Source organism: Peribacillus sp. FSL K6-5616 (genome assembly GCF_038008245.1).
GTDB lineage: Bacteria > Bacillota > Bacilli > Bacillales > DSM-1321 > Peribacillus > Peribacillus frigoritolerans.
The window spans coordinates 5,375,001-5,485,000 of the sequence record NZ_JBBOYT010000001.1 but is presented as its reverse complement, the minus strand read 5'-3'; the positions used below and the strand labels follow the sequence as shown (position 1 = coordinate 5,485,000).

At 40.1% G+C, this 110,000-nt stretch carries 87 protein-coding genes, 1 tRNA gene, 3 rRNA genes, 3 pseudogenes and 2 riboswitches (2 of these 96 cut by a window edge); of the genes and pseudogenes, 16 read left to right on the top strand and 78 right to left on the bottom strand.

Annotated elements, in window-relative coordinates; translation table 11 throughout:
• The 15 genes from MHB45_RS26655 to MHB45_RS26585 all read right to left on the bottom strand — a co-directional run.
• A 16S ribosomal RNA gene (locus MHB45_RS26655) occupies positions 1-710 on the bottom strand; it reaches 841 nt to the left of the window's first position.
• Positions 711-1,082: 372 nt separating this feature from the next.
• Positions 1,083-3,152: a glucose-specific PTS transporter subunit IIBC gene (gene ptsG, locus MHB45_RS26650; RefSeq protein WP_048689553.1), complete on the bottom strand. Its 2,070-nt coding sequence runs from the start codon at positions 3,150-3,152 to the stop codon at positions 1,083-1,085.
• 213 nt (positions 3,153-3,365) lie between these two features.
• On the bottom strand, positions 3,366-4,208 hold the full coding sequence (glcT, locus tag MHB45_RS26645; protein WP_034306152.1) for a glucose PTS transporter transcription antiterminator GlcT: 843 nt from the start codon (positions 4,206-4,208) through the stop codon (positions 3,366-3,368).
• 153 nt (positions 4,209-4,361) lie between these two features.
• A complete protein-coding gene (locus tag MHB45_RS26640) occupies positions 4,362-5,693 on the bottom strand; it encodes an NCS2 family permease (protein ID WP_034306155.1) in 1,332 nt (443 codons plus the stop codon).
• A 104-nt stretch (positions 5,694-5,797) separates the two neighbouring features.
• Positions 5,798-5,899, bottom strand: a riboswitch (purine riboswitch).
• A gap of 224 nt (positions 5,900-6,123) precedes the next feature.
• Positions 6,124-7,680, bottom strand: a complete 1,557-nt coding sequence (gene guaA / locus MHB45_RS26635) for a glutamine-hydrolyzing GMP synthase (protein WP_048689550.1) — start codon at positions 7,678-7,680, stop codon at positions 6,124-6,126.
• A gap of 141 nt (positions 7,681-7,821) precedes the next feature.
• Positions 7,822-7,923, bottom strand: a riboswitch (purine riboswitch).
• 36 nt (positions 7,924-7,959) lie between these two features.
• Positions 7,960-10,161 carry a DUF4129 domain-containing transglutaminase family protein gene (locus MHB45_RS26630; protein ID WP_072273876.1) on the bottom strand — a complete coding sequence of 734 codons (2,202 nt, stop codon included), beginning with the start codon at positions 10,159-10,161 and terminating at the stop codon, positions 7,960-7,962.
• Positions 10,158-11,312: a DUF58 domain-containing protein gene (locus MHB45_RS26625; protein WP_072273877.1), complete on the bottom strand. Its 1,155-nt coding sequence runs from the start codon at positions 11,310-11,312 to the stop codon at positions 10,158-10,160. Before MHB45_RS26625 ends, MHB45_RS26630 begins: the two co-directional genes overlap by 4 nt.
• Before the next feature lie 38 nt (positions 11,313-11,350).
• The gene (locus tag MHB45_RS26620; protein ID WP_048689542.1) at positions 11,351-12,307 is read right to left on the bottom strand and encodes an AAA family ATPase; all 957 of its coding nucleotides are present in this window, start codon (positions 12,305-12,307) and stop codon (positions 11,351-11,353) included.
• 818 nt (positions 12,308-13,125) lie between these two features.
• A complete protein-coding gene (gene essA, locus MHB45_RS26615) occupies positions 13,126-13,608 on the bottom strand; it encodes a type VII secretion protein EssA (RefSeq protein WP_081088798.1) in 483 nt (160 codons plus the stop codon).
• A complete protein-coding gene (gene esaA, locus MHB45_RS26610; RefSeq protein ID WP_161922021.1) occupies positions 13,595-16,522 on the bottom strand; it encodes a type VII secretion protein EsaA in 2,928 nt (975 codons plus the stop codon). The genes essA and esaA overlap by 14 nt, the downstream gene beginning before the upstream one ends.
• The gene (gene essC / locus MHB45_RS26605; RefSeq protein WP_048689533.1) at positions 16,515-20,996 is read right to left on the bottom strand and encodes a type VII secretion protein EssC; all 4,482 of its coding nucleotides are present in this window, start codon (positions 20,994-20,996) and stop codon (positions 16,515-16,517) included. Before essC ends, esaA begins: the two co-directional genes overlap by 8 nt.
• Before the next feature lie 30 nt (positions 20,997-21,026).
• Positions 21,027-22,370 (bottom strand): type VII secretion protein EssB, encoded by a 1,344-nt coding sequence (essB, locus tag MHB45_RS26600; RefSeq protein ID WP_053087473.1) that lies wholly within the window; start codon positions 22,368-22,370, stop codon positions 21,027-21,029.
• A 70-nt stretch (positions 22,371-22,440) separates the two neighbouring features.
• On the bottom strand, positions 22,441-22,680 hold the full coding sequence (locus MHB45_RS26595) for an EsaB/YukD family protein (protein ID WP_048689559.1): 240 nt from the start codon (positions 22,678-22,680) through the stop codon (positions 22,441-22,443).
• Between the two features lie 95 nt (positions 22,681-22,775).
• On the bottom strand, positions 22,776-23,066 hold the full coding sequence (locus MHB45_RS26590; RefSeq protein ID WP_034306171.1) for a WXG100 family type VII secretion target: 291 nt from the start codon (positions 23,064-23,066) through the stop codon (positions 22,776-22,778).
• 514 nt (positions 23,067-23,580) lie between these two features.
• Entirely contained in the window at positions 23,581-24,495 is a 915-nt protein-coding gene (locus tag MHB45_RS26585; protein WP_048689556.1) for a nucleoside hydrolase, read from the bottom strand.
• Between the two features lie 311 nt (positions 24,496-24,806).
• Here MHB45_RS26585 and MHB45_RS26580 point away from each other — a divergent pair, with 311 nt between their 5' ends.
• Positions 24,807-24,989, top strand: coding sequence for a hypothetical protein (locus tag MHB45_RS26580; RefSeq protein WP_048689530.1), 183 nt, complete (start codon positions 24,807-24,809; stop codon positions 24,987-24,989).
• Positions 24,990-25,052: 63 nt separating this feature from the next.
• Here MHB45_RS26580 and MHB45_RS26575 read toward each other — a convergent pair whose 3' ends face one another.
• From MHB45_RS26575 to pbp4b, 7 genes and pseudogenes are all read right to left on the bottom strand, one after another.
• Positions 25,053-26,780, bottom strand: coding sequence for a glycine betaine ABC transporter substrate-binding protein (locus tag MHB45_RS26575; protein ID WP_048689527.1), 1,728 nt, complete (start codon positions 26,778-26,780; stop codon positions 25,053-25,055).
• 4 nt (positions 26,781-26,784) lie between these two features.
• Positions 26,785-27,990 (bottom strand): quaternary amine ABC transporter ATP-binding protein, encoded by a 1,206-nt coding sequence (locus MHB45_RS26570; RefSeq protein WP_048689521.1) that lies wholly within the window; start codon positions 27,988-27,990, stop codon positions 26,785-26,787.
• A 987-nt stretch (positions 27,991-28,977) separates the two neighbouring features.
• Positions 28,978-30,375: an amino acid permease gene (locus MHB45_RS26565; protein WP_081088805.1), complete on the bottom strand. Its 1,398-nt coding sequence runs from the start codon at positions 30,373-30,375 to the stop codon at positions 28,978-28,980.
• A gap of 325 nt (positions 30,376-30,700) precedes the next feature.
• Positions 30,701-32,218 carry a histidine ammonia-lyase gene (hutH, locus tag MHB45_RS26560; RefSeq protein ID WP_034306584.1) on the bottom strand — a complete coding sequence of 506 codons (1,518 nt, stop codon included), beginning with the start codon at positions 32,216-32,218 and terminating at the stop codon, positions 30,701-30,703.
• Positions 32,219-32,332: 114 nt separating this feature from the next.
• The gene (hutP, locus tag MHB45_RS26555) at positions 32,333-32,782 is read right to left on the bottom strand and encodes a hut operon transcriptional regulator HutP (RefSeq protein ID WP_048689509.1); all 450 of its coding nucleotides are present in this window, start codon (positions 32,780-32,782) and stop codon (positions 32,333-32,335) included.
• Between the two features lie 235 nt (positions 32,783-33,017).
• Positions 33,018-33,499: pseudogene (locus tag MHB45_RS26550) on the bottom strand (FecCD family ABC transporter permease); the annotation flags it as partial.
• 221 nt (positions 33,500-33,720) lie between these two features.
• On the bottom strand, positions 33,721-35,094 hold the full coding sequence (pbp4b, locus tag MHB45_RS26545) for a penicillin binding protein PBP4B (RefSeq protein WP_072273881.1): 1,374 nt from the start codon (positions 35,092-35,094) through the stop codon (positions 33,721-33,723).
• 672 nt (positions 35,095-35,766) lie between these two features.
• Between pbp4b and MHB45_RS26540 the strand changes: the two genes are divergently transcribed.
• Genes MHB45_RS26540 through MHB45_RS26530 form a run of 3 tightly spaced genes read left to right on the top strand, consistent with a single transcriptional unit; the run spans position 35,767 to position 39,669 of the window.
• On the top strand, positions 35,767-37,338 hold the full coding sequence (locus MHB45_RS26540; RefSeq protein WP_072273882.1) for a spore germination protein: 1,572 nt from the start codon (positions 35,767-35,769) through the stop codon (positions 37,336-37,338).
• A 26-nt stretch (positions 37,339-37,364) separates the two neighbouring features.
• Complete coding sequence (locus MHB45_RS26535) at positions 37,365-38,471, top strand: spore germination protein (RefSeq protein WP_048687542.1); 1,107 nt, start codon at positions 37,365-37,367, stop codon at positions 38,469-38,471.
• On the top strand, positions 38,455-39,669 hold the full coding sequence (locus tag MHB45_RS26530) for a Ger(x)C family spore germination protein (protein ID WP_072273883.1): 1,215 nt from the start codon (positions 38,455-38,457) through the stop codon (positions 39,667-39,669). Before MHB45_RS26535 ends, MHB45_RS26530 begins: the two co-directional genes overlap by 17 nt.
• Positions 39,670-39,788: 119 nt before the next feature.
• Here the strand turns inward: MHB45_RS26530 and MHB45_RS26525 are convergent, their stop codons facing one another.
• Both MHB45_RS26525 and MHB45_RS26520 read right to left on the bottom strand, forming a co-directional pair.
• Positions 39,789-42,974: a biotin/lipoyl-containing protein gene (locus MHB45_RS26525; protein WP_072273884.1), complete on the bottom strand. Its 3,186-nt coding sequence runs from the start codon at positions 42,972-42,974 to the stop codon at positions 39,789-39,791.
• Between the two features lie 37 nt (positions 42,975-43,011).
• On the bottom strand, positions 43,012-43,704 hold the full coding sequence (locus MHB45_RS26520; RefSeq protein ID WP_142398513.1) for a hypothetical protein: 693 nt from the start codon (positions 43,702-43,704) through the stop codon (positions 43,012-43,014).
• Positions 43,705-45,051: 1,347 nt separating this feature from the next.
• On the opposite strand from MHB45_RS26520, the gene MHB45_RS26515 reads away from it, so the two are divergent.
• Positions 45,052-46,211, top strand: a protein-coding gene (locus MHB45_RS26515) for an IS3 family transposase (RefSeq protein ID WP_142953046.1) whose coding sequence is annotated in 2 segments (ribosomal slippage) — positions 45,052-45,310 and positions 45,310-46,211 — 1,161 coding nt in all. Because the reading frame shifts where the segments join, the coding sequence is not laid out codon by codon here.
• A gap of 127 nt (positions 46,212-46,338) precedes the next feature.
• Here MHB45_RS26515 and gnd read toward each other — a convergent pair.
• The 4 genes from gnd to MHB45_RS26495 form a co-directional block, all read right to left on the bottom strand.
• Positions 46,339-47,742, bottom strand: coding sequence for a decarboxylating NADP(+)-dependent phosphogluconate dehydrogenase (gene gnd / locus MHB45_RS26510; RefSeq protein ID WP_048687538.1), 1,404 nt, complete (start codon positions 47,740-47,742; stop codon positions 46,339-46,341).
• A gap of 77 nt (positions 47,743-47,819) precedes the next feature.
• Positions 47,820-49,166, bottom strand: a complete 1,347-nt coding sequence (locus tag MHB45_RS26505) for a GntP family permease (protein WP_340908150.1) — start codon at positions 49,164-49,166, stop codon at positions 47,820-47,822.
• An 18-nt stretch (positions 49,167-49,184) separates the two neighbouring features.
• Entirely contained in the window at positions 49,185-50,729 is a 1,545-nt protein-coding gene (gene gntK, locus MHB45_RS26500; RefSeq protein ID WP_048687536.1) for a gluconokinase, read from the bottom strand.
• On the bottom strand, positions 50,722-51,453 hold the full coding sequence (locus tag MHB45_RS26495) for a GntR family transcriptional regulator (protein WP_048687535.1): 732 nt from the start codon (positions 51,451-51,453) through the stop codon (positions 50,722-50,724). Before MHB45_RS26495 ends, gntK begins: the two co-directional genes overlap by 8 nt.
• Positions 51,454-52,852: 1,399 nt before the next feature.
• Here MHB45_RS26495 and MHB45_RS26490 point away from each other — a divergent pair.
• Positions 52,853-53,779: a cation diffusion facilitator family transporter gene (locus tag MHB45_RS26490; protein WP_072273885.1), complete on the top strand. Its 927-nt coding sequence runs from the start codon at positions 52,853-52,855 to the stop codon at positions 53,777-53,779.
• Between the two features lie 238 nt (positions 53,780-54,017).
• Here the strand turns inward: MHB45_RS26490 and MHB45_RS26485 are convergent, their stop codons facing one another.
• The 7 genes from MHB45_RS26485 to MHB45_RS26455 form a co-directional block, all read right to left on the bottom strand.
• Positions 54,018-54,302: a DUF3784 domain-containing protein gene (locus tag MHB45_RS26485; RefSeq protein ID WP_048687533.1), complete on the bottom strand. Its 285-nt coding sequence runs from the start codon at positions 54,300-54,302 to the stop codon at positions 54,018-54,020.
• 150 nt (positions 54,303-54,452) lie between these two features.
• On the bottom strand, positions 54,453-54,734 hold the full coding sequence (locus MHB45_RS26480) for a hypothetical protein (protein ID WP_072273886.1): 282 nt from the start codon (positions 54,732-54,734) through the stop codon (positions 54,453-54,455).
• 199 nt (positions 54,735-54,933) lie between these two features.
• On the bottom strand, positions 54,934-56,487 hold the full coding sequence (locus tag MHB45_RS26475; protein ID WP_072273887.1) for a YndJ family protein: 1,554 nt from the start codon (positions 56,485-56,487) through the stop codon (positions 54,934-54,936).
• Positions 56,456-57,067, bottom strand: a complete 612-nt coding sequence (locus tag MHB45_RS26470) for a DUF4166 domain-containing protein (RefSeq protein WP_048687798.1) — start codon at positions 57,065-57,067, stop codon at positions 56,456-56,458. Before MHB45_RS26470 ends, MHB45_RS26475 begins: the two co-directional genes overlap by 32 nt.
• Complete coding sequence (locus MHB45_RS26465; protein ID WP_048687800.1) at positions 57,067-57,981, bottom strand: DoxX-like family protein; 915 nt, start codon at positions 57,979-57,981, stop codon at positions 57,067-57,069. Before MHB45_RS26465 ends, MHB45_RS26470 begins: the two co-directional genes overlap by 1 nt.
• 424 nt (positions 57,982-58,405) lie before the next feature.
• Positions 58,406-58,846, bottom strand: a complete 441-nt coding sequence (locus MHB45_RS26460) for a CoxG family protein (protein WP_048687801.1) — start codon at positions 58,844-58,846, stop codon at positions 58,406-58,408.
• A gap of 399 nt (positions 58,847-59,245) precedes the next feature.
• A complete protein-coding gene (locus MHB45_RS26455) occupies positions 59,246-59,743 on the bottom strand; it encodes an LURP-one-related/scramblase family protein (protein WP_048687802.1) in 498 nt (165 codons plus the stop codon).
• 909 nt (positions 59,744-60,652) lie between these two features.
• On the opposite strand from MHB45_RS26455, the gene MHB45_RS26450 reads away from it, so the two are divergent.
• On the top strand, positions 60,653-61,192 hold the full coding sequence (locus MHB45_RS26450) for a VanZ family protein (RefSeq protein WP_340908149.1): 540 nt from the start codon (positions 60,653-60,655) through the stop codon (positions 61,190-61,192).
• 259 nt (positions 61,193-61,451) lie between these two features.
• Here MHB45_RS26450 and MHB45_RS26445 read toward each other — a convergent pair whose 3' ends face one another.
• The 9 genes from MHB45_RS26445 to MHB45_RS26405 all read right to left on the bottom strand — a co-directional run bounded on the left by MHB45_RS26445 (position 61,452) and on the right by MHB45_RS26405 (position 69,201).
• A complete protein-coding gene (locus MHB45_RS26445) occupies positions 61,452-61,676 on the bottom strand; it encodes a helix-turn-helix domain-containing protein (RefSeq protein WP_048687804.1) in 225 nt (74 codons plus the stop codon).
• Positions 61,677-61,686: 10 nt separating this feature from the next.
• The gene (locus MHB45_RS26440; protein WP_048687805.1) at positions 61,687-62,178 is read right to left on the bottom strand and encodes a DUF2975 domain-containing protein; all 492 of its coding nucleotides are present in this window, start codon (positions 62,176-62,178) and stop codon (positions 61,687-61,689) included.
• A 357-nt stretch (positions 62,179-62,535) separates the two neighbouring features.
• Entirely contained in the window at positions 62,536-63,357 is an 822-nt protein-coding gene (nikE, locus tag MHB45_RS26435; protein ID WP_048687807.1) for a nickel import ATP-binding protein NikE, read from the bottom strand.
• Positions 63,358-63,389: 32 nt separating this feature from the next.
• On the bottom strand, positions 63,390-64,217 hold the full coding sequence (gene nikD / locus MHB45_RS26430; protein WP_072273889.1) for a nickel import ATP-binding protein NikD: 828 nt from the start codon (positions 64,215-64,217) through the stop codon (positions 63,390-63,392).
• Between the two features lie 17 nt (positions 64,218-64,234).
• Positions 64,235-65,065 (bottom strand): nickel ABC transporter permease subunit NikC, encoded by an 831-nt coding sequence (gene nikC / locus MHB45_RS26425; RefSeq protein WP_034306314.1) that lies wholly within the window; start codon positions 65,063-65,065, stop codon positions 64,235-64,237.
• Positions 65,062-66,006: a nickel ABC transporter permease subunit NikB gene (gene nikB / locus MHB45_RS26420; protein WP_048687811.1), complete on the bottom strand. Its 945-nt coding sequence runs from the start codon at positions 66,004-66,006 to the stop codon at positions 65,062-65,064. The genes nikC and nikB overlap by 4 nt, the downstream gene beginning before the upstream one ends.
• 17 nt (positions 66,007-66,023) lie before the next feature.
• Positions 66,024-67,649, bottom strand: coding sequence for a nickel ABC transporter substrate-binding protein (gene nikA, locus MHB45_RS26415; protein ID WP_048687813.1), 1,626 nt, complete (start codon positions 67,647-67,649; stop codon positions 66,024-66,026).
• A gap of 1,127 nt (positions 67,650-68,776) precedes the next feature.
• Complete coding sequence (locus tag MHB45_RS26410) at positions 68,777-68,974, bottom strand: hypothetical protein (RefSeq protein WP_048687815.1); 198 nt, start codon at positions 68,972-68,974, stop codon at positions 68,777-68,779.
• A complete protein-coding gene (locus MHB45_RS26405; protein ID WP_161798636.1) occupies positions 68,974-69,201 on the bottom strand; it encodes a DUF2642 domain-containing protein in 228 nt (75 codons plus the stop codon). Before MHB45_RS26405 ends, MHB45_RS26410 begins: the two co-directional genes overlap by 1 nt.
• A gap of 185 nt (positions 69,202-69,386) precedes the next feature.
• Between MHB45_RS26405 and MHB45_RS26400 the strand changes: the two genes are divergently transcribed.
• The 3 genes from MHB45_RS26400 to MHB45_RS26390 are packed head-to-tail and all read left to right on the top strand — an operon-like array spanning position 69,387 to position 72,279.
• A complete protein-coding gene (locus MHB45_RS26400; protein WP_072273890.1) occupies positions 69,387-70,088 on the top strand; it encodes a glycosyltransferase family 2 protein in 702 nt (233 codons plus the stop codon).
• On the top strand, positions 70,085-71,215 hold the full coding sequence (locus MHB45_RS26395) for a glycosyltransferase (protein WP_065421213.1): 1,131 nt from the start codon (positions 70,085-70,087) through the stop codon (positions 71,213-71,215). The genes MHB45_RS26400 and MHB45_RS26395 overlap by 4 nt, the downstream gene beginning before the upstream one ends.
• A gap of 5 nt (positions 71,216-71,220) precedes the next feature.
• Positions 71,221-72,279, top strand: coding sequence for a polysaccharide pyruvyl transferase family protein (locus MHB45_RS26390; protein ID WP_048687820.1), 1,059 nt, complete (start codon positions 71,221-71,223; stop codon positions 72,277-72,279).
• Between the two features lie 2,788 nt (positions 72,280-75,067).
• Here the strand turns inward: MHB45_RS26390 and MHB45_RS26385 are convergent.
• The 5 genes from MHB45_RS26385 to MHB45_RS26365 all read right to left on the bottom strand — a co-directional run bounded on the left by MHB45_RS26385 (position 75,068) and on the right by MHB45_RS26365 (position 81,353).
• A complete protein-coding gene (locus MHB45_RS26385; protein WP_048687821.1) occupies positions 75,068-75,775 on the bottom strand; it encodes a hypothetical protein in 708 nt (235 codons plus the stop codon).
• An 873-nt stretch (positions 75,776-76,648) separates the two neighbouring features.
• Positions 76,649-77,980 (bottom strand): peptide MFS transporter, encoded by a 1,332-nt coding sequence (locus tag MHB45_RS26380; RefSeq protein WP_048687822.1) that lies wholly within the window; start codon positions 77,978-77,980, stop codon positions 76,649-76,651.
• Between the two features lie 647 nt (positions 77,981-78,627).
• On the bottom strand, positions 78,628-79,263 hold the full coding sequence (locus tag MHB45_RS26375; RefSeq protein WP_048680388.1) for a response regulator: 636 nt from the start codon (positions 79,261-79,263) through the stop codon (positions 78,628-78,630).
• A complete protein-coding gene (locus tag MHB45_RS26370; RefSeq protein ID WP_081088799.1) occupies positions 79,260-80,600 on the bottom strand; it encodes an ATP-binding protein in 1,341 nt (446 codons plus the stop codon). Before MHB45_RS26370 ends, MHB45_RS26375 begins: the two co-directional genes overlap by 4 nt.
• 378 nt (positions 80,601-80,978) lie before the next feature.
• A complete protein-coding gene (locus MHB45_RS26365; RefSeq protein WP_048680386.1) occupies positions 80,979-81,353 on the bottom strand; it encodes a DUF1878 family protein in 375 nt (124 codons plus the stop codon).
• 1,481 nt (positions 81,354-82,834) lie between these two features.
• On the opposite strand from MHB45_RS26365, the gene MHB45_RS26360 reads away from it, so the two are divergent.
• A complete protein-coding gene (locus tag MHB45_RS26360) occupies positions 82,835-82,981 on the top strand; it encodes a BH0509 family protein (protein WP_127777491.1) in 147 nt (48 codons plus the stop codon).
• 348 nt (positions 82,982-83,329) lie between these two features.
• Here the strand turns inward: MHB45_RS26360 and MHB45_RS28400 are convergent, their stop codons facing one another.
• The 18 genes and pseudogenes from MHB45_RS28400 to MHB45_RS26275 form a co-directional block, all read right to left on the bottom strand.
• Positions 83,330-83,431: an LPXTG cell wall anchor domain-containing protein gene (locus MHB45_RS28400; protein ID WP_142398510.1), complete on the bottom strand. Its 102-nt coding sequence runs from the start codon at positions 83,429-83,431 to the stop codon at positions 83,330-83,332.
• 495 nt (positions 83,432-83,926) lie between these two features.
• On the bottom strand, positions 83,927-84,955 hold the full coding sequence (gene dmpG / locus MHB45_RS26355; RefSeq protein ID WP_048680384.1) for a 4-hydroxy-2-oxovalerate aldolase: 1,029 nt from the start codon (positions 84,953-84,955) through the stop codon (positions 83,927-83,929).
• Between the two features lie 25 nt (positions 84,956-84,980).
• Positions 84,981-85,865 (bottom strand): acetaldehyde dehydrogenase (acetylating), encoded by an 885-nt coding sequence (locus MHB45_RS26350; protein WP_048680378.1) that lies wholly within the window; start codon positions 85,863-85,865, stop codon positions 84,981-84,983.
• 30 nt (positions 85,866-85,895) lie between these two features.
• Positions 85,896-86,377 (bottom strand): annotated as a pseudogene (locus MHB45_RS26345) (IclR family transcriptional regulator).
• Between the two features lie 206 nt (positions 86,378-86,583).
• On the bottom strand, positions 86,584-86,868 hold the full coding sequence (locus MHB45_RS26340) for a cytosine permease (RefSeq protein WP_226990420.1): 285 nt from the start codon (positions 86,866-86,868) through the stop codon (positions 86,584-86,586).
• A gap of 19 nt (positions 86,869-86,887) precedes the next feature.
• A complete protein-coding gene (locus MHB45_RS26335; RefSeq protein ID WP_048680375.1) occupies positions 86,888-87,880 on the bottom strand; it encodes an NAD(P)/FAD-dependent oxidoreductase in 993 nt (330 codons plus the stop codon).
• A 97-nt stretch (positions 87,881-87,977) separates the two neighbouring features.
• Positions 87,978-88,226, bottom strand: coding sequence for a ferredoxin (locus MHB45_RS26330; RefSeq protein ID WP_048680372.1), 249 nt, complete (start codon positions 88,224-88,226; stop codon positions 87,978-87,980).
• Positions 88,227-88,326: 100 nt separating this feature from the next.
• On the bottom strand, positions 88,327-88,665 hold the full coding sequence (locus tag MHB45_RS26325) for a VOC family protein (RefSeq protein ID WP_260089038.1): 339 nt from the start codon (positions 88,663-88,665) through the stop codon (positions 88,327-88,329).
• A gap of 62 nt (positions 88,666-88,727) precedes the next feature.
• Positions 88,728-89,330, bottom strand: a pseudogene (locus tag MHB45_RS26320) (SDR family oxidoreductase); the annotation flags it as partial.
• 95 nt (positions 89,331-89,425) lie between these two features.
• Positions 89,426-90,217, bottom strand: a complete 792-nt coding sequence (locus MHB45_RS26315) for a 2-keto-4-pentenoate hydratase (protein WP_048680368.1) — start codon at positions 90,215-90,217, stop codon at positions 89,426-89,428.
• A gap of 93 nt (positions 90,218-90,310) precedes the next feature.
• Positions 90,311-91,165: an alpha/beta fold hydrolase gene (locus MHB45_RS26310; protein ID WP_048680366.1), complete on the bottom strand. Its 855-nt coding sequence runs from the start codon at positions 91,163-91,165 to the stop codon at positions 90,311-90,313.
• A gap of 30 nt (positions 91,166-91,195) precedes the next feature.
• On the bottom strand, positions 91,196-92,131 hold the full coding sequence (locus tag MHB45_RS26305; protein WP_048680362.1) for a DODA-type extradiol aromatic ring-opening family dioxygenase: 936 nt from the start codon (positions 92,129-92,131) through the stop codon (positions 91,196-91,198).
• Positions 92,132-92,405: 274 nt separating this feature from the next.
• The gene (locus MHB45_RS26300) at positions 92,406-92,552 is read right to left on the bottom strand and encodes a hypothetical protein (protein ID WP_153246097.1); all 147 of its coding nucleotides are present in this window, start codon (positions 92,550-92,552) and stop codon (positions 92,406-92,408) included.
• On the bottom strand, positions 92,545-93,945 hold the full coding sequence (locus MHB45_RS26295) for a PucR family transcriptional regulator (RefSeq protein WP_048680359.1): 1,401 nt from the start codon (positions 93,943-93,945) through the stop codon (positions 92,545-92,547). Before MHB45_RS26295 ends, MHB45_RS26300 begins: the two co-directional genes overlap by 8 nt.
• A 164-nt stretch (positions 93,946-94,109) precedes the next feature.
• Positions 94,110-94,976: a 3-(cis-5,6-dihydroxycyclohexa-1,3-dien-1-yl)propanoate dehydrogenase gene (hcaB, locus tag MHB45_RS26290; RefSeq protein WP_048680356.1), complete on the bottom strand. Its 867-nt coding sequence runs from the start codon at positions 94,974-94,976 to the stop codon at positions 94,110-94,112.
• 27 nt (positions 94,977-95,003) lie between these two features.
• Complete coding sequence (locus tag MHB45_RS26285) at positions 95,004-95,366, bottom strand: non-heme iron oxygenase ferredoxin subunit (RefSeq protein WP_048680354.1); 363 nt, start codon at positions 95,364-95,366, stop codon at positions 95,004-95,006.
• 29 nt (positions 95,367-95,395) lie between these two features.
• Positions 95,396-95,998, bottom strand: a complete 603-nt coding sequence (locus tag MHB45_RS26280) for an aromatic-ring-hydroxylating dioxygenase subunit beta (RefSeq protein ID WP_202186544.1) — start codon at positions 95,996-95,998, stop codon at positions 95,396-95,398.
• A 34-nt stretch (positions 95,999-96,032) separates the two neighbouring features.
• The gene (locus tag MHB45_RS26275; RefSeq protein ID WP_048680352.1) at positions 96,033-97,358 is read right to left on the bottom strand and encodes an aromatic ring-hydroxylating dioxygenase subunit alpha; all 1,326 of its coding nucleotides are present in this window, start codon (positions 97,356-97,358) and stop codon (positions 96,033-96,035) included.
• Between the two features lie 466 nt (positions 97,359-97,824).
• On the opposite strand from MHB45_RS26275, the gene MHB45_RS26270 reads away from it, so the two are divergent.
• Together MHB45_RS26270 and MHB45_RS26265 are read left to right on the top strand one after the other, a co-directional pair.
• Entirely contained in the window at positions 97,825-98,262 is a 438-nt protein-coding gene (locus tag MHB45_RS26270) for a hypothetical protein (RefSeq protein WP_142398511.1), read from the top strand.
• 16 nt (positions 98,263-98,278) lie between these two features.
• On the top strand, positions 98,279-99,433 hold the full coding sequence (locus MHB45_RS26265) for a site-specific integrase (RefSeq protein WP_048680346.1): 1,155 nt from the start codon (positions 98,279-98,281) through the stop codon (positions 99,431-99,433).
• A gap of 90 nt (positions 99,434-99,523) precedes the next feature.
• Here the strand turns inward: MHB45_RS26265 and groL are convergent, their stop codons facing one another.
• Both groL and groES read right to left on the bottom strand, forming a co-directional pair.
• Positions 99,524-101,152, bottom strand: coding sequence for a chaperonin GroEL (groL, locus tag MHB45_RS26260; protein WP_340908148.1), 1,629 nt, complete (start codon positions 101,150-101,152; stop codon positions 99,524-99,526).
• Between the two features lie 58 nt (positions 101,153-101,210).
• Positions 101,211-101,495: a co-chaperone GroES gene (groES, locus tag MHB45_RS26255; RefSeq protein WP_034306337.1), complete on the bottom strand. Its 285-nt coding sequence runs from the start codon at positions 101,493-101,495 to the stop codon at positions 101,211-101,213.
• A gap of 333 nt (positions 101,496-101,828) precedes the next feature.
• Here groES and MHB45_RS26250 point away from each other — a divergent pair, with 333 nt between their 5' ends.
• Positions 101,829-102,554 carry a CPBP family intramembrane glutamic endopeptidase gene (locus MHB45_RS26250; protein ID WP_034306339.1) on the top strand — a complete coding sequence of 242 codons (726 nt, stop codon included), beginning with the start codon at positions 101,829-101,831 and terminating at the stop codon, positions 102,552-102,554.
• Positions 102,551-102,763, top strand: coding sequence for a YdiK family protein (locus tag MHB45_RS26245; RefSeq protein ID WP_048680342.1), 213 nt, complete (start codon positions 102,551-102,553; stop codon positions 102,761-102,763). The genes MHB45_RS26250 and MHB45_RS26245 overlap by 4 nt, the downstream gene beginning before the upstream one ends.
• A 28-nt stretch (positions 102,764-102,791) precedes the next feature.
• Here MHB45_RS26245 and MHB45_RS26240 read toward each other — a convergent pair whose 3' ends face one another.
• Both MHB45_RS26240 and moaC read right to left on the bottom strand, forming a co-directional pair.
• The gene (locus MHB45_RS26240; protein ID WP_034306345.1) at positions 102,792-103,451 is read right to left on the bottom strand and encodes a redox-sensing transcriptional repressor Rex; all 660 of its coding nucleotides are present in this window, start codon (positions 103,449-103,451) and stop codon (positions 102,792-102,794) included.
• Positions 103,452-103,484: 33 nt separating this feature from the next.
• Positions 103,485-103,991: a cyclic pyranopterin monophosphate synthase MoaC gene (moaC, locus tag MHB45_RS26235; protein WP_034306347.1), complete on the bottom strand. Its 507-nt coding sequence runs from the start codon at positions 103,989-103,991 to the stop codon at positions 103,485-103,487.
• Positions 103,992-104,124: 133 nt separating this feature from the next.
• Here moaC and MHB45_RS26230 point away from each other — a divergent pair, with 133 nt between their 5' ends.
• Positions 104,125-106,044, top strand: a complete 1,920-nt coding sequence (locus MHB45_RS26230) for an ABC transporter ATP-binding protein (protein WP_048680335.1) — start codon at positions 104,125-104,127, stop codon at positions 106,042-106,044.
• A gap of 277 nt (positions 106,045-106,321) precedes the next feature.
• Here the strand turns inward: MHB45_RS26230 and tsaD are convergent, their stop codons facing one another.
• From tsaD to MHB45_RS26195, 7 genes are all read right to left on the bottom strand, one after another.
• A complete protein-coding gene (gene tsaD / locus MHB45_RS26225; RefSeq protein ID WP_048680391.1) occupies positions 106,322-107,335 on the bottom strand; it encodes a tRNA (adenosine(37)-N6)-threonylcarbamoyltransferase complex transferase subunit TsaD in 1,014 nt (337 codons plus the stop codon).
• The gene (rimI, locus tag MHB45_RS26220) at positions 107,332-107,784 is read right to left on the bottom strand and encodes a ribosomal protein S18-alanine N-acetyltransferase (protein WP_053533463.1); all 453 of its coding nucleotides are present in this window, start codon (positions 107,782-107,784) and stop codon (positions 107,332-107,334) included. Before rimI ends, tsaD begins: the two co-directional genes overlap by 4 nt.
• A gap of 22 nt (positions 107,785-107,806) precedes the next feature.
• Positions 107,807-108,499: a tRNA (adenosine(37)-N6)-threonylcarbamoyltransferase complex dimerization subunit type 1 TsaB gene (gene tsaB / locus MHB45_RS26215; protein ID WP_072273915.1), complete on the bottom strand. Its 693-nt coding sequence runs from the start codon at positions 108,497-108,499 to the stop codon at positions 107,807-107,809.
• Positions 108,499-108,951, bottom strand: a complete 453-nt coding sequence (gene tsaE, locus MHB45_RS26210; protein WP_034306358.1) for a tRNA (adenosine(37)-N6)-threonylcarbamoyltransferase complex ATPase subunit type 1 TsaE — start codon at positions 108,949-108,951, stop codon at positions 108,499-108,501. The genes tsaB and tsaE overlap by 1 nt, the downstream gene beginning before the upstream one ends.
• Before the next feature lie 201 nt (positions 108,952-109,152).
• Positions 109,153-109,226: transfer RNA gene (locus tag MHB45_RS26205), tRNA-Met, on the bottom strand.
• A gap of 66 nt (positions 109,227-109,292) precedes the next feature.
• Positions 109,293-109,408: ribosomal RNA gene (gene rrf, locus MHB45_RS26200) — 5S ribosomal RNA — on the bottom strand.
• A 115-nt stretch (positions 109,409-109,523) separates the two neighbouring features.
• Positions 109,524-110,000, bottom strand: a 23S ribosomal RNA gene (locus tag MHB45_RS26195); it runs 2,456 nt beyond the window's last position.

The window sequence follows — 110,000 nt, the reverse complement described above, 5'->3', positions numbered from 1 at the left end:
TCTACGCATTTCACCGCTACACTTGGAATTCCACTTTCCTCTTCTGCACTCAAGTTCCCCAGTTTCCAATGACCCTCCACGGTTGAGCCGTGGGCTTTCACATCAGACTTAAGGAACCACCTGCGCGCGCTTTACGCCCAATAATTCCGGACAACGCTTGCCACCTACGTATTACCGCGGCTGCTGGCACGTAGTTAGCCGTGGCTTTCTGGTTAGGTACCGTCAAGGTACCAGCAGTTACTCTGGTACTTGTTCTTCCCTAACAACAGAACTTTACGACCCGAAGGCCTTCTTCGTTCACGCGGCGTTGCTCCGTCAGACTTTCGTCCATTGCGGAAGATTCCCTACTGCTGCCTCCCGTAGGAGTCTGGGCCGTGTCTCAGTCCCAGTGTGGCCGATCACCCTCTCAGGTCGGCTACGCATCGTCGCCTTGGTGAGCCATTACCTCACCAACTAGCTAATGCGCCGCGGGCCCATCTATAAGTGACAGCGTAAACCGTCTTTCCATCTTCTCTCATGCGAGAGAAGAACGTATCCGGTATTAGCTCCGGTTTCCCGAAGTTATCCCAGTCTTATAGGCAGGTTGCCCACGTGTTACTCACCCGTCCGCCGCTAATCTCAGGGAGCAAGCTCCCATCGATTCGCTCGACTTGCATGTATTAGGCACGCCGCCAGCGTTCGTCCTGAGCCAGGATCAAACTCTCCGAAGAAATGTTTGACTTGCTCATTCGCTTTTTTGATAGTGTGTGCTCACTTAAAATTTAACGTTGGCGCTTTGTTTTGTTCAGTTTTCAAAGAGCAATATTTTCCATCGCTTCGTTTAGCGACTTTATTAGTATAACACCCTCCAAACACAAAGTCAACAACAAGTTATCATTTACTTGTTTGTCCTGTTTGCCTCAAGCGGTGTATTTAATATATTAGCACTTGCATTTAGATAAGTCAATTTAATCTTTTAAAATTAACTTCATTTTTTTCACTGAACCACTTTCTTTCTATAGAAGCCGGTCCATGCCAATGAATCATCCAAACTAAACAGGAGGGCAGCTGATTATAGCCGCCCTCCCGTTATTTATTAATCATTATTTATTGATGGAGATTACGTCCGCTTCTTCCCTATCTACATTTCCGGCCTTTTCAATCTTGACGCTTTCACCTTCGGAAAGGTTAGTAAAGACGATTGGCGTAATGATAGAGCTAGCATTGTTTTTGACATACTCTATATCAACTTTAAGCAATGGCTGCCCGCTTGTCACTTTATCTCCTTGAGCGACAAGTGCTTCGAAACCTTTGCCTTCCAACTTAACTGTATCTATCCCGACATGAATCAAGATTTCACGTCCAGCTTCGGAAACGATACCTATTGCATGTTTAGTCGGGAATAAATTAACGATCGTACCGTCCACAGGAGAAACAACCAACCCTTCCTCAGGTACAATTGCAAATCCATCTCCCATCATTTTTTCAGCAAAAACGGCATCAGGCACTTCCGTGATCGGTTTTAATTCCCCTTTAATAGGAGAAACAAAGCGCTCGGAAACTTCATCCGTCCGTAAAGGTTTCGGGACGACATCCTCGATTTGCTTTTCCACACCTACTTCAGGAGACGCTTCTACTTTACGAGGCCTTTTTCCATCAATGATATCTTTCATTTGCCCCTTGATCGTTTCTGAACGAGGTCCGAAGATAGCCTGGATGTTATTGCCCACTTCCAGAACTCCAGCGGCACCAAGTTTCTTCAGCCTATTTTTATCAACGTTACCGATGTCATTGACCGATACACGAAGACGGGTAATGCAGGCATCCAAGTGAGAGATGTTTTCTTTTCCGCCCATGGCATCCAAGATATCCCCTGGCAGACTTCCAGCAGAACTAGCAGATCCTTCCGTTTCCTCATCCTCTTCCACTTCACGACCAGGAGTTTTAAGGTTAAACTTCCTTATCGCAAATCGGAATCCGAAGTAATAGATAACCGCAAGGACTAAACCAACCGGAATAACAATCCATGCATTGGTTTGCGGATTGATTAAACCAAACAGTACGTAATCGATCAAACCACCCGAGAACGTCATCCCGATTTTCACGTCCAGTAAATGCATGGTCATGAATGATAGACCGGCAAACAGACAGTGAATCCCGAAAAGTACCGGTGCAACAAATAAGAATGCAAATTCAAGTGGCTCAGTAATCCCAGTCAAGAATGATGTAAGTGCTGCAGAAGCCATCAATCCCCCGACTATTTTCTTTCTTTCCGGTCTTGCTTCATGATAAATGGCCAAAGCTGCAGCTGGTAACCCGAACATCATGAATGGATATTTACCAGTCATGAAGGTACCGGCCGTTAAATTCTGTACGCCATCTTTAATTTGTGCCATGAAGATGGCCTGGTCTCCTCTGACTGGCGTTCCCCCTCCTTGAGGGATATAGCTGCCAAATTCGAACCAGAATGGAGAATAGAAGATATGATGCAATCCAAAAGGAATCAGCGCACGTTCTACAACCCCAAACACGAAAGCTCCAAGTGTCAGGTTAGCACCCAACATATTTTCGGAAAATGAATTTAACCCCGATTGAATCGTCGGCCAAATCAAAATCATCAGCAACCCAAGAATAACTGCGCTTGCAGCTGTTACAATGGGTACAAAACGTTTACCTGCAAAGAATCCTAAATAAGATGGCAGTTCAATTTCATAAAACTTATTATACATAACAGCAGCCATGACACCGACGATAATACCGCCGAACACACCTGTTCCCAACGTCGGGATTCCCAGAACATTGGTATACACCGCACTATTTTTCGCAATGTCGGCAGCGTCAATGCCAAGAACAGTTCCCATCGTTACATTCATAATCAAGAAACCGATAATCGCGGCAAGGCCGGCAACACCATCTCCACCAGCTAACCCAATTGCGACCCCCACAGCAAACAACAAGGGAAGATTCCCAAAAATAATATTTCCGGCATTCTCCATTACCGATGCGACCATTTCCACTCCGCCACTCGCAAGAAACGGGGCGATATCCAACAAAGTTTCGTTTTGCAATGCATTACCAAACGCAAGCAAAATTCCGGCCGCTGGTAAAATGGCTACAGGAAGCATCAAAGCTTTACCGATTTTTTGCAAAACACCAAACAACTTCTTAAACATAGGTTTTCCTCCTCTTTACTGTTTTTCCATGCTAATAAAACGGTTACATTTACGATGGTATTCATCTTCCCACGCATCAGAATTCAAATACAAAAAAGGCATAAGCAAAGATAGGATTGAAATGAAAATTCAGGTATATAATACCCTCTTTCATAACAATCATTCTCCTCACTTATGCCTGATCGAATCAGTAACACGTAAGTTAATGTATGTTTATTTAATTTTCTTTTGTAATCGTTGGATATGCATCGTTAGATAGACAGCTTCCGCATCACAAACCGGCTTGCCTAATTTCTGCTGCATAATTTTTATTAGCTTCCAAGAGATATTGTAACACAAAGGATATTCTTCTTTCAATAGCATTGCTATTTTTTCAGGTTCCTCTACTTTTTCCCCAGCAAGCACCCTGTCTATCATGAATCTTAAATGACGGACCAAACGTGAATAGTCTATGCTATCCTTATTAATTTTCACATTGAGCTGTTCTTCAACAACTTGGATAAGGTGATAGATTAACTGCGAATGCTGATTGACTTCCGATAAGTCTTTATTTGATATTGCGCTATGAATATGAAGCGTAATAAAACCGATTTCCCCTTGGGGCAGGCCTATGCCTGTCTTATCTTGAATTAATTCTACTACATCGACAGCAATATCATGTTCAAAAGGATAAAGGGTTATCGTTTCTTTCAAGAATGGGTTTTTGATAGTCATTCCTTGTGAAACACGCTGAAGGGCGAACAATAAATGATCTGTTAAACCGACATGTATATGTTCATTTAGCTTTCCGGTTACCCGGTCATTAATGAGATGAATGGATTCTATAATGGCTGCTTGAAGATTTTGATCGATTTGCGGCAAGAGTTTTTTGTAACTTTCCTGTTCCTTAACATTTTTCAGGACAAACGTTTTCTCCGCTAGTTCCGGACTCAACTCTTCGCCTTTCTTTCGGTTGAAGCCTAAGCCCTTTCCAATAGTAACGACTTCTCCATACGACGGATGCGTGGCAATCACCACATTATTGTTCAAAACCTTTTCAACGATAAAACCATTCATTTTTCTCCCTCTTTTTTTCTCAAAGTCATCCCTATGCCCCATACAGGATAAAGTACTTAGTACTTAGTACTTTTACTATACACGATATGAGCTTTCTCTTACAACATGAAAGAAGAGCCCCGAAATCAGGACTCCCCTTACTTACTTGCATTATTACTTCAAGAAAATGAAATATAGCAGGAAGACGACTCCAAGACCCCACATGATCGGATGAACCTCTTTTGCTCTTCCTTTCATCGACATAGTGATTGGATAGAAGATGAATCCGCAAGCGATACCTGTCGCAATTGAATATGTCATAGGCATCATGATGACCGTAAAGAAGGCCGGAACCGCAATTTCGAACTTTTGCCAGTCAATATTTTTAAGTGATGATGCCATTAATACTCCGACTATAACCAATGCCGGCGCAGTCACAGCAGATGTCACCACTGATAGAAGCGGGAAGAAGAAAAGGGATAGGACAAACAGCAACCCTGTCACTACAGCCGCAAATCCGCTTCGAGCACCAGCAGCAACACCTGATGTGGACTCTACATAAGATGTCGTGGTGGATGTACCAAGAATTGCACCTGAAACGATGGATAATGAATCTGCAAGCAATCCTTTACCCACTCTAGGAAGAACATTATCCTTCATCAATCCAGCTTGTTGCGCGACAGCCACCAGCGTACCGGCTGTATCAAAGAATGCTACGAACAAGAAGGTCAGTATCACGATTAACATTTGACCAGTGAAGAGATCACCGGGATTTCCAAAGGCATCGAACGCAACCCCGAATGTAGGCGCTATGCTAGGAACGGCACCGATTATTTTGTCCGGCACTGGAACTTGTCCAAAGATCATTCCTGCAATGGCTGTAATGACCATTCCTATGAACACGCCGCTTTTGACGCCTCTCGTCATCAAAATGACGGTTACGACAATTCCAAACACAGCCAATAAAGTATTTCCTGATGTCAAATCGCCCAGTCCGACAAGAACGCTGTCATCATTCGTGATGATACCAGCATTCTGAAACCCTACAAAAGTAATGAATAAACCGATACCGGCTCCAACTGCGTATTTCAATTCGACTGGAATTGCATTAATGATTTTTTCACGTATTCCCGATAGGGAAAGTAAAACGAAGATAATACCTGAAATCAATACTCCTGTTAAAGCCGTCTGCCAAGGAATTCCAAAGCCAAGCACAACTGTAAAAGCGAAGAAAGCATTCAATCCCATACCCGGCGCGAGCGAGATTGGATATCTGGCTATGAGTCCCATTAATATCGAGCCGATTGCGGCTGACAATGCGGTTGCGGCAAAAACCGCTCCGTAGTCCATTCTTAATTCATCCGGATAGTCCTCGATGCTTTGTAAAGTCAGCATTACAGGGTTTACAACCAGGATATATGCCATTGAAAGGAAAGTAGTTAGTCCACCAAGTATTTCACGGCGATAATTAGTTCCCAGCTCGTTAAACCGAAAATAATTTTTCATTATGAGTCTCCCCCATCATAAAATCGTGCCAACAGAAAATGCCCCATTCGCTTACGAACGGGGCTTGACTGCGGTCATGTAAAGAAGTGGCGGTTAATTTATACACGCCAATCCTTCCACATCGTAGTCAAGCCGTTCACGGCAGCTTGGTAGAAACTTTTGGGCCATATCCCCAATATTATACGACAATTATGTTTTTTTATTATTATAGGTATAGTGTATCAGTCACCAAAATAATCGTCAATATACCAAACGAATATTTTTTATGTAATTTTAGGCAACGTTCGCGTTTCGCTATATATTCCTTAATTATTCAGGCAATATCTTCGCCAACATACGTAAAATGTAAGGAATCTACATATTCAAATACTATTTTAACAAAAAAATCAGTGAAGGTTAATCCCTTCACTGATTGGATGGTTTTAATCTACTATTCCCACTCGATCGTTGCAGGCGGCTTAGACGTAATGTCATAAACGACGCGGTTTACATGGTTTACTTCATTAACGATTCTCGTTGAGATGATTTCAAGTACATCCCATGGGATTCTTGCCCAATCGGATGTCATTCCGTCAATGGACGTAACCGCACGGATTCCAATTGTATAGTCATACGTACGTGCATCGCCCATTACCCCTACGCTACGAATGTTAGGAAGCACCGTAAAGTACTGCCAAATTTCGCGTTCCAAACCATTTTTTCTAATTTCTTCACGTAAAATATGGTCAGACTCGCGAACGATTTCAAGTTTTTCATCTGAAATTTCGCCTAATACACGAATACCTAAACCTGGACCAGGGAATGGTTGACGCCAAACGATTTCGTCCGGAATGCCCATTTCACTTCCAAGTGCACGCACTTCATCCTTGAATAGAGTGTTCAAAGGCTCAATCAATTTAAATTGCATATCTTCCGGCAGACCGCCAACATTGTGATGCGATTTAATGGTTTGTGCAGTGGCCGTACCACTTTCAATAATGTCTGTGTAAAGTGTACCCTGTGCAAGGAAATCAATTCCTTCGAGCTTCGTTGCTTCGTCATCGAATACGTAGATGAACTCGTTACCGATGATTTTCCGTTTTTGTTCCGGATCTGAAACGCCAGCAAGCTTCGATAGGAAACGTTCTTTTGCATCGACCTTGATTACGTTCATATTGAAACCTTCCCTGAATGTTTCCATTACACCTTCGGCTTCCCCTTTACGAAGTAATCCATGATCAACGAAAATACATGTCAGCTGATCGCCAATCGCTTTATGGATCAATACAGCAACAACGGATGAATCCACCCCGCCGCTCAAAGCGCATAACACTTTTTTATCTCCGACCGTTTGGCGGATTTTCTCCATCTCGATTTCAATGAAGTTCTCCATTGACCAGTCACCTTTACAGCCACAAACGCCGAATACGAAATTTTTCAAAATGTCATTACCGTATACGGAATGACGGACTTCTGGATGGAATTGCACGGCATACAATTTACGTGACTCGTCACTCATAGCCGAAATTGGGCAAGACGGGTTCGTCCCGTCAATTTGGAAACCTTCAGGCGTTTCCACCACTAAATCACCATGGCTCATCCAGACGATTTGTTCTTTTGGCAGGTCACTGAATAACTTGGACTCATTTTGGATGGCAAGTGTCGCTTTTCCGTATTCACGGTTCTTCGCTGGCTCCACCTTACCGCCAAAATGTTTGGTCATAAGCTGCATGCCATAACAAATACCGAAAATCGGAAGACCCATTTCGAATATGCGTTCATCACAACCAAATGCATTTGCATCATAAACACTGTTCGGGCCCCCTGAGAAGATGATTCCCGTCGGGTTCATTTTCTCAATTTCTTCTGCAGTAATTGTATGAGGATGAAGCTCACTGTACACACCAAATTCACGGATACGACGAGTGATCAATTGATTATATTGGCTTCCGAAATCAAGTACTACGATCATTTCCTGGTTTTTTTGCAATTCTGTTTTCCCCGGCACAAACGTCACCTCTATCAATGTAATTCACTCATAAAATCGAGTGATAATTCTTATAAAAAATATTATCATAAAAAAAGAAAAACTAAAAACCCACCCTCAAAAATACAGAAAAAGTACAGACGAAGGCAGATTTTCAGCTTTCCTGTTAAAATCCGCCTTCATAGTCAAATCATTTACGGTGATTCGGTAGAAACTTTCGATCCATATTATCGAGGATATATGAAGGATATATTAGTTTAAGTTAGTTTTTGTTATTGTATCAATATAATAAAAACCTGGTCAAGAGCTAGTTTTTCTCATTAAGCTTTCCCAACCCTTTTGAAAGTGTTTCCATTCCCCATCTTCCGCGTCTCCGCGATATATCATTAACTCGTATCCAGCCGTCAATTCACTCATCTCATCTGTAGCGTACACTGCATCCACATAGGCGGCGTACTCCCTTAAGGTTTGCCCATCCGGCCGGACTAAACCAGCCCGTTTTAATTGTTTCAATAATATTAAATAAGCTGTCAAGAAATGAGCACCGGTTTTCTTTCTATAACGAAGAATCTGCAGATGAGGAATCCACTTCCTTCTGAGGAAATAACCGATAGAAGCGAAAATCAATGCACCTGATAATGTGATTGCCGTCCATTTTAAGAACCCTTTCATGTTCACAAAACCCGTTTTCTCGGAGGATTGAGTTTCCCTATCTGGTGTATCCTGGCGTTCCCTGGTCTCTTTCTTTGTTTGCTCTTCATTAGTCGGGGTTTCTTCAGGGTTCTTGATTGCTTCCTGTTTCAATTCCGAATCGTAAAATTCAACTTCCCCATTGAAACCCTTAGTCGGCTCGAAGGGAATCCAGCCTATCCCTGAAAAATAAACCTCGACCCAGGAATGTGCATTATTATTGGTCACTTTATAAACGGATTCGCCATCAAGGATGGATTTTTCCCCTTCGGTATAGCCCTTTACCCACCTTGCAGGTATATTGGCGGCCCTTAGTAAAACGACCATGGCAGTTGAAAAATTATCGCAATACCCTATCTGTGTCTCGAATAAAAATTGATCGACATAATCTTGATTGCTCTCTGGATACGGAATATCGTCCTTGGAATAAATGAATTCAGCTCCGTCAAAATAATCCTCAATGGCTTTTGCTTTATCGTACCAATTCGTTTCATTCCTTGTAAGCCGGGAGGCCAATTCAAATATCCGGTTTGGCAATCCCTCTGGAAGCTGAGTGTTTTTTTCCATTAATAAATCCATGGAATCGTCGGGTTCCGTCACCTTCCTTAACTCGGCTATATCAAAACTTGGCATATCATAAACCAGTTCATACTCTTTCATGGAAAGACGTTCGCCATTACCCTGTTCGGAAATAAATTTGTCCATCTCCTGATAATATTTGAAATCCTGCCCGTTTTTGCCCTCGATCTTTTTTACATACCCGGACTGCGGATGAAGGATATGTGAATATGATTCCGTCATGGATACTTTTGCCGTCATTTCTTCAGTCCTCACCAATTCAGGAACGTCGTAAATATCTAAAGTTGCCATATCCTGCCCGTTGGAAAAAGTGTGAAATTCCGTTTCCGGTTTGGAAACCCACCCTTTACCCGTATAAACATTCTTGTTCTCGACTTTCCAGTAATGTCCTGCAGGAGCATTATTATAAAAAACGATGGAACTATCCGGCTCTATCGAACCGCCAAGATCCGAATCGTCTTCATCATATCCGACACTTTTACGCTTCGAATCACCGTCTTCTTTCACAGCTTTATCAGAATAGGAAGTAATATAAGGCACCGGGTCCGGCCACTGCGGAGAGAGCTTTGGGGCAGCAAAACCGACAAGGACACTTACCAATATCATGCCGGTCAGCATCAAGATCCACTTATTGATGGAAGCCATCGGAAACTTAATCCTCTCCTGTATCGTTAGCCGCAGCAGGGAAAGCAAGCCGAGCATCAAAAACCCGATGATGATGATTCTTATCATTGCACTATCCCCCGCATAAGGAGTGAATGTGTCGAGTACAGATATAAAAATCACCGTTAACATAAAAAAGAAAAAGATGCTTTGCCTCACCATCACCCAGTAATGGATCAAATATGTCACAAGCCAAAGAAGGACAAAAAATAGAAACGTTCGAAATGGATTTGTGATCAACTCCCAATTCCCATCATATATAAAACCAAGATTGCCCTTAAAATCCGCTAGAAATCCTTTCAGCCATGACAATTGATATAAAGCCTCTTTTGAATGGAGGAACTGTAATGAAATCATTATATAAGCACTAATGAGAATAAATCGGATCGACCAATGTATGCGGAAATAATGCAGTAGCAGGGAGTAGAGCAAAAATAAGATAAAAATGATGATATTACCTGTATCGGTAAGTCTATCGACAGGCCTTAACCATTCAGTAATCAACAACAAACCAAATACATACATGAGGACGTGCATGAACCTTTCCAATTTTTCGGTAGTGACATTCATTTCACCATCACCTCCGATCTGTCAAACTTTAGATGACCATGTTCAAAAAAGCTAATCTTTATCCCCCTCGAGACAGCTGTAGACATTGAAAACCTTTCCTCATCAGTAAGATCTGCCTGTTTCTTCACGCATAACATCAATCCCTGATTAGGCCGGAAAGCACTCAATAAGTCCACCTTTTCTAAGGTTAAGTCTGAAACGATGAATATCACAGCAGCGTTTGCCGGAAGAATTCCCTTCCGGACATTTTCGTTCAATGCGTTTACAACACCCGGCTCTTCTTTAGCAAGCCGGTAAAAAATCTTTCGTTTCTGTTTGTTGCCTGCTGCTGCCGGTATGATTAACCTCGACCCCATACTCACATACCCAATTTCCATGCCTTTCTTTAACATGGCATGGGCAATGGAAGCTGCCATTTCAATGGATTCTTCGAATAAATCAGAAGGCTTTTCTTCAAGCATGATGAATACATCCCGGTTTTTCTGCACCTCGAATTCCTTCGTCATGATTTCACTCGTCCTGGCAGTCGCCTTCCAGTTAATCCAAGACAATTGATCGCCTGGCTGATATTCCCTTACACCGGAGACCACTGAATGTTCCCGTTGTGTTTTCTTTGTTGAAACCACTGCCCCCTGATTGAACACTCGATCAAGATCACTGTAGGCAAGCTCGTGATAACGAGGAAAAACGGTTATTTTCAAAGGTGAACTATATATCGCTTCCTTTTCGACCAGCCCGAAAAAGTCCCCAATCCAAAAGCGGATCGATTGAAACGAATGCTCTCCCCGCTGCAAGTTTTCCAAGGTATATGACATGCTGAAGGTACGCTTGAATCCCGGAAAGATAATTATTTTCCTTTGCAGTCCCCTATCTTCCATCTCCTGAGGAAATTCCTCCTCTACCACCATAAATAATAGGGGCAGCCGGTTTTCACGCGTAAACGTCAATGCTATCTCAACAGATTCACCAGCCTGGCATTCCCTTTTATTGACCTTTCTCTCAACGGTAAAATCATGCAGCGGATAAAACAGCAGGATCAAAGCGTACACAGAAAACGGCAAAAATGAATAAAAAATGAACCAACTGACAAAACCGCCTTGAAACATTGCATAGCAAAAGGAAACAGTCATGAGTAATACAAGTCCGATCACACTCATATTTCCCCTTAGAATGTTGATGAATCTTCGCATTAGGTCACAGCCCGCTTCACAGGCACTTTTGTTGTCGCTACAATTTCATGTATCACCATTCCAGCATCGAAGCCCTCATAATTCGCTTCAGGCTTCAAAATAAGCCGATGGGAAAATATGAATGGCACTAAATATTGAACATCGTCAGGCAGAACATAGTCCCTGCCCTGGATCAGCGCGTAAGCCTGGGCTGCCTTCATCAATGCTATCGATCCACGAGGGCTCACCCCTAAGTAGACCCCTTCATGTGAACGTGTTTGATTCGCCAATTCAACAATGTACCGTTTTATTGTGTCATCCACTATCACCGCTTTTACCTCAGCCTGTAATTCTATCAATTCATCCAAGGTGATGACGGATTCCAATTCCTCTAGCGGTGCCGTGTATTGAGCCCTATGTAGAACCTCTATCTCTTCTTCCACACCTGGATAGCCCATTTTCATTTTTAATAGGAATCTATCCAATTGAGCCTCCGGCAGCGGATATGTTCCCTCGTACTCGATTGGATTTTGTGTCGCCATTACGAAAAAGGGCTTCTCCAATCCTCTTGTGACACCATCAATCGTCACACTTGCCTCTTCCATCGCTTCAAGCAATGCAGACTGGGTTTTCGGCGAGGTCCGGTTTATTTCATCAGCTAAAATAATATGGCCCATTATCGGACCTGGCCTAAAGATGAATTCTTGTTCCTTAGGATTGAAGATCGAAACGCCAGTAACATCCGAAGGAAGTAAATCAGGCGTGAATTGAATTCGCTTGAAGCTTGCACCTATTGATTTTGCCAATGCCCTTACCATGACTGTCTTTCCCACACCCGGAACATCCTCCAATAAGACATGTCCGCCGGAAAGGAGTGCCACGATGCTTAGTTCTGCTATATCCCGTTTTCCAATAATCACCTTTTCGATATTCCCCAAAACCATTTCCAGTTTTTGATTGACCTGCTTATAAATCATTCTCTACCTCCCGGGATTCACATTATCACTATTATTTCATGTCTTCTCTATATCACATATTTTACATTAAGACCCAATTGAACCTTACATTGTAAGTTTACTAGATTATCGGAAAACCATAAACGAATTTGTTCTAAAATATTAAAGCGGCTTACTGAAAAAGGCAGGGTTAACTGTTTGCTTAGTGAATATGAACCAATGATGACGTCCATTTGTTTATTGAAAAAGGTCCTATCACGCCATGACCAAGGATTGGGGAAGCTGTTGAACTCGCAGACTGTTCATCCTGACTTGTTCAAATAACTGATAGGATACGCCAATAAATCGGCGCATCGCAGTTTGTAGACAAAAGGGTTTCGGAATTAAAAAATTCCGAAACCCTTTTGAAATTCCAATTTTGGCAGTTAAGAGAATTGGCCGGGAAAAGCGCGTTTAGGGAGACCCCGCAGGCGCAAGCCGAGGGCGGACCGCCCGCGGAAAGCGAGTGCCTGGAGCGGAGATCAACGTCCAAATTGTACAAGCCATAAATAAACGGCAGGCAAACTCCAATAAATCGTCCACCTTTTCATTATTTCCCGCTCCTGTCATCAGGGCAATGAAGCCACGGCCTTCCGATCTGTATATTCTTAAGTAAACTTCTATTCTGTCTTGTTTATGCTAAAATGAATGCAATCCACTCCTAAGATATAAGAGGTACTGATCATGTATAAAAAATTCTTCATTTTGATCTTCGCAGCCGCCCTTCTTTTAGGGCTTATTAAAACCGTTATGGATATGTAGTTAAAACAGCCCGATTCCTGAGGGGAATCGGGCTGTTTTCATTTTCGTTTAACCTCTCCATTCAGCTTCCCCATTTTCGGGATAAGGATAAAAAACAAACAAACGACCAAAAGTGCCAAAACGATGCCTAGCAATATCGTCAGGTCAAAATTAAGCGAAGGCTCTGTTTCTTCTTCGTTTCTCGTTTGAATGCGGACCTCCGAGAATAATCCAAGCTGTTCTGATTTTGAAGCGATGGTATTATTTTGATTCTCCATTACAGGAGACTGAAACAGTGAGTCCTTCACCGAGTCAATGGCATCATATTTCCCTCTTTCAAAAGTGAGGTCTCTTTGTTCTTCAGGCAGTTTCCGCTTCTGTTCCAACAATCCTTCTTCATGGAAATACTCCGTTTGAATATCAATATCGTTTTCTTGATATTCATTGGGCTCCACCATCGGTTCCTCTTCCGCCCCGCCATGAGGTGCATGGCTAAAAAACAGGATGAGCAAGACAGGCATTACGTATTTATTCCACTTCATGGGCCATTGCTCTTCTTTCTGCAAGACGCTTCACTATATATGGAATGACCGTTGCGATAAGCGTCAGTACAATCAAGATGATACTAGCCGGAATGAATGCCGACTGATTACCGAATTGAATGGACATGTATACGTCCGCAACAGGGTGGTCTACATTGAAATTAGGCATGATTAAATCCAATAATGGAATGGTAAAGAAACTGATCAAACCAATCACCAGGATAGCACCGACAAACGGCCCAATCGAGAAGGCAAGTCGGGTAAACGCTGAACAGAAGAATAAAAGCAGGACGGTGAAGACGGTCCATTTAATCTCCTGCATATCTCCCAGTGGATAGATCTTCAAGCCATACATGCTGATGATTAAACCTACGATCAGATTCAATAAGGTAAACAAGGCCGCATGGACCATCATTGGAATGGTTTCATAATGATGCAGGAAGAAACCGATCAATATCCCAGAAATGAGTATGATCACCAACATGACGATCGGCGGGATATTAACCTTTTCCTGATGAAGGACCTCCCCGCTGATTTGTACGGGATTCGCTAAATATTCGTACACATACCCGTTCTCCTGATCATCGACTAGAGTGTTGTTCAAGACGCTATATACGTCCGTCTTGATTTTTTCGGTTGAGTCTACATTTTGGGACCAATTATCATTAAGCTGATCGGCCCTTTCCTGCACGGATCCCACTTTCGCTTGCAGGTCTGCTGTATCCTTCGTGACCGTTTCCTGTCTTTGCGCTACAGAATTGACAAGCTCGGAAATGAAGCCGACAGTTGTTGCCGTATTGTCTTGAAGTGATACAAACATTTCTCCATCAAGGTTAACTGGCGGTTCTGCCTCCATCTCAGGAACTTCCATATCATCCGACAAATTGGCAGATACTTCTTGAGCCTTGCCGGAAATTGCAGCCAATTCAGCTAAAGTGGCTTTTTGCCCCGTTTCAACGTTAGCATCATATTCTTTCATATAACCCATAATGGATTCCGAGAACATCCCGAAGTTCTCATTGACTCCTGCTAAACTGGCTTTAACGAGTTTCGCTTCTTCATCTACATTTCCGGAAACCCCATTTTTCAAGTTTTCCAATTCTTTTATATTGGCAGCAAATATCTTATCTACATTTGCTTCGGTGACTCTTTCAGCCAATTCACCATAAGATGAGAGTGAACCGTAATAGGCAAGGAGGGCAGTTGAATCCCGATTCGTGATAGGATTCTCGAAGGCCTTCACAAGCACCGCTCGCCTTTCTCCCCCCACTTTTTCCAGAAGTGACTGTTCGAGAGTCTTGATTTCTGCGATGGCCTCTTCGATTGTCATACTCTGGATGTCCTGTAATTTTTGAATATCTTCCTGTGACTTTTTCCATTGGTCGCCTAAATCCTTATAATTCGTGCCGAGTTCATTATAATCAGCTTGTAATTGCGTAAACTGCGCCAGCAGATCATTATAGGAATCTACCAGTGTATTAAACTCCGTTATCACTTGGTTATAATTCCCCGTTCTGCCGCTTACCGTTCCGCTGAGATTATCGATTTCCGTTTGGAGTTCCGCTGTAAGGATGTTGAGTTGTTCAGCAGCTCCTTCACTTCCTTCTGCCGGCACCAAACTTTCAAGTGCCGTGTTGATCCCATTGATTTGATCCAGCAATACCTGCAGAGACAGTTCATCAACCGGGTCCTTCTTGTCAGGTGCAGCAGCTGATTCACCTTTTCCCGTTTCCGTTTCAATATCCTCTATAGGCGTCGTTCCTTCACCTATATCCTCCCCATCACCAGAGCTGCTTGCAAGATTTCCTCTTTGCATAAGCAAGGTTGACTGAAGGTTATCAAGACCCGCCTCTTCCGATTGTTTCAATTGTTCAATCGAGCTTTGTTGATCTTGGGTGATTTTCGTAATTTGTTCTACTTGTTTGTCTTTCATGCTTGTTGAAAATTGTTCCAATTCATTACTGCTGGAATCAAGTTTCTGCTGCATGATTCCAACATTTTCTCTAATGCCTTGATCATTAAGGCTGTATTTCGTATTCATTCCTTGCTGAATCTCTGGTATAGATTTATTCCCCTCATTCAGCACCTTGTCGTATGACTGCACACTCTCCATGACAAGCTGTTGATTTTGGGCAGAGGCCTTCTCAAAAAGGATACTTTGAGCTTTTTGATATTCCTCAAAAGAAACAACATCTTTCACAAATGAAGCCATTTGAGTCTTCGTGTCCCCTATTTCACCCATTGTTTCAGTACTTGTTTTGCCAGCATCTTTCGTCTCGGCAAAAACTCCTTCAAGCATGTCCTTATGCTGCTTGATTTCGCCTGCAAGACTTTCCGAGCTTGGAGTATAAAACTCATACATCGTGTTTTGAAAAGCGATTTCTTTAGCAAGGACATTATCGAACTTCTTACGGATGTCCTCGACTGATTGGGAAACATAGCTCCAATACTGTGTTGAAATATGCTTATTCATTTTGCTCTTTGTTTTCTCTAATTCCTTTTGTACCTTTTCCATGTTCTCTGCATTCAAACTGGGTTGTACCTTGTACTTTATCCCCGCCTTGACAGGCTGTTCATCATCGAACGTATAAATATTCTCTGAAAAATCGGATGGAAAATATATGACTGCATCGTACTTTTCATTTGCAAGTCCACTTTCCGCCGTACTTCTATTTACCACAAACCACTCATATTCAGAATCCTTGTCCAGTGTAGTAACAAGCTCTGAGCCCATGTAAATGGGGTTATTGTTAAATTCCGTCCCATTATCTTCATTTACTATGGCGATTTCGCGAGAAGCCGTTTCCGTCTTTTTCATTGGATTTTGGCCAATATAAGAAAAAAACAAGATTGGCAGCGCTAAGATCACCAGTATTTTACCGATTAACAGCATCGGTTTTATTTTTTCAGACACTCTCTTGCACTCTCCTTCTTTCTTCACTTAGCGGAATTTGGATTTTACACTCCTGGCCATTCAGCACAAAGTATCCGTAACCCGGCTGTATTTCTTCTTCTTTTCTGGAATAGGAGAGGGTGTACAAGCTTTGGTCCGATTTTTTAAGAAGCAAAACAGCCTGTCTGACTTGTTTCAGTTCGGTTGTCAACGAATCATACCCCTTCGTGAAGTCGTTGGCATTTCCAGCGACAATCAGACTAAACCCGAGATGGCTGTATTGTTTCATCAAACTGCTGATCCTATCCTGAATCCTGCCGTCTATCGTTTGTTGGATCCTTGAAATGCTATCTATGACAAATATGACCGGTGGGAATTCCAGTTGCTTCATCGGTGTCAATTCCAATGCCGCAAGATAACTTCGCTCACGTTCTTCAAATATTCCAGTGATATGATCGAGCCATTCGGTTATCCGCTCTTTTGTTTCCACATAGCTCACCTTCTCCTCAAAAGCATAAGAAGATAGGCCGCGATCCACTCCGTCAAATAATCCAATTTCGCCGACCGCCTGTGTAAGCAACGATTCCAGCAGCACTTTAAGGACATTCGTTTTCCCTTTACGTGACTGTCCTACGACAAGCAGGAATGGATTGGAATTCAACTCCACGAATACAGGTGTAACGCTTTCCTCTGAAAGCCCGATTGGAATGGTATCCTTCTTAATCGTTTGTGAGCAGTAACTCTTGAAGCTGCTGGAATCAAGACGTGCCGGTAACATCCGAATCGCCGGCGGTTTGTCCATTTCCTTATATTTAACCTTATGTTCTGCCACAGCTTGTTTCATTTCTTCCAAAACGGCTATATCATCCGCTCCATCGGCTGGTAAGTAAATCTGGGTGAGATAGGTTTGGTCCTTTTTCACCAACGCCCTGCCAGGAACAGGTTCATTTTCATAAGGGGTTCTCCCCAAAACTGAATATTTTTCCGAACTGTCCATTAAGTAATGGACGACCTTCGTCTTAAGGCTATTCATTAACGGCTGGCGAATCGCATTGATTCTCGTTGCCGTTAAAATCATGAAGATTCCAAGTGATTGTCCATCACGTGCAAACTGAACGAATTGGGCTTCCTGATCCTGCATCTCATCCTTCACTATGTCAAAATTGTCGACCACGATATAAATAATCGGCAATTTATCTTCCACCAATGCATTATAGAGCTTTATGTTACTAAGCTCCTTTTCTGAAAAAAGCTGCTTACGCCTTTCCATTTCCGCCTTCATGAATAACATGAATTTTTCGATTTTCCTTAACTCATCGAACCTAAAGTATTCCCCAGTATGAGGCAGCTGGCGCATTGGCAGTAAAGCGCTATTCCCGAAGTCGAAAATATAATAATGCAGTTCTTCAGGAGTGAATTGATCTGCAAAACTAAAGAGAAGTGTCAAAACGGTGGTTGACTTGCCGTACCCGGAAGAACCAAAAACCCCAATATTCCCATCGTCAATCCAGTTATAGACATAATTGGTCTGGCTTTGTAATTCGGGCTCATCCTTCATTCCCAGGTGGAATTGATTCATCGTCAGGCTTCTCTCAGGGTTTCTTGATAAACGATCTGAAAGAGGCGGCAGCCATGGGCTTGCCAACTTCTTAATCTCCATTTCTTCCTGTATCGCCACAATTCGATCCGCCACGGCTTCAATTTCACTAATCTTTTCTTTCCTCTTATTAGTGACCTGTTCCGATACATTTGAGATTTGAACAAGGCCGAGGTCCGTGACAAGTGCCACTTCATCCTCAGATCCAACCGTATCCTCTAAATATGGGGCACCGCTCCAAGCAGACTGGAACAATTCATAAACCTCGTTATTTCCTACCTGCAAATATCCCCGTCCGGTGACAGTAATATTTGCCGCATCGCTATTTTTAAGAATTTCCTTACTATCACTGGCATCCTGCACTTTCAAGGAAATTTTAAAACGGGCATTGCTCCAAATCTGGTTATCAATTACACCGCCCGGCTTTTGTGTAGCAAGAATTAAATGAACTCCCAAGCTCCGTCCAATTCGCGCCGTACTCACTAATTCGCGGATGAAATCGGGTTCTTCGTTTTTAAGTTCCGCAAACTCATCTGATATCAAAAATAGGTGCGGTAACGGTTCATCCGCTTTGCCTTCTTTGTATAAGTCCGTGTAATCGTTGATATGATTGACTTCGTATCGATCAAACATGCGCTGGCGTTTCTTCAATTCACTATTGATGGATGCTAGTGCCCTGGCACTGAAGTTCTTGCTTCCCTCAATATTCGTAATGACTCCCAGCAGGTGCGGAATCTGCCTAAATGGCTGTGCCATTCCACCGCCTTTATAATCAATTAGCAAAAAGGCAACTTCATGTGGATGATAATGAACGGCTAATGATAGGATGTAGGTTTGCAGTAATTCACTTTTCCCCGATCCTGTCGTTCCGGCAACCAATCCATGGGGGCCATGCGCCTTTTCATGCAAGTTCAATTCAACCCTATCCGTTTTCCCTTTCAATCCAATCGGAACTGCCAAGGATTTGGAAGACAGATTGGTCCGCCAGTTTTGGCTGATGGGCAGATCTTCCACTTCACGAGCTTTCAATAATTCAAGGAATGAAACCGTTTCTGGTATGGAATTGTTCATGCCTTTTTGATGATCTAATGAACGGAGCGTACGTGCATAACGCTCATTTCCTTCTTTTGAATGTGCATCAAGTTTAAAAGGAGTATGAACGGCCTTCGTTTGCTGGATGAGAATCTCACCCTCAAAATCATTAATGTACTTAACAAGCGTATGGACATTTTCCGTCAAACTTTCTTTTGCATCCGCTGCAAAAATCGTCGAGATGCCTAAATCGTCCGTTTTGCCTTCTAAATATTCCAATATGACATGCTCAGCAATTAAATTACGATCCGTGACAATAAAGACAAAGTGGGGAGTGAATCTCACTTTCCCTTTGTTCTCATCCAAATCTCTTTCCCTCAATAGCTGATAAATCGAGGTCAGCAGCTGGTCACGTGATTGCTCATTATATATGAATCCTTTTGCATAGGCATGCGGCAATTGAAAATGAGGGAGCCATTTCATCCATTCCCATTCCTGATAATCCTTTTCCGGAAAGATGGCGACAAATCGAACATCATGATAACTGTGAAAAAAGGCCAGTTGCCCAATCAATTGCTGCAGCTCCCGTTTAACAATCGATTCCTTTCCGACCAGGCCCATCGATCCGTTTGATAAATCGATCGATAACGGAAGATCTTCCAAGTTTTTGTACACATCCACAAGTTCCTGCGACTGCTCAAGTAAATCATCTATATCCCGATTGGACATATCGCTGCTATTTACCGACACCTGATAACTTGAGGGTATGGTCGCCGTTCCGATCTTAAAGTGCAGAGCATCTTCACTTTCCAGAGTTCGTTCCCATATACGATCGCTAATACCATCAGTTAGAAGCTTCATCCTTTCAAAGGAGGGGTAATGATAGAACAGCACATTCTTTTGTTTTTCAGACAGCTCTTGAAGTTCTTCCCTCTTCTGCTCTAGATACCTGGTATATACACGTTGGCGTTTTTCTTCTCTTAATTTTTGCTTCTTTTTGTCTTTAAAGTATTGTACCGTCGAGGTAACCAAAGTCGTCGTGAACATCACAATCGATATGATGATGAAAATGCCCCGCGGCTGAATGACCGTGATGACCCCCATGACGATCAGCATCATTAAGGGCGGCATAAGGATTAACCATAACCCTCTATTATTATCTTCCGCTTCTTGGCTCGGAAAAGATATCGTCACTTTCTCATCCGGCAATTCGTAGATCATCCTTGGTGTCCGGCGATACTGTGGATAGTTTTTTTTCATTTCAGAAATTGGCTTCTTCATTTTAGCTAATGATGTTTCATAACTTTCGGCGCTATGAATCATCAATAAGTCGCCTTCAATCAACCTCAGCACCATATGCGGCCAGCAAACCAGATCACCATTTTGGATGGGAACAGCCTTCGTTACCCTTTCACCATTCAGGAATATCCTGCCATTTCCCTCTGGCATGAGGTGCCACTTCCCTTTATGCAGCACAAGGGAAAAGTCATTGCCGGAAACGGGCCCTTCTTTACGAATGGTCGCTCCCGCCTTGTCCGATAAAGTGATTTCTTTCAAGTTGCCTATATAATAGAGGCTTTCTTCCAATTCCCCTGACGTATAAAAAATCTCGACCGTTTCTTCTCCTTCTTGAAAGGTGAAGCTATGGAATGGCATTACATCGCCAAGCTTCTTGCCCTCTCTAAACACCTCATATTCATCAAGTCCCTCATGTTTTTTCAGCTTGATAGGACCTTGTTCAAAAGGAATGGAATAAACGGTGATCGTATCCTGTTTTGATGGCCCAATCGAAATTGGACCGTTATGATTATCCTTGATCGTAAAGGATTGGTAGGTCCCACTAGAATAAATCCATAATAAACTCATTAAATCTCACCTCCGCAAAAGGCCCATTGCTCACTCTTTGCTTTTCTCTATTTCTTCAGTTGATTTTTTGGAGGAATCCTTACTTTCTTCTTTTCCCCCAGAAGCAGGTTCGTTTTCCGCTTCTTCTTTTACAGCAGGTTTTGCTTCCGCTGCGCCTTTATCCTCTACATTCGAATCTGTTGCAGCAGGGTTCTGACCTTGCTGTTCCTCCATTTGCTTATCCAATTCCTTTTTTTCCTTTTCATATTGGGACAGCTCAGTATCGACTTCTTTAATTTGCGTTTCCTTTTCTTCCCCAGATAGGCTATCGTCCAACTTAATCTGTTCTTTCTGGTTTACCAGCCCATACATAATCAATTCGCGATCCTCCATGATTCTCGCCAAATCGATCGCTTCCTCGCTCATGCCCCTGCCTATATAAATCCAATATAGGAGATACTGACTATCCGTTTGCAACGTGATTGCATTTTCCACATTTTTCCTGGCTACTCCCTCCAATGGTTCATAAGAGACGTAGGACTTCGCCAGTTCATATTGAACGACATACGGCATCTTTTTCGGATCGTAGTTTTCCAAACGGTCAATGACTTCACTGTATTTTTGTTTTAAGAAGCTTTCACCGCTTTCTACATATGCTTCCTGCTTAGGGTGTGAGAAGAATAGTGTGTAAATCGTAAACAATAGAAGTGGCAAGAGAACGATCACCGTACCCCAAAGTGTATAACGGCCCGTTTTCCATTTCTTTTCAGGGATATGTACAAATGCCTTTTCTTCCTTCTCTAAAGCTTCTATCCGGTTTTGAATGACCGTGGAAAGTTCATCCCAAGTCCCCGATGACAATATACTTTGTGATTCGTTCGATAGTTTCAGTGTTTTATGGTAAAGCAGATACTCTTCGAATGTATGCTGCCCATCCACAAGCGCCGAAATCGTTGCCTTCGTTTCTTTAAATAACTCATCTCGATTATGCTCATAAGGAGGCAAACTGTCTTTTACGCCATAATGCAGGAAATATGGGGTCAAGCTTGAATCAAAAACGATATTTTCCGGACAGACGACTAGTTGCAGGCGATTCAATTCATGATTCCTTATTTTCTTCAGGATTTGATAAGACGATAACCATTTACTCAATGGATTTTTATCTTTAGCTTTGGAAAAAACCAAAAAAGAGGCTGGTGGATTTACTCTGATCTTCACCTCGTCCTCTGTCACTTCTATATGTTTCTGGAGAGCATCATCCGCTTCATGAATAAGCTGTAATTCCAGTGGGTCCTGCATCGATAGTTTTGCCCGTTGGAAAACGAACGAATGCCCCTTATCATCCTTCATCATTGCAGCTTCTGTTTTTTTCTCCAGATATGGTTTCTCATCCATTTTATGTAACTCCTTTACCCCTGCTAAAGGGCTTTAGACTTTTTTCCTATAAAGAGTCCACACCTATCCATTAGAGGATCTCAAGGCGGTCCCCCGTCGTAATTCCGCTATCAAGCAGGGTTTCATAACCTGCACATACGAACTCTTTATTCTGAACCCGCACCCAATAGCCTTCTTTAGGTGCACTGGCAATATCCTTTACCTGCCATATTATCTCCACAACCTTCTTGATGGAGCGGTAATTCGACACTTGCAAATCAAATACTTCCCCTGTATACCTGTTTAAATCGATCGTTAGTTGAATATATATGGAAACCACCTCTTTTAAAGCAAAAAAGCACCACGATCTTCAAAAAGAGTCGCGGCGCTTTTTCCTAGAAATTCTTTTTCTCATTTACCTAATGATCATCCGCGAATTTGACTAGCAATCTGATTATCTGTGTCTTCAAGGATTTGAGCTGATTTATTCAATTGTTGAGAAACTTCATTCAACAAGCGAGCCATATCCATGAATGAAGGCTTTAATTCTTCGTACTGACCTACGAAAGCCTCACTGGAGGAACCTTCCCAAATACCAGTTAAATGATCTCTCATTCTATCTAAACGACCAATCATATCCGTTACTTGTTGGCTCTCATTATCATATTGTCTAGCTACATCTTTCAGTTCTGAAGGTGTTACGCGAATTTGTGACATAGAAAAAATCCTCCTTTTATCTTATATAGTACATTTTAATAGAACCATACATTTTCTGCCATATAAATAAGCGCAAAGTCGAAAAATGGTAAATTATAATTATGCAAAAAAACCTAAATATGGCATTATGGAAGTCTATCTACCTGTTTTCCCAAACCTTTAAACCCATTTTTTAATTAATTTTTAATATTTTACTTTTTTATGGTAAAAAAAGTACCTTATACCCAATATTTCTGAACCGTTATCCATTAATATGGTTTTCACCATAATAATAGTGACTTTCGACTTTCTTTTCTACGAAATTAATCAAACGTTTGATTAAACTCTGAAAAGCAATTTTTATTTATTGATCGAATATAAATCATTTACAAAAGGACATCAGAATGAATGGAAGACCATTTGTACCATGCTATTTTCAACTTTATTCTGACAGGAATCCTTGTCATATAGCGAGAATCGATATATCCAACAGAAACAGGCCAGCTCTTGCCAATGATTCAATTACGTAGCTTAGTCATATAACCCGTTCCAAAAAATGTTTCAAAAACCGCTCACTTTCCACATTCGTACAGACACGGATTCTAGGTTCGCCATCCTTTTGACCGATTGTCCTGCCTGCTTCTTCACCCTCGGTCACCACCTTGACGTTCATCCATTCTGTCCTGACAAAACTTGAATCAATCGCAACCCCGACTGCAAGCGGATCATGAAGGGCGCAACCACCCAAACCTGGATGGGAGTTTTCATATGCTTTCATATAATAATCGGTCATTTCGGCTAAAAATTCGGCGCTTTCCTTACCAGTGGCACGCCAATCATCAAGCTTCGATTTCAGTAGGTATGTTTGCAGGGTCACATCAAGCCCCACTAGGGTGATCGGCAGTCCTGAAGTCAATACCTGATGGGCCGCTTCTGGATCTGATATTATGTTCGCTTCAGCATAAGGGGTTACATTTCCTGGTACGTTTACGGCACCGCCCATAATTACGACCTCTTTTACAAGCGACATGATCATCGGCGCTTTATTGATCGCCAATGCGATGTTAGTCAGTGGCCCAACTGCAATGACCGTAATTTCATGCGGTCGGCTTTGCACTTGATCGATAATGAAATCTGCTGCATTTCCTTTTGATGCTTTGATGGTTGGTTCAAACCGAAGGGTATTTCCTAACCCGTCTTCCCCATGAACATGCTTGGGATACCGCTTCTTCCTTCCGCGTACCAAAGTTTGGTCAGCACCTTCATATACCGGTATGCGCCTATTTAATTTCTCCAAGACGGCAAGTGTATTACGGGTCGAATCAACAACGGGCACGTTACCAAAGCAAGTGGTGAATCCGAGCACTTCCAATTCAGGGGAATTTAGAGCATATGCCATCGCCATGGCATCATCTATCCCCGTATCTACATCAAATATGATTGGTTTCAATTTTTCCACACCTTCCAAAATCACTTTTTGCTTTAACAACTCATTGCTTCTCTTATCTCTTCCTTATGTATAAAGAAACACTGTTTTCCAACTGAATTTTAACATTCAACGATAGCCCAGTTCCACAGAAAGTTAGGAATACTCATAATTCACAAACAAATGACAAGTACAGGCGGTACTTGTATCTACCTGTAAAAATAGTTGACCGCCCATAAATATCAATGATATAAAAAGTGAAAAGAAGAAGTTGTACCACGAATTAGTTATGAATACATGCGTTACGAATTTATGATATCCAAGGTGGAAAAAGGATGAAAATGTTTAAGTTGATTGAAGATGTTCCATCTGCGTATAAAAAAGGAACAAAATTCTTTTTAATATCGCATTCTGAATTCATTGGCGTGAAAAGTTATGTATTACTGGCAGAAGATTTGAAAGGAAAGATCGAAGTAACGGAAGAGGAATTGAGGAATAAATTCGTTTCCATCCATTGATTCCCAGCGGCCCATATAAACTTAAAAAAGAGGAATTCCATTACTGGAATTCCCTCTTCTTTCTTATTTTAAGTCTTCAATCGAATCAATATCGACGTAATCCGGTACGACCAGACCATTCTTTGTTCCTTTTAAGTTTGGTCCAAGGTCAACCATTTCAGCTTTGTACTTATTATAGTATTCAAGATGTGTTCCCGGGAGCCATGCGGCCACCATGGCGTCCGCACTTCCGTTTGCAACGCCGGCAAACATTGGTCCCACTTCAACTTGACTTAATGTTACATCATAACCATTCTGCTCCAGAACCTTGCCAATCACATTTGTGCTGGCAATTTCAGTGTCCCAGGCAACATAAACCAGTTTGATTTTTTCACCATTTCCTGTTTGTGCACCTTGGGTCCATTTGGATACTTTGTCCTGATTTTCCTTTATCCATTTTTCTGCTGCTTCTGAAGGAGACATCCCTTCAGAAACTTGGACCATTACATTTTCCATATCTTTAGTATCCCAGAAGAATTGATCAAGGATTTTATAAGCGCCAGGGGCATCCTGTTCAAGTCCTTTTCTGGCAATCGAATTAATATTTTCAGCCCCGCCAAAGGATTCATTCGGGTCTTCAAGATATTTCAAGTCATATTTCGAGAACATCCAATGCGGTGACCATCCTGTAACGACGATTGGTTCTTTTTTATCGATTGCTTTTTTCAATTCAGCAACCATTGCCGCCGAAGACCCTTCAACCAACTTCCAATCATCCAGTTTATAATCATCTATAGCCGTTTTAGTCAACTTCATCAATCCTGCTCCAGGTTCAATACCGATGATTTCATAATCGGCTTTGGCAGCAAAACTATTTTTATCCCCGGTCACAGCCGTATCTTTTGTAAAAGTACCGAATAGCGCAGTACCCACAACTAGTAAGGCCAATATTGTAAAAATGATTTTCCTGCTTACGACATGCTCGTAAGCTGGTTTACGAAGGTTTTGCGTGATACGATCGAGTATGATTGCAATGATTACGATGGATAATCCTGCTTCAAATCCTTGCCCAACATTAATTTGGCTGACAGCCCGGTAGACATCCGCCCCAAGTCCGGGTGCTCCAACCAATGAAGCTGTAACTACCATGGATAGTGCCAGCATGATGCTTTGGTTAACTCCTGCCATAATCGTAGGAGTGGCCAACGGTATTTGTACCTTGAATAACTTTTGGCTGCTGGTTGAACCAAAAGCATCCGATGCTTCGATCAAATCATTAGGCACTTCCTGAATCCCAAGATTGGTCATTCGGATTGTCGGTGCAATCGCGAAAATGAAGGACGCGATGATTCCAGGCACTACCCCTATTCCAAAGAATAAAATGGAAGGAATCAAATAAACGAATGCAGGCATCGTTTGCATGAAATCCAAGATCGGGGTAACGATCTTACGTACCGTGTTATTTTGGGCACACCATATTCCGATCGGTATCCCGATCACTATCGTTAAGACTCCTGACAATATAACGATTGCCAGTGTTTGGATGCTTGATTCCCAATAACCAAGATTATCGATCAATAGTAAGCTAATTAATGTAAATAATCCTAATGGCCATCTGCTTGTATAGGTGACCAGAAGGGTCAGGACGATGATTAAAATGATCGAAGGTCCTGCACTCATTACATCGACCAGGATATCCAGTAGTCCCTCGATCACATTCGTAATAAGTGTAAATAATCCAGCAAATACAATAGTTATCCAATCCACTAAAGAATCGACCCAAGCTCCTAGTGGGATTTTCGGCATATTCATTGAATTATTCACTCTCCATTTCATTCAAGGAATCTTTATTTCCGGCCAAAGCACCGATAACGGCACCGCGAAGAAGAATTCCTTTAATTCTGTTCTGATCATCGATGACTGAGATCGGCAAGCTTGAAGTCGCCATCACATCCATGAGGTTTCCAAGTAATTCATCCTCTTTTACGGTTGGGATATCGGTTGTCATCACTTCAGAGATCGTTTGATCATTGCTCATTGCCTGACGTGCCTGTTCAGCAGTCACGGCCCCCAATAACTTCTGCTTCCTATCCACAACGAAAATGCTGGAATACCCTTGTTTACGCATGATTTCCAAGGCAACCCTCGGGCCTCTGTCCACCGCGATCTTCTCTGGGCGTATCATCACATGAGACGCGGTCAATACTTTTGATAGATCAACATCTTCCACAAACTTTTCGACGAATTCATTGGCTGGATTCATCATGATTTGTTCAGGGGTACCCAATTGAATCACACTGCCATCTTTCATAAGGGCAATTCTATCCCCGATTCTTAATGCTTCATCAAGATCATGGGTAATGAATATGATCGTTTTTTTGTACTGATCTTGGATTTGAATCAGTTCATCCTGCATATCCTTACGAATCAATGGATCAAGGGCACTGAAGGCTTCATCCATCAGTAGGATATCCGTATCACTGGCGAGTGCCCGGGCTAACCCAACCCTTTGCTGCATACCGCCGCTAAGCTGTGATGGCAGCTGATTTTCGTAGCCTTTCAATCCAACGGCCTCAAGAGCCTTCATCGCATTTTCATGACGTTTCGCAGGATCTACTTTTTGAATTTCGAGCCCGAATTCAGCGTTTTCCAATATCGTTTTATGCGGGAATAAAGCAAAGTTCTGAAATACCATGCTTATTTTCTTTTGTCTGACTTCCCTTAATCGGGCAGCATTCATCTTCACGATATCTTCGTCATCAATTAAGATTTCCCCCAAAGTGGGATCGATCAAACGATTGAACATGCGGATTAAAGTTGATTTCCCGCTTCCGGATAGGCCCATGATGACAAAAATTTCGCCGGGATAAATCTCGAAATTAACATTATTCACTCCGACCGTTTGTCCCGTTTCTTTCAAGATTTCCTTTTTCGATTTGCCTTGCTTCAATAAGTCTGTTGCTGCTTTTGGAGATTTGCCAAAAATTTTCGAGACATTTCTGACTTCTACATACGGCTTCATCAAGTCACCTCATTCTAATAGTTGCCCATATGATATTCAGTTTTGCTGAATTCCCCCGTTTTATGCGAGTGATGATTATTAATGCACAAGTATCTTGAAATAACCGAAATTCTACCCCTTCAAAAAAGCGGAAGTGACACTTATTTAGTGGCACAGGGCATACGTGTATAGAAAAATAATCTATATTTATTATTCCCAAGAAGCAATTCTTTACTTGGATTATATTTTGTGTGATAAATTGAGCATTTCAAGTAGGAAAAAAGAGGTGCAATCACAACTGAGGAAACTAGCAGGCACAACATATACCAACTGTAATATAAACGATTTCCACTTAGAGTTTTGTCCTGATGATGGACTTACGACTACCCTCTAAAGTACTTCATTTCCTTTACCAGGTGGAATGATACTTGCAGTGCAGTATAACACCAAAACGCATAGAAATATGATTATGGGATTCCCAATAGGTCTAATGAGCTTTGCAGGGAAAAGAGGTGCAATACAACTGAGGAAACTAACAGGCACAGCATATACCAACTGAAATATAATGGTTTTTTATTTTAGAGTTTTGTTCAGTCCCAACACACGGAATGAACCTGTATCCCTAAAGTACTTCATTACCTTAACAAAGAATGAATATAAGTTCAAATGATGCGGGACGGAATTCTTGCCTAAAAAGCCCATTTTCCCCATCGATTCCAAAGGTTACGGAAGACTCCAAAAACCTTGATATACCAACACTTCGGCTTCCTATAATCATAAACTCCCAACATCGGCCGCAATTTTTTTCAGTTTTTTTTAATTCTAAAATCATCCAAAAAGTGGGAAAGGTGATTTTCCGCTTAAAAATCACATGGCAAGATTGGGATTTCACACATTTTTTTATTGGTATGTTTTATGCAGCCATATTTGAAAATGTGTCACATATACAGAAAAAAAACCTTGAAACAACCATTTCATTTCAAGGTTCATGCATATCATCGATACAAACTATTTAGCATTCCTATGTTCATCAAAATCGATTTGGCATTCCTCTAGCGGAGTTACTTTCGTTTTCTTTATGAACTTATAACCAAGCCACATTACCAAAAAGAACGGGATGCCAAGATAGGCAGCGAACACACTGGCCCAGTTAATGTCATCGCCAATAAAGGCTTGATAGTTTTGCGCCAATAATACGAAGAAACAAAGGGCAAAGGAAAATATCGGCCCGAAAGGAAACCATTTTGATTTATAGGGAAGATCGTCCAGTGAATGCCCTTGAGCAATATAAGCTTTTCTAAACCGGTAATGGCTTGCCGCTATACCGAGCCAAAATATAAATCCAGTGACTCCAACCGCATTCATAAGCCAAATATAAATGACTCCATCACCGAAAATGGAAGCAAAAAAGGCCAACATCCCTACAAGTGAAGTGACAACCAATCCCCAAATGGGAACGCCGCGTTTGTTAAGCTTGCCAAAAATACGCGGTGCCAGCCCTTCTTTTGCCATGGAGTACAACATTCGGCTTGTCACGTAAAGACTCGAATTACCTGCGGATAATACGGCTGTCAAAATGATGGCATTCATCACGGAAGCAGCGAATGCCAGTCCCACTTTTTCAAACACCATCGTAAATGGGCTAACCATGATCGTGTGTCCCTGCAGACTGCCATTCGTATAAGGAACGATCAATCCGATAACCAATATGGCCAGGATATAAAAGAGGAAGATTCTCCAAAAAATGCTGCGAACTGCACGTGGTACATTTTTTGCCGGGTCTTCACTTTCACCGGCTGCAACACCGACTATTTCTGTACCTTGAAAAGAAAATCCAGCAGCAATGAAAATACCCAATGTTGCCAAAAAACCACCGGCAAACGGAGCGTCACCTACTGTGAAGTTTTTAAAACCGATCGCCTCTCCGTTCATGATCCCGAATATCATCAATATTCCGACAACGATGAAAATGATGATGGTCGCCACTTTGATGAGGGAAAACCAATACTCCCCTTCGCCATATCCTTTAACGGATACGTAATTCAATAAGAATATCAAAACTAAAAACAAAGAACTCCATAAAAAAGACGAGCTGTCGGGAAACCAAAACTTCATAACCATCGTTGCGGCAGATAGTTCCGCGGCAAGAGTCATTGCCCATGTGAACCAATAGTTCCAACCAAGCGCAAACCCTAATGCCGGGTCGATGAAACGTGTAGCATAGGTACTGAAAGCGCCGCTGACCGGCATAAATGATGCCAGTTCTCCAAGGCTTGTCATAATGAAATAAACCATTATGCCTATTACGGTGTAAGCGACCAAAGCACCGCCAGGCCCCGCAGAGTGAATGGCTGGCCCGCTTCCGAGAAACAGCCCTGTTCCAATTGCACCGCCCAGCGAAATCATCGTAAGGTGGCGTGCTTTTAGCTTCCTTTGTAAAGTATTTGAAGGCTGGTTTTTTTCATTTATGACAGGTGGTTGCAATTGCCGATTTTCCAAATTAGATTCCCCTCCAAAAATGCATATTTAATCTAGCACGAATAGGTAAAGTCGATCATTCCATCAATAGTCATTTCCTGCATATATTACTATTTCAAGGTCATTTTCTCTAATGCTTAGACCTTTTTTGGATTTCTGGGATCTATGTAGCATTTACATAAAGATGTTAGGCTTAAAACCCAAGTCAAAGGGCTATAAGCCTAACGTTCATTCGGGTATTCCGAGCTTCATATTAAGTTGTAGGTAAACTCCTATGAATAAATGAATTCCAGTCAATTTGCAGTAACCAGCTTGCCGTTGCTTCAATATCCTTTGAAAAGATACGATCTTGTGTAATGCTTGGAATGAGCTTTCTTGCTTCCGTATAAAACTCTTTTGTAAACGGGGCCATCTTCTCTATTCCACGGTATTCAACCGCTTGTAAGGCACAAATGAGTTCAATCGCCAAAACACGGCGAACATTTTGAATGATTTGATGTGCGTGCCGTGACCCAATCGTTCCCATACTTACATGGTCTTCCTGGTTCGCTGAAGATGGAATGGAATCAACACTTGCAGGATGTGCGAGTGTTTTATTCTCAGAGACTAGGGAAGCTGCACAATATTGCATGATCATCGCTCCAGACTGCAAGCCAGGTGACGGACTCAAGAATGGCGGTAAATCATTCAGCTGAGGATTGACGAGTCGCTCAATCCGGCGCTCTGAAATATTCGCAAGCTCGGCAACAGCGATTTTCATGAAGTCCATCGCAAATGCAATCGGCTGGCCATGGAAGTTCCCCCCTGAAATAACCTTTTCCCCATCGTCAAAAATAAGCGGATTATCCGTCGCGGCATTCATTTCAATTTCCAATTTTTCTTTTACATAATCAAGAGTTTGCCATGACGCCCCATGCACTTGCGGGATGCAGCGGAGGGAATAAGCATCCTGAACCCGCAATTCTCCTTGCTTGGTGATGAGCTGGCTGCCGCTGATCATGCGGCTAATCCGTTCAGCGACCTCTGTTTGCTGGCGGTAACCGCGTGCTAGATGAACATCCGGATCAAAGGCGTCTTCAATGCCGCGTAATCCCTCTAAAGTCAGTGAAGCAATCGCTTCAGTTTGATGGGCCAGCTGTTCGGCTTCAATATAATTTACGAGGCCCATCCCCGTCATGGCCTGTGTTCCGTTAATTAATGCAAGACCTTCTTTTGCTTTAAGTGTCACTGGAAGAATGCCTTCTTTCGATAAAGCTGCGATGGCCTCCATTCGCTCTCCTTTATAAAACACTTCCCCTTCTCCCATCAATACTAGCGCCAAATGCGAAAGCGGCGCCAGGTCCCCGCTTGCCCCAAGAGAACCTTGCTGAGGGATGACCGGATGGATATGAGCATTCAAAAGATCGATCAAACGTTCAATGACGATAGGACGGACGCCGGAAAACCCTTTTAATAGCGCGTTGGCACGGAGAAGGACCATAGCTCTCGAAACCACCTCTGGAAATGGTTCCCCGACTCCGCACGCATGGGAATGAATTAAATTCCACTGTAGCTGCTCTGCGTCCTCTGCATCAATCAAAACATCGCTGAACTTTCCAAAGCCTGTTGTGATGCCATAGACGACTTTCTTTTGTTTCACGATATTTTCAACCGCTTCGCGGCTTTTTTCCACTTTCTTAACACTCTCGGCTGAAGCAGAGACAAATGCTTCTCCATACAATACTTTTTTCGCTTCTTCAATCGTTAAAGTTTGGCCCGTTAACATAATCATTTCCTGCACCCCTATTCTTTTTTAAAACACACAAAAGGAGGCCATATTGACAGACTTATCCAGTCTATCAATACAGCCCCCTATTTCACTAAATAACTATAGGCTTTTAATTATTTAAATGTGGTTAATTCCCAAGCCGACGGCCTCATGTTCAAATCCCCGAACCGGTGCTCCAATCGTTCCATACACGGCGACAGCAATCCATTCACCTTCGGCCCCGTTTTTAAACGGCCTGCCCCGAACGATTGCAAACCGAAGGCCCGCAGTCCTCAAAAGACCGCCAAGCTCGACTTGGCCGCGTGTCACTCCTTGGAGTGCTTCGATGATTGCATGATACAGCGCATGCATTTCACGATACATATCGGGATTGACCAATCCAAGTCTTTTCGCTGATGTCTCAATGGCCGCAACTATTTTCTGCAGCTCCATTGAACCGACTTTACCTTTTCCATAAAGCCAATCCATCCGCTTAAGTTCATTCGTCAATATGGCTTCTTCCTCTTCGTCCGCAAACGCGTACATGATTGCATGGCGCCCAATTCTTCTGTCGAATTCCTTTGTCATGCAGGTACCTCTTTTACAATTTTCTAAATACACTAATAACTAAATATCATTGTAAGCGGATACAAGCCGTTCGGTCAATATATTTTTTAAAATAGTTCTTTTAGGGGATGATTCATCACTCCTGAAAGCAGCCGTACAGCCATCATCTATATCCTTTCTAAGGAACAACCATTCCTGCAAAAAAGCCCATCTTCACTAGCGTCCTGGAAAATGGGCTTTTTTCTGAAAACTATAATTAAATGTTTTTCACGAGTAAGTAGATAAAATATGGCGCGCCTAGTACCGAAACAATAATCCCTACCGGCAATTCCATCGGTGCCATGATGACTCTTCCTAATGTATCGGCAGATAACAGCAATAAGGAACCTAAGATTGCAGTCAGTGGCAGTAGTTTTGCATGTCTCGCCCCACTAATTTCCTGGCTATATGGGGGGCGATCAGGCCTAAGAACGTAAGGCCTCCGCCCACCGAAACGCATACACCTGCCAATGCGACTGAAATCAGCAATAAAAGCCTGCGTTCCTTTTCTATCTGTACACCAACTCCAATGGCAATCGGGTCACCCAAGCGCAAAACATCCAATACTTTGGATTTATAAATCGCTAGAGGAATCAATACGAACAACCACGGCAATAACGCCCATACAAAGGTTCAATTCGTCCCCCAGATCGTCCCGGATAACCAGATTAATGCCTTCATGAAATTGTTCGGTTCCATAGATTAGCGACAATTAAACATGCCGATCGCATCATCGTTGTACAAAATGGGGAAATCATCGAACAAGGTGCCCATGATAATTTGCTCCATCAAGACGGCGCATATAAAAACCTGATCCTTGCCCAAACTGTATAGAATAAAGCTTCCAGACATTCTGATAGAACAAGAAAAAAGGCCTCCCGACATTAATGGGAGGTCTTAAACTTTATGGAGATATCCGTTTATTCATTCGATTCCAATGCTTCATAAATCGCAGTTACAACACTTCCATAGCTTCCTGTTTTGAAGAGGTCGCCAAAAAACTGATTGGAATTGGCTACAGGATTGACGAGCGGAGAGTGCTTTTTATTAGTAAGTAAAACGATCCCTAAATCTATTTCCGGATCGATGATCGTGACCGTCCCGGTCCATCCAGTATGACCATAGGCACTGTCGCTTGCAAGAGGACTGAACATCCACTCCATGCTAGCATCGCCATTTCGTCTCCACCCAAGACCATATGTAGGATTCATCTCGGAAGGTTCGACGAATTCATCGATTGTTTTTTGATCGAACAACGTATGTTTACCGTATCCCCCGCCATTCAGCATCACCTGCAGAAGGACGGCCATATCTTTAGTATTGGAGAAAAGGCCGGCATGCCCTGAAACGCCCCCCATCGAATAAAAGGCTTTTTCATCATGCACTTCCCCTTGAAGTGTGTATGTGCGAATGTTAGGGAAATCTATCACGCCATCCCGGGTGTTGCCAAGCAATTCGGTTGCGGCAAAATCCCTTGGCTTAAAGCCCTTTTGCAGAGGATTGAACTTAGTATTTTTCAACCCAAGCGGCTTGTACAATTCATTTTCAACATAGACATCAAGCTGCTGACCCGTTATTTCTTCAACAATGGCACCAAGCAGCATATAATCGACATCACTGTAGACATTCTGTGTTCCAGGTACATATGTGAGCGGTGTCTTGGAAATGAATTCGATGGTTTTATTCCGCTCCTGGGAATAAAGTTCTTTCGAAACCTTTGGATTATGGTATTGCGGATCGGGTCTAAACCCTGCAGTATGATGTAGAACATCAATAACCCTCAGATTGTCCTTTCCTTTGATGACATCCTCCTCCGTGTCTTCGAATTCAGGAATGTATTGCTGCACTCTTGCCTGGATATTCAGCTTGCCTTCGCTGACTAATTTCTGAATGGCAAAATTGGTTGCATACATCTTCGTGTTTGAAGCAAGGTCAAATAACGTGTCATTTTCCATTTTTTGAAACTTCTTTAGAGGTGTATGTTCATTAAACTTCTGTTTGTACCCGTAGCTTTCATTTTTAACGATCTTTCCGTCCTTTATGACAATCAAGGCAGCACCGGGGAAACCGGCCGCCACTTCCATTTCAATGAGCTGATCCACTTTTCCCAGCTTTTCAGACGAAAATCCCGCTTCTTCCGGTTTATTTACTTTCTTTAATATTGGATACTGACTGGCAGTCTCCTTACTCACAGCGGCTTCATGATTTGAGTTTTCATTAGCAAAAGACACGGAAGGTGCTAATAAGGAAAGTGCCAGAATTGAACTCAGTGTGCAGCTTGTCCAAATATTCATCATTTTCCACTCCTTTGAAATCACTTTAAAAAATAAAGAACAACTTAACCGAAAGATAATATTCTCATTCATTCCGTCCTTTTTTCACCAGGCTTTACAATTCGATAATATGTTCCGGGTTGTGATTTGGATCTCTTATTCCAAGTTGATTAATGAAGAAATTTCCCAAAAACGGGTGATATTTACAAATAATTCTCAATTTTCAGTATATGTTATTTCGAACATCATTTCAATTTGATCTTGATATTTTTAAAATTATATTTCAAATCTTGATCTTAAGTCATCCCCCGTTCAAAAAAGTAAAGCCTATGTTCATTAAAGCTCACTACTATAATCAATGAGTCATTCGGATAAGTCCCAGACATCGATTTCTCCTCTACCGGATTCAAATTCACTTTTTCTACAAGGCTTATGTGAAGAATGAATTGATGCTAAATTCGCCTAATGGCTTTTAAGTTCATTGCATAAGAAACACAGAAGATATTAATACTATCTGAGAAATAAAGGAATTTCAGCTGCTATCTGAGACAAGTATAGGGTGATGAAAATGTGGCAAACGATTGTTTCCTACCTACCAGAATGGCAGGTTTTTATACAGGCTTTCATTGTGTTTGTAATTCCGTATCTAATCAGCAAATTGTTCAAAGTGCTTCGCACCTCAAAGGATGAGTGATGATGATGAAAGAGTGGCTATCAAAGATTGGCAATAAAGGAAAAGGTACCGAAAAAGACAAACAAGCACCTGCCTCACAAGATACAACGTGTCCGTTTACAGATAATCTTCATTTTAACCTTGAATGTCTTAAGCAAGAAATCGGCCATAATTGGGATGTCCATTTTCGGGAATTTAATCTAGGGCGTACCGGTATACGCTCGGTTATCATTTTTGTGGATGGACTATCGGATAAAGATCTCATTGATAAGCATATTATGCCATCATTGATGGTTGATTTTTCAGCAGAATATAAACAGAACCTTCCCTACCTCAAAGGGAGCATTTCAAAAGAATTCATAAAAAATGAAGTGTTATCCATTAGTGAAATAGAAGCTGTCCGCTCCATTAAAGAATTAGCCTCTAAAGTACTAACAGGTTCTACCGCCCTTTTAATTGATGGGTCTTTGGATGCGCTGCTCCTTGGAACTGCCAAACATAAAACAAGGGCAATTGAAGAGCCGGTATCAGAGGCACTAGTCAGAGGTCCCCGTGTCGGTTTCACTGAATCATTGAGTGATAATACATCTTTTTTAAGGTGTAGTGGTGAAATCGAGAATTTATCGTTAGTAAAATTCCAAGTAGGAAAGCGTTCAAAAAAGGATTTGGTTGTCGCATACATAAAGGATATTGTTGATCCCGAATTAGTTCAAGAGGTGGAAAATCGAATTAAGAAAATTGATATTGATAGTGTTCCTGAATCAGGTTATGTAGAGCAGCTTATTGAAGATAATTACCTTAGTCCTTTTCCGCAGGTACAGAATACAGAGCGTCCTGATCGCGTGGTCGCTGCTTTGATGGAAGGGCGAGTGGCCATCTTGTTAGATGGGACCCCTTTCGCTTTGATCGTTCCTGTTACCTTAAGCATGATGCTACAATCACCGGAAGATTATTATGAAAGGTGGATTCCTGGAACATTCATCCGTATGCTTCGTTACCTCGCAGCTATTCTGGCCCTTTTTACACCGTCATTGTATATAGCTTTCATCTCATTTCATTCAGGATTGATTCCGACCAAACTGGCCATCTCCATTATCGGAACCAAGTCCGGGGTTCCGTTTCCGGCACTTATCGAGGCATTATTCATGGAAATAGCCATCGAAATTTTGAGGGAAGCAGGACTGCGATTGCCTAAGCCAATCGGTCCAGCAATGGGAATTGTCGGCGGTTTAATCATTGGGGAAGCTGCTGTTCAGGCAGGGATAGTTAGTCCTGTTTTGGTGATTGTGGTAGCGTTAACCGCCATTTCATCGTTTTCCATTCCGCACTATAGTATCGGGATTACATTACGGATGCTTCGTTTTCCCGCAATGCTATGTGCTGCCACGTTCGGATTATACGGGGTCATTCTTTTTTTCCTTTTAATGACCAGCCATTTAGTGAAATTAAAAAGCTTTGGTGTGCCTTATTTGAGTCCAGCCGTTCCTTATCGCTTAAGTGAGTGGAAAGACCTGGTGGTCCGCATGCCACTTATGATGATGAAACGCCGTCCAAAGATGTTGCATACAAAAAACCCCATACGTAAAGGATAACCTATCGGTGAAAGGGTGGTTATAGAATGATTATCAGTCCGAAAGACAAAATTACAACTCCTCAAGCAGCTGTCATTGTCATTAACTTCATACTCGGCACAGGATTGCTCACCCTACCCAGATCATCTACGGAGAAGGTACAGACACCAGATGTATGGATAAGCGTTATTTTAGGCGGAGTTATCACTATAACCGCGGGGCTGATCATGGTCAAATTAAGCCAACAGTTTCCCGAAAAGACCTTCTATCAATACATCAATGAAATTGTCGGAAAATGGCTGGGCGGGTTACTTAGTTTAGTTGTAGTCTGTTATTTTCTTACAACTTCCAGTTTTCAGCTCCGTGCAATGGCGGAAGTGATAAGGTATTTACTTTTGGAAGGTACGCCTACTTGGGCAATTATGATGATTTTCATGTGGGTAAGTCTTTATCTCATCATCGGCGGCATTAACCCGATCGCCCGTCTTTTTGAAATTATTTTACCTTTGACAGTTATCCTTTTTTTGGTTGTTACTTTTATGAGCTTTAAAATATTCGAGATCGATAATCTTCGTCCGGTATTAGGAGAAGGAATCGTCCCTGTATTAAAAGGAGTAAAAACGACGGCTCTCGCTTTTTCAGGGCCTGAAGTCATGCTACTGCTTATTCCATTTATGAATTCACCAAAAAAAGCAGTAAAAGCCCTGCTTGTTGGAGTTTCCATTCCACTGATTTTTTACGTGATAACGGTCGTAATGGTCATCGGGGCATTATCTGTTGATGGAGTGGTGATGAGAACATGGCCAACACTTGATCTTATCCGAAGTTTTGAAGTCGCCGGGTTGATCTTTGAGCGGTTTGAATCTTTATTGCTCGTTGTCTGGATCATGCAAATATTCGCCACATTTACGATCACATTTTTTGCAGCCGCTTTAGGGCTAGCTCAAATTACGGAAAAAAGCATACACCCATTCATGTTTGGTTTGCTTCCGATTCTCTACATCCTTGCCATGATTCCGAAAAATATCAATGACCTATTTAAGCAAGGAGATTTCGTCGGCAATGTCGCCATGTTTTTATTTGGTATACTCCCACCTTTACTGCTTATCATCTCAAGAATAAAGGGAGGGAAAAAATATGAAACAATCACATAGCAATACACGCCCCCTCTTCATTTCCCTCTCTACTATTTTGTTCTTATCACTAGCAGGATGCTGGAGCAGTCATGAAATTGAAGAGCAAAGTTTAGGTATAGGTTTGGCATTCGATAAAGCCAAACAGTCCGCAATCGAGAAAAAGTTAAACGAACAAGGGGAGGGTTATTCAAAAAGGAACCTGATTACTGCAACCTATCAATTCATCACTCCACAGGTAGCGAGTTCAACAACGAATCAATCCGGACCACAAAAAAAATCTTATGTTAATGTTTCCGAAACTGGAGATTCCTTACACCAAATGGTTCGTGAAATATCATTGAGAAGTGAACAACCCGTGACCGCTCACCATATGAAAGTGGTTGTTATCAGCGAAGAACTTGCAAGATCGTATAAGTTGGGACAATTACTTGATCAAAATCTACGGGAAAGTGAGCTTAGACCAAGCTGTCTTATTTTCATCAGTAAAGGGAGAGCAAGCAAGACACTGGAAACAAAGAAAGCAGGGGAAATTCCAGCATTCCGCCTGGCTGGCATTGTAGAAAATGCCTATCGAACAACGAGGATTTTACCCCCCATGTCGCATATTAAAGTAGAAAGCAAGATCACATCAGGATCTAGTTTCCTGATTCAAAAAGTTCTATCAGTGGATGGGCAAGTCAAGTTTGCCGGAGCTGCCGTAATTGCTGGAAAGACACACAAAATGACAGGTACTTTAGACGAAGAGGAACTGGAGGGCGTAACATGGATAACAGGTAAGGGGAAAGGCGGTGTAGTGAAAAGCTTTGATAAAGAAACCGGTCAGCAGATTGTATATGAAATAGAGTCCATGAAAAGCAGTATCGTACCTCGAGTTGAAGCGGACAGCATCTCTTTTGATGTAAACATTGAGTCAGTGGGTAGACTGTCTGAAAACTGGGTAGTTTCAGGGGATTCTTTTAATAATGAATTTCTTAAAAAGGCAGAAAAGTCATCTGAAAAAGAAGTGGAGCGGTTGGTGGGGAATGCATTGAAAAAAATGCAAAAAGAATACAAAACGGACGTCGCCGGTTTTGGAAATCGATTGAGAATTGAGCAGCCCAAAGTATGGAAGAAAGTTAAAAAGGATTGGGATCAAACATTTAGTGAAACTCCAATAAACTTCGATGTAAAATTAACGATTAATGATTATGGGGCATCAGGAGGAGCAAAGAAGTGAATCCTCTGAGCTTCTAGCATTAAATGTTGGAAATGAAAACTATTTATACATATACGATAAGCATGAAAAGGCCTCCCACAGTAAACTGCGGGAGGTCTTTTGATTTTCCCATCGAAAGATCAGCTTAATTCCACTTTATTAATTTCAGATAAATAAACCCCATTTAAAATCGAGCCTTCATCTGCAACAACATATTCGATAACAGTCGGGCTTATGGTCCGAATATAAACAAAAGCTGAATCATCCACATGCTCAATCCGAAGCTTTTTCCTCTGTGCCTGCTTAATGTCAAGCTGATTGGTACTAGCTTCCGGCAGGCTTGTGTAATAAATTTCAAAATCCTCTTCTGACGCATCAATGAAAAGATGCCAAATGTTATACTCTTCTTCTTGATCAATCATTGTTTTTAATTTCCCTTTTCTCCCGATGCCAAGAAAATACTTGAACTTCGATTCCCCATTCACCATATCGCGGTCAATAACTTTTATACTTCCGCCTTTTCTGCTTTGTACAAGCCCAAAGGCAACGCCTGTTTTCCCTGTAGGGGCGGTTATTATATCCCGGTTAACCACTCTGTTTCTCTCTTCTTGCTTTAAATAAGCACCTTCTGTCCCCAGTGGCGGGAGAATCTCAAAAAGATCACCAGACACTTCTCCCCAGTTTTGAGTGTTCTGCACTTCCCTCTCAATCCATTTATTAAATAGATTCATGACGACCGGGGATTTACTTGAATTACCAGCAAGCAGTATATTCACTTTATTAATTTTGCTGTGTTCTGACCGGGCAAAAGCGCGCCGTAATGACTCAAAGAAATTTTTAATGCCTTTGTCGATTCTTGCCTCAATCTGTTGTTCCATTTCATCTTGATCGATCAAAAGTTCCACATTGAGTTTAGCGTGGCCGGCTTTGTCAAACAAATCTGCCCGGATCATGCCTTTTCCAAACTGTTCTTCATACCGTTCATGTCTTTCCCAAAGCGGCCTTAATTTTTCCACCAATTGTTTCGCATTTAAATAGGCTTCTTGTGACTCATTAATCAGTGTTTCACTTCCGGGAAACTTCACACATTCCGCTGGGAGGGTAAAAGGAATGTTTAGCTCACGCATTGTTCTTTGGTTGTTTTTAAACACTTGGAACGCCAAAAGCTCCAGCATGTTCTCACCGCCTAAATACCGGTCCCCGCCCGCTGCAAAATGCTCAATGACATAATCATATCTGCTTTCTTTCAAGCCCGCTTCACGCCAAATCCCAAAATCAAAATCTGTCGTTCCTCCACCAAAATCAAACACACCATAATACGTTTTTTCATCCTCTTCCGGTTCAAACCCGTATTCCTGTAACGCACAAACGGCATAGGCTGCAGGTTCACTCGCCCCAGCGGTGACACGAAACTTTTTCATTAATTCTTCATCCTGCTGAATCGGCATGGGAAGCGTCTTTTTTAACCCGCGTTCAAAACACTTTAGAATTTTTTCCCTTACCTCTTTTTCATACGTCACCGGGAAAGAAAGGGTGTAATCGAGGTAAATCCCATTATTCTGGTTATTGATATACAAACCGAGGTAATAGGCATATAACTCGATTGGGTTGATTTCCTGATCGGTTAAGTCCAAAAAGGAACGCAGTACAACGGCATATCCCCTCTTGTCTTTTAATCGGAGTTCGTTATTCTTTTCCCCAGCCCACTGCTTTAGATTATTAAATATGGAATAATAATGGTCACTCTTTCCATTCATCAAGTTGTTAAGAGCATTGTGGGAAACCGTCACATCCTGCCACCTTGTATCTGGTCTTCCTTCCTTTTCTTGATAAAGCTCCAGAAAATGTTCTAAATCAATAAATTCAATCACGGTTGGATTTTCATAATGCCAGTCTTGTACTTCCGTATTATGGTAGCCAACCCCAATACGCATGGGAAGAGTAAAATCACTTTCTTCTTGATGGACGACCACTGTACTTTTCGTTCCAAAATCAATGCCGACTATGCCGTCCTCCCTAATATCCATTTTAGGGTTTCTGGCCATTATTTCTTCGTTCAGCTTTATCGTTAAAGGTTTTTCATCAGAGGTGACAGGCCATAAATCCCAATGTCCCCGGTTTGGATCTGTTAACATCTTTTCATCATATGTATCAATATCAGCTCTTACTTTTTCAGAGTTTAAAAGCTTCTCATAAAACGTGTTGGAATCGATAGCGATCGATGGCAATTCTTTAAGAAAACTTTCATGATCTAATTCCTTTAATTGATGCAATTCCAGCAAATATTCATACTCCTTCTGGCGTTCTTCGCTTAATCCGCTTGGAACTAACCGGTTTTCCAGCCAGAGACGGAGAGCCTTTCGGTCATTGATTTCAAAAGCATTTTCCCCATTTAAACGGAAAACGGGAACGAAAAATCCTTTTCCCAGCAAATTGTTTTTTTGATTTACTACGTCGTAGCTTTGAATGTCGTACCCGTTGGATTTAAAAGCTATCGATTTAGAAGAGTTAGCCGTTTGATTGGCAAAAATCCTTGAAATGGAAGGATTTTTATTCGCGGAATAATCGTCTAAAGTTAGTATTCTCTTATATACAGGGTGATCGGTTGTATTGAAACTTTTCGCAGCCTCTTCCCGTGTCATGGCATCACCTATAAAACCGGAAACGTCCAGATGCTTTTTGTAGTCAAAATCCTCGTCCATTAATTCATAGTATTTTCTATAAGGAAATACCGCTGCGATGTTGTGATCATATATAATATTCCCATTATTCATGTAAACCCATCTGGAACGGAGCATTTTTTTAATTTCTTGAAAGAAGCTCGCTTCATCCTTGAAGAAGTTTTCTTCTGCACTCTGATATAAATGGCTGATTAACGATCTCACTTCTTTATAAGTCATTGAAATGGCAGAGACCGGAACGGTTTGGGAATCAGGTGAGAATAGAACCTGCTCTTCGTTCTTATTCATTAAGTATATGGAACTGTCTATGTTATTTTTTTCAGCTAAGCTTGTTACGTTCTCAAGCGGCTCTTTTTCTTCCATCGTTTCTTGTTTTTCAACTTCTTTTAATAATTCTTCAGAAATTGCATCACCAGAATCCAAATAACATATCAGGTCACCAATCTTGACTATAGTGTCCTCCGCTACGTTCAATTCTTTAAGGGTACCTTCTTTTTCTGAAAAGAGGTCAAATTCGATGCCCTCACAGCTGAATTTGGCTAAGCTTTCGCCCACCGTAATATAATCGCCTGGCTGTTTATACCATTGCACAAGAAGGATTTTTTCAATGCCTTCTTCAATCTCTGGGATAATAATCGATGTCATTGTATTTCTCCTTTACTATCATTCTCTTTTTCGCCTGCTAGATTCTCACAACGGATTTTTTAATGGTTTTACCATTAATGCTTATATAACCTGGCAGCAGGACTTCCATGATGTTCCCGGATATTTTGCTATTGAGGGCCCTTATGTACAAGTCCTCCCTGAAGACCTCATTCATTTTCACTTCCTGTATTTTATATAAAGGGGTATCGTATGTTTTACTGTACTCTTGAAAGAAAAACAGAAAAAGGGCGAGCAAAGTCTCTCTTTCCTGCTCCCGTCCTTCCATGATCTCGTTTTTGATAAAATCCCACAAAGATGAAATGTTTTCATATTGCACGCCACAGACTATAAATTCCTGCACGGAACCGCCCTTGAAGATTCCTTTCAAAGAACTTTTAGTGGTTTCGGATAATTGTTGAACAGCTTCGTAAAGTTCTTCTGCTTCCCGATAGTCCGCTCTTCTCTTTTGCAATTCATTATAATAGGATTCCATTTTCTCATTTAGATGGTGGATCGTTATTTGGTACTCACTAATTTCTGCTTTTTTCGAGGCAAGCTCTTGTTGAAGTTTTGCTATTTCATTTTCTTTTTCTTTCAGCAGCTCCTTATGCTCCCCCAATTGACTATACGAGCCAGCTTCTGCTATCGCTTGTATCTTTTCAATGACTCTTTCGTCTTGTAGGGAAACCATTAATGCCTCAATAAAACCATCATCCCATTCTTTATTCATCTTTACACTCCCTTCAAAAGTGTTAACCAACCATACTCGCTCTGTATATGTATGAAAAGGTTTGCCCTTTTTTGCCATAGAAAAATCCCCTCCCAGATAGACTGTTAGGAGAATACAACCATAACTTATATTCCAAGAAAGCAGTAGTGAGATTACTTATTTTCAAAAATGCGTATATACCGTATCAATGAAGTATTGATAATATGATGCTTACTATCACTTTTCACAATAAAATACTCACAGTGCTCCATCCTTTTCAAGACTTCTTGTAAAACATCCTCTTTTTTACTGCTCAATCCTTTTTTTATTTTCTCCCACTTAACATCAGCGTCAAGAGTATAACAAACATTGAATTCCTTTAACAGGTTAATCTTCCCCTTAAATGCTTTAGTTTCTTTATCTATTTTTATTGTTTAAAGCTAATCCGAATTCATATTTTTCCTCAATCCGATATACTACCTTATGAGTACCACTTAATAATATTCGGTATGATCATGTTGTTTAAGTGGGTTGAAATGACTAGAGTTAAACCTCCGGATTACTTGATAAGAAAAGGCCTCCCCTCAGTAAACTGTGGGAGGCCTTTAACTTTTAAGATATTCACTTGCTAGGTGAGCACCGATGATTACATATGCTTCCCATTCCAACTTTAACCCGAACAAAAAAAGCCCTTCTCGTTTGAGATGGCCTTTCGTTATGCTGTCCAGCACAATCGCTTAACTATTAAATCGCATATCTTGATGCTAGTGGATTCTTGATGGTTCGCATGCATGTTTGTATGGGAGCTTAAACAAATTATCCATAGCAGCATTAACACAATCTTCACAATAATAATTGACGAACTCTCTACCTTGTTCAAAAATTGGTGTCATCGTATCTATGTCAGCCCATTTAAAACAGTAAATACACATTTGCCTCATGATATATCACTCCTTTTCCACGCGGAAATAATTTGGTAATATCCAAAAGAAGAATATGTGCCACTTGCCGACATTATTCAAGAAACGATACTCTTTCATTGTGAACCCCGACTACAAAATTAAGGTAACGGGGGAACAATATACTATAAACCGATATCATTTATATACCACTTAACCTGAGTATTAAACCTCCCCCAAAAATATTATTTGTTGCCCGTCAATCTTTTCCTATTTATGATGTTCACCCATGGTTCGCAATAACGCAATCAATCTTTTTTCCCTAACTAAAATTCCTTTATCCACTACCTGCACCTTTTGTTACATACAAAAAAAGAGCTGCCAATGGTATTATCCCCTTCAGGTAGACAGAGAAAAAAGAGAACATGATAAAATGTTCTTAACTGTCAATCTGGAGGGGATTTTTTGTATGGCAAAAAAGGGGCAAACGTTTCAAGCATATACAGAAGAATTAAAGAGAGAAGTAGTTCGTCTGAAGGTGGAGGAAGGTTGGTCATATCGCCAGATTCGTGAGCGTTTTGGTATTAAAAGTGATGCACAGATAGCGAGTTGGGTGAAGAAAGTGCAGAATAACGAGTCTTTTGAAGATCAACGTGGTGTATGGAACCGTAAGAATTTTTCTAGTGTCGAAGAGGAAAATGCCTATCTAAAAGCGCAGGTGGATTATTTAAAAAAGCGCAATCCAAATCTACATGGGAAGGAATGGTCCTGAAAACCGAAAGGTTTCAAATAATCGATGGATTGAGGAAAACGCACCCACTTTCGTGGCTATTAAAAATCGCTGAAGTTTCAAAGGCTGGATACTACAAATGGCGGAAGACACATTCTGCTCGTTCTTTGCGACTTGAGAAAAATCTATGGATAAAAGAACATATTTTAGCCATCCATAAGCTACACCCCTACTACGGATATAAACGGATGACTGGAGCTTTGTCCAGAGAAGGAATCGTTGTAAACCACAAGCGTGTTCGTCGATTGATGAGAGAGTTGGGGGTCCAATCTGTCATTCGGAAGAAACGCCCTTTCTACGGTCGAAGAGGGTCAGTTGTATTTCATAATGTCTTAAATCGTGAATTCTACGCAGAGATGAGGTTTCATAAGTTAGTAACAGATATAACCTATGTACGGATTGGAGACACGTTTGCCTACCTTTCTGCCGTTTTAGATTTGTATAATAATGAAATTGTTGCATGGGAAGTTTCTACACGAAATGATCTTGAATTGGTTCATAATACGCTAAACCAGCTAAGGGACAAGCCGTTTAGCAAAGGGGCTCTCCTACACTCAGATCAAGGATTCCAATATACGACGAAATCATATGAAAATCAGGTGAAGGAACTCGGCATTCGAGGAAGCCACTCTCGTCGTGGCAATTGTCACGACAACGCGTGTATAGAAAGCTTCTTCTCACATTTAAAAACAGAAAAGTTATATTTAAAATGTCCAAAAAATGCAGAGCAAGCTTATCTAGCTATTCAAGAGTATATAGAGTTTTACAATACGGCTCGCTTTCAAGAGAAATTTAACGGCCTTTCCCCAATTGAATATCGAGAAAAGGCCGCAGCTTAAAAAATACTCTTTTTTTATTGTCTACTTGACAGGGTTATGTGCACAAAGCAACTCTTTTTTGAAGTAAAATACCTGTTTCAACTTCATGAACGGTATTACAAATGACTATTTCTTTTGTCACTTTCCATCACTGCCAGTTCGTGTGGAAAACCCCTGCTAAATCACGTCGTTCATAGGTATGCGCACCAAAATAATCACGTTGTGCTTGCAAAAGGTTAGCATTTGAGATGCCTGTTCGATAACTATCGTAATAAGTAAGTGAAGAGCCTAAACATGGAAACGAGATGCCGGAATTTATTCCCTCACAGACTACCTTTCGCAATCCCACCTGGTACTTTGCAACCTTTTCAGCGAAATATGGTGAAATCAATAAATTGGACAGATTTGGCTGCTCTTGATAGGCTTCGCTAATGACGTTTAAAAATTCTGCCCGAATGATGCAGCCGCCGCGGAAAATAAGCGCAATATCCTTCAAAGGCAAATCCCAGCCGTTAAGTTCAGAACTCATTTTATATTGAGTGAAACCTTGCGCGTATGCACAAACCTTTCCCATATATAATGCTTGCCTAATATAGTCAATCCACTCATTTTTATCTAATTTTTGCTGAACGTTCTCAGGCCCTGTTAGAATGTTTTCCGCATGAACCCGTTCTTCTTTTAGAGCGGAAATGTAGCGCGCAAACAAAGACTCTGTAATGATCGATGCTGGTATTCCGTTATCAATCGCTTGCATGCTGGTCCATTTTCCTGTGCCTTTTTGTCCTGCTTTATCAAGAATCACATCGATCAATGGTAAGCCCGTTACTTCATCTTTTTTCCTTAAGATTTCGGCCGTGATTTCGATTAAATAACTTTTCAGTTCGCCTTGATTCCATGTTTCAAAGATGTCAGCAATTTCATTAACCTCTAAATGCAATTTTTCTCTTAAAAACGTATATGCTTCGGCGATTAATTGCATATCTGCATACTCAATCCCGTTATGTACCATTTTCACAAAATGACCTGCCCCTTTTGGGCCGATATAGGTACAGCAAGGAGCATCGTTTACTTTGGCTGCGATTTTTGTCAGGGTTGGAGCTACTTTTTCATAGGCGTCCTTATCTCCTCCTGGCATGATTGAAGGTCCTTTCAACGCCCCGACTTCCCCACCGGAAATACCAATTCCTACATAACTGAATCCTTTAGATTTCAATTCATCATATCTGCGTTCAGTATCTTCGTAATGGGAGTTACCGCCGTCCATGATAATATCGCCTGATTCAAGATGAGGAAGTAATGAAGTGATCACCGAGTCGATCGCTTTACCCGCAGTCACCATCAGAAAAATCTTTCTTGGCGTTTCCAGTGACTGAACGAAATCTTGGATTTCGTAATACGGATGGATTGACTGACCGTCCAATTCAGCAACAAGCTGATCGGTTAAATCTCTTGTGTAATTATAGACAGCTACTTTTTCCCCTTTACTAGCCATATTTAACGCGATATTACTGCCCATTACCCCTAAACCAATGACACCAATTGTATTGAACATTATTTCTGCTCCTTCTTATGTAAGAATAATAGGCAGTAAATCCCTGCCATAAGTCGGGGATTTACTGCCGGGAAAGCCTATACAAATAAGCTTAGTAATAGAATGAATCCTAATCCAGCTACTGATATGATCGTCTCAAGCAAAGTCCATGTTGCGAATGTTTCTTTCATGCTTAAGCCAAAATACTCTTTAAACATCCAGAAACCAGCATCGTTAACGTGTGAAGCGATTAAACTTCCCGCTCCTGTAGCAAGTACGACCAGAGCAAGATTAACGTCCGTCTGACCTAACATCGGAATAACCAAACCAGCTGTCGTCAAGGCAGCAACTGTAGCAGATCCCAATGAAATACGCAGGATTGCCGCGATGATCCAGGCAAGCAGGATTGGTGATAATGATGTTCCTTTGAATAATTCAGCTACATAGTCACCTACACCGCCGTCGATCAATACTTGTTTGAAGGCTCCGCCGCCACCAATGATCAAGAGCATCATTCCGATATGCAGGATTGCTGATGTACAAGATTCCATGATATCCTTCATTGGAATCTTTCTTGCCACTCCCATTGAATAGACCGCAAATAATAAGGAAAGCAACATGGAAGTACCGGCTTCACCAATGAAACGGATAGCTGCCAGTAAACCATTATCTTCAAATCCCATCGTTTTTCGCATCAAAGTGATGATCGTAGCAATTGACATTAATATAACCGGAAGTAATGCAGTAAATACACTGATTCCAAATCCAGGTGTTTCTTCAAGTTTAAAAGATTTTTGTTCACCTAATGAGGCAATGCTGCCTGTTTTCGTAAATGATTCAGGTACTAATCTTTTAGCTATCTTCGTAAATATCGGTCCAGCTAAAATAACGGTTGGAACCGCAATGATGAAGCCGTAAAGTAAAACCTGACCAATGTCTGCGCCATATTCACCAGCGATGACGGTCGGTCCTGGATGCGGCGGTAAGAAACCGTGTGTTACGGATAATGCCGCCACCATTGGAATGCCAAGATACAATATCGAAACTTTTAATTCTCTTGAAATCGCAAATACGATTGGAATCAATAATACTAATCCCACTTCAAAGAATAATGCGATACCGATAATGAATGATGCTGCCACGACTGCCCATTGAATATTCTTTTCACCGAATTTCTTAACGAGGGTCATGGCAATGCGTTGCGCTCCGCCTGAATCTGCGATCAGCTTACCTAACATCGCCCCAAGCCCAAAGATTAACGCTAAGTGGCCAAGTGTTCCGCCTAATCCAGCTTCAATGGTTTTGACAATTCCGTCAAGCGGCATCCCAAGTGCTAAAGCCACTCCAAACGATACAATGATCAAGGAAATAAAGGTGTTTAATTTTAAGCCCATTATTAAAATTAATAAAGCGACAATTCCTATAGCGACAATGACTAATGGCATTGTAATCCCCCCATGTCTTTACTTTGCAGCATTTATTAAGTTTCTTTGATAATTCGCAATCTGTGTATATTCGTTTTCCAATACCCTTGATAGGTTAATGAAAATCGGCAGCAGCTGCCTGTATTCATTTACAGAATCAGCTTTCGGTGTGTGCTTGTGGGTATTGCCTATCATTTCAGAAACCACTTCGAAGGAATCAATTTCCCCAGTTGCATATAACCCTAATATACAAGCACCCAGGCACGAACTTTCGTAGCTTTCTGGAACCACGACTTCCGATTCGAAGATATCGGACATCATTTGCCGCCAAACAGCCGACCTTGCGAAGCCTCCCGTAGCTTGAATTCGGGTCACGGGACCGTCCATGCATTCGGTTAAGGCCAAAAATACGGTGTATAAATTGTAAATGACTCCCTCTAGAGCCGCACGAATCATATGTTCTTTCTTATGCGACAGCGTCAATCCGAAAAATGAACCCCTTACGTCCGGATTCCATAATGGTGCACGTTCACCTGCAAGATATGGATGGAATAACAATCCATCCGCGCCCGGTCTTACCCGTTCGGCAATCTTGGTCAAGACTTCATAAGCGTCGATTCCGAGTCTTTTAGCTGTTTCCACCTCGGAAGAAGCAAATTCATCGCGAATCCAGCGAAGGACCATCCCGCCATTGTTTACCGGCCCGCCAATCACCCAATGCTTTTCCGTTAAGGCATAGCAAAAGATTCTTCCTTTTTCGTCCGTTTTCGGTTCGTCAATAATTGTCCGAATCGCACCGCTTGTCCCGATCGTGACAGCGATTTCACCTTTCCGGATAGCGTTTACACCAAGATTTGAAAGGACACCATCACTTGCCCCAATGACAAATGGTGTTTGTGGGTCAATCCCGATCTGTTTGGCTAAATCCGCGTCACAGTTGTTAAAGATCTTTGTTGTCGGTACTAGTTCAGATAATTGATCACGCGTTACTCCAGCAATTCTAAGGGCTCCCTCATCCCAATCCAAGTTTTTGAGATTCAACATGCCCATGGATGAAGCAAGGGAATAATCGACAACGTATTGGCCAAAGAACTTTTTAAAGATATATTCTTTAATCCCGATATACTTTTTAACATTGGTTGCGATCTCCGGGCGATCATTCACGATCCAGGTGATCTTGGATAATGGTGACATCGGGTGAATCGGTGTTCCGGTTCGCTTGTAAACTTCATGCCCATCTAATTCATCCTTTATTTTATGGGCCCAAGCTTCACTGCGATTATCTGCCCAAGTGATGCAAGCGGTTAGCGGCCGGTCATTTTCATCCATAGCTATAACACTATGCATCGCACTGCTAAATGAAATAAATGATGGTTTTTTATCTGGATGCTGCTTCGTTATATTTGAAAAGGCTTTCAGAACAGCCTGGAAAATCTCCTCAGGGTCTTGTTCCGCCGTTGTCATATCCGGTGTGTAAAGAGGATAGCCAATATTCTCTTGCTGGATGACATCGCCTTTTTTCGTGAATAATACAGCTTTTGTACTTGTTGTACCGATGTCTACTCCTAACATATAGCTAGTCATTTTCTTGTTCGACTCCTTTTGAAAGCATCTGTTGAGCCATCCATAAGTCTTCAACTTTTCCTTGAACATCATCAAAGTTTTCATGTAACGACTTAATCATGATGTCTCGATCTTTTGTTTTGATCGCATCAATATAAAGCTGATGATTATTTATGATTCGTGTAAAGTCTTCATACTTTTCTTTAAAACGACTGCGCATGGATAGAAGAATCAAACTTTCCATTACAGGTTTTAAATTATCCCAGATCATCAGGATGTAGGAATGATCGATGGAGCGAATGATCGTTTCGTGGAATAGAACATCCTGATAGGAAAACTCATCCGCATCCAGGTATTTTATGGACACTTTCATCATTTCCAATATTTTACTAAGTTCCATTACTAATTCATTCGTGTTCATCCTCACTAGACGTTCAAATACAAACGTTTCGATGAGAATACGTACATCATAAATTTCTGCATACTTTTTTTCTGTTAAACCAATGACAACCGCACCCATTCTTTCTAATCGGATGATATTTTCAGAGGCCAGTATTTTTAACGCTTCACGAACGGGTGAGCGGCTTACACCGAAATCAGCAGCTAATTTATTTTCAGAAAGGATGGCACCGCTTTCAATCATCCCCGAAATAATACGCATTCTAAGCTCGGATGTAACGCGATCACCGGCTGAAGCTTTTGATAGCCATTTTACAGGATAAAGAAATTCCTTTGATTCAGCCATAAATTCACCTTCTTATAGAGTTCAAGTACACTTGTATACAAGTATTTTATAATAATAATAATAAATAATGCAAGCTTTTTGAATTCAACCGGATTTTCGCCAATCTAATCAAAGTCGAACGTTTTGGAAGTATTTGACTTTAGCGAACGTTGAAATAAAACCTTTTTCATAAAAAAAACGTTCATAAACGTGCACTTTTACGAATAATCAATTCAGATTCTCCAACTAAGTAGTCCACTATTAAAATGAACTAAACAAGACAGAGATTACCCCCCTATTATAAAAAAAACACCATTTTTCCTTAACAAGGTGGTGTACATTCTATTTTATCCTCTCAAAACTTACACAAGGTAATTCTATTTTTATTTGGCTTCAGGTAAATATCCTACATGGGATACCGCCAGCATTATACAGAACAACGCCATTAATTATCTATATGGTCAATCTACTTTCTGATGGCGCCCCATACCTGCACTTCTTATTCCGATTACAAGGTACGTTGTACATAGGAGATTAGAAAAATTAACATATAGCCTTCCAAGCAATAACGATAGCAAATAAAAAGAAAAATCCCTCAAGAGAGATTACGTTTTAATTAAACCACCGATCGCTACAGCAATATCGTCAGAATTGCACAGGTAAATGTAACCTGATACTCAGAATATACTCTTTCCCATCCACTTCCATATAATTTTCACAAAGATTCAATCTCTTGTTTGAACCTTCCCCGTTATTGCCATATGAAAAGAAAAAGGCTGCATATGCAACCTCAATTATTAATGTAGAGCACCGCTAATTTGAACAGTTAGTAACATGAAGCTTTTTACTAAAGAATCAAGGAAACACGCGCCTACTTAGTTTTAGTTAAATGTATTTTAATTTCATTGCCAACTTCAAGATTGCAATCTTGACGATCCTTAACTGGAGTTTGAATTAAATCCAACTCCATTCATGATACCTTAACTCCTTTTATTAATTCGTCTTTTAATTTCATAGGCTCAGCAAATTCAATGCTCCAAGGCACTTTTTGCATACCATGTACCTTTTGGTTAGCCAACTCTTCCACTCTATGTCCATTTATGTAATAATTTGTGTATACCATATTGACAATCACTGTTAAATCAATGGTTGCACATCGTTTATCATATTTTTAAAGTAGTTTTAAGTTATCTCTGTTCGCGGCAAATTAGACTAATCGATTTTTATAAACCAAAAACCAGTCAAGAACACGAAAGTTTTATGGTGTATAAACTCTGAACCTTAAGACAAAAATGATACTTGAAAGGTTGGGAGATTATATTAAAGAGCAGATAATGGCGATGTTTTCACTTAAAGTAGGCGTCCAGTAGAGGAAACGCTACTACGGCGATTCTGGCTGCAATCCTAGGGGGGAAAAAAATTGAATACCGAACAAAGAATACTTCGCGCCTCCATTGGCGTTACTATCTTCGTTGCTTGCTTTGGAATCATTTTCGGCCTGCTATCAGGTTCGTTCTCTATCACCTTTGATGGGTTCTATTCTCTGACCGATGCAATCATGAGCGTCTTGGCGCTCATTGTCTCAAAGTTGATTACCTCGTCCACTGCACCGAATAGGCAGAATGGTAAATTGAGTGAACGCTTCACAATGGGATTTTGGCACTTGGAGCCAATTGTCCTTGGTCTCAACGGTGTCATGCTCATGGGGGCGGCCGTTTATGCGTTGATTAATGCAATTGGTAGTCTTCTGACGGGCGGCCGCAATCTCGAGTTCGGTTTCGCCATCGTCTATGCCGTTGTGACAATGATCGCTTGCTGTTCTATGGCGATTTTCGAAACACGCGTAAACAAGACACTTAGCTCGGATTTTGTTGCCCTTGACGCTAAGGCCTGGATGATGACCGGTGGCATCACCGCTGCGCTCTTGATCGCGTTTTGCATCGGATACGCTTTTGAAGGAACGAATTTGGAATGGCTTACACCCTATATTGATCCTGCAGTACTTGTGCTGATCTGTTTGGTAATTATTCCGCTGCCGATTTCAACGGTAAAGCGGGCCTTGGCGGATGTCCTGCTGATCACCCCTCAATCACTCAAGCAGCATGTGGACGAGGTCGCACGGGACTTTGTGAAGCGCTACGGCTTCGTTTCTTACCGAGCTTACGTCGCAAAGGTTGGTCGGGGAAAGCAAATTGAACTATACTTTATTGTGCCTGGCGGGTGGCCGGCAAAATGCCTTGAAGAGTGGGACGCAATCCGTGATGAAATCGGTAATGCCATCGGCGAGGAAAGTACTGATCGATGGTTAACAATTGTGTTCACGACCGATGTTGAATGGGCGGACTAAAAACAGGGTAGTAAGCAGGCTTGACCAGGGCAGATCGCAGCGGCGGCCTGGTCAAGCCTGGCGATATGCTCGTACGGCGGCAGTATGTTTGTTTAAAGAGCCACGGACTTCATGGGCATTAGGGGTAACCACCAGCAAAAACGCGTCTTTTTTTCAACTAAACTGCCCCGATAGTTGCATAAAAAAATGCTGCCTTAAAGACAGCTCCGATCTTTAGCTAACGCACCCGTTCGTTGCATTAATCGAGTAATCTTCTATTGATAAATACGTACGTAATTGTTAATAAAACCAACATAGCTATTATAAGAACCGTTCCTTCATAAGGATAGTCAATGAAACTATTGATAACTGCTAACAATCCAAAAGGAAGAAAAAAAAACCCACCTGTTACTGTACCTAACAAAGACTTATTTTTAATCATTTTTTCATTAAATCCAGCTAACAACCAGGTTTGTTTTTTCACAGCTACTAAGTAAGACACAAGTAAAAGAGCTATACCAATAACCAATAATCCGTAATCCACCTTTACACCTCCCAAGGACAACTTTGTTTCTTATTATTTTTTATACGAATAGTAAAGGAAAAAGTTTCCTTTACTTCAACTATCCTGCCCCTTTAGCTCAAGAGCTGCCCAAGCCACTCCCTTATTGAAGTAAAGCACCCATAGTTCGATTCACTTATTTCTAATATATTCCGGAGTATCACAGAGTGGACGTTCCTCATATTGCTTTTCCTTTGCTAGAATAAAGTAAATCCCAAGAATAAAAGTAATTATTAAAATGACACAAATTACCCAATACATCAAAGGATATTGATATAGTACTGTTGCTGTTGTAACTCCTGAATTCATATCTGTTGTTGTTATTTTATTCTCAACAGGATCATAAAGCATGTCCACAATTAAGTATGTTAGTAAAGAAGAAAGAGTAAGAAATATTCCTATCGCACGTTTCATCATTTTCACCTCCTAAAACCGTTAAACTGTATACCCCTTAGGTCTCAAGGGGCAATCCCTATTAAAGAATCGCGCCCTATAATGGAATAAGTCGTATCAATTCTTTTATAAGTAATTAGAAAAACTATTATCCTCCAATTCATCTTATTGAATTTCCCCTCTTTAAATCCCTCCAAATAAGCATTAATACCCTACACCATCATTTTTGATTTATGGTGTAATCAATATGTAAGAAAGGAATGCCAAAAATTCGCATTTTGTGATGTGCTGTGAGTATTCCTGCAATTGTTTCATTAATTAAAAAGTGCTCGGATAATGGAAGCTTGAAAAGCGCTTTGCCAGCTGCTAAATAAATACCAGAGTCACTTTCTCCCTCGCTCGAAAGAATAAGAGAGCCACCGATAGTGTCAAGCTGTAAAATGCCAATCATTGACGAATAAGGAAGAGGAAGTGCTATATTCATATACGTCCTGCCCCCCGTTTTATGCTGAGAATAAATGGCCACAAATACGGTATTCTCCTTCACCTGGCGAATCCATGCGCGTGGATTTTCCCTCCCATCTAGCGTTTGATCAACAGCACGTATTTTATATGTCATTTCAGTACGTTTACTTGAGATGGGCAGGTTCAACTGCTGTAGTTTTGTACTTATCAATTTATAGCACACCGCAAACGGTTTAAACCAAGTTGCCCATTTTACAGAAGCAAATAACCGATACTGATCGGTGTTCTCATAAAAATGGACGATTGTTTTTGGTAAAGTTTCGATATCAACAAAATCACTTAGTTCATCCACTAGTCCTGGGTGTTGCTTGCCTGCTCCTTTTAACGCACCTCGAATTCGGCTCACCGGGAAATTCCAGACATCCTGCTTCGTTTCAGGAGGCACAAGCACCCAACCGAGTACGCCTAACATGCCAAAAATTAAACAGTTAAATAAGCCATGAAATTTTAGCATAAAATCAATACTAACAAACCAAAGTCCAAACGAATTATTTGTCGCATAAAGCAATGAAAATAAGATTGTGATGCCTAGTGCACTGAATGAAAGCCGTATCAATATCGTCTGCAAGTTGGAAAGGAACCGTGTTCGGTATGCAAGTACGATTAAGGTGTAAATGGCAAATATGTAAAGCAACACAGAGATGAATTCCAGTAACGGCGAAAATGAAATGCCAATGGCGACAAGCATGGGACCTGCTAATATAATTGGCACAATTAATCGATACCATGTTGAATCGTGTAAGCGTCCAAAAAACCCAAGAGATATGGGCAATAAAAAGGCAGAGTAATGAAAATGAATAGCTGTTAACCATGTGATTAGTGGACTAAAACCTGTATCAATTCCCGCAATATAAGCAAAGAACCATAGTCCGCCTACAAATAAATACATCATCCCGATATCAATCGATATTTCTGCCCAATTTGTAAAACCACGCTGAAAAAACCGCTTTAGCCCATAACACGCCACAAAAAAGGTTAAAATCATATAAATGAAAGCGAGTACCATCTGTCCTGTACTTGATGGGACAACTTGCAATAATAAGATGGAGAGCATAGCAATCCAATTGAAAATAATATGTTTCTTCTTTGTTTCTAATAGTAGCTGGAGCATAAGTGGCACGAAAATCAACTGTGCAGCTGTCAGCATTAACAAATAGGGTTCAGATGTCAAAATGCTGCTTACTATGAAAAAGAACACACCTGCAATGGTGATTGAACTAAACAGTCTGCTCCTTAAATTCGCCTTCATAAGCCATCAACCTTCCTACGACTCGGTTTCGTATATCGACTTGAATCGTAAATACTTCTCGGGCATCATCGTACCCTTCCTCAACGTTCACAACTCCTTCCAATAACCGAAGAATTGGAAACTCTAGGTTACCTATAACGATACGTTGAGGACCAGAGCGAATGTGAATGCACCCTTCAGGTGTCACCGCAAATTTTAAATCCGAATAAAATAAGCTCGGCTCCCCTAAATAATCCTTCACAACTCTACGCTTTGTATCAACCGTCATAAACGCATTAAAATGCCGAGTAATCTCTTCAAAATAAAAAGTACGCTCCCAATATATTTCTGCCTCACCAGTCGGCAATGATCTACAGGTATTTTTGATCGAAAACGGCACATCCTTCCCGTTTTCGGGAAAAAGAAATTTCCAGCATGTTGCTAATTTTAAAAAGGGTTTTAGCCAGAAAGCCCCCGTTTCAATCTTTGACATCGTTCCGACCCCATTAAACGGTTTATCAATTGGTAGGGCATAACGCTCTTGTAGCTTAGGATGAAGTCTTTGAAAATCCTCACCTAAGAGGTCTTGGTAGATTGTCATTATGATTCACCCTTTCTCGTACGCTTGCAACTTGTTGCCGATGGCAAATCAGTTGCGAGTAAGAAGCTAATAATGGAAAGAACCCACAGACTAGCATTAAATGTAATAGGGTTAAACGGGTGTAATGAGAATGAAGGACTAGCGATCAAGGCACTAATGGTCAATACTGGAAAAGCAATCATCTGCAGAACAAGTAAATGTCTTTTCTTACGATAAAGAAGCCATACCACTGCAAATAAAATCTCGAGAACGCCTATTATCCCTACACCCTTTACAGCAGCAGTCCCCTCCAAGGAAGTTAAACTAGATAGCATCGATACTTCCTCAGGATGTTTGGCAATCATCTTCGGTATTAGCCCATGATAAAGCCAAACAAAGAAAAAGAGCATTGTTACTATAGCGTTAATAATGAAACGTACATACTGTGATCGTGGCGATTCCCCCTTTTCAATCCAGCGTTTTAGCACATCAAAGCTTAGAGCTGTTGCCCACCCCATGATGGGCCGAAAAAAGATGTCTAAAAGCCGTCCAAATAAACCATAACGTACATCATAGTCATATTGGGTGAGAAATATGGTTCCGTTTTCTGTCGGAATATACTGCCAATATCCTTTACCTTCACAAATTGGCGAAATTTTTTGATCGGTACCAAAGTGAAGAGAAGATGTCTTTGAACCATCCTTCTTATTATGCGTACCGATACTTTTACCCCAGCCAGCGACTTTTACCCAACATCCCAATTTCGTTTCATATAAAAAGGATTGCGGATCATCTTCTGATTTTTTCGGTAAATAGGTAATAGAAGAAAAACGCAAATCCCATTGTTCATGTAGTTCAGGCTTTTGAGTCATACGCCATACTTCGTCTATAGTTGCCTGAATTGGAATTTCCACATAGATTGGTTTGTTTTTCATAAATGTCACCTCCATTAATAAAGTAACATAAGTTTCAATACACAATGTTAGAAATTATGAAATTGCTGTAAGAGTGGTAGAGTTGAATGACAATCTAATAACTTATTTTATTGCTCAATTATCTGGCCCATTTACTGAACCAGAGGTCAAACAGCACTCTTCAACTATCCTGCCCCTTTAATTCCATAAGAAAAAGCTGCCTTAAAGACAGCCCCGGTCTTCAGCTAACGCACCCGTTAGCTCATTAAGAAAAGCGATTCTGGAATATTAAAAAAAGAGGCCATCCTTTTTGGATAGCCCCCTTTCCGCTAATTATAAAATTTCTAGTAAAGCTCGATATCATTATATTGGTCACTTCAGAATGTTACCCTCTATACTTCAGAGAAGGCAAATCCAAAATGAATTGGATTTCAATCTTTGAAAACTATGAGAATACTGCAATTTTACGCGCGATAGATTCTGTTAAACGAGATGCTACTTTTGGAACAGCCCATTTAATAATTGGTGTTAAAACCGCACCAGATAATCCGCCTGCATGGATTTCCACCGTACAAGTCATTATTGTTTTACCATTAACATCTTCTGCAGTAAAGTGACCGCTTCCTGTAAAATTATCTGATAAACCTTTTAGTTCAAACTTAATATTTGAAGGTTCATTCCATTCGGTAATATCTACCTGAGCTTGGATTGTTTTCTTTATACCTTTCACACTACCTTCAAATGTCCAAATAGATTGCTTGTCATTTATGATTTCATGTTCTTTATAGGCTGGTACTGTCGTTGCCCATTTTTCGAGATCACTGACATAATCCCAAACTGCTTGTACATCTGCTGGAACTACTACAGTATGCGTTCCCGTTGCCATTATGATCCCCACCTTCACTATGTATGAATTGCAACTTTACATTTCTACAAAATAATTATTACATAAAAAGCATGAACTTACATCTATTTGTAGAATCAAAATTTTCCAATCCTCATCAATCCAGCCCTTTAATGGAATAACAGGACTGACGTTTTTAACCGACTATAATGTCACATAATAGTATTCCTTATGGAATTGTCCTGCCCCTTTAGTTCCATAAGTAAAAAGCTGCCTTAAAGACAGCTCCTATCTTCAGCTACGCACCTGTTGGTTCAACAAGGTTTTATACCTTTTTCCACCACATGGCCTCCTTGTCATTTAATTAGGGTACAGTTCACCGTACTTGTCCAAACCTTGATTTTACAAAAACTGTCATCCTTGTAATTTTACACTTCTATTTTAAATCGACGATGCTGAGGAAGCAGCTGCTTGATCAGCCTTTACACAATCAATTGCAACAACGAGTGCAATAATAATCGTTTCCATCTCTTCATCTATTATTTGAACCTTGTAGCTATCGCCCCAAGTGAACCACTCCTTGCCCACTTTACCTACGATTTTACCATGCTGTATAACTTGAAAATCCATATCCCACCAATTACCATGTACTTCAATGCCTGCCGCCTCAATTGTATATCGTGCTTTTAAGAAGGAAAATTCCTTCTTAATTGTTAATACCTCTCGGCCATTCACCTCAACCAAAAACTTTGGTAAAAAGCTGAACACCTTTTTCGTAATGAGTGCTACTTCATCTCTTGCTGTATTCATAATGGAGAAAGTCTTCGGAACTTGCATAAAACTTCCCTCCACGTAATATATATCCTTCTCCTGCTGATCCTTTACTGTAAATTTTCCGCTTAGACTGAATACCTTCTGTTTAATATAAAGCTGCCTCATACTAATGCCTCCCAACCTTAAGTCTTTACATTACTTACGTTTTAAATGGGCATTGGTTCCAATCTTATGCATTAAATTCCAAATAATAACTCCACTCAAAAGCGCCTTCTTTTCGGTTCACCACTATTTATCCTTAACTAATTTACCTTTTGTAAAGGCAGCAATCCTTCCTTCGCAATCTGACCCAATTGTTCAATAACTCCTTATGTACTCTTGAACTATCCTGCCCCGATAGTGCCATAAAGAAAAAGCTGCCTTAAGACAGCTCCGATCTTCAGCTAACGCCCACGTTCGTTCATTAAGAAAAGCGATTCTTCTCGGAACACCTTTATCGACTTGATTACAATTTCTCTGGCGGTATGTCAAAATCCATCAATTAATTGAATAATGTTTGATTAAAAGTTTTCTATAAACCAAAATATTTGGCAATAAAAGGAATCAAAATGTTTCCTTTCTTTTTGAATGGACTCTCCGTTTTCAAAAAGTTTAATCAAAACTCATTTAGAAATCTTTGATTGAAAAGATAAAGTATCACAACTTTATACAAAACTTCGCATCTATCTTCAAACATCGCAATTTTATTTTAAAGACACAATTACCAATGGCGGATTCCTAAGAAGATTAATAATAAAATCCAAGTAAAAATTTAAGAAAAATTTAATGTTTACCCCACTTTTTATTTTAAAAGTTTTTCCTATCCTATAAACAAGTTACTTCATCGAGGAGACTAAAATTGAAAAAGTGGGGATATTTATTGGTTTTTGCATTAGCTTTTATTCTTAAGATATTACCGATATCCCAAGATTAAGAGGATCAAATCTGAAAAATTTCGGGAGATGATAGCATAGTGTAAAGTAGGTTAAAGCATAGATTATAAATTTGAAAATGAATTAGGAATTGGGGATTTATATGGAAAAATCAAAAAACAATCAAAATAAGTTAACCGTAGGCTTGTTGGCCGTATATTTATTTACATTACCATGGATTATACTCTTTAAAATGCAATTTTCACTCCAAGGCTTGCCGGATTTTAGGGAAATCAACTTAATCCCTTTTGCTGATTCAGCTAATGTTAATAATCAAATAGATTTTAATGAAATAATCTATAATGTACTTGCATTTATCCCATTTGGAATTTATATCAGTATGCTAAAATCAAATTGGCCTTTCTTGAAAAAGATTGCAGTAATAGCCGGAGTTAGTTTGTTATTTGAAGGATTGCAATTCATCTTTGCAATAGGAGCTAGCGATATAACTGACTTTATGGGAAATACATTAGGTGGAATTATTGGAGTTGGAGTTAATATTGTATTTTGTAAGCTGTTCAGTACTAAAGCAAATAAAATCCTTAATGTTTTGGCTTCAATCGGAACGATTTGCATTGTTGGGCTATTGCTGTTTTTAATATATCTCAGGATTAGTGGTGTTATTATTTATAAAGTTTCCTAAGTAATTGGAGAATTGCTGTTCATGAAAATTAACAGAGGGTATGCCAGCAGATTCTTTATTTATAAAACAAGAATGAAAAATATCACAAGCCACCTATTTTGAGGATGGCTTTTTTAAATTCTATTTCTCTAAAAACAGAAAATATCCTTCTTCAACAAAAAGTCCCAATAGTTGAAGAAAGGTCAAAGAGCACTATTCAACTATCCCACCCCGTCAGTTCCATAAGAAAAAGGCTGCCGCAGCAGCCTACCTAAATGATTTATTCTCCTGGTGTGCCCTCTTCACTTTTGTATTCCAAAAGATCTCCCGGCTGACAGTCCAAAGCCTTACAAATCGCTTCTAACGTGGATAGTCGAATCGCTTTTGCCTTTCCATTTTTCAATATAGAAAGGTTAGCCATCGTTATTCCGACCCTTTCCGAAAGTTCTGTTACGCTCATTTTCCTTTTAGCCAGCATCACATCAATATTGATTATTATTGCCATGTTATTCACCTCAGACTATTAAGTCATTCTCTGATTTTATATCGATGGCTTCTTGTAAAAGTCTTTGAAGGACAGCCGCAAAGACAGCAATCACCATGGGAGCAAAAATCATGACCATTCCGATTAGTCCGAGACCCGGTGCGTCATCCACTTCCGCTAGGATAAAGACGAATGGCAGGGCCACCACATACAAGCCGCTGATTGTGATGGCACATTTTTTGATTTTCTTTAGCGCTCTTACAGATAATTCCGAGAAAGCTTGGTTCTTGTCAATATAGCTTAATAGATTAAAAGATTGATACAAAGCGAAGTAAAATGGGATTGCCGACACATACATAACCATTAATAGGCCATATACCACATAAGCCAAATCTGAACCTCTTTCTGCTGCTTCATTTGCTTCATTCGCTATCTGAGGCAACAAAAATAGACACAAAGCAAGAACCGGAATGCCGATAAAAATAACAGCTGCCTTTAAAAAGAGTGTTGAACTTCGTTTCATGAAAAGCACCTCATTTAATTATTGTCAATTTGAATTTAACATGCTTTTTATTGTTTTACAATAAAATATTATTGAATTTAATTACATTATTATTGTTTATACATTTATAAGACAAAAATAAAAAGCATTCCCCATTACAGTGAAATGCTCGATAGCTTGTGAAACCAACTTCCCCTTTAGTTACAGAAGCTGCCAGATGGCAGCCGGATATTCAACGTTAGTCATAATAACGAACGCCCACATCGCTAAATCGTAAAAAACGAATAACCGGTATAAAGTATGCTATTGCAACTCCTTAAATATGAGATAAACAAGGGCCTCGATTTTCAACGGAAATCGGCAAAGATATATTCTAAACTAGGACTTGTTAATCCTCATTGGAAGAGAACGAAAACGCGGATGCTCAGCGAGTATAGAACTTCTCATCTGTTTAACGACAGGATGTTCTGACGAAAAAAACTGATCTTTGGAATTGTAATGCTCGATTAATTCTCCTTTTTCCAGTACACCCAAAGTATCAGAGATTGAATAAGCCGCTTTAATATCATGTGTAATAAAAAGATAAGATAAGCCGAAGTCTTTTTTCAACTCACTTAATAATTCTAAAATAAGTGTTTGATTAACCATATCCAGACTGCTTACGGATTCATCCAAGACGATTAGCAATGGCTTAAGAGAGATTGCTCTAGCAATATTAATTCTTTGCAATTGTCCACCGCTAAATTGGTGTGGGTATTTTTTTAAATCCTTTTCACTTAGGCCCACTCTTTCCAATAACTCAATAACCGTTCTTTTTTGTTCGGCTACGGTTAGTTTTTCATAGTTTTCCAATGGCTCGCCTATAATACCTTCGGCGGTCATTCGTGGATTGACAGCTGAATATGAATCCTGAAAGACGACTTGTAGATCTCGGCGTAACTTTTGTCGTGTAAGCTTATCAGCGGTATAGATATCATGCCCTTGAAACAGAACCTGTCCTTGCTGTGGACGTTCTAAACCAAGGATCACTTTTCCTAATGTACTTTTTCCAGCTCCACTCGTGCCAAGCAGCCCTAAACATGTTCCTTCATCAATGGAGAGGGAAATGTCAGTGAGTACTTTTTTAGAAGGCTCTTTCCATTTTAAAAACGTATGAGAATTATAGCTATGAGTTACTGCTTTTACTTGTAATAAACTCATTTGTTCACCCCTCAAAAAATGCAATCCAGATATCACGACATATGGGTGATAAGCTCTTCATGTTTAATGCTAAGACGGGCATTTAGCAGTTTCTTTGTGTATTCATGCTGCGGATTATCAAATAGTTCAAACACATTTGCTGTTTCTACAATTCTGCCATGTTGCATAACGACTACATCATCTGCCATTTCAGAAATGACGCCAAGATCATGAGAAATGAGTAAAATGGATGTTCCATATTCAGAACGGATTTTATCCAAGTGGCGAAGTACCTGTAATTGGTTATGTACGTCGAGTGCAGTCGTCGGCTCATCAGCAATAATAACGGAAGGCTGTAAACATGCGGCCATCGCAATCATCACGCGTTGAAGCATACCTCCACTCAATTGAAAAGGATAGCTTTTTAATAGTTTCGCGGGATTTGGCAGGTTTACATTTTGCATCGCCTCGATGGCAAGCTCTTTTGCTTGTTTTTTATTCAATGCGGTATGAGTCCTAATCGTTTCGACAAATTGATTGCCAATTGTAAAAACAGGCGTAAATGAATTCATCGGATTTTGCATAATAAAGGCAATATCCTTGCCGCGAATTCCACGTATTTCTTTATCGTCCAAACCATTTAATTCTCGTCCTTGAAGGGTAATGCTCCCTTTGATTGTCGTTGTTTTCCGATCAAGAAGCTGTAGAATGGACATACTCGTAACGGTTTTACCACTCCCACTTTCCCCAACAAGACCCAATACCTTCCCTTTTTCCAGTTCAAAATTAATATCCTGAACGAGGGTGGAAGCACCATCCTTTGTTTGTACTTGTACATGTAGATCGCTCACTGTTAATACAATCGACCGTTCTGTTCTCAATCTTCTCATCCTTTTTATTAACGACGTTTGACTCCAAAACGTTCTGATAGCGCTTCGCCTAATAAATTGAAGGTGACGACAACAAGCATAATCATCAAACCTGGATATAGCATTAATTCTGGATTCGTCCGAATATAGGATTTCCCTTCATGAATCATTGCTCCCCATTCTGGTGTAGGGGGTTGCACGCCCAAACCTAGAAACGACATGGCCGATATATCCATGATGGCCCAACCCATTTCTAATGTACCCATAACAGCGAGCGGAGGAAGAACATTTGGAACAATATGTTTCTTTATTATCTTCCATTGAGAAGAACCGCTTATTTTAGCCGCCGCTATATAGTTTTGTTCTTTTAGACTAAGTACCATTCCTCGGAAAATTCTCGCATAATATACCCATTGCACAAGCATCAATGCTATGATGACCTGTTTAAGGCCAGGTCCCAATATACCAACAAGTCCAAGAATGAGCAAAAGGTTCGGAAATGCCATAACACCATCACACAGTCTCATTAGCACCTGGTCCACCCATCCACCTTTATAACCTGCAATGGTTCCGACAATCAAACCGATGCCTAAAGATGAAATAAAGATTAATGTAGCAAATCCTAACGAAATGCGAGCTCCATATAAGATGCGTGATAACGTACATCTTCCTAAATGATCCGTTCCCAATGGATACTCAAAGGAAGATGGCTGTAGTTTATTAGCTAAATTGACAGCAATAGGATCATTAGGTGCAATCCAAGGAGCCAAGATGGTGATGATAAATAGGAAGCTTAATATTATTGAACAAAGGACAATCACTTTCTGACTTCTCATCATAATACGAAGACTTGTTATCATTGACGTTGCCCTCCTTTTCTGGAGATGCGTGGGTCGATACACATTTGGATTAGGTCAACAATCAAGTTGCTAAAAATGAAAAGTCCCGCAGCTAAAAGCACATAGCATTGAATGACAGGAACATCCCGATTAAAAATAGCTTCTATGAAATAACGACCGAATCCTGGCCAGGAAAAAACCGCTTCGACGATAATGGTTCCAGTCAGCAGCTTTCCTAAATTCATACCCAGTCCAGTAATCATGGGGGATATGGCTATTCTCAATACATGTTTTCCCATAATGACTTTTTCATGAATCCCTCTTGTGCGAGCAAAAAGGACATAAGGTTCCTGTAAATTTTCAAGAACGCTAGCACGTAATAGTCGAGTATACAAAGCTATTAATGGCAAAGCTAAAGTAACGGAAGGAAGAACCAGATGTTGCCAAGTCCCGATTCCTTCGACAGGAAATAGGTCGAGTTTAACAGAAAAGAAAAAAATCAATAAATAACCAAGCCAAAAAGAAGGGATGGACGCCCCGAAAAAAGAGAGAAGGCGACTAAAATGGTCAATACCACTGTTTTTCTTTATGCCTGCCAAAAACCCAAGAGGGACACTGACCAGGATAGCTAATAGGATGCTACCTAAAGCTAACTGAATGGTCGCTGGCATTCGATAGGTAACCTCTTCCCAAACAGGTTTATTCGAAAGATAAGATATGCCAAAATCAAATTGGCATATCTTAATAATAGAATTTACATATTGAACATGGAGGGGTTGATCTAAGCCAAACTCATGTCTTTTCTGTGCCAATATCTCATCTGTAGATTGGATATGTGCTGCAGATAAATATGCCTCAGCTGGGTCCACAGGTGAAAGGTGAATCATTCCAAACGTTAGAAGAGTGGCCAAAAGAAAGATGGGAATAATGGCCATAATTCGTTTCAAGATATAAGTGCCCATGAAAACCCTCCTGTAACTTACTTCTCGATGCTAATCCCTGTGAATGGATGTTCATCCCGGTTAGCAGGGAATGTAAAATTAGATACATCTTTTTGGTAAACAGCTATTTTCTTAATATAAGAAATAGGCACAATCGCTCCTTGGTCTTGCAGTGATTCCAAAATGGTTGAGTAAAGTTCTTGACGTTCTTTTTCATCTGTTGTTCCAGGAACATCTGCAATTTGTTTTAACAACTCATCTCTGTTCGGATAAGATGAAATGGCTTCGTTAAAACCAAATCCTTCCGAACCAACGACATTTACGAAAGTATGTGGATCATATGGAGCGCCATAGTTACTAAAGAAATTCAATTCAAAATCATTAGCTTTGAATCTTTCAATTTGTACCGTAAGCTCAACTCCAACGATATTCAATTTAACACCCAGTGCCGCCCACTCAGATTGTAATGTTTCGGCCATTGCTTTTTGAATCGATTCTGCAGAGTCGTACATTAACTCGATTTCAAGCGGCTTTCCGTCTTTCTCACGAACGTTTTTTCCTTTTGGAAGCTTCCATCCTGCTTCATCTAATAAAGCTTTTGCTTTTTCGACATTATAATCAATCGCTGTTACATCAATGTCTGAAGTATACGGGAAGTTTGTCGGTAAAATGAAATCTGCCTTCTCTTCCAACCCAGAAGTAACTCCGTCAACCATTGCTTTTTTATTAAATCCATATTGTAACGCTTGACGAACACGTAAATCTGAAAGTTGTTCTTTCTTCGTATTCATAACTAGTTGTCTTGTCGCAACCGGATCAGAAATACTAGTCTCATAGTTACCGGTTGTTTCTAATTGTTTGAACGCATCCAGACTGATAGCACCTTCACCATAAATTAGGTCCAGGTCACCTTTTTCAAAAGCAAGAACACGGGTTTCCGCATCAGGAATGATCTTGACTTTGATTTTCTTAACTTTAGGGAGTTCACCCCAATAATTTTCATTGCGTTTGAAAATAGCATATTCATCTGCTTTATGTTCTTCCAAAATCCACGGCCCTGTACCGACTGGTTTTGTAACACCTTTAGAAGTGTCACCATCTTTAGGGAATCCAGCATCACCTAAGAATCGGACTGGACGAACAACGGCTAACTCTTGAATAGTAGGATAATATGGCTCCTTTAATGTTAGTTTAAATGTGTTTTGGTCAATTACTTCCGTTTGATCCACTTTCGTAATAAAGCCCAACCAACTATGTAAATCAACATTTTTCAATATAGTATCAAAGTTCTTTTTCACAATTTCAGCATTAAAGCTCGTACCGTCAGAAAATTTCACATCTTGACGGAGGTTGAACGTATATTCCTTCCCATCCTTGGAAATTTCCCAAGATTCAGCTAAATGCGGTTTCAGCTTACCTCCATCTTGGTAGCTGACCAAAGGCTCATATATCATTGATGTAGCGAATAATTGAGAAGGATTATAGACATGCGGATTCATTTCACCTATATCCCTCGGCCAAGCCAAAGTAAGCATGTCTTTACTGTCTTTGTTTGAAGTTGAATTTTCTTTTGATTCATTTGTACATCCAAGTAAAAGCGTTGATAAAATTAAAACGATTGCCGATATTAATAACACTTGTTTGCTGTTTCTTCGTTTTGACATCACATTGGTGCCCCCTGTACCATATTGAGAATTATTTTCAATTGTAATGAGTAACTATATTATTGTCAATATAATGTCGAAACTCTCGAAAAATATAAATATGTTTATAAGAAATCATATGTAGATACGTAGAACCCCAATATCCCTTTCAGCCATGAATGATGATGCTGCTCCGAATATTCACACGTTCGCCCCCTTTTAAAACTGGTATTGTTCGTGAAAGTAAGGAACTTGACCAAAACATTCCGTCGTGAAGAAATAATCATCATTCACCTGTTTTTTGATAACACAATCATCAGTTGCAATCCTCTTAACCTTATAAGAGGATAAAGTCAATAATATTATTCTGATATAATTATTTTTACGTAGAAGACATCGGAAGGTGGACATTTAATCGTGGTATAGATTTGTGAATGTCCCAAACGCTCTTGCTGAGAATGCCGAAACATATATGGTGTTATATGGTTTTTTCCCTTTAAATTCTTGAATGATTATTATGATATTCCATCGCGTCCCTGGACTTTCGCCAGCAGTTTAATAAAAACAAAGTTATGACCCTGATTATACTCATCAATCACTTCATACAAATAGTCATCGTATAAATCGTTAATTCCTGGGAACCGTCCATATTCCTTTTCCCTGTTCTAGATATGGAATTTTAAAACCGTACAATAGGTCCAATTCCGAAGAACATAAAAATATCGAAGAAAAGACCTCCCATAAGTTCAGTGAACTTACGAAAGGTCTCCTCTATGGTGAATTAAGTTTGATTCAAGCGATGATTACCTCATGCCGCCCATTCAATTGATAATTTAATAGGAAGTAATGAAAAACGGAGTGCAGCTGTAAACAGTCCACACTCCACTTCGTCTGGGTCGCCAAATCAAATGAACAATGGCGCTATACAAAAAAATGAGAAAATGTCAGGTGACACATTCCCAGTCCTTTATCACCTTCCTTTTCACAATCAATTTCCCTTCGGTTTCATCTGAAAAATGCAAGGTGAATCTTATATGAAACCACCACTACTAGAAAATGAACTTCATAGACCAGGTTTTTTATCTTATATACACATTGAGGTTTATGTGGGAAAGTAAGGAATACTTATAGAAGGCATATCTTTTATTCTAAGCTGCAACTCTCACAAAATTAATGGAAACTATCGGTATAATGACAAGCCTTGATTGATTTTCATACCCTGTTATTGATTCAACGATTTCAATCAAACCAGATTGGCTCTTCACCAATAGACCTTCCACTAAAGTAGTGTCTGTCGCCACTTGTATATTGTGAGTGATTAGATTGTTCAGCACTTCGTTAAACATTATATTTCTTCCTCCTCAACGAGTGTTACCAGTTCTATACTTCTAATCGGGATGTATACTAAGCTATCGCCCGCTTCCTGCAATACGGCATAGTCATCCTTTACTTTAATCAATTGTCCTGTTACTCCCGAGAAACGTGTTGTGATAATAATATTTCTATTGACCAAACCTTTAAGGGCCTCTTTTAATGACCGAAAATGCCCTAAGATTAAATCTGTATATAGCACGCTTTTCATCCTTTCCATGTTCTTAAACTTTTCTTGCACTCTAAAGGATATGCAGTAGACAAGTTATTGACACTACTAAATAGAATATTTTGAAGAAAGGTAGTATCACCCAATTTATTTATTTTGCTTGATAAGTTTCACCTTTGATACCAATTTCACATATAGTATGTCCGAGGTGATGAAAAATGTTATACGAAAGATTTCCCGGGTTAGTAAGTGTGGTCATGACTTGTCATAACGTAGCCCCATATGTTGATGACTGTTTAAATAGTATACTTAACCAAACGTATAAGAATATAGAACTTATTATAGTAAATGATTATTCTACTGATCACACTGCTGAAATGATTGATAACTGGATCAAAAAAAACAATCCTTCATTCCCAGTTGTAGTGGTGGACCTGCCCAGGAATGTTGGTTTTTCAGGGGCATTGAATACTGGTTATTATTTATCTTCTGGTGAGTATATTGCAGTACAGGATGGTGATGACCTATCTCATCCAAACCGGTTTGAAAAACAAGTGAACTTCTTAAAAATGAATCCAGATCATGTGTTGATTGGGACAAACTATAGAGTCTTTACAGATGGTGAATTTGAAAACCAGAATAACGTACACTGGCTTAAGTACGGTCAAGATATAAAGGAAGTATATTGGAATGGAGGGCATTGCGTTTGTCATGGAACGATTTTATTCCGTGGTGTGATTTTTGATGAGTTAGGTGGCCCTACCAGAAGGATAAAGGGTGCTGAAGACTACGAATTTATTGCAAAATGCCTGAACTCCAATTACCGTATCGAAAATTTAAAAGAAGCACTCTATTATTATCGTCTCCATCCTATGCAGCGTTCCCGCGAATTTTTTGGAGAAGGCAGTAAAGAGATATGAGTGAATCTACCATGCGTGTTCTGATGACACTTGATGGAATTGATGTAGGCGGTACCGAGACACATGTTTTAAGTCTGGCTGAGGAAATGATAAATAAAGGCATAGGGATTGTCATCATAAGCAGGGGGGGTTCATTATTACAATCCTTCAGTCGATTACAATGTCCCATTTACCAAGTGCCATTCCCCTACTCTCTTCCAATTCCAGCGGATTTACAGGAGAAGTTATGTAAAGAAATCAAACAAATTATCATGAATGAAAAAATAACACTTATTCATAGCCATCAAACTCCTTCAGCTTTCTTAACCTTTCAAGCAGCAAAAGAGCTTGGTATTCCTTCAATATTTACAGTGCATGGAACTTATTATCCAAAATCCGAACTATTGCGGGTACTGCCCCTGGCAAATAAAATCATCTGTGTAAGCCCGCCAATCCAGCAATTCATACAGAAGCTTACAGATCAACCGACGATTGTCATCCCTAACGGAATAGATACCACTCGATATTCCCCATCAGACTCCTCCGATCTAAAAGTCCAGCTTGGGATCCCAAAGGATTCATTTGTTCTTTTATACAGCAGCCGAATAGCATGGACAAAGGCAAACATCTGCATGATTTTCCTGAGAGCCTGTAAAGACTTAAAGCTTTCGGGCATTCCCAATTTATATGTTGTAGTTGTTGGTGGCGGCCCTCGATTTAAAGAAATAAGAGACATAACGGATACGATACATCGCTCATCAACAGATAATTTTATCAATTTAGTAGGTGAAAGACTTGATTTACAGCATTATTACTCATTGGCTGACTGTGTGGTTGGAACGGGCAGAGTCGCCCTGGAGGCTATGGCCTGCGGCAAACCAGTTATCGCGGCTGGAAGCCATGGATATTTCGGTCTAGTGGAAGAACATAATTTTGAAGATGCTTGGCATTGTTATTTTGGGGATCACGGCTCTCTTAAACCCTGCAGCCGCTATACAATTGCAAATGACATTCGGTCTTCACTATCTCCATCTGACCGTCTACTAAAGGCAGGGTCGGCTTCGCGTGAATGGATGTTAAATAAGTTTAATATTAAATTCAGTGTAGCCAATCTGCTCGAGTGTTATAAAACTCTAATTAAGGGATGAGTGTATTGAAGAAAGTATTATATATTGGCTGGATTGGTTTTGGCAACTTGGGGGACGAGTTATTATGGAACGTGTTTAAAGAGTTAAACAAGCACTATAATTACTCTACCAAGATTGAGATTGTCCCTTCCCTGCCTGGCGTGGATATCAATCATACGGAAGAATATGACACAGTTATCTTAGGTGGCGGTTCCCTATTACTCCCCGGTTATATGGCAGCACTAAAACAGGCAATAGACCTTGGAAAAGACGTTTTTATATGGGGAAGCGGCCTTGACTGGATAACTAAAGAACAGCTGGACATTATAAACTCAGGACAATCACTATCATTAGAAAAGACTTTTACAGAAAAAGATATAATCTTGTTTCGTGAGACCCTTGAAAAAGCAGCATTTGTTGGTGTAAGGGGACCCATTACCAAGAAGGTTCTAGAGACATTTGGAATCAACAGTGAAAAAATTAAACTGATTGGAGATCCCGGAATCTTGCTTAACCCGCCCGCAGTGATTAGGAAAAAGGAAAAAATAGCAGCAATAAACTGGGGTACAACATTCAACCGATTGTACGGCCAGGATGAAGCTGCTATTGAAAATGCGCTACTACAAGTATCCAAAAAATTAATAAAGTCGGGTTATAAAATTTTATTGTACGTTGTCTGGGGCAGTGACCGGGAAGCCTCCAAACGACTTTACGATAAATTGAATGACCCCTTGAATGTGACTTATGATCCATCATTATACTCAGAGGAAGAGCTTATTGAAAAACTCTCTGTCTGCAGTTTGAGCATTAACTTTAAACTTCACGCCAATATCCTTTCCTTAGCAGGAAATGTCCCCTGTATCGCCCTCGGTTACAGATTTAAAGTATTTGATTTGTTTCAGTCCCTTGGGCTGGAGAATTTAGTCGTTTCAACCGATTCCGATACACTAGCTCTCGATATTATGGAAGGGATCCAGGAAATTGAACTAAATAATGAAAAGATAATCGAACAATACAAAAAGAGGAAGGAACATTTCAGTCCCTTAATAATTGAACCTATAAAAAATAATTTCACAGTAGACTAAGTTTTAGATTTAAATATCCAACTTCCAAAAGCTTAATGCATTTTCTAAATCCGTAAAATTCACCTCCAGACATCAAGTTTCGGGGGTGAGTTTTTTTCTGAGGTTAACTCCAACTGTTTTTAATTACTCCTAATACATCTACAACGATGGGTTTCATATCAAACTCCTGCAAAATAACCGAAGCAATAGATGCAAGTAAAAGGAAAGCCGCTTAGGGTCATTCATTTTAATCCAAATTTTAACAAACCCTTTTACTTAGAATGATTCTGGGAATTGATATTCTCCTCCTTCCCCCAGAAAATTTGTATTTCTTTTGTCAAACCCAAGGACAAAGAAAACGATTAAGTTATGCTTGTCCACTTCGAAAAAAGCTTCAAAATTGGGCAATTGTTTCTGTTACTTTGACCCAACAAGGTTTAGATAGCTTTAGTATGTAGATTTTAGAAAATTACCAGATAGTTATTACTCTGCAATTGTATAACAAGAAGGCACTCCTTTTAAAAGGAGTGTTTATTAAGTATGCACATAAAAAAGCACCTGTTTAAGGTGCTAAGCTTGACGTTTTTTATAGTTTATTTTCTAGACCAATTAGAGATTGCATAGTACTTGTAACTAGCATAGGTTGCTAATCGCGGGAATCTAGCTGCCTTCCTTAATTTACTTAGACGGCTCTTATTTCCATATAAAACGCTATCATTGTTTGGCCTGCGTGGTCTTGGCTTCGCCACGAGACATATGAATCCCTGGCCTTGGGACCCCTTTTGTCTTCGGCCTTAGCCTTGTTTTCTTTGACTTGTTTCTAGGTCTTGTTGTGATGTACGAGCCATCACAGGTCGCTACTCGCGGCAATTTAGCTGCCTTCAGTACTATCGTAGGTTGTCCCTCATTCACCCCTTTATATTACTTTAGTCCTGAAAGGTGTGTTCTTCTCCAACACATACGCTTTCATTCAAAAGAGATATAGTTCGTCTACTTCCACATACTCAATACCCATAACGTTTTCAATCAAGTTTTTAACCCAATCAACAACGCTTCCTATCTGAATTCCTTGCTAAAAAACTCAATTGGTCATAATTTTCACCAATGTTTTACTACATCTTTTAAATTTTGTCGATATCTACTCAGAATTTGTATTATTTCTCGGGAAATTGTTGAAATTTGAAAATAGTGATTCTGAATAGTTGGAACAAAGGAATTTCTACTATTGATTTGATACCTCGGTTTAATTGTTATTAACATCTCAATATAGTCAAAGAGACTAAAAAAAAGTAATGAAACCTTTTTCTTATTGAAGTAATGTTTCTTAATGGTTTTTTTGTTGTTCAGTTTTAAGCTATGACATATCGTTTGTCAGTTAAATGTTCATTTCACGCGTAGCTGCGAGTTTATTGGTTAAAAATTAAGCTCTCTTTTAATTGAATGAGAACATGGGTTAAATTGTCATATGTATCGGGTATCGCTATCTCTGTTTCATTGGCTCCTTCTAATCTTTCTTTTTCTTGATACAAGGGCCTTTAGCTCTATCGTTTAGGGGGTTCCCCGTATAGCGTATCGCTTTAAGCGTTTCTATGTCGGATTGAACGAAGGTGTGCTTATTTACATATATTTACAATCACTTCCGTTTCGCTCTAAGTTTTAGACATACTTTCGAGCATTGATTTTGCATTTCCACTTCCTTTGAAGTGGTTGCTCATTCATTCCGAAGTAAATCCTGTTGCATATCGGACTTCCCTTTCTATTTAAAGATGAAGAATCTGTGGACTTATTTTCATGTTATATCGCACACCGATACGAAACATAAAAAAGAACCGATAAGCCCCTTTCTTGAGGAACACTATTGAGGACATGGATCTTGCTGGAGCTGGGAAACCGTTGTTTTAAGCTGAGCCATATCCTTGTCAGTGGATTGTTCATTTCAAGCGTAGCTGCGAGTTGTTCATTGGTTAAAACATTTAAAATCTCATTTATTTGTTTGGTATTATGGGTTAAGTTGTCTTTATACCGGTATCGCTATCTCTGCTTATCGGTTACTTCTAATCTATCTTTTTATAGATATATAAGATATTTAGCTGTACCCTCCAGGGACATGCCCTTATCACGTATCGTATAACGCTATGTGCGCTTCGATGTCAGATTGAATAAAGATAGGCAACCACCATCTAAAAAACTCATATCCGTTTCGTTCTAAGTTTTCCATACTTTTGAACAGTGGATGTGTGCCTCCCACTTCCTAAGAAAAGAATACTCGTTCATTCGGATGTATATCATGTTTCCATCAAACGTCACTTTTCTATTAAACCTAAAGAGTCGAATTTATTTGCAAATTATATCGCCCAGCGATACGCAACACAGAAAAAAAGAGCTGATCAATCCCTGTCTGGAGCACCTCTATTAAGGATGACTTTTGTTTTTGAATGCATGTTTTCAACCTCCTCAGCCCCCTTTTTATCAAACATGCCTTTATTTCTTGCTTCAAATTGTGTATTTTGTTTTAGATGCATATCGCTTAAACAAATCTCCAATGAATTTCAATTGACCCTTCGCTTGCCTTTGGTAGAACGTCCGATACATTGGAATCGCCGAGCTCTTACATAACAGGTTCCAAATCCTGTAAATTTTAAATATTCTTTCTTCATTCTGTTTTTCAGTTACGCGAATCATATATGGTACTATGAATTTTTTAATGTTTTGTTGATTCGCATTACAATGCTTTTCTCAATCTATCAAGTGTTTCTTCATCAATAACAAATCAATACAGAGCTAGGCAAAAAAACTTAACAGTCATCCCTTATTTTCTGAATATGGAGAAAAGTCCCCGCCATTTTTCGGAACGTTTTTGTATAGCCTCTTCTAAACGTTTATTAAATTCATTTTGTGAACTCCATTCTTTTTTCTGTTCGTCCCGCATATTTTGTATTTCTTTTTGTAAGAGTTCACTTTTTTGTTTTTCTTGTTCCAGCAATGTTTCGTAATGGGTATTTTGTTGTTCAGTTAATTGTTCAATTTTAGTATTAGTTCTTTGCGCTGAATTTCCAATACTAGAACTTATAACATGATGATCTTGCTGGAGCCGGGAAACCTTTGTTTTAAGCTGTGACATATCGTTTGTCAGTTGGACATTCATTTCACGTGTGGCTGCGAGTTCATTGACTAAAAACATTAAGACCTCGTTTAATTGATTGGGGTCGTGGGGTGAATTTTCATATGTATCGGGTATCGCTATCTGTGTTTCATTGGATCCTTCTAATCTTTCTTTTTGTTGATACACAAGGTCTTTAGCTGTATCGTCTAGGGGCTTGTCCGTATCGCGTAGCGCTATAAGCGCTCCGATGTCAGATTTAACAAAGATACGCCGATCTCCATCTTTCAAAAACTCATATCCATTCCGCTCTAAGATTTGACCATACTTTCGAACAGTGGGAGTTGCAATCCCCACTTCTTCTGCCACTTCCTTGGAAGAGAAAGCTCGTTCATTCAGTTGTATATCGCGTCGCATATCGGACCTCTTTTCTATAACTAGTTGTATCTGTAGTCTACCCGACCTTAAATTTTCTGTCTAGATAAGTATAGCCTATCCAGAAGTCGTTAGGGATTGCGATATGATTTCCTTTTCCTTTCTTCTGTTTCCATATAGGATTAGATCACCTATTCACTTACCTTCCTTCTCTTGCATAGCCTCCATCTCCCCTTATAATTGAGGATGTTACATCTGGTTGGGCCTGGCGCCTGGGTCCGTGCCTTTGGAAAACTGGCCAGCCTTATCCTCAAGATTCCCCCTTTTTTGTTGCAAGTTACCACTCGTACAAATTTCATTTAATCACATAAGTTAGATTGAACCCTCTTATAATTTTCATTCTTGAAAAGATTGTAACTTGTGGAGTATACTCTAGCTCTAATATAGTCTGCACCCACTAATGTAGCCCATAACGTTCGATGGCTTCCATCACTAGATACATGATATTCTATCAACGCAGGCTTTCTAGAATAACTTTGTGCATATTTTTTTGAAGTGCTCAATAAAGAGTAGAATCCCATCCTAAATTCATAGGCTTTTTTACATAACCAGCTCTGAGTCCTTTTCTACTAAAAGTGGCTGGCCGATTATTGAAACCAAGTCCATTAATCCACCTAAGTGTTTATTATTACTTCTCATATTAGCATTCCGTACCATTCAAATTGATGAAAGACTCGTGAAAATGCGAAACACAACAAGATTAAGCAAAAAGAAATAAAACTTCAGAGAATCGTTCCATTCTGGTTTGGGTCGTTGTGGAGATTCCCCCTCTTACACCAGCTTATTTTTTCACACTATAAAAAGCTCGACCCAAATGGCACATTATATGCCTTTTGGGTCGAGCTCCATTTCTCATTATTTCATCAGCTTTGCGACTGGCTTCGAAAGAAGCAACAATACAAAACCTAAACCAATTGTTACAAAACCAATCACACTAAAGATTTCCAGGTAACCTAAAGACTGCGTATATGCAGCTAATTGCCCGGCTACCATATTAGCCACCGCGGAACTTGCCAGCCATACTCCCATTAGAAGAGAGGCAAGCTTGATTGGAGCAATTTTACTTACCATTGATAAACCAACTGGTGAAATCATTAATTCGGCTAATGTATGAAGGAAATACGTTACAATCATGAACAGGATGTTCACTTTCAGCGCTGTGTCGTTTCCTGTATACATTACAGCAGGAAGCAGTACTAAGAAACCTAAACCAACAGTGACTAAACCAAGAGCCATCTTCGTTGGGGTTTTTAAGTCACCGCGTTTTGAGCTGCCAAGCTTGTACCATAAAGCAGACATAATTGGCGCTAAAATCACGATGAATAATGGGTTCAATGATTGGAACCAGGCAGTTGGAACCTCAAAACCGAATACATTCCGATCAATTTGGTCATTAGCATACAATGTCAATGAACTTCCTGCCTGCTCGAAAGCGGCCCAGAAAGCAATGACGAAGACTGCCAAAATAACGATAGCCGCTGTACGTTTTTGTTCTCTTTTCGTTAACGGTGCAGCTGATTTTTTACCAGCTGTGACTTCCGGTTTGCCAGTAGGTTCTTTACCGATATCACCTAAATAGCGATTGCCTAATAAATTGAAAACTAACTGTCCTACAATCATGCCAATTGCTGCTGTCAAGAACCCATATTTATAGCTCATAAGCCCGACTACTAATGGTGCGAAGAAAGCCCCAACGTTAATACCCATATAGAAGATGGTAAAAGCCCCATCACGACGCGGATCATTGTCTTCATAAAGATCACCAACAATTGTCGAGATGTTTGGCTTGAAGAAACCATTACCGATAATCAGTAAACCAAGACCAATGTAAAGCGCTGTCAAACTCTGACTTGCGAATAGCGAAAAGTTACCAAGCGCCATTAAAATACCGCCTATCGTGATCGCCAATCTTCTTCCTATGAAACGGTCAGTCAAGTATCCGCCAATCATTGGTGTAATATAAACGGCACCAGTAAAGAATCCGTATATGCCCATAGCCGCAGATTTGTCGACTCCAAGCCCGCCGTTTACAACCGTTGCTGTTAAGTAAAGAACAAGGATTGCCCTCATTCCGTAATAGCTGAAGCGCTCCCATGCCTCAGTAGCGAACAGCATATACAGTCCTGGAGGATGCTTTTTCCTGGACTGGTTTGGCTGCTGAACTTCTTCTTTTAATAGTGCTTGCATAATAAAGTCCTCCTCAATATGGTTAACCACCAATCGTTACATTCACAAAATAATTGCATGGTCTTTATTTTAATAGACAATTGATTGATACGATGATGGCCACTCATTCCATCCAACTCACCATCAGTAAGCGTTTTCATTTTTAATCTTTACTGTGGTGCAAAAAGAATCTGATAGCAAAATCTACATGAGCATTAACTTATAAAGACATTCAATGAAGGCATTTATATTTTAAAGAATCTTTAGTGTTGTAAAATAATTTTATATTATCAGAAAATATAAAAACACAGAAAAAAAAGAAAAAAAGTCCTATTGCGTTAACGGTCTGTGCAGCAAAGGAGATCCCCCATCATAATAAAAAACTGCCTTGTATTAAGGCAGTTTCAGACTGTTGACAAACTCGATTTTAATTAAGATTGCCTACATTATTTTTGAGGGAGTTTAAAACATGAACGTTGATTTTCTCTCCAGGCACTCACTTTCCGCGGGCGGTCCGGGAGCCTCCTCGGCGCTCTTGGCGCCTGTGGGGTCTCCCTTGGACGCGCTTTTCCCGCAGGAGTCTCGTACCTTCCGTTCCAATCAACTTTGTTAAAATACCAATTGGAACCCTTATACAAACTCAAACTGCCTTTAATTAAGACAGCTTCTTAGTCAACAATCCATTGATATAAATTTTTGGGTCTTCCTATTTTTTGATAACTCACAATAGTTTCTACTTTTCCTTCATCAAGTAAATGCATAATATAGCGATAAACGGTCGGATAAGCCAATCCAACTTCTTTAGAAATTGTATCAACAGAAAAAGGCTCGCGATTAGAATGCAGAAAATCACTAACGTGACGAAGTGTTCTCTTACTAATTCCCTTTGTTACAAATACATCCTTTTCTTCACTGGATTTTTGCTGCGGAGCTGATTGGGTTAATTTTGCTAGGCGGGCATGCAGTTGAATCCTTGAAATCAAATCAGGTGCTTTTACAGGCTTTAAGGCAAAATCCGTTGCGCCTGCTTCAAGAAAGCGATCAGCAATTTCCTGTCGTTCATCGACTGTTAATACAAGAATCGGAACATCGGCATTAAGTTTACGAAGCTCACCCACTGTTTTTATTCCGTCCATTTCCGGCATATGATAATCAACTAAAACAACATCTGCTCCTTTTTCTGCAAACACATTTAACCCTTCTTTTCCGTTGTTAGCCGTATCTACATTCCAGCCGGCAAATTCACAAATTTCACTTAGCATATATTGAATTGATGTATCATCATCTATGACTAAAATGTTCATCTTGACACACTCCCCTCAGCTAGTTTAATCCAAAATATTGTCCCGTGCCCAAGCTTGCTATCAATTTCCACCGATGCACCATGTCCTTCAGCAACTTGTCGTACGAAAGCTAATCCCATGCCTGGATGCGATTTTGTACTGAACCCAGCTTTCCATATTTTCTCCTGCTCTTTAGGTGAAATCCCTTTCCCGTTATCTGATACGCCCAACCAAAGTTCATTTTCATAGGTTTTTACCTTAAGCAAAATCTTTCCATCTTCTATTCCATTCACTGCATCATAAGCATTGTCAATTAAATTCACTAATGCCCTTGTCATTCGGATTTTATTAATGAAAATTTTAATTTCAGGATCTGTTTGAAAGTCTACCTTCAGATTAAGATTTGTCCCGCTCAGTCTGCTTGCTCCGACATATTCAACTAAATCTTTTATACGGCACCAATGTTTTTTATCATCATATAAAATCTCGGAAATCATTTCGCTAACGGAAAGAATCGATGCTGAAATCCTTTGGCAATATTCTTTAATTTTAGAATCGTCCACTTTCATACTAATTAAAGAATTTAGCCCCTCAATTGTTGTAAGAGGCGTTTTTAAATCATGGACCAGATATAGTGCTTCCCGTCCTGATCTTGACTGCATTGCTTCTAACTGCGCATAATGAAGCTCTTGCTTTATCCGCCACTTTTGTTCAGCCAATGAAAAGTACACAGCTAAAATAACAGCATTAATAACGAAAATTAAACACAAAGTTAAACTGTACAATGTTAAAGATTGCTCGAATCCAATTTGAACCGCTATACCTGTTAATTCCTTTGAAATCGACCCTTGGCCAAATCCATATTGGGATAAAGAAGGAATCTCATTCAGCCATTCAATCCCAAAGATTAATTGAGAACAAATAATCGTTTTAATAATTGGCTTTAGTCTATCCTTTTCAAAGGCTTGCAATAATAAGATGGCTAACAACAATAACAAAGCATATGCGCTAAATGAGTATGTTAAAGAATAATAAGCATTTATCACGATATAATCGAGAGGAATAACAATAAGAGGAATGATGATTTTTAACCATGGACGGTTTAAACGAGCAGCGATTTCGTCACCCAACAGCAGTGCACCAATATAATGAAACAAAGCTAAAACTGTATTTAAAGACACTAGCAAAAAAACCGCAAGCATTAACTGATTTCCTGTTTCTTCACCTTCTCTTAATGAAATAAGCAAATCAGTAAGACCAATTTCGTCAGGACCCAACCACGATAGTAAGAATACCCCGAATAAAATTACTCCAATTTTCATCCATATTGTCCAAGACTTCATAAGACTAGCTATCATAATCATTTCACCTTTGATAGATTATTTGCTTATAGAATAGAATGATAACCATTCTTTCAATTCGTATTGATTTAAATGTATGTGTACCCTTCCATAACCTCATTATACGTAATTCATCATTATTATGAAAATTATAAAAAAATGGGTACGTGGATGAGCCACCCTCTATGGATAAAAAGCTACCCTATACAAAAAATTAATTATTATAACGTCAAATTCTTTTAGAATTATTTAACTACATTGCATTTTTCCCCATAGAAAAAACACCTTCACATTGATTGGCTGATATTCAATACCTACTTTTCAACGAAAAGTGTTTTACTTTTCTCATTTTTAGGTCAGTGCAACTATAGGAAAAGGGGTTGAGAATATCATACTTTATTGTTCCAAGAGGTAATTACATAAATCAACTTGAAGATATTGATTTCTCAAGGATTTAATTAGATAAATAGGGTTCACATCAATATTCACATGTAACAATGCCTTTTCAAAGATATCCATGGATACTGAAGGATTATCTCCTAATAATGAAGTAATGACTGCTTCATATTTACCCTTTTTGTAAGTCCCTTCCTTTATATCTTCTAAAGCATGAAGTATTTCAAAAATTACCTTTGAATCCTTTTCATTCAGATCATTATTCAAAATGAAATGAAAAAAAGTATATTGTTCAGGATCTTTATCCAAAGCAATTGTAAGTAATAACTTTTGATGATATTTCATCTTTTTAAATTCATCTATTAACTCTTCCATTAAATTCATCTCCTACTATTATAATACCCAAAGTGCAATTGCAACTTCTCTAACTCTAATAATTTTCATTGTGGTCAAACTCCTTTTAACAAAGGGGCTAGGGTAAGTGTTTCCGCTCTTCTAACTTTATACTAATATATTTAGTAAATCCTCTCGTCCCAAAAGTGAAACGAAATAATTTACATTTCATAATTCCCGTATTTTTAGCGATGCTTCCCTGGTAGAAATCTTGTATTCCCTATACCGGTTCAAGAATCAACGATCATTCCCTTAAAATGGGCAACTTTTAACACCAAAAACAAAGGGTTCTTTACATACGATTAAGATTGATGAAACCCTGTTAACATGTCATAGAAGCACCGAATAGTTGTTACCCAGCTTAAACAGCTTCCAAAAAAAACCAGGAACGGAAAAGAACATTACTCCACACTTACTTAGGCATACCTACACTTCACTATTGATTGAAGCTGTAGTAGGAATTAAAAAATCAACAACCATTAGGAAATAACGAATTCATATATAAAGAAAAGGCCTCCCACAGTAAAGTGTGGGAGGCCTTCAACTTTAAAGATATTCACATGTTAGGTGAGCACTCATGACTGAATCTCCCGTTAAACCCCTATATTAAGGGATTTAAGCGATGCATCATGCCCGCCCATTCAATTAATAATTTAATAGGAAGTAACAAGGTAATAATATCAACACTTTTAGTTAAAGCCATCTAAGATAACTTCACAAAGTGTCATAATATTTCAATGTCAGGTGAGCAAATAGGTGAGCATTTTCAATTAAATTCTTATAAATAACTGGTATGAAGAACCTGAAAAAGCCCCCCTATTACAAGAGGAAGCCTAAACCTAATCCTATATTATATCGGAAGGAGAAAAGACTATCATGAAAATGAAAAAATCCTTAAATTGAATTCAAACTGCATTATAAGGAAATTGAACGTGTAACTAAAGTAAAAAACTGATTTAAATATTTATCATGCTAAAGAAGATACTTCAAACTTGGCCTAAAACAAAATTCGTTAACATTTGCTTTTTATCAAGATGGTGAAGTAAAAAAGAAACTAGATTTTATCGATCTCTCAGAAGATGAAATTCAGATAGTAAGCCCGAGATGCGTTTTCAGGCAGTATTGGCTGCATTACCTGGAATTGGTTCTTTGACATTTTTCCTTATTTAAAAGTGAAAACCAAAAATCATCGGAGTTATTCCCCTCAAAAGGAAGTAACTCCCTTTTCTAGAAACTTGGGCTTGATATTTTAACAAAACTCAGGCTTTGGGAATTCGACCTTGCCTCTTTAACTGCTTCAAAGTAAATAGATAAATAACATTTCTATATTATTTCCTTAAAAATCATCTATATTTGATATTTGTTTAATCTGACATTGAGATATATAATAAAAACAAGAAAAAAGAAAGCGTTTTCAATTTTTAAATACTTCGTTACTTCTCATACTATAAGGAGGATTTAAGATGAGCCAAGTAGAAAGAAAATCCAAAGTGCAGAAATTAATTGAGCAACAAAAATTCAATGAGAAAGACATTTCCAAGATGACAGATTCACAGATTGAATATTATCACTGGCTCTATTTTGATGACTCTGTTTATGATTATATGTAACTCAAATATAAAATGATAAAAAGCGGGAAAACCATTGATAATTCATGGTTTCCCGCTTTTACTTTTATTCTTTCGGAAATAACTTCTTGCAAATCCACTATTTTGTAACAAGTGAGTTTCAGTTGCTTTCTGACCTTGCTAGCTTTCAGCTGAAGAAAACAACATTCATTATGCAATGGAAGTTATCGTTAATATGTCTTCAGTGTCAGGAATGGAGGGAAAAGGAAGGACAACCTGGTATTCATCAAGAATAGGTTTTTTATTTAAGAAATAATCGTCCTTATCCTTTTTTTCATTTTACTATTTCTTAATGAAGTAAAGCACCCGTTACTTGAATTAGAAATTTAATTAGCTTTTCTTGGTCTTCTTAAAAAATAAATAACCAAAAACACCTAAAATTAATGCTATACCTCCGAAAACAATAACTTGATATATAATATCCCCTAACATAACCTGTTCCTCCTATTCTAAAAAAACATTTCCCTAAATCTATATACGAGATTTTCCCTAAAAAGGTTTCAACTGGTAGTTTGATTCTAAAAGTCTTATTAAACAAACCTGCCCCGTTAGTTGAACAAGTAAAAATGCACACTAGAGTCATTTAATGCTTTCATAACACAAAACCACAATTATGCAATGGCACAATTAAAAAGTGTAAATAAAAAAAGACACTTTCCAAACTTTAAAAATGTTCTTTAATAATTAACGGCTATAATGAACGACAGCTTCCTTGAACAGATAGTGGTAGTAAAGTTTGTTCCATGTTATAATTTTCCGAAGTAATCTTTGGATTGCTCATAAAAAATCGTCCTTTCGTAAATGGGGTGTGTGGTAACTTCATTTTACTAAAAAGGGCGATTTTTTTTTTGCATAAATTTCGTTAAAAAAGGGTTGCCCCTAAAAGTCATTTTCCTGACTTTTGGGACAGCCCCATTTCAATTTCAGCTATTTTAATACTAAAGAACGCTTCGCTTGCGCAATCTCAGTAGCCACATCTAAAATCATATCTTCTTGACCGCCGACTACTTTACGTTTTCCTAATTCGATTAAAATATCACGTGAATCGATATTAAATTTTTCAGCTGCGCGTTTTGCATGAAGAGCAAAGCTTGAGTATACCCCAGCATACCCTAGAGTTAGGCTATCTTTTGTAATTTCTTGAGGCGATTGCAAAATTGGAGCCACAATGTCTTCTGCCAAATCCATCATTTTATATAAATCCACCCCTGTTTGAATTCCCATCCGTTCAAGAACGGCTACAAGTACTTCTGTTTGCGTATTACCGGCACCTGCTCCTAAGCAGCGAACACTACCATCAATGCGAGTAGCTCCTTCTTCGATTGCGACAAGCGTATTTGCCATCGCAAGAGATAAATTATTATGACCATGGAAACCCACTTTAGTTCCTACAGATTGTTTAAGTGCACGTATACGTTCACGAACCTGCTCTGGAAGTAGATAACCTGCTGAATCAACTACATATACAGTATCTGCGCCATAGCTTTCCATTAATTTTGCTTGTTCCACTAATTTTTCAACTGGTGCCATATGGGCCATCATCAAAAATCCGACGGTTTCCATTCCAAGTTCTTTTGCATAAGCAATATGTTGTTGGGCAACGTCAGCTTCGGTAACATGAGTTGCAATACGAGCCATTTTTGCTCCCAAATTGGCTGCTTCTTTTAAATCATGTAAAGTACCAATACCTGGTAATAACAAAATGGCGATTTTTGACTTATCCGCAACAGAAACTGCGGCTTCGATTAATTCCATTTCATTTGTTCTTGATAGACCATACTGTAAAGATGATCCAGCTAAACCATCTCCATGTGATACTTCGATATAAGGGACATTAGCGTCATTCAATGCTTTGGCAACTTTAAGTACTTGATCTACAGTATATTGATGAGAGATCGCATGGCTTCCATCTCGCAACGCTACCTCAGTGATTAATATATCTTCATTATTTGTCATTGTATTTAGTACCCCTTTCTACAGTTCAAACTGTTTCTTTCATCAATAGATTTTTTGCGAATTCTTCTGCAATTCTAACACCCGCCGCTGTCATAATATCAAGATTCCCTGAATATTTTGGTAAATAATCCCCAGCACCTTCTACTTCTATGAAAATGGTTACTTTATTTCCATCAAAGATTGGTTCTGTACGAATACGATAGCCAGGAACATAAGATTGAACAACTTTAGTCATCTCTTCAATCGAATGCTTAATCGCTTCTTCATCCATTTTCCCTTCCTCTACTAGAGTATAAACTGTATCACGCATAAGAATTGGCGGTTCAGCAGGATTCAAGATAATGATTGCTTTTCCTTTTTTAGCACCTCCAACCACTTCGACAGCACGTGAAGTAGTTTCCGTGAATTCATCGATATTTGCACGAGTTCCAGGTCCTGCACTAAGACTTGAGATCGTAGCAACGATTTCAGCATATTCTACTGGACATACTCGATTTACGGCATGAACCATCGGGACTGTAGCCTGACCACCACAAGTAATAAGGTTGATATTATCTTTATCTAAATGTTCTTCAATGTTTACTGCTGCACACACAAATGGACCTACAGCTGCTGGAGTCATATCAATCACTTTTTTCCCTGCTTCTTTTAACACTTTCGCATTATAGAGATGAGCCTTAGCAGATGTTGCATCAAAGATAATATCCGCCAATTCTGGTGTTTCGAGAAATCCATCGATCCCATTATCAATGGACACATAGCCTAATTCCCTCGCACGACGTAAACCATCCGAATTTGGGTCAATCCCAATAACTGTCGTCAACTCTAAAACTTCAGATCGTCCAAGTTTTATCATAAGATCTGTACCAATATTTCCTGAGCCAAGAATGGCAACTTTTACTTTTGACAAAATAATTCTCCTCCTGCATTTGAATGTATTTTATAAATTCTTGCTTGTTTCTATATGATTATTACCATCTTTATAACCTAAACATTCCGAAATTTCAGACGATGATTTTTGAATTCTCTCTATTACCTCTGGAATCCGCTCTTCGTCAAACCTCATTTTAGGTGCAGCACAGCTAATAGAAGCGATTACATTTCCTTGATGGTTGAATATTGGAGCGGCTATACATTTGAGCCCTAACTCTATCTCTTCATCATCTATAGCATAGCCTTTCTCCCGTATTGACTTTAAATGATTTTTAATATTCGTTATATTAGTCATCGTGTACTCTGTATACGATTCTAAAGTCACAGATGTTAAAATCCTATCTATTTCATTTCGCTTTGGTAGGCAAGAATCACCTTACCAACACCAGTACAATGAACTGGAGCTCTTTTTCCAATATGAGAGTAAATTGTAAGGGCTCTGTGGCCTTCAATTTTATCAATGTAAATAACTTCATCTCTCTGTAACATAACTAAGTGAACGGTTTCTTTTTTTACTGTGTCCATTATTCGGGGTATAGTTCACACATCTTAGAGGCTTTTATATATTGTATCTCATTACAAAAAGTAATCTTACCTTATGAGACTAAAAAAATAGCAAACTAAATGCCATCTTTAAAGTCTTTCAAATCGCCAGACCATGTAATACAACATCCTTTTCCATATCATCAAGGGCATTATCTTTCTCCTACCTTCTCAACTGGTAAGGTAATGACTTCTGCAGTTATCTTTCGTTTCATTGGAAAGTAATATAAGGCAGCAGGTAAGAAAAGTCCTACAGTCCAAGCCAAATCTGCTCCATAAAGTGCTTTTGCAACAGGCCCAACATAAAAAGACGCATTGATAAAAGGAATCTCTGCAAGTATTGATGCTACAAATGCAAAGGAAGCAATCCAGTTGACTTTTCCATACTTACCATTTAGATCAAAGATACCTTTGACACTATATTCGCCTTGGCGCAGTATATATAATAGCTAAAGGTTAGCTGAATAAGGAAGTACTATGCATCGGCTGAACTTTGGCTTTAGGATCAATATAGGCTTTAGCATTATTGACTGCCGTAGGACCTTCACCAAATCCTGATGCAATTAATTTAACCTTCCCGTCATACGTACAAATATCCCCGGCAGCGTAAATGCCTGCAATATTTGTTTCTTGCTTAGAATTAACTATAATGGAATTTTTTTTAAGTTGGAGACCCCATTCTTTAATCGGGCCAAGAGAAGAAACAAAGCCGTAATTAATAATTAGGTCATCTATGTCAGCTAGTTCTTTTTCTTGAGTCTTAGTGTGTTCTAAAGTAATTTGAGTAATCTGATCCACTCCTACTAGCTCAGAAGGAACATATGGTGTTTTGACTTCAACAGAAGAATTCGCTAATTGTTCTACACTATGCTCATGGGCACGAAATTTATCTCTTCTATGTATCAATGTTACTTTTTCAGCGATAGGCTCTAGCATAAGAGCCCAATCAACAGCGGAATCTCCACCGCCTAGAATCGCTACTTTTCTTCCTTTAAATTGGTTCATGTCATTCACAAAATAATATAAATTCTTACTTTCAAACTTTGTTGCATCTTCTAGTTCTAGTTTGCGAGGCTGAAAAGCTCCATTCCCTGCAGTAATAATAATTGATTTAGAGAAATGAGTATCGAGGTTGGTAGTGACCTTAAATGTTTCGTCCGCTTGCTTTTCAATCTGTTCAACTGCTTCTTCAAGACAAATTGTTGGTTCGAATACTTTCATTTGCTCTTTCAAATTATCTACCAATTCTTGAGCTCTTACTTTTGGAAATCCAGCTATATCATAAATAAATTTTTCGGGATAAAGAGCCGTGAGCTGTCCGCCCAACTGAGGAAGACTCTCTATAATTTTCACCTTTGCTTGCCTCATCCCTCCATAAAAAGCTGTAAATAAACCAACTGGTCCGCCACCAATAATTGTTATATCATAAATCTTCTTGTCTTCTACCATTAGTAATCACCTCTAGTTATGCTCTTGTTAGAATTAATCGTTCAATACTGTACTAGTTAGTTTGAAACATCCTCACTGATCAAATCTCTAGAATTTTTTATTCGAATTTACAAGGATCACCATCAAAAGAACATTGAGCTACTTTAATAGACTCGGTTGGACACCCTTCTAAAGCATCTAGCATATCCTCCTCGAATTCATCAGGTATGCTGGCTGTTCCTTCATTTTTATCTAATGTAACAAACGCAATACCTTCTTCATCGTAATCATAAATTTCAGGAGCTGTAGCACCACATGCTCCGCAAGCAATACAAGTTTCTTTATCTACAATCGTATAGTTAGCCATTTTTCTTCTATTTTCTCCTCTCTAAACTGCAGTTTTATCCTGAGGTTTTATAATCATCTAATGTATCTACGTAAACGTACCGGCATCACTCGAGGTAAGTTCACCCGTTTGCAATACCATATAACCATGCCATAGAAGGAAGCTTCTTTTGGATGGAGTCAGCATCAAAAGCAATATGATGAATTCTATCACCTACTGTATCTAAAAACTCACGCATTATTCCTGGGTTTTTATCCGGTTCGATGAGTTCAAATTGGACAGTTGGCGTGTTTAGAAAAGCCAGTTTAGATTGCGAATCTGTTGGTTTACCTTTAAAAACAACTTTCGAAACATAACTGTCACCAGTTAGAAAAGATTCAGCCTTCTTAATACCTAACAATTTTGTAAAAGCTTCATTAGCAGATTCAATATTTTTTACGACAAATGCAAGCTGATTAATCTCTCTGTTGCCTAATAGTGATCCAGTAATGTTTACAAACCTTTTTTCTAAAGTCCGTTTATTTAATAGCCAAGCCCCCGCACTGACAATCCGCCATCGCTGGAAATGACTTCACCAGTAATCGCGCGTGCTTCGTCAGATGCTAACAGTACATACGCTGCAACGTGATCTTCTGGCATTTGGGCGATTTGAAGGGGATTTCGTTTTTTAATACTGCTTGCTTTCGTATCATTATCCACGATTTTAACAAATGGATGCAACGGTGGAATAACCGATAGTGCTGTCAGTGTGCCCCCTGGCGCTACCGCATTTACCCGAATATTTGGTGCGAGTTCGAACGCAAGCTGGCGCATCAGTCCGATTTGAGCGTGCTTGCTCGCTTTGTACCAAACGCCGCCGCCATCAGGATAGAAACTTGCACCAGATACTGAAAAAATAATATTACCATTTGTTTTTTGTAATTCTTCAAGAGCTGCTTTCGCGCCGAAAAAAGAACCTTTTACGTTAATATCGAGAAGGAAATCATACGCTTCGGAAAGAGCATCTGGAGTCACATCGGCAAATTTAGCAAACCCATCGAATACGCCAGCATTAGCGATAAAAACATCTAACTTTCCAAATTGCTTAACAGTAGCTTGGACAGCTTGCTCATTGTCTTCGTATTTGCTTACATCCCCTAATCCCCCCTTTTAAAAGAAGAAGGAACAAATACGATTCCTTACCGCTCAATTCCTTTTCCAATGTTCCCAATGCCTGATACTTACCGAAAAGAAACTTCCACTTTTCCTAACTCACTGAACTCAGCAGTAAACACATCCCCTTTTTGTGCAACTACTGCTGCGGATAAAGCACCTGATAAAATCACTTCTTCAGCTTTTAAAATGACATTATATTCAGACAATTTGTTCGCTAACCAGGCTACACATGTGGCCGGATGACCTAATACATCTGCCCCTGTCCCTTTGTTCATGAGCTCGCCATTTTTATAAAGATTCATTTCGATTTTAGTCAGTTCTAAACCATTGACAGCGAATTTTTCGTCTCCTAATACATAAAGCCCGCAGGAAGCATTATCGGCAACAGTGTCTTGGAGCTTAATTTTCCAATTCAGAATTCGACTGTCCACAATCTCTAATGAAGGAATGATGGACTCAGTTGCAGCTAAAACGTCTTCCGCTGTCACATTTGGACCTTTAAGATCCTTATTGAGAACAAAGGCGATCTCCCCTTCAACCTTTGGTTCGAAAAGCGAATCGACAGCGATGCTGCCCTTATTTGGAACACTCATGCTGTCCAATAAGTGACCGTAATCCGGCTGGTCGACTCCTAAAAGCTCTTGCATGGCAAAGGAAGTTAACCCAATCTTTTTCCCAACGATTTTCTGTCCAGCCTTGACTTTCTGATCAATCGCTTTTAACTGGACTTGATACGCTTCGTGAACAGTCAGGCTTGGATACAGATCGGTTAACGGCGTGACGGATTTTTTCGTTTGCTCTGCATGGAGCAAATGCTCGTATGCATCTTGTACTACAGCTGTTTTTTGTATGCTCAAAGAAAAAACCTCTTTCTTTTAAATGATAAAAAGAACTTTGATAGTACAGGTTTCTACACTTGCACTATCAAAGTTGGGTAGAAATATCAAAACTTATTTCACGGGAATTTTACTAAAAAAGTCAATAATGACCTTGTTAAATTCTTCAGCCTTTTCCCATTGTGGCCAATGTCCAGCATCGTTAATGACGGTTAATTCACTGCCAGGAATCATCTCTTGAATGGGTTTTGCTTCCTCGACAGTAGAGGTTGGGTCATGATCCGTCCATGCTAATAAGGTTGGAACATCAATCTTTTCACACCAGGATGGATCCCAGCTATAATTTTGTCGATATTCAATGTCTTGAAGGGCAACAATGTGATGAACAGCTTCTTGGTACGATGGCTGTGTATAAATTTTGTAACGAGCTTCAATAAGCTCATCGGTGACTTGACTCTTATCGTACATTAACCATTCAAGTCTGGTTTTTACATTTTCATAGTTTGCTTCCAGAACAGCCTTAACGGTGGATTCCTTCAGCTTTTTCATAACTTCAGCCTTGTTGTTAACATTTCCCGGAGTATTTAAAACTAATGCTTTAGCAATTCCAGGGTGATGGGCAGCGAACCATGCTGCGACCCAACCGCCTAGTGATTCACCAGATAGATAGACTTCTTTCAAGTCTAAAGCCTGGATGACCCATAATAGATGATCACTATAGGAATCAATTCCGTAAGGGCGATCTGGCTTTTCTGTGTAACCATGCCCGAGCATATCAATGCAGATTACACGGAAATGCTCACTCAACCCTCTAATGTTCCGGGCGTGAGCCTCAATATGACCGCCAGTACCATGAAGCAAAATAAGCGGTTCCCCAGTTCCTGCTTCTAGTACTCTCGTTTTAATTCCATTTGCATCCACATAATAATTTTTAAACTCTAAATCGGCTAAATCTGTCCAAATTGTCATCTCGTTCTCCTCCTCCTTTTTTTGAAAGTCTTATACTTTATGGAACTTGACAACGCCCATTCCCGTCACCCATTCTGGGATTGGCTCATAACAAGCAACCTCTGGTTCAAGCCCTTGAAGAATTCCTAGCAGCACAAGCCAGTTATGAATTTCCTGACCGCCATTGCCGCCATTTTCTTCGATAAAATCAGGGCCCCATTGTCTTAGTGCCTGATAGTCTTTTTCTGTAATCAATCGTAAAAATTCACGATCCCACTCTTCATTGACCGGTCCGGATTTCAAACTTGTCACACGTGTTTTGCGCGTGTTCAAATATTCGTCAAGCTGCTCAATTTCTTGACGGCCATTTGTTAGGACTTTAATTAGCTCTTGATCTTCAGGCTTTTCACTATCAATCTTTGGAATTGGAACCCAGTGAGAGATCCCTCCTGAAGCGACAATCGCTACCTTTTTATCGCTTTCCCATGATTCAATTGCTTTGCGGACGACTTCTCCGACTTGGAAACAGCGGTCCATTGTAGGCAGCGGCGGTGCTGCTGTATTCACGGCAATCGGCACAACCGGTATCTTTAGATCAGGGTTTAAAAAGTAGACAGCTTGAGTGTGGCCATGATCCACTTTCATTCTCATCGAAAAAGCAAAATCCACATTGTTCGCCAAACCTGTATCAAGAACATGCTTCGCTAATTCTTGATGGATAGGAATTTGATATTCAGGAATTTGCCAGTCGCCCCATCCTTCACATCGATCAATTCCAATCGTGAAGGAAGGCATATAATCATAATAATAACTATTGAAATGATCATCCGAAATTAAGACGATCACATCTGTTCCAATATCCTCCAGCCATTTTTTCATATGGGCAACGGTTTTTAGAAAACGCTGCCCTTTTTCTCCACCGCCAGCTTCATTTGTCATAATCATCGGACTATGTGACATTGCAACTCCTGCTACTATTTCAGCCATGTCTTCCACCCCTCTAATCTGAATATTTTTTTTACGATCCGGGCGGGGGCATTACCCCGTTTTAATCCATTTGTCAAAAATTCAATCGTTTCAAACAATAGATAGTTTCCCTTGCATGATTGTCGGAATCTCTTTTACAGAAGCGAGCTGTTTTTCAATGTTAACTGTTCGCAAATCTCATCATCGATCTTTTGGCCAGTGCTAAATCATCCGTTTTCTCATAGGTTGGTGAAAATCCCACTTAGCCTCCATAAAACATGATGTCGTTGACGGATTACACATCTACACTGCCCACTCTATATTTGATCATGCCTTTAAGTGTTACGGATCCAGTACCTTTACCAATTATTTCATAACAAACCAAACAAAATTGTCCAGTAATCTTATCGCTTATTTCAGTTTTACGATTATTTTCACTCAATTTTCAGATCTCCCAAAATGATACCCGATTGCAGTGCCAAGAAAAGCTGATAACTGGTTTGTAGATCATGGATATCAGCTTCTAAAATTTCACCTATTTTTTTTACGCGATAACGTAATCCACCAATTGACAAATTCATTATTTTTGCTGTTTTACCTATATTTTGGCCACTCTTAATGTAATAATATAGAGTTTTGGTTAACTCTGATTCTTTCCCTCGATCGTATTCAAGTAATTTCGAAAGCATTTTGTTGCAGAAATGCCGAATATCATCTATTTTTCCTGCGCGAAATAAAATCCCCACCGCTCCTAAATCATCAAAGTACATAATTTCCTTTTGATGATGGTTCATGTTTAATGAAATGAGAGCTTCATTGTACAGAATCGGTATATCTTCAAGAGACTTTGATCTTGAGCTCATCCCAATTTTAAAAGGGATATTAGGGTATTTTTCTTTTAGAAAACAAAGTAATTTTCTGATAAATTTATCGACGTTTATATCATTTTTTGAGAACAAGTCAACAGGCATCAACGCAGCTATGTTTTGAGAGTCTTCCGAGATTAAGATATTCAGATTACGATCCATAAAATATCTTGAAAGAACTTCAATTAAATCCATACCGCCGATTGGATCCTTTCCATTTGGATAAAAATTTGGATCCCCTTTCAAAACTAAAAATTGATACTCTTTGCCCAAATCCACTCCAATATATCTGGCCCTTTTGAATAATATGACAGGGTTTAAACGATTATTGATCATATCTTCTAACAATCCGCCTTTGATGTTTAACTTCAGTTCTGTATCCAGGATTGTTTCCTTGTTATAATTACTCACAGATCCGATGAGACACAATTGCTTCATTTTCAACCAATCAACTTCATTAAAAGAAGTGTTAATGAAGGAGCAATAACCTACACTCTTTCCTCTTGATACCATCGGAGCAATTAATCTCTTATGTTCATCAGATTGGACCAGTTCGACAATTTGCTGCTTCTCGATAAGTTCAGTCAGTTTGATGTGATTATATCCATCGAGATTATTTTTCTTTAAGCTCCTGCTATATTGTCTAGCCAGTTCCGGATCTAAGCCTATTGAATAAAGATAGTTAAATCCTAGATCTTCAAGAATAATGGGGATGTTTGTAAGCTGATAGCATACGTCGGCCAATCGTGTTTCTCCAACGCCATTTAGAAACTGCCCGATGGCTTGGTTATTGAAATCCAAGGCAGCCTGCAGGTTATTTTTTTCAGTTAAAACTGTATCAAGGCAGTTCAGAAGCATTTGTGGCAGACCCGATTCGAACTCCTTCTCTGTGAAGGTATAGTCTCCATAATGTGACGACATTTGAACAAACATTTCCAATGCTTTAGGATAATCGAACTTATTTTGCAATATATTCACCCACTTTAGAAAGTTACAAGCTTAATTAGCTAAAATTCGCATTTTAAAATTATTCTACTTCTCCTGAGTGGGCTTGTCGATTCCTTGCATATTGCCATGCTATCTCATCCTTCACCTAAACCGCTCTGATTGCGAATTGGAATTAAAAGTACTTTTCAATCTCTAATCTTTAGTTTCTCCAGCAATCCCTGACTTCCCGTTTTTTTACGAAGACCTCGAATGCCCCAGCCTCCGTCGAAATTCAATACCTCTCCTGTAGCCGGAATATTGTCATTTCGCGAGGCAAAAAATACGTAAGCCCCAGCATAATCTTCTCCGCACAATATACGCCCGATCGGAGCGGCTGACTCTACATTCTCCTTACCCGGTTCCAAGTCAACGTCTTTGTACCATTCATTATACATGCTAGTTAAGGACCTATTTTCCATTTCAAGTGAGGCAGGTCCTCTCAAATTCGTTAATGCACCGCCAATGGCAATGCCGTTCACCCGGATGTAAGGTGCCAATTCATACGCCAACTGGCGAACCAAGCCGACAACGCCGTGCTTGGTGGATGTGTAAAGCGGTCCGCCTCCGCTTGTGTAAAATCCTGCATTCGAAACCGTAAAAATCATATTCCCCCGAGTTGCTGCTATTTGCGGCAGACACGCCTTTGCCGCAAGCAAGTAACCCTTGACATTAACATGAAACATTTCATCAAATGCCTGATCCATCTTGTCTTCTGGAAGATCCACCAACGACATGTTGTAATCCCAAATACCGGCATTTGCAATGAGCGTGTCAATTTTCCCAAAACGTTCAACGCACTGGTTGACTGCAGACTTGAGGTCACTGAGTTGACGCACATCTCCCACCATTCCGATAACATTTTCACCATACTCTTGTTCAAGCTGACGAAGACTATCCGCCGACCTGCCAAGCACTGCAACCTTGGCACCCTCAGCCACGAATCGTTCCACGATGGAACGGCCGACACCGGATGAACCGCCTGTAATCAAAGCCACTTCATTGGCCAATCTCATATTAGATCCCCCTCACTCGTAAAATAGTCACCTTTTGCTTGCTCCTTGAGCATTCGCTTCTTGCTCCTCAAAGTACCCGTCTTCAAAAGCCACATATACATCGTCTCCATCAACCCGTACTGGATACTTTTCCAAAGGTTTCCAAGGTGGGGCCATCTTTACCTCTCCCGTGCGGGCACAAAACTTACCCATATGCAATGAGCAAACGATGACATCTCCCTCTAGATAACCGCCTTCAGACAGCGACCATTTGGCGTGAGAACAGCGGTCTTGTGTTGCAAATACTTCGCCATTTACTTTAAACACCGCTACTGCCGTGTTTCCCTCCACTACCTTTAACCCCTCATCATCCGGTAGATCAGACAACTTGCAAACATTTGTAAACTTCATAATCTATTTCCTTTCAACTGTAGTAATGTTTAAAAAAAGACAGACAAGTTATTTGCCAAAAGCGTACTTTGATCAATCAAAATTGTTCGACGGGCAATTTTAAAGCCCAATCCTCCCTCTGAACGACGCAGTACATCTCGGCGCTCACCCGGAAAAATATCTGCCTGATGTTCCGAACGGTTACGATACACGATAAATGACGATGCTACCTCAATCGTGTTCGGTTCCTCCATTTCCCGAATAATGACATTGGAAATAATATGCCGTGTACGTGAAACCGGATTCTCCGCCCAGTTCACCCCCGATACTCTCGCTCGAATACGTCCGCGCATCGTTTCATGGGTATCATCATAGTGCGCACCTTTTCCTAGCGGCGCATACTCCTGCGACACTTCTCTACCTAATCGGTTCATACGAATTGGCATCCAATAATGAATATCCTTGTCCATCAGTTCGAACCACGCTTCAAACTCCGAGTGGTCTAACAGCTGCGCTTCCTTGTAGTAAAACTGCTCAATTTCCTGTTGCAGTTCCAGACTCGTACTACTTTCCGCCCATTTAAACGGTTTGATTAACTCCATTATTTCCATGACCTTCATCTCCCCTTGTTTTAATCCTAAATCGTATGACATCCGATCCCTCATATGTGCAGACAACGGCCCCAACTTAAGATTGGGGCTTCAATGTTTCCCAACTCGGTTCCGACATCATGCGGGCCCAATGGGAATATAACCCTCTAGCTGCTTCTTCAGAAAATACATAGGAGGTTTTACCCGGAAATTCCGGATTGTTTTTTCCCGGAAGATTCAGCCCCATTTGCATAGCCAGCGGTGCAGTTCTGGACTTGTACCCACGAAGAGCGCTCTGAATTTCAACCCAGTTCTCCCCGTCATCCTGCTCGAACACTCCACTGGCACTGAACGTACGGACATTTTGACGAGCCAGTTCATCCTTGATTTCCTGCGGCGCATCCTTATCAACGACGACGAAGGCCCACACCTCAATCTGACCCGGCCCCTTCGGATGCCAGGTCCTTACTGTGTTCATACCATACGGCAAGAATGAGCAGTTTGGAAAGATATTCATGTGGCTTGTCCCCATTCTGTGGTATGGCAGCAGAGGGGCCAGACGTTCCTTCGCCTTTTCATAAGCAGGGCCTTCGCTATAATATTTGTCGACTATGGGTCCTATGCGGTGCGAACCTCTTGCTGCATCAATATAAAAGCCGCATCCATGACCGCCCCATTTGGCACTGAACTGATGTCCTTTCATATGAGGCTCAAAACTGGATATATCTTGCTCGGGTGGCATCCCTGCAACTACAGCAGCCATATGGGATGACGGGGCATGGTACATGTCACTGGCAAATTGCTCCGCAGCAAACTTCCAGTTACAGTCAATCACCCACTTTTGCATGACCCCGATGGCTTCTGTCCCTGCCTCGGAACGATCCAACATGGTGTCCATGTAAGGGGTTGCATCACTTAAATAGGTCAGCAAATCCGGCGCTTCCGGATCCCAGTTGGCAAATACTAACCCTTTGTATATCTCCACCCTTGCCTGCATCGGCCCCCACTCTTCTTTCTTGAATCCCGAGAATGCTTCTTCTTCAAACGGCACATTTACCAGATTTCCTGCTGTGTTATACGCCCAGCCATGGTAGGTGCACGTGAAGGCCTTGGCATTCCCGCAATCCGCCCGGCAAATCTTCATCCCACGATGCCGGCATTGGTTATGGAACACCTTGATGCTTTTATCTCTCTGCCGCACCATCACTACAGGATCTTCTCCCATATAGGTGGTCAAGTAATCCCCCGGTTTGGGAACATGGCTTTCATGGCCAAGAAGCAGCCATGAACGGCCAAAAACCCTCTCCAATTCCAACTCATACAGTTCCTGATCCGTATAAATGCGTGGATCTAACAATCCCTTCTCCTCATCGATAAGGCCACGGATTGCTTCTGGTGTCCATTTTCCTGAATTAAGGCTCATAGATTAAAACCTTCCTTTCTATTTAAAATTATGAATTGAAATCGCTTTCTTCTATCAAGTTTAAATTTTTTTACGATTAAAAAATACAGCAAAAAGTGCTTTTTTTTCTGTATTTTTTAAATATTTAGTACAAATAAAGTTATAAAATTTTCCATTTTACAGCGCACGGAATATAAAGATAAATTGTGCTGAATTGCTTTTGCTTTGTGTTATTCAAAGTAGTTGATAACTTATTTGAGCTGCTTACTGGTGGATTCGGTCCGGTTTAGTTGTTGCAGTCGGCTTTAAAAGTTACTGTTTTACCGTAAAAGTGTTGAGGAGCTGGAGAAAGTAGAAGAAGAAATTGTCTTTCTAGAAAAAGAAGAGCTTGCTCATTTTCTTAAAAGAACATATTCATTCAAACTGCTTGCTTCCATGTTCTCCTCTTATCGGAGAAAAGAAACATAAGAATAAAGACATCACCGAAATGGCCAAACATTTAAATACAGATAGTAAGACATATAAGTCACTTGAAGAAAACCTCAAAAGTAATTCAGCACTTCTAAAAGAATATGGAGAAAAGCTCGGAGAAATATTAGGTGTTGGAAATTTTGAAGACTGGCTAGAATTAGTAGCTTCAACATTGATAAAAATTTTGCCTGTATCAACAATCGTCGGTGCTCACACAAAAAGTGATCTCGAAATAATAGAAATCAGTGTACCATCTGTCTATCAAAAAACAGATGAGAATGGAATCGGCTATTATATTACCTATACAGAGGAAGAATTAAAAAGAAATTTATTTAACCTTGATAATATACTCAACCAAGAAGTACACGATGTTTTATATAAAGATAAAGTGTTATCAAAATCTGAAATAGAAAAAGTAAAGACGATGCTGAAATTGTTATTGGAAGATGACTAATTAAAGGAGGCACATAATGGCTTACTTCCGTAAACGGGGGGATAAGTGGAGTTACACCGTCAACCTAGGCATAGACACTATTACAAAAAAACGAAAACAGATTACAAAATCAGGATTTTCTTCAAAAACAGCAGCTAAAGAAATGGAATTCAAAATTTCTAGAGGAGAATTTGTACAAGACTCTAATATGAACTTTCATACGTTAGCAGAAAAGTGGCTAGAAAGTTATTCAACACAAGCTAAAGTAAGTAGTGTACGTGCTAGAACGAAAGAATCTAACGTATTACTTAAACAGTGGACAAGCACACCAATAAAGAGTATTAGTAAGTCTGTTTATAGAGAATATTTAAATGAGCTGAGCAAAATGTATTCACAGAATTATATGGATGGGATTCATACAACAGGCAGAATGATCTTCAAATTTGCCGTTGAGTCTGAATGGTTACAACAGAATCCGACAGAAAACTATAGCCTTCCTAAACAACAAGCTACTATTGAAGAAGTTGAAAAGGAAAATCTCAGAAAGAAATTCCTAGAAAAAAACGAACTTATAGGATTCTTATCCCTTGCTCGTACTGAAGGACTTAGTAATGATTATACGCTTTTTTCGCTATTAGCCTATTCAGGCATTCGGATAGGTGAATCGTTAGCTCTCAAGTGGCCTGATATCAATTTTAGGAGTGGATCTATACGAATTTCCAAGACTTTATATAATCCCACGAACAACAAGGTGAATTACACATTGCTTACACCAAAAACAAAAGGATCTATACGTACGATTAAAATGGACGATCAGGTCATGAAGTTGCTAAAAAAACATCTACTACAGCAAAATAAAATGAAAATTCAAAACAGGAATCATTACTTGGATGAAAACTTTGTCTTCGCTTCACCAGAGGGATATCCATTGGTGCAAAAACTGCCTGCACTACGATTACAACGTCTTCTTAAGAAGTTACCTCATATTAACAAGGAAATTACGTTGCATTCATTCAGGCATACGCATACATCCTTACTGATCGAAGCAGGGGTGGGGTTGAAAGAAATTCAACAACGATTAGGACATACAGATATTCAAACAACGATGAATATCTATGCTCATATGACTGACAACATGGAAGAAAAGGCCTCCCATCAGTTCAGTAAACTGATGGAAGACCTTCAACTTTAAAAGCCATTTCCACGTTAGGTGAGCAAATAGGTGAGCATTTATATCTAAATACTCTTTAAACCCCTATATTTCAAGGGATTTAAAACCCTATTACATCATGCCGCCCATTCCGCCCATGTCAGGCATGCCCATGCCGCCAGCACCAGCAGGTTCTGGTTTGTCAGCAACGACAGCTTCTGTAGTTAAGAACATAGCTGCTACAGAACCAGCGTTTTGTAGAGCTGAACGAGTTACTTTAGTAGGATCGACGATACCTGATTCGATCATGTTCACCCATTGTCCAGTAGCTGCGTTGAAGCCAGTGCCTACTGCTTCGCCTTTAAGGCGCTCTACGATTACAGAGCCTTCAAGTCCAGCATTGTGAGCGATTTGACGAACAGGCTCTTCGATGGCACGAAGAACGATTTTCACGCCTGTTGCTACGTCGCCTTCCGCTTGGATTTCAGCGATTTTATTGTATACGTTTAGAAGTGCTGTACCACCACCAGCTACGATACCTTCTTCAACAGCGGCACGAGTGGAGTTCAATGCATCTTCAATACGAAGTTTACGTTCTTTCAATTCTGTTTCAGTAGCTGCACCGACTTTGATTACAGCTACGCCACCAGCTAATTTAGCAAGGCGTTCTTGTAATTTTTCACGGTCGAATTCAGAAGTTGTTTCTTCTAATTGAACACGGATTTGGTTTACACGAGCTTGGATTTGAGCTGTATCTCCAGATCCTTCAACGATCGTTGTATTTTCTTTTGTAACAACCACTTTAGACGCACGGCCTAATGAATCGATTGTTGCAGATTTAAGATCAAGTCCGATTTCTTCAGTGATTACTTCGCCGCCTGTAAGAGCTGCGATGTCTTCAAGCATTGCTTTACGACGGTCACCGAATCCAGGAGCTTTAACCGCAACAGCGTTGAATGTTCCACGAAGTTTGTTCACAACAAGAGTTGCAAGTGCTTCGCCTTCTACATCTTCAGCAATCAATAATAGCGGTTTTCCTTGTTGTACAACTTGCTCAAGTACAGGAAGGATTTCTTGGATATTCGTGATTTTTTTATCAGTGATCAAGATATATGGATTCTCAAGGACAGCTTCCATTTTATCTGAATCAGTAACCATGTATGGAGATGCATATCCGCGATCGAATTGCATACCTTCTACTACGTCCAACTCAGTTGTGAAACCTTTAGACTCTTCGATTGTGATGACGCCGTCGTTACCAACGCGCTCCATTGCTTCCGCAATCAGTTGGCCCACTTCTTCATCAGCTGAAGAGATGGCAGCAACTTGTGCGATTGATTCTTTGTTTTCAACAGGTTGGGAAATGGCTTTCAATTCTGCAATTGCAGTATTGACCGCTTTCTCGATTCCTTTACGGATACCCATTGGGTTAGCACCAGCTGTTACGTTTTTAAGACCTTCACGGATCATCGCTTGCGCAAGAACCGTTGCAGTAGTTGTACCGTCACCAGCTACGTCGTTTGTTTTGCTTGCTACTTCAGCAACCAATTTCGCACCCATGTTTTCGAATGCATCTTCCAATTCGATTTCTTTAGCGATCGTCACACCGTCATTTGTGATAAGCGGCGAACCGAATTTTTTCTCAAGAACCACGTTACGACCTTTTGGTCCAAGCGTTACTTTAACTGCATCTGCAAGTGCGTCCACACCGCGAAGCATGGAGCGGCGAGCTTCTTCACTAAATTTAATTTCTTTAGCCATTTATAAGTACCTCCCTAAAATTTAAGAAAATTTTCGTTCAGTTAAGTATGATGTATAATTAGCCGATAACAGCTAGAATGTCGCTTTCACGTAAAATTAAGTATTCAGTGTCTTCGTATTTAACTTCAGTACCTGCATATTTTGAGAAGATAATTAGATCGCCTTGGGCAACCTCTAAAGCAACACGTTCGCCATTTTCAAGGACACGGCCAGTACCAACTGCTACTACCTTACCTTCTTGTGGCTTTTCTTTAGCAGTATCAGGAAGAACAATACCGCTTGCAGTTTTTTCTTCAGTTTGAACTAGTTCAATAATAACGCGATCACCTAATGGTTTTAACAAGTGAAACAACCTCCTCATATTCTCTTGATAATTTGTTTCATGATTATTAGCACTCTTCATCATCGAGTGCTAACACATTTATAATATTAAATAAACCGAGCCTTTTTTGCAAGTATCTTATTGAAAATTTTTTATTAATTTCTGATAAATTACGGGTAAACTACTTTAGCATAATGATTTCCTAAACATAGTCATTGAAATGTCATGTTAGGGGTACCTTTAAGTGGTGTTCTTCCCCAATTTTTGATACCATTTTGTAGTATGCGTTTATAGATTGTCCCCATGTCAGTAACGTTCCAAGCGGATGGGTGACTATAAAAGGAGTTTTCATTTTTGAAAAAAGAATATTGGTTCGTCATCATCACTTATATTGCCATGCAATTATCCAGTATTGTCGGGGTACCCATTTTCATGCTGATCGGGTCTTATACCGGAATGCCGGCTGATGAACTCGAAGTGAAATCTGCAGCATACTGGATAGTTTTCAGTTTTCTCGCTGCTTTATTCTTGATTCTTTTTTTAATGAGAAAAGATATGAGGGAAAAGCTGGACACGAGAAACCAAACTTCCGTATCCATGTCCATATTATGGGCAATTGCAGGAGTGTTCATGGCTCTTTTTGCGCAAAGCATTGCCGGAAGCATTGAACAAATGCTTGGGGTGGAGTCTGAATCTGAAAATACGCAGCAACTCATTTCACTCATTTACAAAGTCCCCATGGTCATTTTCGTCACTTCAGTAATTGGACCTATATTGGAAGAATTAATTTTCCGTAAAATCATTTTCGGATCACTTCATAAACGCTTTAACTTCTTTATTTCAGCTTTAATCAGCTCAGTTATTTTCGGCTTGGCGCATGGTGAATTTGAACATCTTCTTTTATATACGGCAATGGGCTTCACTTTTGCTTTCCTTTATGCGAAAACAGGCCGCATTCTCGTATCCATGAGCGCTCATATTGCGATGAACACGCTTGTTATCATCCTTCAAGTGGTATATCGGGAGGATATTGAGAAGATGCTAGATACTGCACAGGCCTTCATCGGAGGTTTATTATGAAACGTCAATCACCATTATTCATGGGCATCATTTATGCAGGCTTAGGAGCTCTTTTTACCGCTATCGCAATTCAAACCGTCAATTCTTCAGGATGGGGACTCTTTGCCTACATACTTGTCCTTATTGCGACTCTTGATTTTGGATCGGGATTACGCATGATCATGCTGCACTTTAAGATTAAATCCGCACAAAAAAATAAGAAAAAATAAAAAAACGCTGCATGGCTGCAGCGTTTTTTCATTCCTCCAAAGCGGCTTCTTCCACTACCGGATAATGTTTCAGGAAGTAGATGAGCGACTGAAGTTCCACGGCCAGGTCAATGTGGTGGACCCTTATGGATGGCGGCACGGTCAGCCGTGCAGGTGTGAAATTCAATATTCCTTTTATGTCAGCTTTGACTAGACGATCGGTTATCGTCTGGGCTACCTGTGCAGGCACTGTCAATATAGCCGCAGTAATATTATTTTCCTGCAATAGTGTATCGATTTGATCCATATGGTAGATGGGCACATCAGCTATTCGCTTGCCGACCTTTTCTTCAGAAACTTCGAAAGCCATTTCAATTTTTGTATTATTATTTTTCATGAAATTGTAATTTAAAAAAGCGGTTCCTAAATTCCCCACTCCGATTAAAGCGACTTTGGTCAATTCGTCTTGATCTAGTGTTTTCCTGAAGAAGGATAATAAATAATTGACATTGTAGCCGTAGCCTTTTTTCCCAAGCGCGCCAAAGTAGGAAAAATCACGGCGAATGGTAGCAGAATCCACTTTTACGGCTTCACTTAGCTCAGCCGAGGAAACTCTTTGTTTGCCTGAGGAATGTAAGTTCTTTAAAAATCGATAATACAATGGCAACCTTTTGGCTGTTGCCTGCGGTATCTTTGGGTCATGGTTCATTGTTCTTCCCCGCCTTCACACATGCTTTTCAACTTAATCTCTATCTGTTCGTTTTACTTGCCTTTTATAATCGCTACTAGACACTCCGCCTGTTTTCTCCACTAAGAATGTAGGCCCGATCACCATTCCCTTATCAATGGCCTTACACATGTCATAAACAGTCAAGGCAGTCACGGATGCAGCTGTTAACGCTTCCATTTCCACACCTGTACTCCCTTTTGTCTTAGCTTCCGTTTCAATCCTAAGCCTATATCCTTGTTCTTCTTTTTCCCAATCAAAGGCTATATTGACCCCTTGCAGAGCAATGGGATGGCACATCGGAATTATATTGGATGTATTTTTGCTGGCCATGATTCCTGCAACTTGTGCAACAGCCAGTACATCCCCTTTTTTCATTTTATGGTTCGTGACCAATTCATATATTTCATCATTCAATAAAATGCTCGACTGAGCCACTGCCGTCCGGGTTGTTTCAGGCTTAGCACTCACATCGACCATTTTGGCCCTGCCCTGTTCATTAAAATGCGTTAAGTCTCCCATTTAAGTAACCCCTCCTAAATCATACACTATTATTCCACTTTATGTAACAGCTTTTCTTTCAGCTTGGAACCAAGCTGTTGCCGATAATAACTAAAATACGTTAAACTAACAGTAATCAATTGAGGTGAAATCTATGATTTTATTACAAATCAATCAACTATCGAAATATTATGGAGCTGAACTTATTTTATCAAATATGAAGCTCGAAGTTCAAAATAAAGATCGAATTGCCCTTGTCGGCCGAAATGGCGCCGGCAAATCCACTCTGCTAAAAATCATTGCCGGGCAGCTTTCCCATGATGGCGGTGAAATAATCAAACCAAAAGGCGTCACCATCGGCTATATGGCCCAGGATACTGGATTGGAATCCGAATTGACCATTTGGGATGAAATGCTTACTGTATTCACTGATCTTATAGAGCAGGAAAAGGAACTGCGTCGCCTTGAGGCTGATATGGCCAGACCTGATATCTTTGAAAACGAAACGGTTTACCAAAAAGTGCTGAATGAATACGACACTTTGATGGTGGCATTCAAAGAGAAGGGCGGTTATCAATATGAAGCGGATATCCGTTCCGTATTGCATGGTCTTCAGTTTGCCGACTTTGACTATTCTACCCCAATTTCCACTTTAAGCGGCGGGCAAAAAACAAGGCTTGCATTAGGTAAGCTGCTTTTAAGGAAACCGGATATATTGATTCTGGATGAGCCGACGAACCATTTGGATATCGAAACCCTCTCTTGGCTTGAACAATATTTACAAGGCTACCAGGGAGCTGTCCTCATTGTTTCCCATGACCGCTATTTTTTAGATAAAGTAGTAAACCTGGTTTATGAGATTTCCCGGAATAACATGAAAAAATACCATGGTAATTATAGTTCTTACCTAGAGGGAAAAGCGGAAGATTATGAGCGGGACATGAAACTGTTCGAGAAACAGCAAGGGGAAATCGAAAAGCTTCGCGATTTTGTCCAACGTAATATCACAAGGGCTTCCACAACGAAAAGAGCACAAAGCAGACGTAAACAGCTCGAAAGGATGGATGTACTGGACAAGCCGCAAGGTGATGAAAAATCCGCGAATTTTTCTTTCCAGATTGAAAGGCAAAGCGGAAATGAAGTACTCCACCTCCAGGACCTGGCTATCGGATACGAAGGGGAAACGGTATCAAAGAATATTAATTCCCGGATGACAAAAGGAGAGAGCATAGCACTTGTCGGCCCAAATGGAGTTGGAAAATCAACTTTATTGAAAACGATCATTTCCAAGCTGCCTGCCCTTTCTGGGGATTTCCGTTTTGGAACGAACGTAGAAGTCAGCTACTACGATCAAGAACAGGCTAACCTTGTTTCCAATAAACGCGTACTCAATGAATTATGGGACGACTATCCCCTTAAACCGGAAAAGGACATTCGCACCGTACTCGGTAATTTCCTATTTAGCGGGGACGATGTTTTGAAAACCGTATCCACACTAAGCGGGGGCGAAAAGGCTCGGCTTGCTCTAGCCAAAATGATGATGCAAAAAGGGAATTTTTTAATTCTTGATGAACCAACGAACCATTTGGACCTCGATAGTAAATTGGTGCTTGAAAATGCATTAATTGATTATCCGGGAACTATTCTATTCGTCTCACATGACCGTTATTTCATAAACCGGATAGCAACGAAAGTGATAGAGCTCTCCAAAGACGGCAACGAAGAATTCCTCGGTGATTATGATTACTATGTAGAGAAGAAACAGGAGCAAGCGGAAATCCAAGCACTTGAACAGCAGGATCAGGCTAAAACTTTAGATGCGGCTGCAGAAAAAACAAATTACAAAATTGATAAAGAAGCAAAAAAAGCTGAACGCCAGCGAAAACGGCGCATTGAGGAAATCGAGACAGCCATGGAGCTTCTTGAAACTGAAATAAACGAATATAATGACCTCCTATGTGATCCAAATGTTTTTCAGGACCACGAAAAAGTAATGGAAGTCCAAACAAAACTTGATCATGCACAAGAAAGTCTGGATCAGCTTCTCGAAGAATGGGCTGAACTGGAAGAATGATAAAAGACCGAGTCATTGACTCGGTCTTTTTCTTTTCCAACCAAAGTGTCGCTTGAAAGTTATCCACAAACTTGTTAACAAACCACTTACCGCTCATTAGCCATTAATTTGAGTTATACACATTATCCACAGAAACATATCCACTTATCCACAAAATACCCCTTTATACACATGCAGGATGATTATCAAAAAAACTTTATCCACAGAATATTCTATTATTTTATTAACACGATAAAAAGACAGGATGCCAAAGTGAGGGATCCTGTCTTCTCGTCCATTAAAATGCTTCTATATCCAATCCAGGATTTCCGTTCAAATCCAAACCGGATCTCTTTCCCTTTTCAAACATGACACTGCCAGCAGCACCAATCATGGCAGCATTGTCGGTACAAAGATAGAGGGGCGGAATGGATATATCCATAGGTAAATCCTTAAAAGCTTCCGTTAATGCTTCCCTAAGGCCTTTATTTGCCGCAACTCCTCCAGCAAGCAATACCTGTTTCACATTATATTCCTTTGCAGCCTTCACAGCTTTCATTACAAGCACTTCTATCACGCTTGCTTGGAAACTTGCCGCTAAATCTTTAGGTTCAATTTTTTCCCCGCGCTGTTCTGCATTATGCAAAGTGTTGATTACCGCTGATTTCAACCCGCTGAAAGAAAAGTCATAGCTGCCATCCAACCATGCCCTAGGCAGTTTCAAGGTTGGTGAGCCTTCTTGCGCAAGCCTATCGATATGAGGCCCGCCAGGATAAGGGAGCCCCAAGGTTCGAGCCACTTTATCATACGCCTCTCCTGCTGCATCATCCCGCGTCTCCCCGATCACCTTGAAAGAACCCGGTTCTTCTAAAAGCACCAATTCCGTATGACCTCCCGAAACGACTAAAGAAAGCGCAGGATATTCAATCTCCTGAATAAGCCGATTTGCATAGATATGACCAGCGATATGATGCGTACCGACAATCGGGATTCCATGTGCGAAAGCTACAGCCTTCGCCGCATTCACACCTATTAATAGAGCCCCTACAAGGCCGGGACCTTCAGTAACGGCAATGGCATCCAAGTCTTCATATGTCACACCCGCTTGCAGCAGCGCTTCTTCAAGAACAATCGTAATTTGTTCTACATGATGACGGGAAGCTATTTCCGGGACGACACCGCCAAAACGTTTATGGCTTTCTATTTGTGAAGCCACGACATTACTCAGTATCTCCGTTCCATTTTTTATCACGGCTGCCGCAGTTTCATCACAGCTTGTTTCAATTCCTAATATAATTTGATCTTTTTTCATGAAAAATTCACCCACATTACATAAGCATCCTCTTGATTGTCTGTATAATAATTCTTTCGGATTCCGCCCTTTTGGAAACCAAGTTTTTCATAAAGCGAAATGGCTACGGCATTACTGACACGGACCTCAAGTGTCATCCTCACCACACCCATTGAAATGGAGATTTCAATCATCTTCCTGAGCAAAGCTTCTCCAAGCTTTTGCCCTCGGTATTCTGGTAATATCGCAATATTGGTGATGTGCGATTCATCAATGACGATCCAGGCACCGCAATAACCGGCAATTTTCCCTTCATCCTCTATCACCATGTATACAGCATATTGATTATGATTCAATTCATTAAAAAAGGCTTCCCGGCTCCAAGGCAAAGTAAAGGACTGCTTTTCCACGTTAAGCACCTGGTCGATATCTGCCGTATTCATCTTTCGGAACGTCAATGTTTTACTCATAATAATCGGTCGCTTTCCTTGTTTATTTCCCCTGCTGTTCAAGCCACTTAGCTTCTGCTTCAGCCATGCGGATATAATTCGGTACAAACTGGTGAACATCCACTTCAGCCTTATCAAGACCAATGAATGCCAGTTCGCTTGGCCTTGAATTATATGACTGTACTGGAGCAAATACCGCTAATTCGCCTAATGCATCTGTAATTGCATCCCGATGGATGTCCACATCTTGACCAACAAATAAAACAGGACGATTTAATTCCTTCAATTGATTCGCCCACTCAGAGGATAGAATATTACAATCTTCAATGACTGTCTTTAAAGAATCCTTTTCCATTTCATATAATCCAGTATAAATCTGCCCTCTTCTTGCATCGAACAAGGGAGATATCAACCCGTTAAAATAACGTCCATTAGCTGCTAAAACCTCTAAGCTGGAAACACCTGATAACGGAATCTGAAGCGTCCAGGCCAAGCTTTTCGCTATCGTCACTCCAATCCTGACTCCCGTATAGGAGCCTGGACCTTGAGCGACCACTATCTTAGTCAATTCCTTCGGTTTAGTATCGCAGTCCCTCAACAGTGTTTCAATTGCTGGCATTACCCGCACCGAATGATTTTTCTTTAGGTTCGTCGTATACTCACCAATTACATGATTCCCGTTTACAAGTGCAATCCCTAATGTGAAATTCGATGTATCTATAGCTAAAACCTTCATCAAATAATCTCCTTACATAACTTTACATATCGTTCGCCTTTGGCTTCCAAAACGATACGCCGGCTTGTATCGCCCAAACGATAGATATAAATGGTCAAAATTTCCTCTGGGAGGTGATCCTTTATTAAATGGGCCCATTCAACGACAGTCACACCATCACCATCAAAATATTCATCAAAGCCTAAATCTTCTTCCGATTCACTTACCCGATAGACATCCATATGATACAAAGGCAAGCGACCCATGTACTCCTTTATTATCGTAAAGGTAGGGCTATTCACCATTCTGGTTACACCCAATCCTTTAGCCAGCCCTTTTGTGAATGCCGTCTTCCCTGCACCCAAGTCACCTTCTAGAGCCAGCACATCTCCACTGGAAAGCTTTTGTGCCAATTTGTGCGCAAATTGCGCTGTTTCTTCCTCATTCTGAGAAATCCATTCAACATGTTGCATATATCAATCACCTTTATCATTATTAGGAAAACGTCCGTCCTATAATTCATGTCGAGAACCATAAACGCAATATTATGGAACAAAAACCATTCTATATGTAGTTTACCTTGTTTCAAAAGAAGAAACAAATAAGTTAAGGACATATTATTCGAATTTCAGATAAAACAAAAAAACGAAACCTAAGTTTCGTTTTTTTCATGATTGCGGGGACAGGATTTGAACCTGCGACCTTCGGGTTATGAGCCCGACGAGCTACCGGACTGCTCCACCCCGCGACGGTATAAATGTTGCTTTTATAAATATAGTATTCCCGTTTATTCAAAAAGAATACAAAGATTATAGCTTGGCGGCGTCCTACTCTCACAGGGGGAAACCCCCAACTACCATTGGCGCTGAAGAGCTTAACTGCCGTGTTCGGAATGGGAACGGGTGTGACCTCTTCGCTATCGCCACCAAACATTTAATCTTTTAGCACATTTATTATCATAACATGTATGAAAACAAAATGCAAGAAGAAATTTTCATTCCTTCAAAACTAGATAATAAGAAGGTATTTCATTTTTTTAAAAGCGTTGGTTAAGTCCTCGATCTATTAGTATCAGTCAGCTCCACATGTCACCATGCTTCCACCTCTGACCTATCAACCTGATCATCTTTCAGGGATCTTACTAGCTTGCGCCATGGGAAATCTCATCTTGAGGGGGGCTTCATGCTTAGATGCTTTCAGCACTTATCCCGTCCGCACGTAGCTACCCAGCTATGCCTTTGGCAAGACAACTGGTACACCAGCGGTGCGTCCATCCCGGTCCTCTCGTACTAAGGACAGCTCCTCTCAAATTTCCTGCGCCCGCGACGGATAGGGACCGAACTGTCTCACGACGTTCTGAACCCAGCTCGCGTACCGCTTTAATGGGCGAACAGCCCAACCCTTGGGACCGACTACAGCCCCAGGATGCGATGAGCCGACATCGAGGTGCCAAACCTCCCCGTCGATGTGGACTCTTGGGGGAGATAAGCCTGTTATCCCCGGGGTAGCTTTTATCCGTTGA

Coding starts and splice junctions, on each gene's coding strand:
- ptsG (WP_048689553.1), bottom strand. CDS start 3,152: ATGTTTAAGAAGTTGTTTGGTGTTTTGCAAAAAATCGGTAAAGCTTTG.
- glcT (WP_034306152.1), bottom strand. CDS start 4,208: ATGAATGGTTTTATCGTTGAAAAGGTTTTGAACAATAATGTGGTGATT.
- MHB45_RS26640 (WP_034306155.1), bottom strand. CDS start 5,693: ATGAAAAATTATTTTCGGTTTAACGAGCTGGGAACTAATTATCGCCGT.
- MHB45_RS26630 (WP_072273876.1), bottom strand. CDS start 10,161: ATGAATGTCACTACCGAAAAATTGGAAAGGTTCATGCACGTCCTCATG.
- MHB45_RS26620 (WP_048689542.1), bottom strand. CDS start 12,307: ATGATTTATAAGCAGGTCAATCAAAAACTGGAAATGGTTTTGGGGAAT.
- essA (WP_081088798.1), bottom strand. CDS start 13,608: ATGAAGTGGAATAAATACGTAATGCCTGTCTTGCTCATCCTGTTTTTT.
- essC (WP_048689533.1), bottom strand. CDS start 20,996: ATGAGTTTATTATGGATTTATTCTAGTGGGACCTACCAATCCTTTACG.
- essB (WP_053087473.1), bottom strand. CDS start 22,370: ATGGATGAGAAACCATATCTGGAGAAAAAAACAGAAGCTGCAATGATG.
- MHB45_RS26590 (WP_034306171.1), bottom strand. CDS start 23,066: ATGTCACAAATTCGCGTAACACCTTCAGAACTGAAAGATGTAGCTAGA.
- MHB45_RS26580 (WP_048689530.1), top strand. CDS start 24,807: ATGAAAATGTTTAAGTTGATTGAAGATGTTCCATCTGCGTATAAAAAA.
- MHB45_RS26575 (WP_048689527.1), bottom strand. CDS start 26,780: ATGAATATGCCGAAAATCCCACTAGGAGCTTGGGTCGATTCTTTAGTG.
- MHB45_RS26570 (WP_048689521.1), bottom strand. CDS start 27,990: ATGAAGCCGTATGTAGAAGTCAGAAATGTCTCGAAAATTTTTGGCAAA.
- MHB45_RS26565 (WP_081088805.1), bottom strand. CDS start 30,375: ATGATTTCGCTGGGCGGTGCAATTGGAACAGGGCTGTTTCTCGGAAGC.
- hutH (WP_034306584.1), bottom strand. CDS start 32,218: ATGATTATGTTAACGGGCCAAACTTTAACGATTGAAGAAGCGAAAAAA.
- hutP (WP_048689509.1), bottom strand. CDS start 32,782: ATGACAAAGGAATTCGACAGAAGAATTGGGCGCCATGCAATCATGTAC.
- pbp4b (WP_072273881.1), bottom strand. CDS start 35,094: ATGAATATTTGGACAAGCTGCACACTGAGTTCAATTCTGGCACTTTCC.
- MHB45_RS26540 (WP_072273882.1), top strand. CDS start 35,767: ATGATGATGAAAGAGTGGCTATCAAAGATTGGCAATAAAGGAAAAGGT.
- MHB45_RS26535 (WP_048687542.1), top strand. CDS start 37,365: ATGATTATCAGTCCGAAAGACAAAATTACAACTCCTCAAGCAGCTGTC.
- MHB45_RS26530 (WP_072273883.1), top strand. CDS start 38,455: ATGAAACAATCACATAGCAATACACGCCCCCTCTTCATTTCCCTCTCT.
- MHB45_RS26525 (WP_072273884.1), bottom strand. CDS start 42,974: ATGACATCGATTATTATCCCAGAGATTGAAGAAGGCATTGAAAAAATC.
- MHB45_RS26520 (WP_142398513.1), bottom strand. CDS start 43,704: ATGAATAAAGAATGGGATGATGGTTTTATTGAGGCATTAATGGTTTCC.
- gnd (WP_048687538.1), bottom strand. CDS start 47,742: ATGTTCAATACAATTGGTGTCATTGGTTTAGGGGTAATGGGCAGTAAT.
- MHB45_RS26505 (WP_340908150.1), bottom strand. CDS start 49,166: ATGCCATTAGTCATTGTCGCTATAGGAATTGTCGCTTTATTAATTTTA.
- gntK (WP_048687536.1), bottom strand. CDS start 50,729: ATGACTAGCTATATGTTAGGAGTAGACATCGGTACAACAAGTACAAAA.
- MHB45_RS26495 (WP_048687535.1), bottom strand. CDS start 51,453: ATGGCTGAATCAAAGGAATTTCTTTATCCTGTAAAATGGCTATCAAAA.
- MHB45_RS26480 (WP_072273886.1), bottom strand. CDS start 54,734: ATGAAACGTGCGATAGGAATATTTCTTACTCTTTCTTCTTTACTAACA.
- MHB45_RS26475 (WP_072273887.1), bottom strand. CDS start 56,487: ATGAAGGCGAATTTAAGGAGCAGACTGTTTAGTTCAATCACCATTGCA.
- MHB45_RS26470 (WP_048687798.1), bottom strand. CDS start 57,067: ATGACAATCTACCAAGACCTCTTAGGTGAGGATTTTCAAAGACTTCAT.
- MHB45_RS26465 (WP_048687800.1), bottom strand. CDS start 57,981: ATGAAAAACAAACCAATCTATGTGGAAATTCCAATTCAGGCAACTATA.
- MHB45_RS26460 (WP_048687801.1), bottom strand. CDS start 58,846: ATGGCAACGGGAACGCATACTGTAGTAGTTCCAGCAGATGTACAAGCA.
- MHB45_RS26455 (WP_048687802.1), bottom strand. CDS start 59,743: ATGAGGCAGCTTTATATTAAACAGAAGGTATTCAGTCTAAGCGGAAAA.
- MHB45_RS26450 (WP_340908149.1), top strand. CDS start 60,653: ATGGAAAAATCAAAAAACAATCAAAATAAGTTAACCGTAGGCTTGTTG.
- MHB45_RS26445 (WP_048687804.1), bottom strand. CDS start 61,676: ATGGCAATAATAATCAATATTGATGTGATGCTGGCTAAAAGGAAAATG.
- MHB45_RS26440 (WP_048687805.1), bottom strand. CDS start 62,178: ATGAAACGAAGTTCAACACTCTTTTTAAAGGCAGCTGTTATTTTTATC.
- nikE (WP_048687807.1), bottom strand. CDS start 63,357: ATGAGTTTATTACAAGTAAAAGCAGTAACTCATAGCTATAATTCTCAT.
- nikC (WP_034306314.1), bottom strand. CDS start 65,065: ATGATAACAAGTCTTCGTATTATGATGAGAAGTCAGAAAGTGATTGTC.
- nikB (WP_048687811.1), bottom strand. CDS start 66,006: ATGGGCACTTATATCTTGAAACGAATTATGGCCATTATTCCCATCTTT.
- nikA (WP_048687813.1), bottom strand. CDS start 67,649: ATGTCAAAACGAAGAAACAGCAAACAAGTGTTATTAATATCGGCAATC.
- MHB45_RS26410 (WP_048687815.1), bottom strand. CDS start 68,974: ATGTTTAACGAAGTGCTGAACAATCTAATCACTCACAATATACAAGTG.
- MHB45_RS26400 (WP_072273890.1), top strand. CDS start 69,387: ATGTTATACGAAAGATTTCCCGGGTTAGTAAGTGTGGTCATGACTTGT.
- MHB45_RS26395 (WP_065421213.1), top strand. CDS start 70,085: ATGAGTGAATCTACCATGCGTGTTCTGATGACACTTGATGGAATTGAT.
- MHB45_RS26385 (WP_048687821.1), bottom strand. CDS start 75,775: ATGCGACGCGATATACAACTGAATGAACGAGCTTTCTCTTCCAAGGAA.
- MHB45_RS26380 (WP_048687822.1), bottom strand. CDS start 77,980: ATGCAAGCACTATTAAAAGAAGAAGTTCAGCAGCCAAACCAGTCCAGG.
- MHB45_RS26375 (WP_048680388.1), bottom strand. CDS start 79,263: ATGAACATTTTAGTCATAGATGATGATACATCAATTCAATATATGCTA.
- MHB45_RS26370 (WP_081088799.1), bottom strand. CDS start 80,600: ATGATAGCTAGTCTTATGAAGTCTTGGACAATATGGATGAAAATTGGA.
- MHB45_RS26365 (WP_048680386.1), bottom strand. CDS start 81,353: ATGGAAGAGTTAATAGATGAATTTAAAAAGATGAAATATCATCAAAAG.
- MHB45_RS26360 (WP_127777491.1), top strand. CDS start 82,835: ATGAGCCAAGTAGAAAGAAAATCCAAAGTGCAGAAATTAATTGAGCAA.
- MHB45_RS28400 (WP_142398510.1), bottom strand. CDS start 83,431: ATGTTAGGGGATATTATATATCAAGTTATTGTTTTCGGAGGTATAGCA.
- dmpG (WP_048680384.1), bottom strand. CDS start 84,955: ATGACAAATAATGAAGATATATTAATCACTGAGGTAGCGTTGCGAGAT.
- MHB45_RS26335 (WP_048680375.1), bottom strand. CDS start 87,880: ATGGTAGAAGACAAGAAGATTTATGATATAACAATTATTGGTGGCGGA.
- MHB45_RS26330 (WP_048680372.1), bottom strand. CDS start 88,226: ATGGCTAACTATACGATTGTAGATAAAGAAACTTGTATTGCTTGCGGA.
- MHB45_RS26310 (WP_048680366.1), bottom strand. CDS start 91,165: ATGACAATTTGGACAGATTTAGCCGATTTAGAGTTTAAAAATTATTAT.
- MHB45_RS26305 (WP_048680362.1), bottom strand. CDS start 92,131: ATGGCTGAAATAGTAGCAGGAGTTGCAATGTCACATAGTCCGATGATT.
- hcaB (WP_048680356.1), bottom strand. CDS start 94,976: ATGAGATTGGCCAATGAAGTGGCTTTGATTACAGGCGGTTCATCCGGT.
- MHB45_RS26285 (WP_048680354.1), bottom strand. CDS start 95,366: ATGAAGTTTACAAATGTTTGCAAGTTGTCTGATCTACCGGATGATGAG.
- MHB45_RS26280 (WP_202186544.1), bottom strand. CDS start 95,998: ATGTCATACGATTTAGGATTAAAACAAGGGGAGATGAAGGTCATGGAA.
- MHB45_RS26275 (WP_048680352.1), bottom strand. CDS start 97,358: ATGAGCCTTAATTCAGGAAAATGGACACCAGAAGCAATCCGTGGCCTT.
- MHB45_RS26270 (WP_142398511.1), top strand. CDS start 97,825: ATGGCCAAACATTTAAATACAGATAGTAAGACATATAAGTCACTTGAA.
- MHB45_RS26265 (WP_048680346.1), top strand. CDS start 98,279: ATGGCTTACTTCCGTAAACGGGGGGATAAGTGGAGTTACACCGTCAAC.
- groL (WP_340908148.1), bottom strand. CDS start 101,152: ATGGCTAAAGAAATTAAATTTAGTGAAGAAGCTCGCCGCTCCATGCTT.
- MHB45_RS26245 (WP_048680342.1), top strand. CDS start 102,551: ATGAAACGTCAATCACCATTATTCATGGGCATCATTTATGCAGGCTTA.
- MHB45_RS26240 (WP_034306345.1), bottom strand. CDS start 103,451: ATGAACCATGACCCAAAGATACCGCAGGCAACAGCCAAAAGGTTGCCA.
- moaC (WP_034306347.1), bottom strand. CDS start 103,991: ATGGGAGACTTAACGCATTTTAATGAACAGGGCAGGGCCAAAATGGTC.
- MHB45_RS26230 (WP_048680335.1), top strand. CDS start 104,125: ATGATTTTATTACAAATCAATCAACTATCGAAATATTATGGAGCTGAA.
- tsaD (WP_048680391.1), bottom strand. CDS start 107,335: ATGAAAAAAGATCAAATTATATTAGGAATTGAAACAAGCTGTGATGAA.
- rimI (WP_053533463.1), bottom strand. CDS start 107,784: ATGAGTAAAACATTGACGTTCCGAAAGATGAATACGGCAGATATCGAC.
- tsaB (WP_072273915.1), bottom strand. CDS start 108,499: ATGAAGGTTTTAGCTATAGATACATCGAATTTCACATTAGGGATTGCA.
- tsaE (WP_034306358.1), bottom strand. CDS start 108,951: ATGCAACATGTTGAATGGATTTCTCAGAATGAGGAAGAAACAGCGCAA.